Here is a 114,477-nt window from a genome sequence, read left to right as displayed (position 1 = left end):
CGGCGGGGATGTCATCGTCACCTACCGTTCCGGTGCCGACGAGGCGGACAAAGTTGTAAGGGAGATCCAAGCCCTGGGTCGCAAGGCTGTTGCCGTCCAGCTGGATGTCGCCGATGTTTCAAGTTTCCCGGGTTTCGTCGCCGAGCTCAGAGCAGCGCTAAGCAGGACCTGGGGCCGCGACACGTTCGACCATCTCATCAACAATGCCGGACATGGTGACATGGGCATGCTCGCTGAGACCACTGAAGCCCAGTTCGACGCCTTGGTCGACGTTCACTTCAAGGGCGTCTTCTTCCTCACCCAGGCACTGTTGCCCGTGCTTGCCGATGGTGGCCGCATCGTCAATATCTCGACGGGACTGACCCGCGTCTCCTATCCGGGCTTCTCGGCCTATTCCGCAGTCAAGGGCGCCATCGAGATCCTCACCATCTACATGGCCAAGGAACTGGCAGCCCGCGGGATCACCGCCAACGTTGTGGCACCGGGAGCTATCGAGACCGACTTCCTGGGGGGCGCGGTCCGTGACACGCCTGATCTCAACACAGCTTTCGCCGGGATGATTGCTCTAGGGCGGGTGGGCGTGCCCGATGACATCGGTCCGATGATCGCCAGCCTACTGAGTGAAGACAATCGCTGGATCACCGGTGAGCGCATCGAGGTTTCAGGCGGTCAGGTCATCTAAAGTGCGCAGGGGAGCTCACGCTCCCCTGCTACCTCATGGCAGATTCATGGTCGCAGCGCGCTATTCCGGCCGGTGCTGGAGATGTAACCATAGGCCAGTAGCTGGTTTACCGTGAGACGCCCGCGCGCCTCGATAGGCATATTAAGACGCGAGTTCGTCGGAGCAATTTGGCAGCCGTATACACTATGCGGCCTCTGACGCTCCTTTGCGGTTCTGCACGATCATGGCGACGTCAGACGAATGTCTGGTACCCCATTCGCACATCGGGGCGAGAACCATTGCCAGGCTCCGGCCAAACTCCGTCAGCTCGTATTCGACATGCGGCGGCACCGTCTGGAAGTCGATGCGACGAACGACCCCATCGTCGGTGAGTTCTTTGAGATGCTGGATCAGCATCTTTTCGGTCACACCCGTGACCAACCTTCGAAGCTGCCCCGTGCGTCTGGGGTTTTCAGTCAGATGGTAAACGATCAGCGGCTTCCACTTGCCGCCAAGGATTGCAAGAACCGCTTCCAAACCGCAATGAAATTCCCTGCTGGTCAAGTTGATCTCCCAATTCTGACACTTACAAAATAGTCGGTACTAGTTCGAATGTGCGCACTGTCCTACTTGGATCAAGCGGCGTTGTCGACGCGCAAATCGTCCCCAGGAGATCACCGTGACCAAAATACTTGTAACTGGAGCAACCGGTAATATCGGCCGGAAGACCCTGCAGCATTTGATGAAGCGGATGCCTGCAACCGACCTGGTCGGCTTGGCCCGCGATCCTGCCAAGGCTGCGGACCTTGCAGCCGCAGGAATTGATATCCGCCAAGGTGATTACTTCGATCCCGACGGCCTCGTGCGGGCGTTCGAGGGTATCGAGAAGCTGATGCTTGTATCCGCGACCGCATTCACTGACCGCAACACTCAGCACCAAAACGCCATTAGCGCGGCTCGGCAGGCGGGTATCAAATACATCGTCTATATGCCGATCATCCACGAAGCAGCATCTGCCTTCGCCTTGCCTGATATCACCGACCAGGACCTCTTCGTTGAGGAACAACTGAAGGCCTCCGGCCTCGCCTACACGCTTGTCGGTCATCCACCCTTTATCGAGAGCATCCCGTTCTTTATCGGCAGCAACCCCCTGGAGATAGGAGTTCGCGCCCCGGCTGGTAGTGGCAAAGCAGGGTTCGCCAGCCGTGACGATCTGGCGGAAGCGCATGCAGTCGTGCTGAGCGAATGGGGTCACGAGTACAAGACTTACACGCTCTATGGTGATCCAGCTGTGTCGTTCTCGGATATCGCCGACATCCTCTCCGATGTCAGCGGCAAAAAGGTGCCCTACGTCGCCGGCACCGATGAGGACTACATCGCCCACCTCATGGCGTCCGGTTTGCCCGAACCCGCCGCACGCTTCGCATTGGGGTGGATGCAGGGCGTAAATTCTGGAGCATGGGACGGCCAGGCGGGCGATCTAGAGAAACTCCTCGGCCGCACGCCGATGACGGCGGCTGAGTTCCTACGCACCACCTATGCCAAGCGCGCAAGATGAGACGCTGGCAAACCGCCTCCACGGCAGGCTGCCGTGGAGGAGAAGGGCATCGTTGGCCTTAAGGCACCGCCGCTACGCGCCCCATTCCAGCCGTTGAACAGCGTGAACGATATTCCGAAAGCTGCCGCTTGATGTAATCGCAGCAAAAGCGGGGGTGGATGCACCCCCGCTTGCAAATTACGTGCGCTTGAATGCACCGTTTTCCCAGCCCTCGAACTTGCCGGTGAAGAAGTCGACGTCCGAAAATCCCAGGATGCTGAGCACGGTATAGCTGTGCGAAAGCTGCTGGCCGCCGCGGGTGAAGAGCACCACGCGTTTGTCCGGCGTCACCCCCGCATCGGCATAGAGCTTCTGCAGGTCCTCGACGGGCAGGAGGACGCGATCGGCATCAAGCGTCTGGTCCCAGAACAGGCTGACCGAGCCCGGAATATGGCCCGCTGCGTAGTCGGAGGGCGAGCGCACGTCGAGCACCACGACGTTGGGGTCGCTCGCCAAGGCCTTCACCGCCGCTTCGTCAAGGAATTGCGGCCCGGTTGTGCGCGCGGTCGGGGTGCCATCGAAGGTGTAGTTGGCGAGGGCCAGCTGCTGGCCCGAACGCGGGTCGCGGCTCCACTCGTCCCAGCTCGCATCATAGAGCACGACGTTGTCGTAGCCCAGATTCCGCAGCGCCAGGTAGTTGTTGGCGGCGGCAACGCCGCTGCCGCAATAGGAAACCACCTCCCGGTCGGGGCTGACACCAGCCGTGTTGAGGAGCTCTAGGAGCAGTGGTTCGGATTGCAGCGTCGCCGCTGGCGTAAGGAGGCTCGATGCCGGCAGCGTCTGGGCGCCGGGAATGTGACCATCGGCATAGGCATCCCCGTTCCGGCCATCGATGATCACGGCACCGGGGTCGCCAACCTTGCCGGCGACATAGTCCTTGGAGACGCGGATATCGTTCTTGCGCTCGAGCGAAAAGGTGGTGGCGGCCACTTCGACCGGCTCGGTGCTGAGCTCGCCCTGCCAGGCGCCGACACCGCCATCGAGCACATGGACCTTGTCAAAACCGGCATAAACGAAGGCGACATAGGCGCGGCCCGGCAGAGCCGTGGTGTCATAGATCAGGATGGTGTCGTCGTAGCTCAGCCCCGCCTTGCCCAGCAGCTCCTCGAAGGTCGCGTCGCTGGCGAATTCATTGCGGATGCCATCGGCTTCCGAGACGTTGAGCGACTGCCAGGGCAGGTTGATGGCGCCCGCAACATGACCTTGCGCATAGGCGGCAGGGGAGCGCACGTCGATCAGCTTGGCGCCTTGCTTGATGAGGCGCTCGAACTCGGCCTGGCCGGTGATGATCCCGGTCGATTGCGTCTGAGCCTGTGCCGGCGCGGTTGCAACGCCAAGGGCCAGCGGGGCCGCGCCGAGGGCAAGCGCGTGGAGCGACAGGGCGGCAAAGAGCGGGGTGAGAACGGACGAATTCTTGCGCTGGAGCATGGGGGCAATCCTTTCCGATTGATCGACCCGCCGATTGTCTACTTAGCTGATAGAGATTGGCAACGAACCGGTTTGCGTTGTTGCCGCTTGAGGCGACAGGATTTTTTGCCGCCCGGCCGGCGCTTGAAAAGATCAGAAGCTGGGCCGCGGCTCCCAGCCGGTCAGCGCCAGCTCCCAGTCGGGGAACCAGGTGAGCAGCAGAATCTGAATCTGCCGGTCCCAGCCGAGGAAGATCGCCAGGCCGGTCAGCACCAGGAGCGCGCCAAGCACCTGCTGAATGCGACCGGCATTGGCCTGGAACCAGCCGAGCCGTCGTGTGATCTGCCGGCCGCCCAGCATGATCGCCGCCATAGGCAGCGCCGTTCCCAACGAAAAGGCGAGCGTGATGGCAAGCGCACCGGCATCCACCTGCTGGTTAAGCGCCAGGGTGATGACGGATGCCATGATCAGGCCGACGCAGGGGCTCCAGGCGAGGCCCAGGCCGGCACCGATGACGAGGCCGCCGCCGAAGCCCGAGCCGTTCTGCGGCACCGCTGTGCGACTGGCGATCACCCCGGCGAAGCGCTCGAAGCCCTGATGCAGAAACGGGATGGCAAGCACGAGGCCCAGAACAATCAGCACCGCTCCGGCAAGGATGCGGTTGAGGTCCGGCGGCACGCCGAGCGACCGCACCAGATAGCTCAAGGCCAGGGTCGCCGCAGTAAAGGCGCCGACGAAACCGACGATCAGCCCGATGGGCCGGGCCCGGCCTTCCTGCGCGCCTGAGCTCAGGATGATGGGCAGCAAAGGCAGCACGCAGGGCGAGAGGACGGTGATCACGCCGGCAAGAAAGGCAAAGCCGATGGTGAGCAGCATGGACGCCTAACTGGCGCTGTTGGCGTTAAGGCCATCGACGCCGCCCGCATTCCAGGACTTGACCGATTTGCCCTCGGCGTCGAGCAGCACGAAGGTGTCCTGATAGGTGACGCCGAATTTGCTCTTGAGCGCGGTTTCCTTGTCGTAGTCGGCAATGACCACGGTGAGGTCCGGGTTCACCTCGGCCCAGCGGGCGTTGAGTTCGGCAATGGTAGCGCGGCAATTGGGGCACCAGGCGGCATAGAAGAACACCACCGTCGTTCCTTGTGCCGCAAGCGCGTTGAGCGAAGGCTCGCCCTCGAAGCTCACGACGGTGGCGCGGGGCGACTCCCCTTGGGTTTGTGGTGCGGCATCCTGCGCCATGGCCTGCACGGGCGCGAGAACAAGGAGGCCGGCAAGAAGAAGACGTTGGGCAATCAGCATGGTTTTTCGCAAGGCTCGAACAAGGACCTCGACACTAGCGCGCCTTGCCTTTAGCTGCCCAGCGCGGGGAAGAAACAATCCTTCGAAGGAATGTCTACTCACTAGATAGATATTTCCCTGGGGAGGAGCGCTTTGGAACCCCTTGAGCCGCCTTTGCCGTCAAGCCATGCGATATTGAGGCAAGCTCATACTGCCTCAAGGATTTTCTCCGATGCACTTCAAACTTGCCGGTGCCGCGCTCGCCACTGCCCTTCTGATGACCGGGGCCGCCCATGCCGAGCGCCTGACCGATCAGCCGCTGGTCGATGCGGCCTGGCTGAACCAGCACCTGGGCAAGGAAAGCCTCGTTCTGCTCGACATCCGCGACGCCACCGAAGCGGGCGATCTTTATGCTGCCGGCCACGTGCCCGGCGCCGTTGCCGCTCCCTATGCCGCTTCGGGCTGGCGCGCCAAGGTCGGCGACGTTCCCGGCCTGCTGCCCACCGAGGAAGCCATCGAGGCCCTGGTCTCCGGCCTGGGCGTGAGCAATGACGACCACGTCGTGATTCTCACCGGCGGCCAGAATGCCTCCGATTTCGGCGGCGCCACCCGCGTCTACTGGACCTTCAAGGTCTATGGCCACGACAATGTGTCGATCCTCGATGGCGGCTATGCTGCCTGGGCCAAGAGCAATGGCGAACTGTCCACCGAGGCCGTGACCCCGGTCGCCGCCAGCTTTGATGCCGAGTTCCGGCCCGAGCTGCGCGCCGAAGTTGCCGAGGTCAACGAAGCCATCGAAAACGACGTCAACCTGATCGACGCGCGCTCGGTTGCCCAGTTCATCGGCCAGGAAAAGACCAATACGGTGCAGGCGCTCGGCCACATTCCGTCGGCCATCAACATCAATTTCGACAAGTTCTATGATGCGGAAAAGCCTGGCTTTGCCAGCGCCGACAAGGTGGCCCAGCTTGCCAGTGAAGCCGGCGTGACCGACAGCGAAGGGTTCATCTCCTTCTGCAATACCGGGCACCTGGCCTCGATTGCATGGTTCGGCCTCTCCGAAGTGCAGGGCCTGCCCAATGTGCGGCTCTATGATGGCTCGATGTCCGACTGGACGTCCGATCCGAGCCGTCCGGTTGTCACCAACTGACCGCCATGACATGATTTGAGTTGCTTGCCCGGATGGACCATCCGGGCAAGTTCTTTTTTTCGAGGCTTTCGATGACTGACACCACTGCCGGCCAATTGCGACCGGCGCCCGTTTCCACCGATCGCGGCCCGGTCTGGTTCACCAGCCTTGCGCTGGCCTTCGGCACCCTTGCCATCTGGCAGCTGGTCGACCTGCGCCAGGCCGCCTTGTTCCTCATCGGCAGCCTGATGGGCCTGACGCTTTACCATGCCTCCTTCGGATTTACCGGCGGCTGGCGCCGCATGGTGGTCGAGCGCCGCGGCCATGGCATGCGCGCCCAGATGCTGATGATCGGCGTTGCGGCAGTTGCCTTCATCCCTCTCCTGACGCTTGGCAATCCGTTCGGCCAGCCGCTTGCCGGCGCCACCGCACCCGTCGGTGTTTCGGTGCTGCTGGGCGCCGCGATGTTCGGCCTGGGCATGCAGTTGGGTGGCGGGTGTGGCTCAGGCACGCTCTTTACCGTCGGCGGCGGCAGCTCCCGCATGCTGGTGACACTGGCCTTTTTCATTTTCGGTGCATTGCTGGGCACGGCGCATCTGCCGTTCTGGCTGACACAGCCATCGCTGCCCGCCATCAGCCTCGGCACTACCCTGGGCGTGCCCTTGGCGCTGGTGCTGACGCTTGCCGGGCTTGCCGCCGTGGCGCTGGTGACCGCTTGGGTTGAGCGGCGTGCACATGGATCGCTCGAAACCATCAAGGCGCCGGCCAGCCGGGGCTGGTCTCGCCTTCTGCGCGGACCCTGGCCGCTGGTCGGCGCCGGCCTTGCCCTGGCGGGCCTCAATATCCTTACTCTCCTGGTCGCCGGGCATCCCTGGTCGATCACCTATGGCTTCGGCCTTTGGGGCGCCAAGATCGCCCAGGCGGTCGGCGTTCCCGTCGCGAGCTGGGAATTCTGGACCTGGCCGGCCCAGGCCCAGGCGCTGCAGTCCAGCGTTCTTGAGGATTCCACATCTGTGATGGATTTCGGCCTGATCCTGGGCGCAGCCCTGGCCGCGAGCCTTGCCGGCAAGTTCGCTCCCAAAGCCGCCCTGCCGTTCCTGTCGCTGCTTGCCGCAGCCATTGGGGGCGTGCTGATGGGCTATGGCGCGCGCCTCTCCTTTGGCTGCAATATCGGTGCGCTGTTCTCGGGTATCGCCTCGGGCAGCGTACATGGCTGGCTGTGGTTTGCCGCCGCTTTCGTCGGCAGCCTGGGCGGTATCGCTCTTCGCCCGGTCTTCGGTCTTGATGGGTTCAAGCGCAAATGAGTGCACGCAATACCTTGCTGTTCGGCGCCGCGGCCCTTGTGGCGACCGCAGCTGTCGCTGCCGATCACGTCGCGAGCGGGACACGGGCTCCCGCGCCGGTGGCCGCCGCAAGTGCAGCGGCCGACAATCCATGTGCGGCGGGCAATCCCTGCGCCGCAGGCAACCCTTGTGCAGCCGCCGCTCCGGCTGCCAATCCTTGCGCTGCAGGTAATCCCTGCGCCGCCGGGGCACCACCTGCGGCAGCGAACCCATGCGCCGTTTCTGCACCCGCACCCGTGGTAGCGCCCTGCGCCGCCGCGGCGCCGGTCGCCAATCCGTGCGCTGCCGGTGCGCCCTGTGCCGCGGCCGCACCTGCCGCAGCCAATCCTTGCGCCGCAGGGGCGCCTTGTGCTGCGCTCAACCCCTGCGCAGCAGGAGCGCAATAGGAGGAGGCGTATGAACGAGGATCGTGAACGCGCCGCCCTCGAAGTTGCCTATTGCGAAAGGCTCCTCGCCAAATCGGGCGAGAACGTCCTGCGCGAAACGCTGCGGGATGCGCCGGTCTCGGCCTGGTCGCATTATCCTGCGGGCGACGTGTTCGATCCCGACAGCGGTGGGCAATGGTACTACCACTGTCACCTGCCCGCAGCAGACGACATCGAACACGGCCACTACCACTGCTTCATTCGTCCGGATGGTGCGCAGGGCCCGGTGCACCACCTGGTCGCCATCGGCGTCGATGCGTATGGCAAGCTGCACCGGCTGTTCACCGTCAATCAATGGGTGGTTGGCGATAATTGGCTCGACGCCGAACCCACCATCGCCTTGCTGCCCCGCTTCGACATGGAACTGGCGAAGCCGTCGTATCTGGTCAACCGCTGGCTTACGGCGACCATCCGGCAGTATCAGCCGGAAATCGAGCAATTGATCCGCGAAAGAGACGCTGTTCTGTCGCGCTACGACGAACAAGATGCTGCACGTAATGACCGCACCTTGGAGGTCACGTCATCCTTAGTGATCGACCACTAATCCAAAGCCTCAGGATTGTTCTACTGGTGTGCGCGCAATTTAGACATTCATGCGCTTGATACAAGCTATAGACTAACGCCCGGGACGCGCCCCTTTCCGGACATCCGAAGGCATTGCGAGAAGTCCCTATAGCTGCCCGTCCGCTCACTCCGCATTGTTGATATCTGCTGGGGCGACACCGGACAGTCCTGCATTTTCCGCGCACTGTCGAAGGAAACATAGATGCTGGCGGTTGTCGACGTCGCGACGTTCGCGAAGGACGCCAATTGAATGCCGCTCGCTCAGCTCTCGCATGGTCATCTCATCGCAAGTTTTCTATCAATGCCGAGTGATCCTTGTCGCCTAGGCCATCTGCCACCGCCTTGTTCATCAGCTGCTGCAAGCCTGCAGAATTTGGAAGATAGAGCTCCAGTGACTTTGCTGCTTCCATTGCTAATCCGATATCCTTGCGATGAAGCCGAATTCGGAAGCCCGGATCAAAAGTCTCTGCGATCATCCGCTCGCCATGCACTTCGAGAATGCGCGACGAGGCAAAACCGCCCATCAGAGCCTCGCGAATCTTTGCCGGATCGGCCCCTGCCGCTTTGGCGAGGGTCAACCCCTCCGCCACAGCCTCGATCGTGAGGCCAACAATCACTTGGTTGACGACCTTGGCCGTCTGGCCGTCGCCGACGTTCCCGATCCTCGTTATGTTCTTGCCCATGAGCTGGAAGAGCGGCAGGGCTCGTCCGAAGTCTGCCTCTGCCGCGCCGACCATGATGGTCAGCGAGGCGGCCTTGGCACCCACTTCGCCGCCGGATACAGGAGCATCCACATACCCAGCGCCAAGCTCGGCGATGCGGTTGGCGAAGGTCTTGGTTGCGACCGGCGAAATGGAACTCATGTCGATGACGAGCTTGCCTGCGGAAATGCCTTCCGCAACGCCCTCTTCGCCAAAGAGCACCTTTTCCACATCTGGTGTGTCGGGGACCATCAGGATGACGATGTCAGCCGCCTCCGCCACGGCTCGGGCACTGTCGAGCGGCTTACCGCCGGCTTCGACCAGATGCTGCGAGACATCCTTGACCCGGTGTAGGAAAACTTCGTGCCCGGCAGCGATGAGGTGGCTCGCCATGGGGCGGCCCATGACGCCGAGGCCGATGAAACCGATCTTCATGCCTGCGTTCTCCATGGTTCGAACCAGCCAAGGCCGGCGCTGGTGCCCGCCTTTGGCTTGTACTCGGCGCCGACCCAGCCGGTGTAGCCGGCCTCGTCCAGTACCTTGAAAATATTCACATGGTTGACTTCGCCAGTGCCCGGCTCGTGGCGGCCAGGATTGTCGGCGATCTGCACATGGGCGATGCGCGACTGCAGGCGGAGGAAGGTCGGGATCAGGTCACCCTGCACCACCTGCATGTGGTAGAAATCGTATTGCAGGTAGAGATTGTCGTGCTTCATGGCCGAGGCGATGCGCTCGTAGTGCTCCGTGCTGTTGATCAGGAAACCCGGGATGTCGCGGGTATTGATCGGCTCGACGAGGAGTTTGATGCCGGCATCGGCAAGGCGCGGCGCGGCGTAGCGCAGGTTGTCGATCAGGACCAGTTCGAGAGCCGTCCTGTCGTAGCCTTCGGGCGCAACGCCGGCGAGGCAATTGATCTGCGTGCAGCCGGTCGCCTTCGCGTATTCGATGGCTTTTTCAACGCCTTGACGAAACTCGGCGATCCGGTCCGGGTGGCAGCCGATGCCCCGTTCGCCCGCGGCCCAATTGCCGGCGGGCATGTTGAACAGCGCCTGCGCCAGGCCATGCTGATCGAGCAGGGCCTTGAGCGCTGTGGGTTCCTGGTCATAAGCGCCGACATATTCGACGGCCTTAAAACCATCGGCGGCAGCCGCGGCGAGACGTTCGAGAAAGGGAAGCTCGGGGTAGAGCATTGAAATATTGGCAGAAAAACGCGGCACGGATCAGGCTCCCTTGAGCGGGCCGGGATAGGGAATTTGGTCGCCGCCACGGGCGGCCTTGAGATAGTTGAGCGCGTGGACCTGGCCGACCATTTCCAGCTCCTCGCGATAGACCGGGTCATGCCAGCCTTCGATATCGATCGAGCCAGACCAACCGGCGAGGCGCAACTCGGAAATCACGTCGGTCCAGTTGGTATCGCCAAAACCGGGCGTTCGCATCCAGACGGCCTTCTCCTTGCCGCCATAGCCCTGGGACTTGATGACATCCCAGCGGATGGTCGCGTCCTTGCCGTGCACATGGAAGAACTTGTGCGCCCATTTGCGGATTTGGGGAATGGGATCAATGAGATAGACCATCTGATGGCAGGGCTCCCATTCGAGCCCGAGATTGTTTTCCGGCACCTCGTTGAACATCATTTCCCACGCGTCGGGATTGTGGGCGATGTTCCAGTCGCCGGTTTCCCAATTGCCGCGCATGGAGCAATTCTCGAAGGCGATTTTCACGCCCTTGTCGGTGGCGCGCTTTGAAAGTTCGGACCAGACTTTCTTGAACTGCGGCAGGCTTTCGGGCAGCGCGCGATTGCGGATGCGGCCGGTAAAACCGGCGACGCAGGTGGCGCCAAAGTGGTGGGCATTGTCGATCAACGCTTCCCAGCCGCGCAGCGTCTCGATGTCTTTGGGCTGTTCTTCCAAGGGGTTACCAAACATGCCGAGGGTCGACATGGTGACGTCGCGATCGCCGATGACATCCTTGAGGCGCTTGGCGAGTTCGGGGAGATCCTTGTTCACGGTCTGCCAGAAATAGGGCTCGATGCTTTCAAAGCCGTGCGGCAGGATCTTTTCGAGATAGCCCACCGGATCCGGCTCGTGGCCGCGGATCATCGTGCCGATGCGGATGGCTTTTGGGTCAATGGCCATAAGTATTTCCCTTAAATGATGATTTCGACGCGACGGCCGGAGGTGGAGCTGTCGATGGCTCCGAGGACCATGGCGAGACTTTTGATGTTTTCGCGGCTGACTGTTTCGGGCGAGGGTCCGCCACGGGTGGCCATGAGAAAATCGGTGATGACGCCGAGGTGACCACCGATGCGGTCGGCGGGATCGAGCGCAGGGATTTCAAGGGCTTGTGTGCCCGGAAGCAGCTTTCCGGCGACATGGGGCTGAGCGCGTTCGGCGCGGATGTCGTCGGCGCCGTCCCAGAGGATTGAGCCTTCGGTGCCCGTGATGCGCCAGGTGCTTTCCCAGGACGTGCGCAGACCCGGTGCGGCCCAGGAGCCGCGATAAGTCATTACGGCGCCTTGCGAAAAGCGGAAGCTGGCAAAAGCCGAGGCGTCGCGTTCATACCAGGAGCCGGCCGGGTTCCACTCCTCGGCATAAACTGAAGTAGCCGCGTCATCGATGACGAAGCGGGCGGCGTCGAAGGTGTGGACGGCCATGTCCAAAAGCAGGACGTGGGGCATCTGTTCGCGAAAACCGCCGAAGTGCGGATCGAGGAAGAAGTCGCAATGAACGCCGGTGATATCCCCGATGGCGCCGGAGGCAACAAGACGGCGGATGCGGCGTAGCTGGGCGAGGTAGCGGCGGTTCTGAATGACGACGTGAAGGCGACCGGCCGCATCTGCGCGAGCGACCAAATCGCGAGCTTGATCAAGGGTTTCGGCCATGGGCTTTTCGGAGAGCACATGGGCGCCGGCGGCCAAGGCAGTTGAGACGATGCCATGGCGGACAGCGGGGATGGCGACGTCGAAGACGATCTCAGGAGATAATTTATCCAACATCGATTTGAGATCGGTGCCGATCTCGGGATTGATGTTTTGTTCGGCGGCCCGGGCTTCGGCATTGGCCGGATTGATGTCGACAATGCCGACAATTTCGACGCCGCCGACGGCCTTGATTGCTTCGAGCCACTTGCGGCTCATGGCGCCGGCGCCGGTGAGCACGGCACGCTGATTGGTTGTCATTTGGGTAACATCACGTTGACGTTGAGAGGGCGGAAAAGCGTGTTCGGTGCAACATCCGCTTGTTTCGGGGGTCGGGGTTGGGAACGGCCGAGATGAGGGCGCGGGTATAGTCCTCGTCGGGAGCCGTGCAGATCTTTTCGGCGGGACCGACTTCGACCAGTTTGCCGCGATGCATGACGGCGACGCGATCGCAGAAATAGCGAACGACGGAGATGTCGTGGGAAATAAAGATGAAGGAGAGATCGAGGCGGCTCTGAATTTCCAGCAGCAGGTCTAGGATCTGGCTGCGGATGGAGACATCGAGCGCGGAGGTCGCTTCATCGGCGATGATGACGCGTGGGTCGAGCGCGAGAGCGCGGGCGATGCCGATGCGCTGGCGCTGGCCGCCGGAAAAAGCGTGGGGGTAGCGCTCCATGACGTCGGGCGAGAGACCGACGAGACGGAGGAGTTCGGCGACCTTTTCCTCGATCTGCTTGGCCGAGAGTTTACCTTCGACGACCAGCGGATCGCCGATGATCTGGCGGATGGTCATGCGCGGATTGAGCGAGGCGAAGGGATCCTGGAAAATCAGGCGGACGTCGGCGTGGAATTTTCGGAGGTCGCCCTTGGAGAGTGCGGTGACGTCGATCTCCTTGCCGTCCTTCTGGCGGTAGAGAACCTGGCCGGAGGTTGGCTCGACGGTGCGGAGGATCAGGCGGCCGAGGGTGGTCTTGCCCGAGCCGGACTCGCCGACGACACCGAGATTTTCGCCGGCGTGGAGGACGAGGCTGACATCCTCTACGGCTTTCAAAGCGAACTTCTTGGTGCCCAAAAAGCCTTTAGCGCCGCCATAGACTTTTGTGAGGTTTTTCACTTCGAGGATGGGGCGCGGTGCGACCACCGCTTCGGAGCGGACGTCGGCGGGTTGCTCGAGTTTCAGCGTCGAGGCGAGGAGGCGCTGGGTATAGGCGTGCTGGGGAGCGTGGAAGATTTCGTCCACGGTGCCGGTTTCGACGATGCGGCCGAAGCGCATGACGGCGACATCGTCGGCAACTTCGGCGACGACGCCCATGTCGTGGGTGATGAGCAGCATGGCCATGCCGCGCTCGGTCTGGAGGCGCTTGATGAGGTCGAGGATTTCGGCCTGTGTGGTGACATCGAGCGCCGTGGTCGGTTCGTCGGCAATGAGAATGTCCGGATTGCAGGCGAGCGCCATGGCGATCATGGCGCGTTGGCGCATGCCGCCAGAGAATTCGAAGGTGTAGCGATCGACCATTTCGGCGGGGTTGGGAATTTCGACCTGACCCAGCAGTTCGACGGTGCGGGCGCGGGCGGCGCGCTTGTCGAGCTTGGCGTGGAGGCGCACGACTTCGTCGATCTGGCTACCGATGGTGTGGACCGGCGAGAGCGAGGACATCGGTTCCTGGAAGATCAGGCCGATGCGGGCGCCACGGACGGCGCGGACTTCGGCGCTGTTTGAGGCGAGTTGGGCGAGATCGGTCTCTTGGCCTTCCGTGCGGAGGATGATCCGCCCACCAACCATGACGCCGGGCTTGTCGACGATGCGCATGAGCGAGCGGGCGGTGACGGATTTGCCGGAGCCGCTTTCGCCGACGAGAGCCAAGGTGCGGCCGCGGTGCAGCTCGAAGCTCACATCGCGGACGGCGTGGAGAATGTGGGTGCGGAGGTGAAAATCGAGGGAGAGATTTTCAACGCTGAGGACGGGCTTTTCCATATATTGCTCCTCAGGTCTCGTAGGGGTCGGCGGCATCGCGGAGGCCATCGCCGAAGAAGTTGAAGGACAGGACGGCGATCACGACGGCCAAGCTGGGCCAGATGAGGAGCCAGGGCGCGGTCGAGATGGAGCGGATGTTCTGCGCGTCCTGCAGCAGCACACCCCAGGAGACGACCGGCGCCTTGAGGCCGACGCCGAGGAAGGAGAGCGAAGTTTCGGCGATGATCATCGAGGGGACGGCGAGCGTCGTGACCGCCAGGATGTGGCTCGTCAGCGACGGCAGGATATGGCGGAAGATGACGCGGCGCTCGGAGGAGCCGTCGAGCTTGGCGGCGGTGACAAAGTCCTCGTTGCGGAGCGAGAAGAAGCGGCCGCGCACTTCGCGAGCGAGACCGGTCCAGCCCAGCAGTGAGACGATTATGGTGATGACGAAATAGACGTGGAGCGGTGACCAGGTCAGCGGGATGGCGGCGGCGAGGCCGAGCCAGAGCGGAATGGTGGGCATGGCGCTGACGACTTCGATGACGCGCTGGATGGCCGTGTCGACCCAGCCGCCGAAATAGCCGGAGATGGAACCGAGGACGACGCCGAGCACCAGCGACATGCAAACGCCGATGAGGCCGATCGACATGGAAATGCGGGTGCCATAGATCAGCCGGCTGAGGAGATCGCGACCGAGGCGATCGGCGCCGAGAAGATACATGGTCTGGCTGGGATCGAGCGGACCAATGAGGTGGCGGTTGGTGTCGAAGACACCCCACATTTTGTAAGCCGGGCCTTCGACAAAGAGGCCGACGGGGACGATGACGGTGTCGTCGACGACGAATTTGCGGCGGAGCGCGGCCTTGTCGATCTCGACCTTATAGCCTTTTACGTGGAGCTGGAACTGGCCGTCGGGCGTGAAGAGGCCGATGCTTTGGGGTGGCGCGTAAGTATATTGCGCGCGGCTGGTGTCCGGCAGGCCCGGGGCGAGGAATTCGGCGAAAGCGCCGATCAGGTAGAGAACCAGAATGACGCCACCGCAGAAGAGGGCGACCTTCTGGGCAAGGAACTTGCGCCAGATGAGGGTCCACTGGCCGGCGGCGGCATCGGAGATCGGGTCCATTCCGGGCTTGAGGCCGGAGATGGCGGGACCGTCTTCGGCAAGCTTGGCATCGAGGATGGGCGTAAGGGTCATCGCATCACCTCAATTGTAGCGGATGCGCGGATCGAGCAGCGCGAGCAGGACGTCGGAAATGAGCATGCCTACGAGGGTCAGGACGCTCAGGAGCAGAATGAAACTGCCGGCGAGGTACATGTCCTGCGCGACCAGCGCGCGGAGAAGCAGCGGCCCCGCGGTCGGCAGGTTGAGTACGATGGCGGTGATGGTGACGCCGGAGACGAGCTCGGGCAGCACCCAGCCGATGGCCGAGACGAAGGGATTGAGCGCGATCCGCACCGGGTATTTGACGATGACCTTGTATTCGGGCAGGCCCTTGGCCCGGGCGGTCGTGACATAGGGCTTTGAGAGTTCGTCGGTGAGATTGGCGCGCAGGATCCGGATCATTGCTGCCGTGCCGGACATGCCGATGACGAGGATGGGGATCCAGAGGTGGAGGATCAGGTCCCACACCTTGGCGGGGCTCCAGGGCGCATCGACATATTCGGGCGAGAAGAGACCGCCGACGGACTGGCCGAAAACGCGGAACGAGACGTACATCAACGTCAGGGCCAGGATGAAGTTTGGCACCGCAAGGCCGATGAAGCCAAAGAAGGTGAAGACGTGGTCGCCGACCGAATTGCGGCGCACGGCGGAATAGATGCCGATGGGCAGGGAGACGGCCCAGACGAGGAGCAGCGCCGCGAAGGAAATGGCGAGGGTCGAGCCCATGCGCGACCAGATGACTTCCGAAACCGGCTGGTTCCACTCGAAGGAGAAGCCGAAGTCGCCGCGGGTCAGGATGCCCAGCATCCACTTGCCATACTGGACCCAGATGGGTTGATCCAAGCCATATTGGGACCGCAGGCGCTCGACCGTCGCCGGATCGATCGGGGCGCCGCCATCGGCGAGCGTCGAAAGCAGCGATGTCAGATAATCGCCCGGCGGCAGCTGGATGATGGCGAACGAGATGATCGACATGCCGAACAGGGTCGGGATCATGTAGACCAGCCGCTTCAAGATATAGTTCAGCATTGCCGCTCCTCTTTCGGCTTTGCGGGTGGCACGGCGGGTGAGCGTCGGGCCGGTGGTCTGGTGGGCTTCGGGGCTACGCTACCCTCAATCCCCCTTGTGGGGAGGGATCAGGGATGGGTCGACAAACCACGTTTGCCAAAAGGCGCCCTCACCCGGCCCTTCGGGCCGACCTCTCCCCCAGAGGGAGAGGTAAAACGTCATCACTCCCAGGCGAGATGGACCACCTCCATGGTCTCGATCTCGCTGATGTCGACCGTTACACGTTCGTCACAGATTCGGAACGGCACCGACCGATCGGCAACCAAAAGATTGACGGATCTGACTTTTTTGTCTTGGGGAATTTCCAGCGTGGCGGTCAGCGGGCCGACGGGCCAGGTGTCGCGCAGAGGCCCCTTCATCATCATGGGATTGGTGAGGTTGAGAAGGCACAGCGCCCTGCCCTTTTCGTCTTCGTGCAGGCCCACATCGAAGACGCCGCGGCCTTCAACCGTGACTTCGGGCACCTTGCCCAAGGCCCATTTCACCGCATTGGCGATGAGGCGCCCCTGGTCCTCGGCCATATAGGTCCAGAAGACCTCGCCGATATTCCAGGGGATGTAGACCACGCGGCCACCGGCTGCGGTCACGCGGGCCGAGACGCCGACGCCCTGGGGCGGCAGGCGGGGATAGACTTCTTCCATCGGCAGGTCTGGGAAATCCGGGATTTTGAGGAAGGGTTGGTCCAGCGTGGTCGTCGGTTCGACCCCGACATCTTCGGTGCCGCCGATGATGCGCTGGGCGCTGCCGAAACCGGTGTTTATGGGGTGGTTGCCGTTGATCGAGACGTAGGAATTGCGGACGCCGCTGCGCGGGGGGACGGTCATCTTGACGCCGAAGACGTCGGCGAGGCCGAAGTCGGACCGGGCAGCACCTTTTTCGTCATAGAGCGAAGTCTGGTGGGCGGCGACGACAGAGCCGCCTTCGGCGACGAAATCGCTGATAGCCTGACATTGGGCGTCGGAGAGATAGGTGGCGTTGGCGAGGATGACGAGCTTGTAGCGGCGCAGCTCCTCGAGCGTCATGATCTGGTCGGAGAGGAACTCGAAGGGCAAACGGGCTTCGACTAGGGCGTGGTAAAAACCCATGTCGTTGAGTTCGGCCAGATGCCGCTTGTCGGGGTCCCAATGGCGGAGGGTCGTCGCCGGGTCGATGATGGCGATCTCGGCCTTGGGCAGCATGGAGCCGATGACGGGCTCGACCTGCGCATGGAGATTGAACGCGTTGGCCGTGGGCTGGACCCAGCGGTCATCGGGAATGCAGGCGTTGAACTTGGTGAACCAAGGGAAGAGCCCTTGGGTGATGCCGGCGTGAATCCACTGTTCGATCTCGGGGCCGGTCTGCACCGAGTCCTTCCAGCGCGGGATTTCCTCGGGGCCGATGGAGGTAATGAGCCCCACCGGACGATCGCGAAAAGTGGCGCGGATACGTTTGCCGTTGCGGCCGGCGGACCAGGCGGGCTCGACATTGCGGCGGCCCTGATGGTCGACGAAGAGAATGGGGCAATGCTTCTTGATGACTGAAAGGTCGAATTCCATGAGCGAGGAACCGCTCATATTGGGAATGAAGCTGGCGTGCGGTTTGACCTTTTTGACCTCGGTGTCCCAGTGGGCCACCAGCTTGGTCAGTGTGGTGCGGCGCCATGCAGCCCAGGCCTGCCAGACGGGATCGGAAGCGGTCGTCGTTTTGGGAAGATCGAAGCCGCTGGCGGCCCTAAAATTGTCTTCGCAGGCTTTGCAATAGCAGACGCCGTGGCCTTGCCAGCGATTACCGAAGAGCGCGTCGATGTCGTATTTTTCGGCGATCTCGACGATGACTTTGGTCATGAAGTCGAAATTGTAGCTTGAATAAGCGCAGGTGACGAAAATGCCGGGCATGGCCCAGTGTTCGCGGGGATTGCGATCGACCGTCAGCGAGACCCATTCGGGGTGCGCCTTGGCGGCGTCGGGATGGATGGCGTGCGGATCGACGCGGGCCATGACGTGCATATCGAGTTTGCGGGCTTCGGTGACGAGGGTGCCGAAGGGGTCGGTGTCGCCGATGAATTTCGAGACATAGTGGAGCGGGATTTCGCTTGGATAGTAAGCGATGTAGCCGCCGGCCGAGAGGCAGATGGCGTTGGACTTGGTACGCTTGAACACATCGACCCAGAAGGCGGGGTCATAGCGCTGCGGGTCGTCCTCGACAAATGTGAGCTGGGTCCAGCGCGTGGCGGTCTTGTACCAATCGGGCGTGCGCAGAGTGGACGCAGCTGGGCTGTCTTCGATTTTGAGCATCGGACGATCCGGTCAGAAATGTGGGAATTGGATGCACCGGCGGCAGGACGGGCCGCCGGTGCCTTGAGCCGACCCTGGGAGCGATCAGCTGATGTAATATTGCTCAGGATTGGTCGGCGCGGGCGTCGGGTAACCCCAGGAATTGGGCATGACGGGCTGCACGTTCTTGAGGCGCGAGGCGACGATGCCATAGCCATCGAGCGGCAGGGTGATGCCGAAGACGTAGAACTCGTCGGCAGCGATCTGCAGGATCTCTTTCATGAGCTCGTTCTGGCGAGCCGGATCACTCGACTGGCGCAGTTCGTTATAGGCCTCGAACTGGCGCTTGGTCGCTTCCGGCGGCTCGACGGCGTCGGGAGAGTCGGGGTCGTTGTACCAGATCTGCCAGCCCTTGGCGTACATGGCCTCGGTCGTATTGGGAAAGAAGTAACGCGGATCGAGAATGGCGACGATGCCGCCATTGCCGCCGAACTTGTGGACGGTGGCATCGTATTCCCCGCCCTGGCGGACGCGGACTTCCCAGAGCGAACGATCCATGGTGCGCATCTGCGCGTCGATGCCGACGGCGCGGAGCATGGGCAGGACGAGCTGGAAGCTATCGACAAAAGTCTGGCGAACCTGATCGATCTCGAAAATGATCGAGACACGCTCACCGTTCTCGTAGAGGCGAATGCCCTCGCCATCCTTGTTGGGAATGATGGTATCGAGCAGTTCATTGGCCTTGGCGACATCGTAGGCCGTGTACTGGGTGGCGAGCTGTTCATTGTAGAGCGGGTCTTCCGGACGAATCGAGGGTTGGGCCGGAGCGCCCTGGCCGATGAACACCGTATCGATGACTGCCTGTCGGTCGATCGAGTGGCTGAGGGCGGCGCGGAAATCCTTGTTCTGGTAGAGGGCGCGTTTGATCGGATCGGGATGGGTCAGATTGAGCTGGAACACCATCTCGTTGGGCTCGGTCGAGGTGGTGGTGTAGAACCCGTACTGGCCGGTTTCCTGCCCATCATAGAGCACGGCGCGATTGGCCGGGGTGCAAATCCACTGATCGATGAGGTCGATCTCGCCCTGCAGCGCCTTGAGCAACAGCACTTCGTTGTCGGCCGCCACGGCATAGGTGATGCGGTCAATATAGGGCAGCTGGTTGCCGTCGGTATCGACCTTGAAATAGTAGGGATTGCGCTCGGAAATCGAGAACTCGGCGGATTCACCGATGGGCTGGGTGACGCGCCAGCCAAACAGGGTCGGCATATCCTTGTTCTTGAAGATTTCGCCGTCGACGGCGATGCCGCTTTTGATCTGGAAGAGCTGGACCCAGCCGGTCATGCCCTGGTCGGTCGCGAGCTTGTCGGCATCGGGATTGTACTTGATGTGGAACTGCTCGAGATAGTGACGCGGCGTGCGCGTGGTGCGGTCGTCATTGGCCCAGGCAAGGCGCAGCGGCAAGAGGCCATTGGGCTGGTTGAAGACGATGCGGAAGGTCAGGTCGTCGATCTTCTCGAACTTTGCCGTGCTGCCATCGGTCGAGCGCATCGGGGTCGGCGGGGACTGGGCCAGCTCTTCGTTGAGGAGGATGTCTTCGTAAAAGAACAGCACGTCATCGGTAGTGAAGGGTGTGCCGTCGGACCACTTGTGGCCCTCGCGCAGCTTGAACGTATAGGCCGTGGCGTCTTCATTGGCCTCAAAGCTCTCGGCAACATTGGGGATGACCCCACCGAAATCAGGGGTGTAGCGCACGAGCGGCTCATAGCCCTGATAGCGGTGCATCATGTTGAGCGAGCCGCCACCAACGAGCGCGGCACGGAGGTCGCCGCCATATTTGCCGACGGCCTCGAACGGCTGGACCACCATGGGATTGAGCGGCAGTCGTTCGGCCAGCGGCGGAATGATACCAGCGGCAACAGCTTCGGCGAGCGCCGGCGCTTCCTTGAGCGGGGCCTGTGCGAAGGCTGGGATGGCCGGCAGCACGAGAGCGGCGCTGGTCGCAGCCAGAAATGTTCTCCGAGAAATATTGGTCATCGATCCCTCCTCAGCTCGGGCGCCCTAAGCGGCGCTCTTCAAGCTAACAACAGCCAATCAAGACCTAATTGTTAGGTCAATAGGCATAGCGAAATCGTTGCAACGAATATTCTATGAAGCGCATATCATTGTTTTTTAAGCGCAATATCGCGCATTATAGACAAAACTTGCGCATAAAAATTGGCATGCTAGAACCTAACAAAACATGAAGGTTTGCGCTTGAAGAAAATCACGCTGCAAGAGATCGCCGACCAGTTAGGCGTTTCCAAATTCGCCGTGTCGCGCGCGCTGTCCGGCAAGGACGGCGTCAGCGGGGAAACGCGCGAGCGGATCACGGCCAAGGCACTTGAACTGGGCTATCTGCGCGCGGCCGATGTGGCGGCGATGCGGCCGGCCATCCACATCATCTTCAACGACCATGATCCGGTGAACAGCGAGCTTTGGATGCAGATGCAGAACGGCATCCAGCGCGAAGCGGACAGCTCTGGATACCAGGTGCAGATCCACTGGACGGCCGAGCCCGAGCGGGTCGAAAACATCGCCCGGGCGAGCGCCGGCATCGTGCTGGTAGGTCAGCATGACGTGAAGACGCTGGCGGTGCTGAAGGCTTTGGGGCGCCCGGTGGTGCGGCTCGGCTGGGTGCTGCCGCTCGAACAGGTCGACCAGGTGACGGGCGCCGACCATGAGGCGGGCAATGCCATCGGGCAGTATCTGATTGCGCGCGGACACAGGCGCATCGGCTTCGTACACGGCAGCCGCGTGCTACGGGGACGCATGGAGCGCCTGTTCGGCCTGCGCGAGGCACTGCTGACGTCGGATCAGGCGAGCGTCGTTGAAGTGCAGTTTGGCGAGGAGGGCTTTGCCAATGCCTTCCTCGCGCTCAAGACCGAGGGAGAACTGCCGACGGCGCTGTTCTGTGCGCATGACAGTCTTGGGGTGCATGTGGTTTCCGAACTTCACCGCATGGGCCTGCGCGTACCCGACGATATTTCGGTCGTAGGATATGGCGACTTTGCTGCCGCGACACAGATTTCGCCGCCGCTGACGACGGTACGCCTGCCCGGCGCCGACATGGGTATAGCCGCATTCCGGCTGCTGCTCGAACGGATGAACAGCAACCGCCCCGCACTGCCGCCACAGCGACTGATGCTGGTGCCGCAATTGGTCGAGCGCGCTTCGGTCAGAACGCTTTCCCAAGGCTTAGACTAGCGGCACTTGCGGAAAGGAGAACGGCGAGGTTTCAACATTTGGGCAGATAACTGCCATGCCGGTAACCGGACGGAAGCTAGCCGGCACCCGCCGATCAGCAATGCGCCCCATTCCGGTCGTCCCATTGGCAACAGTGGAAGCCCGAAAGCGGACGATCCAAGCTTACGTGCGTTAGCATAGTCTGCTCTGTTTAATACTGAGCGCCTCGAGCAGGAAGGCCGAGGTGGACCGGCTCGAATGGACCAGCTAATCCTGTGCGGCCGGGCCAAGCTGGACCCAAGCTCAACGCAGGCAGCGCCATGACAACACTCGAACTCAAGGCCCAACACGACGCATTGGCCAAGATTGCGACCGTGCGCGATCCAATCAAGGCAGTGGCCGAGTTCGTGTGGAATTCGCTAGATGCCGACGCGACAGCAGTTTCAGTAAAGCTTCGCCGGAATGACTTGGGGGGCCTCGAGGAGCTGACTATCGTCGACAATGGAGTGGGCATTTCGCGTCGAAATGCGATGGCTGATTTCGAAAACCTCGGCGCTTCATGGAAGCGGCAGCAGGCCCGCAGCGAGGGCAGGCGCATTTTGCACGGCAAAGAAGGCCAAGGGCGCCTGCGCTTCTTCTCGATTGCGGAACGGGCGCGTTGGACGTCAGTGCATGTCGGCGGAAGCGTACCAACGCGCGCCGTGATTACTATAAATGCCGGATCTTTGCACAAATCCGAGGTCGAAGTCACCGAGCTCGAAGATGCCAGAGCGGAGCCTGGAACCTCCGTCGAACTCTATCCACTCAAGGATAGCCAAGAATGGCTAGGGAGCAAAGACGCGCGGATGAACTTTGCTGCGATGTTCGCACCCTACGTGCTGCAGTATCCCTCCGTGATCATCGAATATGATGGTTTACCGATCGACCCGACAATGAGCATTGCCGATAGCCGGAACTTCGATCCGATTACCATTGTAGGCCCAAACCACAAAATTGAAGGTCTGACCCTTAAGGTCATCGAGTGGAAGCATGGCCTGGGCGGGCGCAAGATCTACTTGGGAGGCGAAGCGGGAGTTGTACTGGGATCGATACCTGCCAATGTGAACGCCCCTGATTTCGAGTTTTCCGTATATGCCTATGCGCCCTACTTCCAAGAGCTTGCGCAGGCCAATTTGCTAGATTTCGACGGCTTGACCGATCCGGACTATCTAAAGGCGATCGACCATATCCGGGATACAGTCGGCGATCACTTCCGGGCCAGAAAAGCGGAGCGGTCGGGCGAGCTCATTCAAGAACTCAAGGATGCTGGTCTCTACCCATATGATGGAGAACCCAAATCCGATGTCGAGATACGAGAACGTCAGGTTTTCGACATCGCCACTCATGCGGTCTCTTCATATTCCCGCGATTTCAAGCGGGCTGATGATCCTCTAAAGAAAATTACGCTTGGCCTTTTGCGAGAGGCAGTTAGGCACAATCCTGAAGCCATCCACAACATCCTTCATCACGTCTTCAACCTACCAAAGAACCGCCAGGATGAGTTTTCCAACCTGTTGCACAAGACGAACTTGGGCAACATTATCTCGGCTTCAACATTGATCGCCGACCGCGTTGTGGCGCTCGAAGTCCTTAAAGGGTTGGTCTTTGACCCTAGTCGACGCAATACGACGCGCGAGCGCGGAGAACTCGATGTTCTCGTCCAGGCCAATACTTGGATGTTCGGTGAGAACTTTCACATCACCTTACCCGAAGCAGGGCTCTCAAAGATAATGGAGCGCGTCGCGCAGGAATTGGGCAAAGGCCGTTCGCGGAAAAAGCTTGTCACGCCTCAGGGCAAAACCGGCCGGGCAGACGTCTTCGTCGGGCGCGGTGTCCCGATGCAGAACCAGCTGAAGAGGGAATTTCTGCTCGTCGAGCTGAAGAGGCCAAACCTTACGGTTGGAACGAAGGAAACTGATCAACTCGAGCGTTACGTCAACACCATCCGGACCCAACCTGATTTCGCTCATACAGACACGTACTGGAACTTTTATCTTGTGACCGGGGCGTACGACGAAATGGTGGAACAACGCATCACGCAAACTGGTCGTAATCCGGGGATTTTGATTGAAAGGCCCACCCATAGGGTATGGGTCAAAACGTGGGGGGAAATAGTGCGGGAATGCGAGGCCCGACTACACTTCATCTCCGAGAAGCTGCAAATCGAAGTCAAGGCATCAGAAATCGAGGCGCGGATCAAAGATCTCAAATCATCTATCCTGAGGACCAAAGATATCGAGCCCGACGAGCTGACCGACAAAGAATCTGTCTAGCCCAGACCTGGGTTGCAACCGGTCCCCAGATCACGCTCCCATTCCTGGCAATCGCTCGGCCACTAGAATTTCTCGAAAGCAGCCGTTCGGATCATCGGCCCGACGATGTTGAACGGTTCCAGTCGTGCATGTGATTGTCACCATGTGCCGAACCAAGTTTTATGGGTAAACAAAACGCAAACATAAGCGCTTTATGAACACCAACGATTTCGACTTCCTATGTCAGGAGGAATCACCGGATAAGGACTTGTGAAGAGAACGGTATCGGCGTCCATGTACATCTCGCGCATTCTTATCAAGAATTTCCGAAGTATCTCGGATTTGGACATTGCGGTTTCCGGAGACATAGTAATCGTTGGTGAAAACCGGGTAGGCAAGAGCAACCTGTTGTTTGCACTGCGGCTGATCCTCGACCCCTCACTCCCCGACAGCGCCCGCGAGCTCGGCATTTCCGACTTCTGGGATGGCCTTGCCCGGGACAAGGACAGCGTAATCGAGGTGTCGATCGAACTGCGCGACTTCGAAGCCGATCTCGATACCTTAGCGCTCCTCTCTGACTACCGGCTCGACGCCGATCCGACGACCGTTCGTCTCACTTATCGCCTGAGATCAGCCGACGAGGCGGAAGGCACTCCCGAAACCGACGCAGAGCTCGAATTCCATTGCTTCGGCGGCGAGGACGAAAAAAAGCGGTTCGGCCACGACCTGAGGCGCCGGCTTCCTCTCGACGTGCTGCCTGCCCTGCGCGACGCTGAGGGCGACCTTGCGGTCTGGAGAAAGTCTCCCCTGCGCCCGCTGCTGGACGAGGCCTTTTCCGCCATTGCCACTGCCGAGCTCGACAAGATCGGCGACGGTATCGGTAAGGTCACGCAAGCCATACTGGAGTTCGACGAGGTCGACGAGCTCGAGGGGAAAATTCGGGCCTTGTTCACCAGGATGAGCGGGTCGAGGTAAGACGTCCATCCCGTGCTGGGGCTCACCCCGACCGATACCACCAAGCTGTCTAGAACGTTGAAGCTGCTGGTCGACGATGGCGCGCGGAACGTGTCAGAGGCGAGCGTCGGGTCCTCGAACCTGATCTTTCTTACGCTCAAGCTGCTCGAGCTGGAGAGCCTCATCAAGAAGAACAGTCGGGACCATACGGTGCTGGCGATCGAGGAGCCCGAGGCGCACCTTCATCCTCATCTCCAGAGGACCGTCTACCGCCACCTGTTCCGACAGCAGAACCCCCATGCCGGCGGCCAGGACGGGAAAGACGTTCCCCGATCGCGCACGGTGATTGTTACCACGCATTCGCCGCAAATCGCGAGCGTCGCGCCGCTGAAATCGCTGGTATTGTTACGCGATCAACCGGGCAAGGGCAGCACCGGCCGCTCCTCGGCGTCCATCGGTTTTACCGATGACGAACACGATGACCTTGCCCGTTATCTCGACGTCACCCGGGCCGAGATGCTTTTCTCACGCGGCGTCATCCTGGTAGAGGGCGATGCCGAGAAGTTCCTCGTGCCGTTTTTCGCCGGACAGATGGGCATTGATCTCGACGAGTACGGCATCACCGTATGCTCGGTCGCCGGCACCAATTTCCAGCCATACGCGAAGTTCCTCGGCGGCATGGGCATCCCGTTCGTGGTCATCACCGATTGGGACGAAATCTCCGAGGAGTCAAAGCCCCTCGGGATCAACCGAAGCCTAAAGCTGGTCGGGACCATTGAGTTCCGCCGTACCGGATCCGTACCCGTTGCCCTCATCAAGGAACTGCGGGCGTTGGATGACTGGGACGAGTTCGGTGAGCGGGTCGAGGCGTTCGGCGTGTTCCTTAGCAACCAGACACTCGAGATTGACCTCCATCAAATCGAGACTTACCGCGTTCCGATCTACGACACGTTGCGGGAGGGCGGATTCGGACCGGAAAGGGCTGCGCGCATCGAAGGGTGGGCGTCGGGCAAGGAAAAGTTCAACGAAGACCAATACCTTGCGCTCATCGAGAGTATCGGCAAGGGAAGGTTCGCCCAACGTCTGGCCACCCGTCTGGGAGGCCTGGAACTGCCGGGCTATATCCGGCGAGCCATCGAATTCATTGTCGCCAATGTCTAGCGGTGGGTATCGCGCCCAGGCGCTGGCCTTGGTTGGTAATCCGGGGCAGCAAAGAGCTTATGACTCCACTGGCCATTGCGTGGTCGTCGCCGGCCCCGGGAGCGGCAAGACCAAGACGCTTACCCTCAAGCTAGCCAGGATGCTGGAAGAGGATGTCGAGGATCCGCGCGGCATCGCCTGCATCACCTACAACAACGAGTGTGCGAGGGAGCTCGAGACCAGGCTCTATGGCCTCGGGCTGGAGCCGAGCCGACGCCTCTTCGTCGGGACGGTCCATTCGTTCTCCCTGACCCAGGTCATCCTGCCGCACGCCCAGGCGTTGGATTTGGGAATCCCGGTCGATTTCAAGATCGCGACCAAGGCTCAACAAGCCGCGGCGCTGGAGGACGCCTATGCCGCGGCAATCGGCCCCGGCGTCCCGTCGGACTGGAAAGACCGGATGAACAGGTATCGCCGGTCGATCCTCGACAGGACTTCGAAGGCATGGCGGGAGACCGACGCGCGGATCATGGCGCTGGCCGAGAGATACGAGCAGGAACTGCGGGGACGTGGGGTAATCGACTTCGAGGACATGCCGCTCCTGGCCCTGCGGGCCTTGCAGCAGCACCCATGGTTGCAAAGGGCATTGCTGGCCAAGTATCCGATCCTGGCGGTGGACGAATATCAGGATCTTGGGAAAGCCCTGCACACGATGGTGATGGAGCTCTGTTTCGGCGGGGGGGTCCGCCTGTTCGCCGTAGGCGACCCGGACCAATCCATCTATGGCTTCACGGGTTCGGACCCAGAGCTTTTCAATCAGCTATCGAACCGGCCCGACGTCGAACGGGTGCCGTTGACGCTGAACTACCGGTCGGGGCACGACATCGTCAGCGCCTCTCAACTCGCGCTAGGTGCTCCCCGCGGATACGAGGCTGCGCAAGACGCGCCGAAAGGGACCATCTACTTCCACGCTTTCGGCGGGAATTACGATGCCCAGGCTGTGCGCGTTTTCACCGAGATATTGGCGTCCGTAGCAAAGCGCAGGCCGAAGCTGGACTTGAGTGACATAGCCATCCTTTATCCCGCAGGGTTCATTGGGGACGCCATCGCCGAGGTCGCCAAGCAGCTGGGAGTAGCAACCATCCGCTCGGATTCGGCCTCCCTGTTTCTTCGGGGCAGCCGCTTGATGACGTGGATCGAGAGATGTGCGATCTGGTGCTCTGGCGGCTGGAAGACGGGCGATCCCCGGCTCACCCGCCTCCAAAAGGACGCCCTCTCCATTTTCTGGGAGGGCCTGCCCAACGAAGAAGCGGAGCTCTCGTTGGTAAGGTCGCTCGTCGACTACCTCTGGAACAATCGCACCCCTAAGGCGACGATGTATGATTGGTTGGTAGGCTTCGCCGCCGCGGTGCTGTCCCCCTTGGCGGCTTCGACTCCGCGCCTCGATGACGAGCGCGAAACGTTCGACGAGGTCGTTGACCGAGTTAAAGAAGACGGTCTGACGCTCGAGGGCTTCGCCGGCGGAGGAACGGCGCGGGACCGCCTCAACCTCTCGTCGTTGCACAGCTCGAAAGGGAGGGAGTTCGAAGTGGTCGTCATGATCGGCATCGATGAGGGTCGCGTGCCCCGCGCCAATCCATCGCCCAGAGATTTGCAGGAATCCCGCCAGCTCTTCTATGTTGGGCTTACCCGCGCCAAGAGCGAACTCCACATCGTTTCAACGGCTAACAAGCGGTCCCGGTTCGTTTCGGATCTCATCAGACGATTGGCATGAAGGGCGGATGTCCACTTGCGTTGGCGTGGCGCCAAAAGCTGACAGACCGCTCTCGGCCCCAAACGCGCAATCGGCATAACCGTCGCAATCGCTGCCTCTGATATGTCCTCGCAAGAGCAAACGCGGATTGCTGACGCCCTTTCGCTCTCACCTCCGATGGGGCTGAATCCGTTTCCGCCTGAAACAGAAATTCACTTGGCAGCTGCCTTTAAATTCTAAAGTCCCAGCCGTTCAGTTTCGATGTTCGAGGCTGCGGTTTCTAAGCTCGGACCGTCATCGCGCAAAACCCTTGCGCGGGAGCGTCGAAAAATAGACTACTTACTTAGTAGACATTGTTGCCGCTGAGCGGGTTCAGGCGCAGGCTAGTGGCACGGTTGATCCGAGGATCCCGTGCTGAAAAGGAGCCGCCGTGTCTACAAAGTCCACCTCACTTCTGCAGCGATCCCTCCGAACGGGCTTGGTTGCCCTGCTGCTGGGAACTGTGTCCACCGGCGCTCTCCTGGCGCAAGAAACCCCTATCGAAGGCGGGACGCTGGTCTATCTGGAGCAGCAGGCGCACACGAATCTCTACCCACCTGCCGGTGGCTTCTATCCGAACAGTGGTATCCTCAATCAGATCACGGACAAGCTGACGTGGCAGAACCCCGAGACGCTTCAGAACGAGCCGTGGCTCGCTGAAAGCTGGGAGATCAACGAGGACGCAACGCAGTACACGTTCAAGCTGCGCCCAGATGTGACGTTCTCGGATGGCACTCCGCTCGATGCCGCGGCCGTAGCAAGGAATTTCGATGTCTTTGGCTTGGGCGATAAGCAGCTCGGTTATCCTGTGGCAGAAGCCATCAACAATTACCAAAACAGCGAAGTCATTGATCCGCTGACCGTCCGCTTCACCTTTAAGGCGCCGGCACCAGGCTTCCTGCAAGCGACATCGGTGATCGGCTCCGGAATTGTGGCCCCCTCGGTTCTTGAGCAGCCCTACGACGAACTTGGCGATGCTACCAAGATCATCGGCTCCGGCCCGTTTGTGGTGGAGAGCGAGGTGCTCGGCCAGAGCCTGAACCTCAAGGTGCGTGAGGATTACGAGTGGGGCCCGCCTAACATCGGTCACACCGGCCGCGCCTATCTCGACGCCATCCAGTATATCGTCACGCCCGAAGATAGTGTCCGGATCGGAGCTCTCTTGGCGGGTCAGGCGGACTTCATCCGTCAGATCCAAGCCTATGACGAAGCGCAAGTGGAGAGCCAAGGATATCTCATCCACTCAGCGCCGACTCGCGGCGTCAACAACAACGTCACCTTCCGTCCCGAGAACCCGCTGGTCGCCGACCTCAAGGTGCGCCAGGCGCTGACTGCCGCCACCAACAGCGAAGAAATCGTGGCGACCCTGTTCTCCTCGCACTATCCGCAGGCGACCTCGGTGATCGCCTCCACCGCCTCGGGGTATGTTGACCTGTCGGAAAAGCTAGCCTTCGACCCCGAGAAGGCGAAGGCTCTGCTCGAAGAGGTCGGCTGGACCGTTGGTACCGACGGTGTCCGCGAGAAGGATGGTCAAAAGCTTGAGCTGAGCGTCTATGAATCGCTGCCGCAGCCGCAGAACCGCGCTACCCTGCAGCTGCTTAGCCAGCAATGGGCGGGCAGTTGGGGTTAAGCTCAACGTCCTCGCTGGCGACTCCGGCAGCGCCACCCAGGACAATCTCGATCCGCTCAAGACCCCGATCCGGCCAGCTATGGTCGGCCGGGCCGATCCGGACGTGATCAAGTCCAACTTCTATCCCACAAATCGCGACAGCCTACTCCAGAAGGGCGGCACCAATCCAAACGCCACGTGGGAGGATCCGGCGCTCAACGAGTTGCTACTTGCCATTGCCTCCGAGCCCGACACCGAAAAGCGCCTCGATCTCACCGGCGAGGTCCAGACCTACCTCCTCGACCAGGCCTATGTGGTTCCGATCTTCGAGGAGCCGCAGGTCTTCGCCGGCGCCCCGTATGTCCACGGCATCGGCTTCGACGCCGTCGCTCGCCCGAGCTTCTACAACACCTGGCTCGCGCCGCGTTGATCGCCCTCGCTGTCCCGGCCCTTCCCTCCCCGGCCGGGGCGGCGCTCCCTTATCGCCATCGAGGATCGCCATGACCGTTACCATCGCCAATCGCATCGGCCAGGCCGCCTTGGTGCTCCTTCTGGCCTTCACCGCCTCGTTCCTTCTGCTGCAGGCGTTGCCGGGCGACGCTATCCTCATCAAGTACCAGAACCCCGAAATGGGCCTGTCGCCCGAGCAGATCGCCGAAATCCGCATCCGCTATGGCGCCGACGCCCCGATCTGGGCGCAATACTTCAACACCCTGTGGAACTTCCTTTCTGGCAGCTTCGGCTATTCAGTGCAGGCCGGCGTGCCGGTCAATACGCTGCTCGCCACCAATTTGCCGCCGACGCTGAAGCTGGCAAGCCTGGGCCTCTTTTTCGCCCTGCTGCTCGCCGGCCTGGTCGCCTTTGCGGCAACGCTTGCGCCCTTCACCTGGCTCAGGAACGCTCTGCAGTCGGTGCCTTCGCTGATGATCTCGGTGCCCGTTTTCTGGCTCGGTATCATGCTGATCCAACTGTTCTCGTTTCGCCTACGGCTCGTGCCGGTGATCAATCCCTCCGAGTTCCAGGCGTTGATCCTACCCGTCGCAACCCTTGCCGTTCCCATTGCTGCCCCGCTCGCACAAATCCTGATCCGGAGCCTCGATGAGATCGAGACTCAGCCCTTTGTCGGCGTCGCCCGGGCCAAGGGCGCTAGCCGCTCCTTCGTGCTCTGGCACCATGTGTTGCGCAATGCGCTGCTGCCGGTGCTCACCATAGCGGGCGTGCTGTTTGGCGAAATTCTAGCTGGCGCGGTGGTGACCGAAACTGTCTTCGGCATCAATGGTCTAGGCCGCATCACTGAGCAGGCGGTCAGCAACCAGGACAGCGCCGTTCTGCAGGCGATCGTCGTCCTCGCCGCCCTCGGCTTCGTGCTCATCAACCTCCTGGTCGACCTGGTCACCCCGCTGATTGACCCCAGGCTCAACCGCCCGATCGGAGCCGCCGCGTGACCACGTTCGATCTGTTCAACGCCCGCGACACCACCCCGCGCCTGCGCTTGGTCCAGCTGCAGCCCACCCTGATCCTTGCATGGGCCATCATGGCGCTGGCCATTGCCTGGGCGATTGCACCCAGCCTCTTCACCCCGCACAGCGGCACCGTCGGCATCGCCGGCAATCAGCTCAAAGCGCCCGACGCGCTCCACTGGCTTGGCACCGACGAAATCGGCCGCGATGTGCTGGCTCGGATCATCTACGGCTCGATCAACTCACTTTCTGGTGCCCTAGTGGCAGTTTCTGTCGGTCTTGCCGGCGGCACTGCCCTGGGCCTGATCGCGGGTTCGCTTGGGGGGCGGGTCGATGCCTTCGTCATGCGGATGGTGGATGTGCTGCTGTCGGTGCCCGGGCTGCTGCTGCAACTCTCGATCATCATCATCCTCGGCTTCGGCACCGTGAACGTCGCCGCTGCCGTGGGTGCGACCACCATCGCCGGCTTTGCCCGGTTGATGCGGGCTGAGGTCGTCCGCGTCCGCCGCACCGACTATGTGGAGGCGGCTTTCGGCAGCGGCGGCCGTTTCTGGGCGGTGCTCGGGCGCCACATCCTGCCCAATGCTCTTGGCACTGTCATAGCCTACGCGGCCCTCCAGTTCGGCAGTGCCATTCTCGCCATTTCGACCCTAGGCTTCCTCGGGTATGGCACGCCGCCGCCGACGCCGGAATGGGGCCTCCTGATCTCCGAAGGGCGCAAATACCTGACCACAGCTTGGTGGCTCACCACCTTCCCTGGCCTGGCGGTGATCCTGGTCGTGCTCGCCGCCAACCGCATCAGCCAGTCTCTGCAGAGGACGCCATGAGCACGATTGCCTTTCCCTTGCGACACGAACCCGACCCTGTTCTGAACTTGGAGGGCCTCAGCGTCGCCTATCGGATGCCTGACGGCTGGCGCCGCGTGGTGCACGATGTTTCGTTCACCGTCCGCAGCGGTGAAGTGGTGACGCTCGTGGGCGAGTCGGGGTCCGGCAAGACGACAACGGCGCAGGCGGTGATCGGCCTCCTGCCATCCAATGGCCGAGTCGATGCGGGCAGCATTCGCTTGAACGGTACCGACATCACCGGCTGGGCTGGCCGAAGGCTCGACGCAATTCGCGGCAAAGTCATGAGCCTTGTGCCTCAGGATCCGGGCAGCTCCCTCAATCCGGTGCGCACCATCGGAGCTCAAGTTGGTGAAATCCTCGAGCTGCATGGCTTGCGGGACCGTCGGGAACGGCAGGCGCGAGTTATCGACCTGCTTACCCGTGTAGGCCTCAGTGAGCCGGCTATGCGTGCCAACCAGTACCCGCATGAACTGTCAGGCGGCATGAAGCAGCGGGTGCTAATCGCCATTGCGGTTGCCCTCCGCCCGAAGCTGATTATCGCTGACGAACCTACCAGCGCCCTTGATGTGACCGTTCAGCGCCGCATCCTCGACCTGCTTGACGAGTTACGTGCCGAAACCGGCACTGCAGTGTTGTTAGTGACTCATGATCTGGGCGTCGCCGCGGACAGGGCCGATCGCATCCTCGTCCTCAAGGACGGAAGGGTGCAAGAGCAGGGCCCGACCCGTGTCCTGCTCGAGCGGCAAGAGAGCGCTTATGCCCGTCGGCTGCTGGCTGACGCTCCGTCTCTCCTGCCGCCGAAGCAGCGTTCTGTTCTCCCGACCGCTGAGGTGCTGGTGCGGGTCGAGGGATTGCACAAGTCCTTCCGTGTTGCCGGCAGGCCGTCCGTCGCCGTTGAAGACATGTCGTTCAGCATCACAGCGGGCACCACGCATGCTCTGGTTGGCGAGTCCGGATCGGGCAAGACCACCACTGCACGCTGCCTTGCTGGATTCGAGTACGGAGAAAGCGGCAGGATCACGGTTGATGGCGTTCGCGTGTTTGGATTGCGCGGCGAGGCCCTGCGCCTGTTCCGCCGAAACGTCCAACTCGTCTACCAGAATCCCTTCACCTCGCTGGACCCGCTACAGTCGATCGGACACATCGTCGGTGAACCCTTGCTCAACTTCGAGCGGATCGGGAAAGTCGAACGGCTGGAGCGCGTTCATGCGATGCTTGAGCGGGTGGGCCTGCCAGCCGACAGCATAGCTCGCACTGCCCGTTCGCTCTCGGGCGGGCAGCGCCAGCGGGTGGCTATAGCTCGGGCCCTTATCCTAAAGCCCCGTGTACTCGTGCTCGACGAAGCCGTTTCCGCCCTCGATGTTACCGTTCAGGCGCAGATCCTTCGCCTGTTGGACGAACTGCAGCAACAGCTTGGTCTCACCTATCTCTTTGTCACTCATGACCTATCCGTGGTTCGGCAAATCGCTCACACGGTCACGGTGATGCAGGCCGGGCGAGCAATTGAAAGCGGCCCGGTCGCGGAGGTCTTCACCCATCCGCAGGCCGACTACACGCGCGATCTGATCGCAGCGATTCCCGGCAGGGGCCTTGTGCCCCGCACTCATCCATCCCCCACCTATGCGCGAGCTGCAGAATGAGCGAAATCAAGCGTCTCGGGTTCTTCACCCGTCTTCTCGACGATGCCGTTCCGGCAGAACGCTACCGCCTTGCATTGGAGCAGATCCAGGTAGCGGAGCTGAATGGCTTCGATTCTGCCTGGGTGGCACAGCACCACTTCAGCCATGACGAGGGCGGTCTGCCATCACCCCTCGTATTTCTGGCCCATGTCGCCAGCCGCACCAGCCGAATACGCTTGGGCACCGGCATTATTACTTTGCCCCTCGAAGCGCCGATCCGGGTTGCCGAGGATGCAGCCGTACTCGATGCACTAAGTGGAGGTCGGCTGGAGCTGGGCGTTGGCAGCGGCGGCACGCCGAGTTCGTTCCCCCCTTTCGGACTCGACAGTGCCCAGCGGGGCCCGCTTCACGGCGCAAATTTGGCCGTGCTGCGGCGTGCCCTTTCCGGCGAAGACCTCTCGGCTGGGAACCGGCTCTACCCGCAAGGCACGGGCTTGGTGCAGCGGATCTGGCAGGCCACTTTCTCCGCAGAGGGTGGACAACGCGCCGGTGCCGCGGGTGATGGCCTGATGCTGTCGCGAACACAGCCGCGGCCCAAGGACCGCCTTGGAGCCAGCCTCGCCGATCTGCAACAGCCCATTATCGACGCGTACCTTGAGGCACTGCCTGCGGGTATCCAGCCACGCATCCTTGCCTCACGAACTCTGTTTGTTGCTGACGAGCACGCCACCGCCCTGGAATGGGCAGACCTCGGGCTGCGTAGAATTGCCGGTCATTTCCAGGCAGCCGGCCATGCACCCCCGGGAGAGACCCTCGAGGAGCTGATCCGCGCTTTCGACACGCATGTGGGGGACACCAGCGCGGTGATCGACAGCCTGTCCCAAGATCCTGTGCTCGACCGAGTTACCGACATTTCGTTTCAGGTGCACTCGGTCGATCCTCCGCATGCCCTGATCCTTCGTTCGCTCGAACTCACCGCACAGGTGGTGGCGCCTGCGCTTGGCTGGCGAAGCGAAACTGCCCTCTCGCCCCGCATCGCCGCAGCCAGTTGAACATCGCAAGGAGATTGCCATGACTGCTCATTCCACTGATCTGATTGACCAGGTTCTCTCGATCACTCCCGGTTCGCATCTCGACAAGCTACGCCGTCATCGCGAGGTGGCCCGCGAGAACATCCAGAAGGCCTACCTTGCTCTCTTCGCACCTGTCGATACGACTTCGGTATCTTTGGTAGAGCGCTTTGCAATTGCGAGTTTTGTTTCCGCCTTACAGGCGCAGCCAGTACTCGCCGACCACTACGCCTCTAGCTTGGCAAGGCTGGATGGTGGCCCCGGTATCTCAGCCGTCATCAATGCCGAAGCTGAGCGTGGCGCCACCGCAGGACCTTACGGAGTTTACCCGGCGGGGCCATTGTCAGCCGAGAACAAGATCGGCTTGCACTTCGCCGTCAGCTCAGATGCGCGCAAGTTCCTCGGCGAGCGGCTCGCCACAGCCCTCGATCATGCCCACCTTCTTGTGTTCCGCCCGCGTGACAGTAGCCGGGCGGCACTCGAAGGGCTGATAAAAGCTGGATGGAGCACGGAAGGCATCGTCACTCTGTCGCAACTTGTGGCCTACCTCGCCTTCCAGTTGCGGCTGGTCGAAGGCTTGATTGTCTTGGCCAGTGCCGGCATCCAGCCCGTTAACAACAACGCCGTCACAAGCATCAATCCGGTCCTTTCCGCCAGCAGCAACCTCTGAGGCTATAATGAGCGCGATTTCCGCATTCCCTACCGAAGCACCTATCGTCAACGCCTTCACTCAGGAAGAGCTGAGCTGGACTCCGTGGCTTGAACCACTGGCAGAGTCAGAACTGACGGACCGGCATCGCGCCGGACTAGTCGACGCCTCCCGCGCTAAGTCTCCTTACTTCATGCTTCTGGCCCACGACCCCGAGGTGCTCGAGGCGCGCACGCGGGCCGACAAGGACATTTTCTATAACCCTGTCGGCGGGCTGCCGCGGGCAGAGCGAGAACTTTCAGCCACAGCGACATCGCGTCACAACGGCTGCATTTTCTGTGCTTCTGTTCATTCGCGTTTCGCCTCGAGCCATTCTAAGCGCCACGAGGATGTGCAGCGCCTTCTCGATGAGGGCACGGGGGCAGATCTGGGCGAGCGTTGGAATGCGGTGACCGCTGCCGCCGTCGCACTATCAGATACGCCAGTCAGCTTCGACGAGGCGGAGATTGCACGACTTCGTGCGGCAGGTCTTTCGGATTTCGAAATTGTGGATGTTGTGTCCACCTCGGCATTCTTTAATTGGGCCAACCGGCTGATGCTGTCACTGGGTGAACCTGTGGCGCCAAAGGCTTCTTGATGCTTGCCCTTTGCGAGACAGAAACGCAGGCTGCGGCGGACAACTTTCGGCAGGCCATGCGCCATCTCGCTTCAGGGGTCAGTATCATCACGGCGGGGACAGGAGCTGACCGGAGTGGTTTCACTGCCACTTCGGTCGTTTCCCTTTCTGTTTACCCGCCACGCCTGCTTGTCTCCATTGATGAGCGGTCAGCAACCTGGCCGTTGATCGAACTGAATGGCGGGTTCACAGCGAACCTACTTTCTTCTGGACAAAAGCACCTTGCGGAAGTCTTTGCTGGCCGCACAGGTCTGCACGGGGCCGAGCGTTTTGTGGGCTCAGAATGGCGCGAGTACTTGTATGCAGGCTTTGCTCTTGAAGGCGCGCTAGCCACAGTTCATTGCCGCCTTGAAGAGGTGATCGAGCGACACGGCCATAGGCTCGTTATCGGCGAAGTACTCGGAAGCAGGACGTTAGTCGCCGGCGCGCTCGTGTATATAGGAGGGCGTTTTACTGCGCTGTAACGCGAACCTATCGACATCGCCTTTGCTTTCTACCATGACTGTATCTGATGCAGTTGGCATGAGCTGATGCTTGAACTTACTCTTCACTGCAAAGGCAGCTATCTAGATCAATGCTGCGAAAGCTGCCGGTCCGCTGCCGGCCCCCTATCGGCCAATAGCGACAGTCGCAAAGCCATGTCCGCTTTTGCAGCGCACCACCCTAAAGCCGCCAGTCTGTTCACGGCCCCGGGCAAGACATCGGCCAGGGTAACGGGCGATGGCGGCTTTCAATGATCCGGCGACCAAAAGCTGTCTGTCCATTTACGGCCCCAATGTAGACGCTGGCTAGAGCGGAGTCGTGGCCGTACGCGAAGGCGAAGCTTGCTCTAAGTTGGATTATTGCGGCGGCGGCCACTTATCTTGTCGCCGCACCAAGGGCAGCAGGGAATCACAATGCCTTCATTGAGAGCAAAGAACCCGTCGCCACTCACAGGGAGCACGTAGAACAGGTTGCTGACATGCGCGCCTTCGCCGATCAAGATGGTACTGACGAAGATCAGCTTTTCCTCGACCGCTTCTGCCAGGCGGCCACGGGTGCAAGTTGGGCGAGCAGCCCAGGTGAAGCTTCCCCACACATCCCGGTCTTGGTCATTGTAAATCATGCAGCCCCAACACTAAGAAGGCCAGTGCGTTCCGAGTTGAAACATTTCAACGTTTAACGAAACCCCGGACGCAGCGACAGATTAGCAGGGCTAAGCTCCGGTAGGCTGGCTATCCTTATGAACGCTTGTCACACTGCCCAGCTGCTAAAGGGTTTAAACCGCTTTCGTACAAACTCAGCGTCGCCTCAATATCTTCGAGGTGGTGAGCGAAACCACGCTCAAGGGCTTCGGTATGCCGGCGCAGCTCATCACGCTTGGAAATCAGATCCTTGTGCTCAGCCCTGAGGCCTTTGATTGCGAGATTGACGCGGTCTCGGTGGGATGAAAGCCTTTGAACAATGGGCGCTGGCTGCCTGGACGCTGCCGCGACTCCCGCGTCGGCTTGCCGAATGGCAGGTCGGTCTTCTGACAACCCAGATTTGTCACGCGCGGTCATATCTCCTCCAAATCGCTTTTCCAAACTCTGCGGATTGGACTTTGATGACATCTGCTGGGATATCGCCATGGACCACGCGGGGACCAAGCCAAACTTTGCGTTTATGTTAACGCTACGGCCTAGGCTCGAGCATGCGGCGTCGGTTCGTCAGGGCTAAGGTGTGGGTAAATTGAGAGACAGTTTGCGAGGGCCCTATCGGTTTGTTAACCCTGTTTCGGGGGCGTAGGATGATCCACAGATTGCTAAAGTCGCGGCGGGCAGAACCTGCCGAGTTCCGTTCAAAGTACATTATACCGCGTCCTGTTCCTTCGGTCTTCGAACTGGTAGCAGCCGCGATGAAGCAGACAGTGAATAGCAAGGCTCCTGCACGCTTTCCTTCTATGATTATGGCGGCAGATCCCTCACGCAGGCGCGCCGTGCCAAGCACGTTGCTGAAGCCGGCAAATGATATTTGATCTCTCGGTGATGCTGCGGGTTAGAGCCTTTCTTTAAGGGGGCTTGCGGGTTGCCGCCAGACCAACGCTTTCATCCTGCAGATGTGCGCACCTGTGCCACGGATTGCGCACTAACGTCACGGCCGCAGGCGTTTGACAATCGTACGCCTTATCCTGGCTTTGCTGAATATCCTTCTCGAGCGGGAACGCAGAACTCAGTTGAGGAGTGCGATGCGCCGTAACTCTTCGAAAGATCGAGGACATCTGTTCCATCATGCTCCAAGCCGTGAGCGTTCTGGCTACTGGTCCCTACCCTCTTTTGTCTTCCGACGCTGCGTGGGAAAAGCGGATGTTTACCGGACAGGTGCATTTGGTGCGATCTTCGGGACGCTTCGCTTCTGACCGCCTGATGGTGTGCTGGGTGAGTCCCGTTGATCTGCCCCGAGCAGCGACTACCGAAATCTCGCGGCGCCAGTTGCGGTTCTCTATCAAAGCCGGATGACGTCTTGCATTCGCTTTGTAAGGACCTGCTCCACCGTCGAATAGCCGATCCAAGCCTCCGGCCCCTGCGCCCGTTCAGCCGCGGCGAAGATATCGAAGCTGTTCGCTCGGTCTAAACCGTTCAGCTCCTCCCAAGCTAGGGGCACTGCAACTGTGCCGCCCGCCCGGGCACGCGTCGACCATGGGCAGATGGCAGTACTCCCCTGCCCGTTTCGCAGATAGTCGAGGAACATGCGGCCCTTGCGGCGAGCCTTGCTCATGTTGGCAACGAAACGGTGCGGCTCGGTCTTGGCCAGGAGCTCAGCGAAGTTCTGGGAGAATGACTTCACAACGTTCCAATTAGCCTCGGGCACCAGCGGCACCACGACATGGATCCCTTTGCCGCCAGAAACCAGTGGCCAGGACTGGAGACCAATGGTCGCCAGGATGTCCCGGATGTCAGTGGCCGCCTGCTTGACGTGGCTGAAGTTGAGGTCTTCGTCTGGATCGATGTCGAACACCATGCGCTCCGGCAGGTCCGGGGAGTGCCGGTCGCTGCCCCATACGTGGAACTCCAGGGTGTTCATCTGCACGCCGCCAACCAGCCCGGATAGATCTTCGATCCACAGGATGCGGCTTTCAGTTCCCTTCATCTTGGTCAGCTGACCAGCCTTGAGCGTCGTCGGCATACCCGGCAGCTGGTGCTTCTGAAAGAAGGTCTTCGCCAGGTCACTGTTCGTGTCCCGAACCAAGGAGAGCGGCCGGTCCCTGAGGTGCCGCAACATTTTGTCCGCGACAGCGGCATAGTACGCCACCAAGTGCGCCTTGGTGATCTCGGTGCCCGGGTACATGACCTTGTCAGCGTTTGAAAGCTTTACGCCCACTGCGGCGGCGATCTCCTTGCCCAATTCTGGGTCGAGGCCCGACGCGGCGTTCCTGACGTCGCTCGCCGCTTCCAGCACGACCTGAGACGCCCTCTTGTCGGCACGCATACCCTGGTAGCTGGCGTGCCGGACTGAGCCATCAGGAGTGATCTCAGCATAGGCGACCTCGGCCACCAGCTCTGGCCGCACCCAATGGGCCTTTCGAGCGATGTCGCGCGGCACTGACGCAAAGGCTGGCTTCTCGACGCGGCGAGCTTCCATCTGCTTGAGGATCTTGTGCCGCATGGCATCACTGAAGCCAGTCCCGACACGCCCTCGGTAGACGAACTGACCTTCCTCGTAGGTGCCGAGGATCAGGCTTGCCATGCCCTTTCCATTCTCGCTGGGGCGCCAGCCGCCGATGACGAATTCCTGGCGCTTCGTGCACTTGATCTTGCGCCAGCCGGTGGTGCGGTCACCGACGTACCGCGCATCGGCCTTCTTGGCGATCATGCCCTCATGTCCGCCGGCTGCCATGGCGTCAAAGACGGCTTGGCCATTGTCTACGACATGGTGGCTGTACTGCAGGCTGTCGCTGCCGTCGCGCTGACCAATCAATCCCTCCAGAACGGCCTTCCGCTCAACCAGAGGTAGTCGGGTAAGGTCCTCACCATCCTTCTCAAGTATGTCGAAGGCGTAGAACTTGAGCGGAATGCCGGCAGCGATGCCGGTCTTGAGCATCGAGAAGTTGGTGCGTCCAGCCTTGTCGATGGCCACGATCTCGCCGTCGAGCAGAACGGAGCCCTTGGTCAGCGCCTTAAGCGGCGGAAGGAGCACCTTGAACTGCTCGGTCCAGTCGTGACCGTTGCGGGTATAGATACGGACCTCTGACCCAGAGATCGCGACTTGGGCCCGGTAGCCGTCGAACTTCATCTCGAAGAGCCAATCGGCGCCCGTTGGGATGGCCTCACTCAACGTGCACAGCTGGAATGGGCGAAATGTCGGAAGGGGGTAGCTGGGGGTAGATTCTGAGTCCCTGCGGGAAGACCGCTTTTTGCGGGGTGAGGCCTCTACGGCCTCCATGACTCACTCGGGTGCATGGGAGTCGAGAATGCCACGACCTCGAATCAGTTCCGGCCATGCGTCGCGTTGAACCTTAGATTCGCCCCGGCGTTGGACTTTCCCGGACAAACCTGAGGAAGACATTATGCCAAACACAAAGCAGGACCGTGCACGAGTAGCCGCCGGTCAGGACCACGAGGTCAAGTATGAGGCGCACAAGGAAGGCGTCTCAAAGCAGGCCGTGAAGAATGCGGTTAAGGAAGTGGGAAACAGCCGCAAAAAGGTGGAGGGCAAGCTCGAAGAGGGCGACCTGTGACCCCAGATCTTGCTGGCCGCCGTATACTTGTTGTCGAGGATGAGGCCATACTCGCGATGGACATCGCCGCAGAGATCGAGGACCACAACGGTGTGGTGCTCGGTCCAGTCACAACTCTTGATGAGGGCATTGCGGCGCTGCAGCAGCAAAACCCGGACGCCTGCATCGTCAACATCAACCTAGGCCCCAACAAGGTCTATGACCTCGCCGATCTCCTCATTGACAGGGACGTTCCCTTTGTTTTCGCCAGCAGCGAGCCTCGGGCTGCCATACCGGAGCGGTTCAAAGAAGTGCCACTGCATACCAAGCCGATGAAGATGGTTGAAGCCGCGGCCGCGCTCATGCGTAATGGAGCCTAACCACCCGGAGAATGATGCATGTGCGGACGCTTCACCGCCGAGTATACGTGGGCCGAGCTCCATGCGCTCTATAGCTTGAGCGATGAGCTGTTCCCTGTAGCGCCCCACAACATGCAGCCTCGCTACAATATAGCGCCAACCCAGGAGGTGGATTTCGTCGCCTTGGACAAAGGTGGAAACAGGGAACTCCTCCGTGGCCGTTGGTGGTTGGTGCCGTTCTTCGCAAAGGAACTGCCAAAAGCTGCGATGTTCAACGCCAGGATTGAGACCGTCGACACCTCAGGCGCCTTTCGCGAGCCATTCAAGAAGAAGCGCTGCCTTATCCCAGCCGACGGCTATTTCGAGTGGACCACGAGCCTGGTCGATGGGAAAAAAGATCCCTGGCTCCTCCACTTGCCTGAGCACCGCGCCTTCAGCTTCGCTGGGCTCTGGGCACATAATGACAACCTAGGCGTGACAAGCTGCACGATCATCACCGCACCGGCCGTCGAGCATATTGCCCATATCCACGGCCGCATGCCGGTCATTCTCGAAGAGAGCGCCTATGAGGCTTGGTTGTCGGGCGATGCACAAGGTCATGATGCCAAGGCGCTGCTCCTGGATAACCATTTGGACAGCCAGCTCGAGTTTCATCGCGTCGGCCGCGAGGGCAACAGCAGCCGGTATGAAGGCACTGACACCAAGAAGCCGCTGATCAACGCGCTATGAACGTCATCCGCTTTGATCGTCGCAGGAAAACAAAGACCCAGAGAAAGCCCGACGTGATCACCCCCCTTTTGGCAGCTCTTGCCGTAGTGGCGGTTTGTGCGCTGGGTTGGGTGTCAGCCGACAAGTTTCTGCTCAAGACCGCAACCTTTGATCAGCGACCTTCAGCCGCTCCAGCACAGACAAGGGTCAGCTTCAGCATGTGTGGTCGAGAACGCTACACCTGCATCGTTGATGGCGACACCATCTGGCTGGGAGGTAAGAACCTGCGTCTTCAGAGCTATGATACGCCTGAGCCCTACAGGGACATTTGTGGCGGCGCCACAGAGGTTGCGCTGGCCAAGCGAGCAAGCGCCCGGCTGCTTGAACTCCTCAACTCCAACATGTTCACCGTCGACACGTTCGGGCTCGACAACACAGGAGAGCGCACACTCGCAACGATCAAAATCGCGGGGCGTGATGTAGGGGACATTCTGATCGAAGAGCGGCTGGCACGGCGTTGGCCTGACGGAGACGAGTGGTGGTGCCAGTAGTCGATGCAGCTTCCTAAACTGAAAAAGCGAGCTGTTCAGCAGCGGAAGCGGCTTCGGGCTGAAAGCCAGACGCAGTGACGCCGAGCAGCCGAATGGGCAGTCGCGGCGGGAACTGTTTGGCCAGCAGGTCACTCACGATCAGCTCGAACTGGCGTCGTTCGGTCAGATGCGAGGGATTGCTCTTTGACCTCGTGATCTGCTCGAAGTTCGCAAACTTGACCTTGAGAGTGACAGTTCTTGGCCACAACTCGCGGACCTCACAATGGAGCCAAACCTTCGCAATGAGTGGGGCAACCAGCGGATTGGCCTCATCAAAGCTGGAGACATCGATCGAGAACGTGTCTTCTGCTCCAATCGACTTTCGCTCTCTGTTGGGCTTGACCTCCCGATGATCGATGCCCCGCGACAGGTTGAACCAGTACTCAGCTGATCGACCGAAACGTGCCGTCGTCTCCTCAAGCGACAATGCCGCCAGGTCTGCTCCGGTTGTGATGCCTAGAGCATGCATGCGAGCTGCTGTTGCCGGACCGACACCGTGGAACTTCTCTATGGGCAGTGCGGAAACAAATTCAGCTCCTTTGCCCGGTGGAATGACAAAGAAGTTGTTGGGCTTGCGATAGCCGGACGCCATCTTGGCGAGGAACTTGTTGTAGCTGATGCCGGCCGACGAGTTGAGCCCGGTCACAGCTTTGATCTTGGCCCGTATGGCGTTGGCGACATCAGTGGCCAAGGGGATACCTTGCAGGTTCTCAGTGACGTCCAGATAGGCTTCATCAAGCGAAAGCGGCTCGATCAGAGTCGTGTGCTCGGCGAAGATCTCCCGGATCTGCGCCGACACTGCTTTATAGACTTCGAAGCGCGGCGGCACGAAGATCAGGCTCGGACACTTCCGCATCGCCGTGACAGAAGCCATCGCCGAATGGATGCCGAAAGCACGCGCTTCATAGCTCGCAGCAGCCACAACGCCCCGTGCAGCCCCATGCCCAACAGCAACCGGTTTCCCGCGCAGCTGTGGGTTGTCGCGTTGTTCGACGGATGCGTAGAATGCGTCCATGTCGACATGGATGATCCTGCGTATGGTCAAGCTTCAGGTCCTGTGCTTTCCAACATACCAAACCAAGTGGCATCGACAGCTTGCGTCAGCATACGCTCATCGTCCAAACTTGCGGCCGCCTTTGCGCTTGCCGACCCAGGGCATCTCCTCCCGCATGTTTGCTTCCCTGGCTCGTTGCAACTGGATCAGTTCCTCGGTGCTGAGCGGCACAGTCCCTGCCCCATGCGTGCCAGAGAACTCTGGTCGCTTACCCGCGTGGCCCAGGGCGAATGTAGGGTAGCGCCAGCCACATATCGAGCATGTCAGTCTTGAGGCGAGGAAGTCACGCCCGGCGTAGAAGTCGAAGGTCCAGCCCACGCGTAAGGCGAGACGCTCAAGCCGCAGTTGGGCATCGTGACTGCAAAAGTAATAGTGGCTGCAATAGGCGTGGATCGCCCTGCCCGTTTCGCGGAAGTCCTCTAGCGTGCGGATGTCGCGGGCTTCCATCAGTGGAAGTTCCGTCCTGCAGGCAGCGCATCTGCTAGCTGCCTCCGAACGCTCGCATCATACTGCTCCTGCTCTCGGTTGCGGCCCTTCGGCCCACCCGTCTTGCCCTCATCGGCTCGTGCAATGACGCGATCTCCAATCGGCGCTCCGTGGGCAATGGCTGCCATGTCTGGCGTGAGGTCCACGAACTCCTTGGCAATCACGTGAATGACGATGCCTTCACGCTGCAGGGTGCCGCGCACCCCCATGACGCGAGCACCTAAGACAGTTCCTCGGTTGGCTTCAAACACCTTCGGCCAGACAATGATGTTGGCGACACCCGTCTCATCCTCGAGAGTGGCGAAGATGACTCCACTGGCCGTGCCCGGACGCTGCCGGACGAGCACAAGGCCGGCAACTTGGACGGTGGTGTTGGGCTGGAGGGTTCGCAAAGCGTCCGCCGGGACGAAGCGGCGCCTGGTGAGATCCTCGCGCAAGAAACTCATCGGGTGCCCCTTGAGGGAGATCGAAAGCGACCGGTAGTCGTGGATGACCTCCTCACCAGGCGGCATCGGCGGCAACCCACTCTCCTCCTCAACCCAACGGGCCGGCGCTTCTCCCGCCTGGAACAGAGGCAGGGTCTCGGCACCATGCGTTCCGACAAGGCCGCTGATGGCCCAAAGTGCGTCCCGTCGTGACATGCCGATCGACTGGAAGGCATCGGCCTCGGCAAGGCGTTCGAGAACGCTGGGAGAAAGACCAGTCCTGAGCCAAAGGTCCCGAACACTGTCGTAACCACCGCGGCGTCGGGCCACGATCAGGTTGGCATCTGCCGTGCTTAACTTCGCGACAAGATTGAACCCCAGACGCACACCCATATTGCCCCAGATGTCTTCCGACATCTCGGCGTGGCGCGGCGCCAGACCGAGCCCACCCTGATTGGTGCGCTCCATGACGTTCTCGACGTCCGAGAGGTTGATGTCGACGGGCCGGACATCGACTCCGTGATCCATGGCATCACGGATGATCTGCGACGGTGCATAGAACCCCATTGGTTGCGAGTTCAGCAGCGCTGCGGCAAAGACATCCGGATAATGGCACTTGATCCAACATGAGACATAAACCAGCAGTGCAAAGGAGGCTGCATGGCTCTCCGGGAACCCGTAGGAGCCAAATCCTTCAATCTGCTGGAAGCAGCGCTCAGCAAAGTCCTTCTGGTAGCCTCGCTCCAGCATGCCGCTGATGAACTTGTCCCGGAAAATCCCCACACCGCCTGTGCGTTTGAAAGTTGCCATGGCACGTCGCAACCGGTCAGCCTCCCCTGGCGTAAAACCGGCAGCCACGATGGCGATGTTCATGGCCTGCTCCTGGAACAGCGGCACGCCGTAGGTTTTCTTGAGCACCTGCTCAAGCTCAGGCGATGGGTATGAGGTCGGCTCCAAACCCTGCCGGCGCTTGAGGTATGGATGGACCATGTCACCCTGGATCGGGCCTGGCCGGACAATGGCGACCTCGATGACCAGGTCGTAAAACTCTGATGGCTTCAGCCGCGGCAGCATCGACATCTGGGCCCGGCTTTCGATCTGGAACACCCCGATGGTGTCAGCTCGATGGGTCATCTTGTAGACTCGCTCGTCTTCCTGCGGAACGGTCGCAAGGGTCAGCTGGTGCCCATAGTGCTGACGGATGAGATTGAAGCTGCGCCGGATGCAGCTCAGCATGCCCAGAGCCAGCACGTCGACCTTGAGAATGCCGAGCTCGTCTAGGTCATCCTTGTTCCACTCGATGACGGTGCGATCGTCCATTGCCGCATTGGAGATCGGCACCAGATGGTCAAGCCGATCCTTAGTGATGACAAAGCCGCCAACATGCTGCCCCAGATGGCGTGGGAAGCCGTAGAGGGCCTGGGCAATCTCCATGACCATCTGGATCGTTCGGTCTTCCGGGTTGATACCGATGTCGCGGAGCCTGTCGATCGGGATGTCCATGGTGCCCCAGCCCCAGTTGAGGCCGCCGATCGCAGAGATCATGTCGTCGGTGAGTCCGAACACCTTGCCAACGTCTCGCAGCGCACCTTTGGTGCGGTAGGTGATGACGTTGGCGGTCAGACCCGCTCGGTGCCTGCCGTACTTTTCATAGATGTACTGCATCACCTCTTCGCGCCGCTCGTGTTCGAAGTCGACGTCGATATCCGGCGGCTCGTCGCGTTCTGTGGAGACGAACCGCTCAAACAGGAGATCGACCAACATTGGATCGACTTCAGTGATGCCAAGACAGAAGCAAACTGCAGAATTGGCCGCCGATCCCCTGCCCTGGCAAAGGATACCCCGCTCTTGCCGGGCGAAACGCACAATGTCCTGCACGGTAAGAAAGTACGGCGCGTACTTCATCTCCGCGATCAGGGCGAGCTCGTGTTTGAGCCCCTTTTGCACCTTCTCGGGCACACCGTTCGGATAGCGGTTCTTGGCGCCGGCATAGCTCAAGCGCTCAAGCGTCTGCTGGGCTGTCTCACCGTTGCCGATAGTCTCTTCGGGATAGATGTACCGGAGTTGGTCGAGCGAAAAGGAAATCCGCTCAATGAAGTTTGTCGTTTCTGCAAGCGCCTGAGGATGTTGCCGGAAGAGCTCCTCCATCTCCTGAGGAGGATGGATGTAGCGTTCCGCGTTGGGTGCAAGCAGGAAGCCAGCCTCCTCGATGGTGGTTAGCTCGCGGATACAGGTCAGCACGTCCTGAAGAATGGCGCGCCGCGGCTCATGATAGAGGGGTTCCGACGTAGCCAGCATCGGCAGCCCTAATCGCCGACCTACTGCTGCAAGCCTGTTTAGCCTTGCACGGTCGACGCCGTCGAAGCGGTTGAACGCTGCGAGCCACACTCGCCCTGGCGCAGCTAGGGCAATTGTGTGGGCGACCTCTGCATCCTGTTCGACCTGTCCATCGCGTGGGACCACTATCATCAGCTGCCCTTGAGAGGCGACGATAAGGTCCTGCAGCTCGAGATGACACTCCCCTTTTGGTGCCCTTCGGTTGCCCAACGTCAGCAAGCCGGAGAGTTGACCATAGGCGTCGCGATCAGTCGGATAGACAGCAATGTCCGGTGTGCCGTCAGAGAAGACGAGCCGAGTGCCTACAACGAGCCGGAAGTCGGGATAGTCGCTGCGCAGCTCCTTGGCTGCCGAGAACGCACGCACAACTCCTGACAGGGAGTTGCGATCGCATATGCCGATGCCGGACAGGCCAATGCCAGCGGCTTGAGCCACCATTTCGAAGGGATGGCTGGCGCCGCGCAGGAAGGAAAAGTTGGTGGCGGCGAGAAGCTCGGCGTAAGGCTGCATATGAGAACACGTGAATATCTGTTCCCTTTATGTTCTCACCACGCTCTGCAAGAGTCGAGTCTGTTCCAGCGAGCTTCAACAACCGGCGTGCCAGCTTGTAATTGGCTCCTGCGTGAAATTGCCAAACGGACTTATCCCCTCCCTCCCTGGGCAAGCTTACCTTCTTGGCTTATTGAAGGAGGATCACATGGAAGACGAAACAAGACGAACTGAAGCGCAGTACTTGAATGGATTGGCTGTGGCTGCAGTCAGCGGCTCGGTGGCCGCGGTTCTGGGAGGGTTCTCGGTTTGGATGCTGCTGGTGGGCGGCGCAGCTAGCCTGGCGCTACACAGCTTGGCGGTCTGGCGCGTGCGGCAGTAGCGGGGTTCGCCGGATATTCCTATCCAGCGTTAATGGGCACTCATGATTTAGTGCTCATGTGCTCCGACGCCTTTGGCATACCAGGCGGCATAAGGTGTATTCTTGATGAGATACCGATTGTAGTCTGGCTCGCCATCTGTCCACCACACTTCCCCTCGCTCGCCCAAGTCGTGCTTGGCCTTATCCACTGCAATACGAGCAATAGCTTTCTCATGAGCATCTTTTGTGCGCACACGCCTCCGAGCGTCCATAAGCTCGGAGACCAATCGGCTACGTTCGTGCTCGGGCAGATTGGGATTGCTCGCGCGCCAAAGCCGCTCGCGAACCACTATGTATTTCCCATCGGGAGTGCGCAGCGGTTCAGTCATCCAGCAGTCTCAACAGGCAACAGCTATTCGTTCAATCCCGCTGCCTGACGCGCAGAACGTTCCGCCACATCGCCCGCCTGACGGATTTCGGCCTCTGACTGGCCAAGCGCGCGAGCGCTTTCTTCCGCAAGGCGGCGTGCACCTGCGACTGCATCAAGGCGCATGTCTTCGCTCATCGTGTCGGCCCGATCCCGAAGGTCGTCGATAGCAGCTTGTGGGTTCGCGATAGCGTCAACAGCTGGAGCTAAGGAGTGAGGAACATTGAGCTGCACGGTACGAGATCCATCAGCATTTGACTGGACGCTCGTAGACGGTTCATCGCCGTTCGGGGTGTTATCGCACGCGGCCAGGGTGATCAGCGTCAGAAGAGCCACCGGTGCAATGTACTTTTTCATGCGAGACTATGTTCCTTAGATTGTTAGGTGAACAGGCAAGTCCCGGGGCAGCCCAGGGTTCCGTTAGAGCAAAGAAGCAGTTTGCGTTTGCTTCTGTTCCGTCGGTTTGGCGGAATCATGCTAGAGAGGCAGGCCGCGGATCGGCCACTTTGGGGTGGAAAGTTGACCGTCCGCTTTTGTGAGACCTCCGGCTAAAGCAGACGTTTGGTTGGCCAAAACTTAGTCAGGGCATTTAGAACCAAAAGCGACCGACGCTGCTTTTGACGATGTAGTCCAATGGTGGGCTTTGATCCCCAGAAGTACTTCAATGCTTACTGACTACGTGTCGGAGGAGAAGGCAGCAAAGACCGGCATAGTTCGCCTACGCGTTCAGCGAGACTTTTCGAGAACTTGCGACCAATCGTTTCTCACAATCGATAACATGGCTCCGCGGTGCATCAATGGGCAGGACAATGCAGATGGCCGCCAGGACCTCACCGTCGAGGTCAAAGACGGGTGCTGCGATACATTGAGTCAAGCTGTTGATGATCCCTTTAATAACAATCGAAGGCATTCCGGAGGCAGAATGGCATTGTGCTACGAACTCATCCAATGGTAGCACCCGGCCGTTTGGAAGGACGAGGTCTTCGGCGCTAGTTAGGGCCTTGATCTCTTCCGCACTTCGATGTGAGAGAAGCAGGCGGCCCGACGCCGTCCACGGAAGTGGTATCTGCGCACCTATTTCCGAACTTATGCGCTGCGGGCTTGCGCCAGGGTGCATATGGATGATGGCTTGGCGATTGTGGTGCAGTACGCATAGCTCACAAGTCTCGCCGATAGCCAGCGACAGCCTGTCCACCTCTGTCGAGCCGCGTCGGATCAGCTCGTTCTCCTTCAAATAGCTCTTACCATAGAGGTGCATCAGCTTTCCGAAGAACACCTGCTTGCCGTCGCCGCTGAATTCGAGGAGGCCGGCGTCGGTGAGCGCCCCGACCAATTCATAGATGGTGGAGCGCGGAGCCGCGAGACTATTGGCGAGTTCGCTTATGCGCATCGGACGACCGTGTGACTGAAGCTGGGCAAGGAGCGCCAGGAGGCGATCCACCCCACGCTCTCGCTTTGGTGCAGCTTTGGATATTTGCTGGTCAGCCATGTCCATGATCCGTTGAACGAATGGCACGAAACCTCTACCATCCAGTGTAGCAGATACGTGTCCGATATACCAGACAGGAAAATGCCGTGGACCTTTCCAGCAGTGATAACCAGAAGCTAGCGATTCGTGAGCGTCTGGGGCTCCGTCCGATCATCAATGTCGCGGGCACCATGACGGCGCTTGGAGCCTCGATCATTGTTCCCGAGGCCATCGAGGCAATGGCGGAGATTGCCCCGCAATGGGTCGAGATCGATGATCTGCAGCGCCGCGCCAGCGCTATTATTGCACGGCTTACCGGCGCCGAGGCGGGGTTCGTGACGGCCTCGGCTGCCGGCGGGATCATCATGGCCGTGGCGGGAGCAATTGCGGGACCCAGGCTCCTGGCGATCGAGCGCCTCCCGCTCGACACAACCGGCCTCAAGACGGAAGTGGTGGTCCAGTGGGGTCATGTGGTGGGCTACGGCAATACAATTGACCAAGCCGTCCGGCTTTGCGGCGGCAAGCCTGTAACGGCGGGGGCGGTCAGCGCCACCGCGCCGTATCAGGTGGACGAGGCTATCACCGACAGCACCGCAGCCGGCCTTTATGTGGTGGCTCATACCACTATGAGCTACGGCATGCTGACCCTGCCCGAATTCGCCGCGATCTGCCACGCCAAGAATGTCCCTGTCATCGTAGACGCCGCATCGGAATACGATTTCCGCCGCTTCCTCGCACAGGGCGCGGATGTGGTGATCTATAGCGGTCATAAATTCCTGGGCGGCCCTACGACAGGGATCGTCGCCGGCAGCAAGGAACTGGTCCGTGCAGGCTATTTGCAGAACCGCGGCGTCGGGCGTGGCATGAAGGTCGGCAAGGAGAGCATTGCCGGGGTCATGGCGGCGCTTGAAGCCTGGGAGGTGCGTGATCATGCCGGCATTCGCGCGCGTGAGCGCGCGGCGCTCGACCTCTGGGTCGGACGCTTCAACGCGCTCCCGGGCATCGAGGCTGTCATCGTGCCGGACCCAACCGGCAATCCGCTTGATCGACTGGAGGTGCGGGTGAGGCCCGAGAGCGGCTATTCCGCTCACGGTTTGGCAGCGGCCCTCGCGGCAGGCTCGCCGCCGATCATGGTCAGGGGGCACCTGGCCGAACTCGGTTTCTTCCTGCTCGATCCCTGCAATCTTCATCCGGGCGAGGCCGAAATCGTAGCAGAGACCGTTGTGGCACTGATCGAAAGTCCGGCCCGTCCGGAAGGCGCCATGAGCCAGCCGTTCCGCACCTCATCGGCGGGGATGCTGAAGTGGCCTGACTGAAGCTTAAAGCCAGCCCAGCCGGGCTTCCACACGCACGGCGCTTTCCTTGACCAACTCGATCAAGTCAGGGTCCTTCTGGTTTACCTTGTTTTCCGGCACCACGATGGACATGGTAGCCTGGCATACGCCGGAACGGTCGATAATGGGTGCGGCGATACAGGCAACGGAGAAGTTGCTTTCCCCTGCCTGAATGGAGAGCTTATGGCGGAAGGCATCGCCTGCACTATCAGCAAGCACCTGCGGATCGGTCTCAGCCCGGCCCGTCGGTGAAGGCCGGGCGCTAGCCTTGAACGTGGCAAGGCGCTCCTCCGGCGTGAGATGGCCAACCAGAAGCCGGCCCGAAGCGGTCCAGTTCAAGGGACTGCGGGTGCCGATCCGCGCTGCGACCTGGAACTGAACGGGCCCTTCTTCCATGGCCAGGACGACCATGTCGTTGCCGTCGCGGCCACAAACCTGCACGACCTCGCCAGATGCCTGATATAGATGGCGCATCTCGTCGACCGCCACCGACAACAGGTCGAGGTTGCGCGCGTAGCTTAGACCATAATGGTAGAGCCGGTGGCCAAGCCAGATGCTGCCATCGGGCGCGCGGCTGAGCATGTTCTTGCTGACAAGATCATCAACGATCACGTAGATGGTAGAGAGCGGCGCGCCGACGCCCCGGGCGATTTCATAGGCCGTCGCCGGGCGCGTGGCAGCCTGGAGGTAGTCGAGGATCTGCAGAGCCCGATCCATGCCGCTGGTGCGCCGACGGGTGCCGGGTCCGATCGCCGCAGCGTCCTGCACAACTTCATCAAGGCTCATGGATCGCCCTATCTACTCTTGCCAACAGCCAGGTATTGTCTCAGTCTGGCCAGTTCAAGATGGCAGCTTCCCGCTCCAGCCACATCACGTCAAGCGGTGTTGCCACTGCCGCATTGGAATGGGCGGCGCGATCGAGTTCCTCTGCAAGGCGCTCCGCCACGAGTTGCTCCTGGCCCGGGTGCAGGTTGCAGGGATCAAGGAAGAAGTGCCCGTGTTCCACTTCATGGTCCCGCACGATAACCGGCACTGGTCCGGTCGCGAGCCGCGCCGCGAGGTCCCAGGCCGTGATGCGCGCCAGCTCTGGGTCAATGCCTACCTTCAGCCGGTACAGCGGATTGCCGGTCGGGTCGGGGACGATGTCAGCATGGACGCCGGCACGGCCGGAGAGTCGCTCCTTCCAGAGCCTCAATGCCGCCTGCTCACGCGCCCGGACGGCTGCATGGTCGCGCGTTTTCCAGGCGGAGAGCGCCGCCATGACGCCGACGATGCTTTCCTTGCCGACCTTCATGCCACGGCCGATGCCCCGGTTCTGGAGATAGGCCGCCCGCACCAGCGATTTACGTCCGGCTACAATGCCGGAAGTAGGACCGCCCAGGAACTTGTGGCCGCTATAGAGGACGATATCGGCGCCCTGTTCCAGAAAGCCGCGCAGGTCGTATTCCGACGCCGCATCCACGATGACCGGCACGCCCTTGTCGTGACATACCTTGGCAAAGGTGCGCAGCGGCACCTGCGCATAGTCCACCACATGGTGCGAGACGACATAGACAGCCGCGGCCGTCTTGTCGGTTATCGATCCTGCAACCTGATAGGCGTGTGACGAGGTGGCCTGCCCCACCGGCACCACCTCGGCTCCGGCAAGCCTGATGGCTTGCTCCACGGGGGCACCGTAGGAAACCATGTGCCCTGCCAGAACCAGCACCTCGTTGCGCAATTTCCCTGTTTCGGGCAAGCGCTCGATAGCGAGCAGATCCGTGCCCGTCATGGCGGCGGCAACCGCGAGGGTGATCCCGGACGAGCAGGAGGCAGTGACAAAACCGGCCTCGGCGCCCGTCAATTCGGCAATGGTTGCGCTGGCGCGCTTCTGCAGCTCACCCATTTCGAAGAACTGGCCCAGGCTGCGGCTGACTGCGTCCACGGCCTGCGGCACCACGATCGACGCACCGAGCGAAGTCATCGTGCCCGAAACGTTGATCACCTGCCGCAGTCCCAGTTCGGTCCTGATATCCTGGCTCACGGTCGTGCTCCTCAGTTGATGGAAACGATGGCTTCGATTTCGACGGTGATCTGGTTTGGCAGGGAGCTGAAACCAACAGCCGAGCGGGCATGCACGCCCCGGTCGCCGAAGACCTGGTTGAACAGGTCCGAGCAGCCGTTGATGACCGCGGGATGGTCGGTAAAATCGGAGGTGGCATTGACCATGCCAAAGAGCTTGACGACACGACGAACCCGACAAAGGTCGCCCAGCGCCTCGTGCATCACCGCAATGAGGTTGAGCCCGACCAGCCGCGCATGCTCGTAGGCCTGCTCGGTGGATACGTCGGCACCGACCTTGCCCGAATAGAGGCGGCCATCCGGCTCGGTGGGGCCTTGCCCGGAGAGATAGAGGAGAGTGCCTTCCTGCACATGGGTGACAAAATTGGCAATCGGTGCCGGCGGCGGCGGCAGCGTGAAACCCAGCGCCTTGAGGCGGTCATAGGGATTGGCTGCCGACGCAGGCGCCAGTTCGGTGGCGGGCATATAAGGCAAACTCCGGTCTAGGCAGAAACGCCATCGTGCAGGATGCAGGCAACGTGCTGGCCTCTGCCGACATGCACGACGGGGGGCACGATCTCGGCACAGCGGCTGATCGCTTCGGGGCAGCGGGTGCGAAACACGCAGCCTGAAGGTGGGTTGATGGGGCTAGGAATGTCTCCGCGGAGCGGTGCATGCACACGCCTGCGCGTCGGATCGGGCACCGGCGAGGTCGCCAGCAGCGTCCGCGTATAGGGATGACGCGGCGCCGCGTAGATCTGCCGGCTAGGGCCTCGCTCCATGATGCGGCCCAGATACATGACGATTACTTCATCGCAGAGATATTCCACCACCGAGAGATCATGGGCGATGAACAGCATGGTGAGGCCGAGCCGCTGCTGCAATTCGCCAAGGAGGTTGAGGACCTGCGCCTGCACCGAGACGTCGAGCGCCGATACCGGCTCGTCGGCCACGATGAAATCGGGTTCGACTGCCAGAGCACGGGCAATGCCGATGCGCTGGCGCTGTCCACCCGAAAACTCGTGAGGAAAACGGCGGGCATAGTCGGGGGAGAGACCGACCAGGTCCAGGAGTTCGGCAACTCGGTCGCGGCGCTGCCGCCCGCGCGGATAGCCGCGTGCATCGAGCGCCTCGCCGATGATCGAATCCACCCTCAGTCGGGGGTTGAGACTGGAATAGGGATCCTGGAAAATGATCTGCAGGCGCTGGCGATAGCGGTTCATCTCCTTGTCGCTGAGGGCGAACAGATCCACGCCGTCGAAAATCGCCTTGCCGCCGCTCGGCTCCGCCAGCCGCAGGATCGATCGTCCCGCGGTGGTCTTGCCCGAACCGCTTTCGCCCACGAGGCCAACGGTGGTGCCCTTGCGAATGTCGAAGCTCACGTCCTCGACCGCCCGGACAACCTTTCCGGCGCGGCCGGAGAAGTGCTTGCGCAGACCCTGCACGCTGAGGAGCACGGGCACTTCGGCTTGAATGGCGCTCATATTTCGGCGCTCCTGATGCAGCGGGCAGTGCTGCCTTCCGGCGTCACCAGAAGAGGCGGAACCGCAGCAGTGCAGGGAGGAATGGCGTAGCCACACCGGGGCTCGAACGAGCAGCCCGGCGGCAGGTTGGTAATGGGCGGGACATTGCCCGGAATGGAATAAAGAGCACGCCGCTGGCCATCCGCCGCAAGGTCGCGCGCGGCGTTGGGGGTGCAAGCCAGCAGTCCCTTCGTGTAGGGGTGTCGCTGATGGGCGAAGAGCGTGTGGACCTCGGCATGCTCGACCACCCTGCCCGCGTACATCACGACGACGTCATGGGCGATCTCGGCCACGACGCCGAGATTGTGCGTAATGAACAGGATGCTCATGTTCATCTCGGCCTGCAGGCGGCGCAGCAGGTCGAGAATCTGCGCCTGGATGGTCACGTCCAGTGCGGTAGTCGGCTCGTCCGCGATCAGCAGCGAGGGATTGCAGGACAGCGCCATGGCGATCATCACGCGCTGGCGCATGCCGCCCGACATGTGGTGCGGATAGTCGTCCAGCCGGTTGGCGGCGTCGGGTATCTCCACATGCTGCAGCATCTGGAGGGCACGCTTTCGCGCGTCAGCCGGGCTGATCTCTTCGTGGAGGCGGATCATCTCGCCGATCTGGTCGCCCACCGTATAGAGCGGGTTGAGGCTGGTCATGGGTTCCTGGAAGATCATCGCGATCTCCCGCCCGCGCACCGAGCGGAAATCCCGTGGCCGGAACTTGGCCAGGTCGGAGACCTTGCCATCGCGATGACGGAACAGGACCTCGCCCCCCGCAATGGCGCCGGGCCGCGCCAGCAGTCCCATGATCGAAAGGCTGGTGACCGACTTTCCCGAACCGGACTCGCCGACCACCGCAAGCGTCTTGCCACGCTCGAGATCGAAGGTGACGCCGTCAACGGCCTTGGCCGTGCTCCGGCGGGTGGTGAACCACGTCCGCAGGTCACGCACCGAGAGGATCGTATTGGGCGCCAGCTCCGTCATGAGGTCCATCCGCAATGCGGGCACTTGTGGCCGGCCGCGCCGGCAACGATCGGCACGTGACGATGTGCTGAGATGGCTTCGGCTCCAAGGATTGCGTAGCGCGGCTCGAACATCTGGTGCAGTGTCGAGGGAACACCGTCGGAATCGGTGACGGTAATGGTCTCGTCCACGAGATCGAACACCGTGAACTCGGCCGGCTTGCCCTTGGCGAGGAGATTGTCGACCCGCTTGTTGATGGCCTTGCGCGGAGCTGTGGTCGAGGCGACCACCACATCCTCGAAGCTCATGCCCAAGGACAGGAGCTTGGACATGGTGGTGCCCAGGTCCCAGACCGCGTTGTCGAGCGAACGGTTGTGGAGGTCGGTCGAGATCGTGGTCGGCTTTAACCCCCGCGACAGTGCCACGCGACCGACCTCGAACGAAAAGGACGCGCCGCCATGGCCGATATCGAGGACGATGCCGCGCTTGGCCGCCTCCTGGGCGAGGAAGTAGAGGTCCTCGTCTTCGATGATCGAGCCGCCATGCTTGCCGTTGAAGCAATGGGTGACGATGTCGCCTTCGGTGAGCAGCGGCAGGATATCATCGTAGAGCGGCGGGGGCTCGCCGACGTGTACCATCAGCGGCAACTTGAGGATGCGGCCGAGCTTTTTGGCCAGCTTGACCGGCACTAGGTCCCAGCCGCCGGTGATCACGGCGCTGGCGCGGCACTTGAGGCCGACGATGACGTCGCGGTTGGCTTCCACCACGGCAATGGTGCGGTCGATATCGATCGAGCGCATGTCCATGAGTTCGCTGACGCGGTTGCAGGCCACGAGCCCGATCGAGCCGATATTGAGGAAGGCGTAGATGTTTTCCTTTGCCGGCTCGATGATGAACTCGCGCAGGCCGAGAAAATTGCCCTCACCGGCTGATCCGGCATCGACGATGGTGGTGACGCCGCGGGCCGCGCCGCCTTCCTCGGGCTTGATGGAAATATCGGTGCCGCCATACCAGACATGGGCATGAAGGTCTGTCCATCCCGGCGAGATCCAGGCGCCATTGGCTTCCACCACCTTGACGTCCTCGCCGACGGCAAGGCCCGCGCCGATATCGAGAATGCGGCCATCGGTGTCGACCAGCACGTCGAGCACAGGCGCCAGGCCCGGCATGGCGAAACCGATCGGCCTGGCACCACGGACCAGGAGGCGTTGGGACGCCGGAGCAAATGTGTTGTTGATCATCAGATATCCTTTGCCAGACGCGGATCGAGGAGATCGCGCAGGCCGTCGCCGACAAGTTGAAGAGAAAGCACGGTGATGACGATGGCCCCGCCGGGGAACCACATGATCCAGGGCGCCGCATCGAGATACTGGCGGCCCACGGAGATCATGGTGCCCCAGGTGGGAATATCGGGCGAGATGCCGACACCGAGGAATGACAGGCCCGCCTCGGCCAGGATCGAGGACGAAAAGATGAACGTCGCCTGTACCAGGAGCGGGGACGCGACATTGCGCAGCACGTGGCGCGTCAGGATCTTGTGGGTCGGCACCGCCAGCGCCCGTGCCGCCTCCACATAGGGCAGTTCGCGCACCACCAGCGTCGAGGCCCGGACGACGCGCGCCAGGCGTGGTGCATAGACCAGTCCCAGCGCGATCACCACATTGGTCGCCGAGGGGCCAAGCGCCGCCACCAGCGCGATGGCGAGGAGAATGTCGGGGAAGGCCATCATGGCGTCGATCAGTCGCGAGATCGGTGCGTCGGCCTTGCGGAAGAAGCCGGAGACGAGCCCGAGTACCACGCCCAGGATCGAGGCGAGTGTGACCACGGCGACTGCCACGGTCAGCGACGTACGCCCGGAGTAAAGCACGCGGGTGAAGACGTCGCGCCCCATGTCGTCCGTGCCGAAGAAGTGCTCGAGCGAGGGCCCGTTGAGCCGGTTGGCCACCGAAAGCTTGATCGGCGAATAGGGCGCGATCCACGGCGCTAGGATCGACAGCACGGCGATGGTGAGGATGATAAGGAGGCCAACAAAGGCCGTCGGACGGCGCGCCAGGCGCATCAGGAGATTGGGTTCGCGATGCGGGGCGGAAGCGGAAATGGCGGCCATCAGTAACGCACCCGCGGATCGACGGCGAGATAGAGCATGTCGATGATGAAGTTGATCAGCACATAGAGGCCAGCCACGATCAGCAGCGCCCCCTGAATGACGGGATAGTCGCGGCGCAGCACGGCAGAGACGATAAGGCTGCCGACGCCCGGAAGGCCGAACACGGTTTCGGTGACGATGGCGCCCGAGATCAGGAGGGCTGCGGTCAGGCCGATGACGGTCAGGATCGGGATCAGCGCATTCTTGAGCGCATGCCGCACCACGACTCGCCACTCGCTCATGCCCTTGGAGCGGGCGGTGCGGACATAGTCGTCATTGAGAACGTCGAGCATGCTGGCGCGGGTGAAGCGGGTGATCAGCGCGGAACTGACAAGGCCCAGCGACACCGCCGGCAGCACCAGGTGATGCATGCGCTCGGCAAAGCTGGCGCCCGGTCCGCCATAGCCGGAAGTATCGAACCAGCCCATGCGCACGGCAAAGAACTGCATCAGGATCAGCGCCAGCCAGAAGCTGGGCACGCTGGCGGCCACCATGGCCAGGGTGGTCATTGCTTGGTCGAACACGGTGCCGCGCAGATAGGCCGACATGATGCCGACCGGCAGCGCGATGGCCGTCGCGATCAGCAAGGAGAACACCGTCAGGAAAAACGTCGGTTCGGCGCGCTCGAGCAGCGCCTGCCCGACGGGAATGTTGAGAAAGATGGATTGCCCGAGGTCGCCGCGCAGCAGGCCGCCGACATAGGAGAGGAATTGCTCGGGAATGGAGGCGTTTAGGCCCAGGCGATCGCGCAGGGACTGAATATCTGCTGCCGTGGCGTCCGGTCCCAGCATCACGGCCGCCGGGTCGCCGGGCGTGACGCGGACGATGACAAAGACGATGGTGACGACCAGCGCCATCACGATCAGCATACCGCCGAAGCGGTTGAGCATTGAACGCAGCATGGGACCTGCAGGCGAAAGGAAAAGAGGATGGTGGCGGCGCGTCATTGCGCCGCCACCGCTGACCGCGGGAGACTACTCGGTCAGGTAAGCGTTCCAGAAGTAGGGCCAGGACGCTGGTGTCACGCCTTCAAGCTTGGGCGACTGGGCGGCCAGCGCGTTGAAATTGCCCACCTTGATCAGCGGTACTTCCTCGTAAATGATTTTCTGTACGTCGGCGAAGAGCTCGACGCGACGGTCCGGATCGACCTCGGCATTGAACGCGTCGAGCGCCGCGGCCTTGGCGTCGGACACCCACCAGCCGGGCGAGGTATCGTTGAGGACGCCCATCAGCGCCGGTTCAGACAGGAACGGGCTGTGGCTGATATAGATGTCCCAGGCTGCAGGATCGGTGCGGGTCTGGGTCAGCGTTGCCCATTCCACCACGTCGAGCTGCACCTTGAAGCCGGCCATTTCTAGATACGCCTGGGCGACCTGCGCCATCTTGTAGTGGAACTCATACTGGCGGCTGGTCAGGATGCGGATGGGCGTCGTCCCGTCATAGCCTGCTTCCTGGGCGAGGGTCTTGGCCTTTTCTACGTCACCCTCGGGCAGGTAGACTTCGGTGCCGGCATCGGTGTGCCAGGCGAAGTTGTCCGGGTAGAAGGCGCCGTCGATCGTGAAGAATTCCTCGCTGCCAAAGGCGGCCAGCATCATGTCCTGCGGCGCCAGGGCCGCCTGCACCGCCTTGCGGAAGGCAAGGTTGGAGCCGAGGCCTTCCTTGGTATTGAAGATAAAGGCGGGCCAGCCGAAAGGCTTGAGCACCAAGGGCTCGGTCTGGCCGCCCGAAAGCCGCTCATAAGCTTCGACCGGAAGGGAGTCGGCGTAGGCGAACTGCCCCGAAACCGCACCTTCCACGCGCGTATTGGGATCGGGAACGGGAACGAAGCGGATTTCATCGAGATACTGCATGCGGCCACCGCCATAGCCGTTCGGTTCGGCGTCGATGCTCTGGTAGTCCTCGAAGCGCACGAGCTGGATGAACTGGTCGGCCCGCTGCTCCTTGAGCATGTAGGGGCCGGTACCGATAAAGCTGGTCAATGGGTCCTGCTCGGCATTGGCAGCCGGGATGATGATCGCTGCCGAATTGTTGAGCGACAGCAGCGCAATCAGAGGTGCATAGGCCTTGTTGAGGGTGATCGTGACGGTTGCCTCGTCCGTCGCCTCGACGCTCTTGATGATCTCGGCAGTCTGCTTGCCGCGGGTGGCTATGCGCATCCAGCGCTCGAGCGAGGCGACTACGTCGGCCGACGTCATGGCCGCGCCGTCATGGAAGGTGACGCCGGTGCGCAGCGGAATGGTGTAAGTCAGCCCGTCTTCCGAAATCGTGGGCATCTCGGCGGCCAGAAGCGGGGTCGTGTTCCAGTCTTTGTCGAACGTATAAAGCGTCTCGTAGATGTGCTGGGTGACCATGCCGACGAGGTCGGCCGTGGACGCCATTGGATCGAGAGTGGGCGGTTCGCCGATGGTCGCGACGTCAATGACGCCGCCCTTAGCTTGCGCGAGCGCGACGCTGCAAAGCGAAAGTACGGCAACAGACGCGGCAATCAAGCTTGTAACAATCTTCATGGAACAATCTCCCTTATTACATAACTATGTAATTCATACCCCTACAATGGATTACTGTCACACCGGATTCATTATTCGTCAAGGGTCAAGCGCCTCGGGAGGCCAACGACGCAAAATGCCTGCGAAGTTGGGGCCATCGCGTACAGCGAAGGTTCGGCTTCAGGGAGGGTCGTCTTCGGCAGCCCTGAGACCGCAACTGCAGCAGACTCTTCGGACAAAGGAGGCTGCGCTTAGCGCTCCGGCAATGTCAGTTGCGATCGCGTAGGCACCCGATCGAACGCTTGGGCAGGAACAGTCTACGTGAGCCGCTGAACACGAGCGGGGTTGATTTCCCCTGGTACGCAGGCAAGCCGTAGCGCTGTTATTTGGGACCGACGTTCAAATCGCATTCGAAGCGATCAGTTGAGAGAGCAATTCGCGGTGTCTGCGTCTTACGCTCGGGAACTACTTGCCACCAACAACCCTGCCCTGCCCATCAGCCTACGTGTCTGATCTGGGGTGGAAAGTGGAAAGTCCGCTGCTGAGCCTCCCTGTGGCAGAGCGGACATGACCCGCCGCGTTGGTTTACATAAAAGCGAACGGTGAGACGCAAAGCCGAAGCAAACGGGAGAAGCGGAGTGCAAGTCATCGTTAACACATAAGACGGCCAGCAATTGACCCATCGTCTTACGGTCCCCATCCTTGATCCTATGAAAAATATCGGATCAATAATGCAGCAACCAAACTTGAAAGACATCATTCGAGCGGCAGGTGTTGCCGTTGGATTGGCTGGACTACTTTTTGCTGGAGGCCTGTCTCAGAAGATTCCAGTTGATCAGCTTTTGACTCCAATGGCGCTCGGCATAATGTTCTCTGTCGGCATCGCAGCGAGCATCTTCGACTTGATTTACGCTCTCAAGCGACCAGACCGCCTCGCAATTGCCCGGGGCGAACGAATGCCTACCGCAACTGAAGTCAGCGCTTTTCAAGGCCGTGCGGTACACGCGCTCAACGTAGCGATGGTCGGACAGTTGGTAGTGGCAGCCGTGATTTTGATTGGAATTATTGGGGTTGCTATGTTCTGGCGATAACAGGCTGTCAAATGCGTCCGATTTCAGGTGTTACCGAACTACCCGCTAATGGCAACATAGGGGTCGGTTGTGCCCTCTGCCCGTTTTCGCTCTTGGGGTGGTTTGCGGACTGGCAGCTTCTGGCAAAGGGGCGGCCAAACCGGACACTGCCTCGCCACCGAGTAAAACCAAATACTGATGCACGAACCAAGCTGTTGAAATTGCACGAGTGAGAAGTCGGTGCATCATTATTGAGTCATGCACCAAAGAGCTATAGACACACGGCACTGTTACTGTTCTCTGCTCCAAGCAATCGATCTGCATCATCAAAGCGTACAGTGACAAGGAGTTCGTACTTACAGGCGATATTGCCGCCCGCCCAAATTCGGTAAGCTTCTTCATTCTGCGGATCACGAGGGTATCTGGGCCAATGCTCAAAGCCTGCGGCCAGAAGTTTTTCGCGCACCTCGCTTCTGGGGCTTCCCTCAACAAAGACGTCAGGGACAAGATCAAGGACGGAGCCGCGAGCTACATCACGTTGCGAGTACAGGTGGCGGGTGATCGGATTGAACAGCAGCCAAGGGGCATAGGAGGCATAGAGAAAGTATCCAATTAGCCCCACCACCGGCAAGCAGAGGGCGAGAAGGCAGCCTCTTGCTCTTGTGCTTTGGTTGCCCCGCTTTTGCACGGCCATTCCCTTCTCCTGTGCGCTCAGAGGCGCGTTGTGCGCACCTGGACTGGTGCAAATGTCTCGATTTCCGCACGGCAGCTAACTCCTAGGATGCTATGGTAAGATGATGAGGATTGAACTCCCTTAGTGCTCAGGATGACCAAGAGCCTGACTGGCATTAAGCGTTGCCATGGCGTGTCTGCTTTCAGGATCGATGATCAAACCGATGAGCGGCAATAGTGGGGTCGCTTCTTGCCACTCAGCGATCGGCACTAAGTCAACGGTGGTAGACCATTTGTTGGATCATCAGCTGCTAGCCTAACCTTTCCACGCCCTTGAGGAGGCTAACGCTAGCGTCGCTCGCCCTAGTAACTATCAATCGGGATGTTCTTTGAAATATGAGCCCAATCATCTTGTTTTCCTGAGAGGCGAGCTTTAAGGCAGCGCTCGCGAGTTTCGGCTTGTTTGCATAAACGCTTCTCAAGGACCCCTCATGTTTCCGGTCAAGTCCGTCGGCGCCATAGTCTGCATGGCCCTTTCCGTCGGTTTTCTGTCGAGCCCGGCTTTTGCCGCCGCTACCCAGTATCCGCTGACGCTCGACAATTGCGGGGTCAAGGTGACCTTTACCAAGGCACCGGAGCGCGCCGTGGCGCTGGGTCAGAACAGTGCCGAAATCATGCTGCTGCTGGGTCTGGCGGACAAGATGGTGGGCACTGCGTTCTGGCCAACCAAGATCCTGCCCGAACTTGAAGAAGCCAATAGCACGGTCAAGCTTTTGAGCGTCGAGACGCCGAGCCTTGAGACCGTTCTCGCACAAAATCCGGATTTCGTCGCGGCCCAGCTCCCGATCCTGATGGGGCCAGACAGCAAGGTCGCCAAGCGCGAGGATTTTGAAAAGCTTGGGATCGGCAACTATCTGGCGCCGAGCATCTGCGCCGTGACGCTCGACACCAAGGATGCCTATGGCAGCCGCGACTATCTCTGGAACATGGATCTCGTATATCAGGAGATTGACGAGCTTTCGCAGATCTTTGACGTGCAGAATCGCGGGCAGGAACTGATCGAACAATTCAAGGCGCGCGAGGCAGCGCTGCGGGCCAAGGTGGGCACGGACAATGCCGACCTTTCCTATGTGTTCTGGTTTTCGAGCCCATCGCCCGCCGATGACGCCTATCTCGGCGGCAAGAACGGGGCTTCGGGCTTTATTGCTGACCTCCTGGGCGGACACAATGCCATCGACACGGAAGCCGAATGGCCGACGGTGAGCTGGGAAGGCATCATGGCGGCAAATCCCGATGTGATCGTTGTGGGTGCGGTCGATCGTAACCGCTGGGATCTCGACAAGGCCGAGAACAAGATCGCCTTCCTCAAGTCCGACCCGGCCGTGAGCCAGCTCGATGCGGTCAAGAACGGTCATATCGTCGTCATGCAGGGCGCGGCGATGAACCCGACGATCCGCACCATCTATGGCGCAGAGGAAGTGGCGGACCAACTGGGAAAGCTCGGTCTCGCTAAGTGAGCGGAGCCACGCGCAAATTTGGGGAACAGGCCGGGCTCGGTCTGTTTCTTTTTTTCGGCGGCCTCGTGCTGCTGTTCGCCATTGCGGCGGGGACCGGGATTGGCGAAATGTCGATCCCGATTGAGACGACGTTTACGGCGGTGACTAATAAGCTCGGCTGGACAGCGACAGAGCTCAATCCGCTGCAGGAAAGCGTGATCTGGGACTATCGGTTGAGCCGGGCACTGGTGGCGGCCTGCTGCGGCGCGGGGCTCGCGATCTGTGGCGCGGTGCTGCAGGCGCTGCTGCGCAATCCGCTCGCCGAGCCCTATGTGCTGGGGATTTCGGCTGGGGCTTCGACCGGAGCGGTCGGCATTATCATTCTGGGCATTGGCGCGGGGACGATTTCGCTGTCGGCGGGGGCGTTTACCGGGGCTTTTGCAGCATTCGCATTCGTGGCGTTGCTGTCGAACGGCGCCCGTGGCGGGCCGAGCAAGACAATTTTGGCGGGTGTGGCGGCCTCGCAGCTTTTCAATGCGCTAACTTCTTACGTCGTGACCACGTCGGGCAATGCACAGCAGGCGCGGGACGTGATGTTCTGGCTGCTTGGTAGCTTTGGTGGCGTGCGCTGGCCGGAATTTCAACTGGTTCTGGCGGTGGTCGTGGTGGGGCTTGCGGTGTGTCTTTATTTCGCGCGTGCGCTCGACGCGTTTGCGTTTGGCGACGATGCAGCCGCTTCGCTGGGGATCCCTGTTGAGATGGTGCGGATCGTGCTCTTCGGCATAACTGCGATGATGACGGCCACGATCGTTTCCATGGTCGGCTCGATCGGGTTCGTGGGGCTCGTCGTGCCGCATGCGGCGCGGTTTATTGTGGGGCATAACCATGCGAGACTCTTGCCTACCTGCGTGGTGGCAGGCGGGATTTTCATGGTCTTGGCCGATATCGTGTCCCGCGTGATCCTGCCGCAGCAAATCCTACCGATCGGGGTGGTAACGGCGCTGGTGGGCGTGCCAGCGTTCTCGGTAATCCTTTATCGCTCAAGAAGTGCGGCATGACGATACGGGCGGAAAATCTCAGTTGGTTCGTAGGCAAGACTCAGATCATCAGGAGTGTCACGTTGGAGGCGGCACCGGGCAAGATGCTGGGGCTGCTTGGCCCGAACGGCTCCGGCAAGTCGTCGCTGTTGCGGCTTCTAGCGGGACTGCGGAAGCCCAGTAGCGGGCAAGTGTCGCTCGATGGGCAGGATATTCGGCGCATTGGCCGGCGGGCGATGGCGCGGCGTGTGGCGCTGGTGGAGCAGCATGCTTCGACCGAGGCCAATGTGCGGGTGCGCGATGTGGTCAAGCTCGGGCGCATTCCACATAGCCCACCGCTGAGCGGCTGGACCAACGCGGATGACCTTGCCGTCGCCGGGGCACTCGAACATGTTGGGATGTTTGAGCGATCAGGCCAATTTTGGCAGAGCCTTTCTGGCGGCGAGCGGCAGCGGGTGCATATTGCCCGGGCGTTGGCGCAGGCTCCCAAGGAGATGCTGCTCGATGAGCCGACCAATCACCTCGACATACAGCACCAGATCGAACTTTTGCGGCTGATCTCGCGGCTGAAGCTAACGAGCATTATCGCGCTTCATGACCTCAACCACGCGGCAATGTTCTGCGACCAGTTGATCGTGATGGAAAAGGGCAGCGTCGTGGCGCAGGGCGCGCCGGAGGCGGTGCTGACCGAGACACTGCTGCGTGAGGTGTTTCGCGTGGAAGCACGGATTGAGAGCAGCGCACATCACGCCAGACCTCACATACACTATCTGCTGTAGGCGTTCTTTCGAGCACCGGCCTCCCGCCCCTGTTACCATCCGGCCACCGTTCAAGCGTAAATTTCCATGCTCGGAATTCCACCCGTTAGAACAAGTGATCCACGGCAGCTTCCGGGAAGCTGTCTAACTGTCGGGTACGTCCCAAGCGGGGTCGGAACCAGTTAGGTCTGTGCTGTCACCTCGATCTGACAACTTGCCTTATGCTATGAGGCTCGCTCGTTACGGTCTTGCAGAGCGGTAGGAAAATCTCGAAGAGCGCGCCTCCTGCCGGGGAGTCCCCCACCCTGACCTTTCCTTTGTGACGGCTAACGATGTCCTGAACCAGGCTGAGCCCGAGGCCGGCGCCTTGATCCAGAGGCACAATGCGGTTGAAAGGCTCGAAGATCGATTGCCGATGTTCCTCGGCAATTCCCGGACCCGAGTCTGCAACGCGGAGGACCCCTTGCCGGCCTACGCCAACGGTAATGGTCGCATTTTTCCCGCCGTGGACGACCGCGTTTTGGATCAAATTGACCAAGGCTCGGGACAGCGAGGCCGCGTCCCCTTGAACCGTAACGTCGTCAGCATCGCTCTCGAAGGTGATCTCATCGCCAGCGGCAATGGCCAGCGGCGCAATATCCGCTGTGACCTGGGCGGCAAGATCGACAAGGTTTACGGGTGCAAACACGCTGAGATCTGCATCGAGGCGCTCAAGATCGAGCAGCTGATTAGCAAGGTTGGCCAGCCGCGCCACGTCCAGCATCAGCCGGCTGCGCTCCAGGCCCTCGGGCAGGAGCTCAATACGGGTCTGCAGAATGGCAATCGGCGTTCGCAACTCGTGCGCCGCATCGGCGAGGAACCGCTGGCGCCGGTCCATGCCGTCGTCGAGGCGCTGCAAGGCGGCGTTGACGGCGCCAACCAGGGAATGGAGTTCCTCCGGCACATGCGCCGGGGACAAACGGATGCCCCGTTCAGCAACATCGATCCGGTCGGCTTCGGCAGCCACATCGTCGACGCCGCGTAGTTGACGCGTGACGATCCAAGGGATGACGAGGAAGGATACAAACGTCAACATAAACAGCAGCCCGAGGAACACTGGGTCGCCGAGGATTTCAAAGATCAGCTTAAAACGAAGCTCTGGGCCGCCACCCGTGATAATCCAGAGCTGTCCCGCATCACTCTCATGGCGACGCATAATGGCGCCAGGAGCTTCAGCTGGGCCTATATCGGCGATATCAGCGGAATTCAGCCGGGGAAGATCATCCAGAAGATTGTCAATGCTGTCCGGGATGGGACCCAGCTGCGTAGCGTTGCCTTCTGTGTCAACTGCGTAGAACCAGAAATGCGGAAATTGTGCAAGTTCGCTCCTCGTTTCGTCATCCATCACCGGCCGCAGCCCGCCTGACGGATCGCGCTGTATCGCTTCGGCGATGTGCTCAATGATGTCATCATCTAACGATTGCTCGGAGCGACCTATCTCATAAAGGGGAATGGCCGCCAGGATGCTGAAAGCCATCAGCACGAGAGCCTGCATAGCGACCATCCGCCAAGTCAACCGCACCCGCAGCGATGGATAGTTCCATGGCTTCATGCCGCCGCTCGCAGCAAATAGCCTAGGCCGCGAATGGCGTGGATCTCGACCCCGGCGCGGCTCAACTTGCGGCGCAGCCTTGATATGTGAGCGTCAAGCGAGTTTGAGGCGATCTCGTCGTCATAGCCGTAGACTGCTTCTTCCAAGGCGCTACGCGGCACGGTTCTGCCGGCTCGGCGAACCAATATTTCTAGGGCCAGTAATTCGCGGCGCGGCAAGTCCAGCGGCTCACCTTCAACTTCCGCTTGCCGCTCGTTGAGGTCAAACCGCAAGCGCGCAACATTGACGGCGTTTTCGCCAATCTGCGGCGGGCGGCGCATCACGGCGCGCAGCCGCGCCAGCAGTTCGTCGGTGGAAAAGGGCTTGGCCAGGTAGTCGTCGGCGCCATTGTCGAGGCCGGCAACGCGGTGCTCGGGCGAACCGAGTGCTGAGAGCACGATCACCGGCAGGCCCGCACGTTCTCGGCGTAGAATGGGGATCAGCGACAAGCCATCGCCGTCGGGAAGCTTGCGATCAAGCAGAACCGCGTCATACAGCGCGCTACGCGTGGCCTCTTGGGCAATCTCAAGCGTGGGCGCATGATCGACCACGATGTCGTGTCGGATTAGCGCGGTCGTAAGCGCCGCAGCCATGTCGAACTCGTCTTCCACCAGCAAGATACGCATCTGCCACTCCTAACCTTGCGGCTCCATCTAACGACCGGACATTGCGGCTGCATTGCGTGGCACTCGCAACGTTCGCGCAATCCGGCTGCATCATTGGATGACACAGCGGCCGCCGACCGGCCAATCTCGACCCATGCGAGGTTATCATGAACCCCTCCGAAAACACTTCCGGCATTGTTCCCCCTGCTTATGCCAAGGGTCGCGGCAGGTGGTTCTGGCCGCTTGGTATTCTGACGCTGGCAATCGGGGGCGGCTCGATACTGCTGGTCAGCCAGATGCCGGCAGCCCCCATGGCTGCAACGGTCGAGGTCGCCGAACTCCGTGCACTGCGCCTGCATCCAGTGGAACTGGTGACGGTACAGCCGCAACGCATCGAAGACCTGGTCAAGGTAACCGGAACCATTAATCCGGCCCAGGAAGCGGCGATCGCTGCACAGGTCGGCGGACTGGCCGAAACAGTTACGGTTCGACCGGGGGACCACGTCAGTGCCGGGCAACTGCTCGTTGAGGTGGGTACAAGGGACCTGCAACTGCAGCTCGATCAGCAAAGGAGCACTAGCGCGTCAAGTGTTGTGCAGCTGCACGCTGCCGAAGCAACCCTGCAGCGCACGAAGCTTCTGGCAGACAAGGGCTTGGCGGCTCAGACAGCGCTCGACACGGCGCAAGCCGAAGTCGACCAGTTGGTCGCTGCCATTGCCACACAAGAGAGCCAGGTCAGTCTTGCCGAAGCAAACCTGGAACGGGCGCGGGTAACCGCGCCTTTCTCCGGCACGGTCGCCACGCGGGAGGTTGAACCGGGACAAATCGTCAGCCCCGGCACCACCATGCTGTCTATCGTCGATCTCTCCACCGTTCGGGTGGAGGTTGTCGCCTCACTCAAGCATTCAGCGCGCATTCGGGTCGGGCAGCCGGTGCGTCTTTCCGTGCAGGGCATGGAGGGACACGTCTTCACCGGTACGGTCGACCGGGTTAGCCCGGTCGCCGAGGTAGGCACGCGTTCGATCACAGTTTATCTCAGCCTCGATAACCCGGAGGGAACGCTACGCGGCGGCATGTTCGTGACCGGCGAGATCGTCGTGCAGGAAGAAAACGACGTCATCGCTGTTCCAGGTACCTCCATCCATTCCCGTGATGAAGCCAGCTATGTGATGGTTATCGTGGACGGCGCGCTTCAAGAGCGTCCCGTCGAAACGGGCGCCACATGGGCAACGACGGGGCTGGTCGAGGCGCGCTCAGGCATTGCAGCGGGCGACATCATCGTCGGCGCACAGCTTTCCGGCCTCGCAGATGGCGCCGCCGTCGTGATCGAGGAGAACTGAGCGTGTTTTTCACCTCCATCAGCGTTCGCCATCCGGTCTTTGCCACCATGATCATGGTGGCCATCCTGGTCTTCGGCGTTTCTGCCTATCGCACCCTGCCCATTGAACAATATCCCGATGTGGACTTTCCCATCGTCGCGGTGCTGACACCCTATGCGGGCGCCTCGCCAGAAGCGGTCGAAAGCGAGGTCACCAAGCCGGTCGAAGAAGCCGTCAACACCATCAGCGGCATCGACTCGGTCACATCGACCTCGAGCGCCGGTCATTCCACCGTCGTCCTGCAGTTTACACTCGACACCGATGGCGCCATAGCAGCCCAGGATGTTCGAGACCGGCTCGCGGCCGTTGCGGACCAGCTCCCAAGGGAGGCCGAGACGCCGCAGGTCATCCGCTATAATCCGATCTCGACGCCTATGCTGTCACTGGCACTCAGAGGTCCGACTCAGTCAGTCACCGAATTGACCCGGCTTGCGGACAAGGTGGTGACCCCTGCCCTCACAGCAATCGCGGGGATTGGTAGCGCCACGGTAGTCGGCGGCCTAGCCGATCAGGTCAATGTCGCCGTCGACCCGGACCTCCTCAACGCCTTTGCCATCGGCATCAGCGACGTCATCTCGGCCTTGCGGCAGGACAATGAAACCCTCGCCGCCGGTTCGATCATCGAAGGGCGGATGGTGCAGACGGTTCAGATCAATGCCGCGGTGGATTCAGTCGAGGGCTTTCGCGACATTGTTGTCGCCAGCGATGGCGGCGAGACGATCACCATCGGCGACGTTGCCACCGTCAGCCGCGGCCCGTCCGATATAGAGGGCCTGGCCTTCCGCGATGGCGAGCAGGCGCTCGCGATCGATGTCGTAAAGATCGAAGGGGGCAATACCGTTGCGATCGCCCATGCCGTCCAAGCGGCGGTCGAGGCGCTGAACCACGACGGGGCCCTGCCCGAAGACGTCGCCATCGACATCCTGCAGAATTCGGCAGAGCCCATCGAAAGAGATTTTCACACGGTGCAGGCGACGCTGATCGAGGGCGCGGCCTTGGCCGTCGCGATCGTGTTCCTTTTTCTCAATTCCTGGCGCTCCACCATCATCACAGGCCTGACGCTGCCCATCTCGATCATCGGCACGCTGGTCGTGGTCAGCATGCTCGGCTTCACCCTCAACATGATGACCATGCTGGCGCTGACGCTTTCGGTCGGCATCCTGATCGACGACGCCATCGTCGTGCGCGAAAACATCACGCGCCACCTCCATATGGGCAAATCCCACATTCAGGCGGCGCTTGACGGCACCAACGAGATCGGACTGGCGGTGCTGGCCACGACCCTGTCCATCGTCGCGGTGTTCCTCCCGCTCGCCTTCATGGAAGGGATCGTCGGACGCTTCTTCATGCAGTTTGGCGTCACGGTTTCGGTTGCCGTGCTGATCTCCTTGTTTGTCAGCTTCACGCTCGATCCCATGCTCTCCAGCGTCTGGTACGATCCGGACTCCCAGCCCGGCGTCAGGCGCGGCCCCATAGGCCGGTTGATCGGCCTTTTCGACAAAGGGTTCGAGAAGCTGGCTCATTTCTATCGCGGGGTGCTGCGCTGGTCGCTCAGGCACCGCATCATCGTCATGCTGTTTGCGCTCGTGTCCTTTGGCAGCAGTTTCCTCCTGTTCCCCATGGTGGGCGTGGAGTTCATGCCCGCGGCAGACAATGGACAAATCCAGGTCGATCTCGAGACGCCGGCTGGCTCCTCGACCCAATATACCGCACTTAAGGCGCACCAGGTCGAGGATCTGCTGGCCGCGATGCCCGAGGTCGAAAGCACCTATACCAGTGTGAACGGTGGAGCGGCCTCCGGCGAAAACCGCGCCAGCATTGCCGTGACCCTAGTCGACGCCGCCGAACGCAGTACATCGTCGCTGGAACTGACCTCGCCTATTCGCGAGGCACTGCGTTCCATTCCCGGCGCCAGCTTCGTGGTAATGGCCGGCGGCGGCATTGGTGGCGCTGATAGCCCCATAGAGGTCAAGCTTCAGGGCACGTCGCTTGAGGGTCTGACTTCGGCTACAGAGCAGTTGAATGCTGCGATGCTCGCCATCGAGGGCGTGGTCGACGTGAAGCTGAGCCTGCAGCAGGCCCAGCCCATGCTCGACATCATCGTAGATCGGCAGGCCGCCAGCGATGCGGGTGTCGGCTTGACCGATGCCGGTTCGACCCTTCGTGCCATGCTGGGTGGCGAAGTTGCGTCCGACTGGACCGATGCCGCAGATACGCAACTCGACGTTGTTGTCCGCCTACCCAAAGCCTTGCGGGACAGCGTTGCGGTGATCGGCGACCTGCCCGTCGCGCAAAGCCAGAGCAACAGTTCCGTCGCCATCCGGCTCGACCAGATCGCCGACATCCGCTCGACGGTTGGCCCCAGCGAAATTCATCGCGAGAACCTTACGCGGCAGGTTACCATCACCGCGAATATCGAGGATGGCGTGCTGGGCGACGTCGTCGCTCAGATCGATGCCGCGGTAGCAGCGCTCGATCTCCCCGCCGGCGTCACCATAGTGCAGGGCGGCGACGGCGAGATGCTGGATGAGACGTTGGGCAGCATGATTTCTGCCCTGCTGCTGGCGGTTGTCTTCATCTATATGGTGCTGGCGAGTCAGTTCGGCAGTTTCCTCCAGCCGCTCGCCATCATGATGGCCCTGCCCCTATCTGTCGTCGGGGTCATGCTGGGCCTCTTGGTCGGCGGTTCGACGCTGAACATGTATTCCATGATCGGCTTCGTCATGCTGATGGGCCTCGTGGTTAAGAATGCCATTCTCCTCGTGGACAATGCCAACCAGCACCGAAACGAGGGCATGAGCCTTGTCGAGGCTCTGATCGAGGCCGGAGGAACGCGCTTCCGCCCCATCGTCATGACCACCCTGGCCATGGTATTCGGCATGATGCCGCTGGCTCTCGCGATCCACGAGGGCAGCGACCAAAGTGCGCCCATGGCACACGCAGTGATTGGCGGCCTCATCAGCTCCACCCTGCTGACGCTGGTCGTCGTACCGGTCATGCTGACCTATATCGACGCTGTCTCATGCTGGGTCGGCCGCTTACTGCCCCATGCACCTGATCATGATACGCAGTCTCGGCACGCGCTGTCCGACGTTTGACGCCGCACCTCCACGGTTCAAGCAGCACTACACCTCGCCCTCGTGGTGGGGTGTAGTCGCTCTTGGAGATCAACGCAGTCGTTGTGCTTGGGCCGTTTCGCCGACAGTGGATAAACCTCTGCTCCCGCGTAAATAGTTGTAGTAGCTCATGTATTGCAATGTTGACGCAATCGACAGGGCCCAAATTAGGGGTGTTCAAACAGAAAGGAACATCCAAATGAAAACCTTCTCGATCACCGCTCTCGCATCACTCGTTGTCCTAGCCGGCATGGGCGCCGCTCCTGTCTTCGCCAATGAAAGCGAGGCTTCAGATACCATCAATGGCCGCTCAAAGTTCGCCATCGAAACTGCCCTTCGCGACCAAGGCGTGGAAACCACAAGCGTCGAAGAATGGAGCGGCCTCATCCGCGCCTGGGTCCCGAACGGGCATGGCGGCACGAGCATGCTGTTCTTTGATGCCGACACCTTGCAGCCTGTGACGCCAGCGCGGAGCTGAGGCGGCCCAATGCAGGCGGCCCACGCCGCCTGCAGCCTTCGCAAGAATGGAGATATGTTGTTGAACGGCAGCTAACAGGCAGCCCTATAGTCAGTGCAAATGACCGCAAAGGGGTCGGCATCTGCCGCTTGATCCTTGCCAAAATCGTTTCCTCCCCGGCCGCTTTGGCCGAAGGAGAAATGTAATGGGTATCTCACAATACGACCCTGCTGCTGCAGGAAGACCTGCTTGGAATGCCGGCAGGCAAGTTGGCGCCAAGCGCGCATTGAAGATTAGACAAATCTGGTCAATCCGCTTCTTCCTTGACCGAGAAGGAAGGATGAGAGACCGAGCACTTTTCGATCTTGCGATCGACAGCAAACTTCGAGGCTGTGATCTTGTGAAGATCAAGATCGGCACGCTCGTGGCTGGACCTGCCATCCGCTCGCGATCGATGGTGATCCAGCAGAAGACAGGCAGACCCGTCCAATTCGAGATCACTGCTGACACAAGAGTCAGCTTGCTAGCCTGGCTCGAGCGACGCGGCGGCACAATCGATGACTTCGCCTTTCCGAGCCGGGTTATAAGCGGTGGCCACTTGAGCACCCGCCAATACGCCAGGCTGGTGGACGAGTGGGTCTCGGCCATCGGACTGACGCCTGAGGAATATGGCACCCATTCTCTGCGCCGGACCAAGGCGTCGCTCATCTACAAGGCCACAGGGAACCTGCGAGCCATCCAGATACTGCTTGGCCATAGTAAAATCGAGAACACAGTGCGGTATCTTGGCGTGGACGTCGACGACGCTCTTTCGCTGTCAGAGGCTACCGAGATCTAGGCAAGCGACTTCGCCGGCGGCCGTTTTGCACCGTCGGCGAAGCGCCCCATTGCGGTCATTCAGTGGACCTTGGCGACTCCTTAAAAGCGGACATCAGAACAAGGACACCTCACAAATTAGATTGCCAGCTGATAGGCAATCTTGCCGACACAACTACCCAGTGTGGGGATGGCGATCTGATAAGTTGCTCTCGCGGGCCACTTATTTGCCTGTTACGCGTGAGGAGAACACCGCAGAATGATTAAGGTCCTCGTCGATACCTGTGTCTGGCTCGATCTGCTGGGGGACTATCGGCTTCGACCCCGGCTGAAGGCCTTCATCCACTTGGTGCGAAGGGGCGACGTTGACCTTGTGCTGCCGCGACTTGTGGTCGACGAGTTCCACCGGAACAAGGAAAGGACGATCAAGGCGATCTCGGGAGGCCTTGCAAACCAAGTGAACGAGGCGGGCAGGTTGGCGCGGAAGTTCGCGCCTTCAGGCCGGTCGATCGAACTGTCCAATCATCTGGAGGACCTCGCCGAGCAACTGAACCGCGAAAGCGAGGCGGCGGAGCGAGAGGTGCGTGAGGTGGAGCGTCTTTTCGCTGACTTTCCCAATATCCTTACGACCGATGAGGCTCGGCTTCGCGTAAGCAAGCGCGCAGAGGCCAAGCTCGCTCCATTCCACAGGGGCAACAACAGTACGGCCGACGCGCTCATTCTTGAGGCCTTTCAAGAGGCGATTGCTTCCGATCCAGACCCTGGAAACGCCTTCGTTTTTGTCTCGTCGAACCATACCGATTTTAGCCAAATCAATGGTGACCGCCGAATACCGCATCCGGACCTTTCGGAGTATTTCCCCCAGGGACGGGCCAGCTTTGCTCTCGACCTGACTTCGGTACTGGAACTGTTCGGAACAGACCTGATCTACAGGTTCACTCCTGCGGAATTCGATGAGCCTCGGAAGAAGACAGAGGTCATGTCCATGATTGATAAACTTGAGGACATCAATCGGTACCACAACATCAAAGACCGCGAAAAACTCATCGAGGCAGGTCGGATCGTCGTCGTGGATGATGATCCAGATAGTCGTCGGAAGGTGACAGCCCCGGGGCAAATTCGCCGTTCGATGCTGGAGCGACAGCGTCGTCAACTTGAGGTTCTCGACACCAAGTTGGACGAGGATGACAAGCGCGACCTCGATGACTTCGAGCGCGGAGAGTTGTCTGGGCGCATGGCGGCGCTCGAGTGGCTCCTTGGCGGAGAGTGGGACGGCGCAAGTTACTCCCAGCCGGCGCCAGAGCCCTCCAAAGATGACGAACCAGACGACGACTAGGTGTTGCCGTCGGATCCTGGTCGGTCGCGAGTGAGCCTGGTTAGGAGGGTGGCGTTACTTAGAACGCCGCAGTCGATGGGGCGACCGCTCTGGAACATCATCGAAGGTCCGCGATTTCCTTGGTGCCGCGTGTGTAACCACTTGAGAGAACGCCTTATTTATTTGGCGGTTTCATCAATGGAACCAGCGAGAAGGATGGATATCAAAAAAGGAGGCCTGGCCCCTGAGCGATGCGCCCCATTCCAGCCGCTTCGTGTGCGTTGATAGAAGCCCAACGGACATACCTTTGGGTGTTCCACCCTCACGCAGCCAGCCGCCTTAGAAAGCTACGGCCTTCCTTGCTATCTTCAGCTATGCCAACCAAGTCGTTCAGAAGGTCCTGGTCTTGTGTCAATCGTACAAAGCTCTTTGGGTCCATGTCGGATCGTACGTAGGCATTGACCACCGCTAGCCGGAGCCGATACCCGCTATCCCACTCCTGCCACCAGTGCACCTGGGGGAATTGCCCCATCAAAAAGTCGAAAGCATCTCCCGGCAACTGCCCCATGAGGATATCGCCATGGACTCTTTCGAAGGCGATCTCGAAGCCGCGTTCGATGCCATGCCGGGGTGCCGAAAGCGCCAGTGCAAGGATATGGCCAAGTATCCAGGTCTGTTGCTTGTCAGGCACATCGACCGCACTGCTTGCCAGCGCCTGAACCCAGCGATGCGCGCCCGACTGCGGACCTAGGAAGTTTCGGGGGCCGCCTTTTGCCAGTAGCGCCCCGAGTTCACTGTAGCTCTCAACCTTGCTAACGTTCCGCTGGACAAAGTTAGGTTCAGAGATGCTATCGACTGCGGACTGCCAAGCGTTTGGCACTGTAGGGCCACGGCCTGCAAAAAAGGCTGCCATACGCGACAGGACGGCTTGGTCCACAGCGTGGGGAAACCGCGCCATAAACAAGGCGGCGGCCGAAGCATCGTCTGTCCGGATCAAACGCCCGATCAGTCGTGCAGCCAGTGCCTCCTCCGACACCATGGCCAGCATCGCATCGCGTTGCGACGATGTGATTTTCAACAAGTGCGGGTCGTCGAGAAGGTCGAGATCTTTGGCAACGAGCCGGCTGCGAAGTTGGGGATAGGAGTCAAGGCGGGCTAAAAGACCGCTTCGGTCCAGGCCATTTCGCACTTGGTCAATAAGGAGGTCAGCTTCGGGGTAGGCCTCGTTGATCGTACTCTCAACCATTCGAAGAGTCCGCTCCGGATGGCTCTTAGCCAGTTCTGCCACAGCATCAATTCGATTGCTCCCTGGCAACGGCAACGCGTCGCGCCCCTTACCCGACGCAAAGAACTCGAGAACTTCAAGATCACTAATGGCCGGTGTGGCAGCCCCGTTTACGACATCAGATTTGAGCAAGGCGCCGTCTTCAGGTGCCGGCATCGTCTCGCTGAGCATTGATAGCAATTCTGCCGCAGCGGATATGCTCGCCTCCCTCGAGCATGGAATAGACTTCGGCGAGAACACGCTCGTCTCAAGCTGCGGCGTGGCGAATGGGGCGAAAACGAAGCCGAACGGGCTATAACCCGCGAACTGCACCGCACCGGTCGCGACCAGCCAACAGACGGCATCCGCATCGATACCTCCCGCCCGCTGGCCGACGTGATCGACACGATCATCAGCCACTGCACCTGACGCGGGAGCGCGTCCCCCTCAGCGCAATCCTGTTCGCTGCCACGGCATCTGGAGCCATCCGGCCGCAGCGCGGCCGCTTGTTCGCCAGCCCATGCGCGGTTGCATCTTCCCCGCGCGCTCGACGTTCCTCCTTCAAACAGCAGGAGCTCCCGCATGAAAATTGCAGTTTTCGGCACCGGCGAAGTCGGCACGGCCATGGCCACGCGCCTCCAGTCCCTCGGCCACGATGTCGTCTTCGGCTCCCGCGAGGCTGGCCCGGACAAGGAGGGCGTTCCGGTCCTCAGCCATGCCGATGCTGCCCGACATGGCGAGTGGATCGTCAATGCCATGCATGGCGAGCACGCGATGAAAACCTTTCCCGGCCTCCCGCTCGAGGGCAAGCTCCTCATTGACCAGGGCAACTGGCAGTCGGCCATCGATGGGCCGATCACCGAAACCCTGGGCGAGAGCCTGCAGCGCCTCCTGCCCCAGACGCGCGTGGTCAAGGCCATGAACTTCGTCAGCGCCGCGCTGATGGGTCATCCCGAAAAGCTCGAGGGGAAGCATACCGTCTTTGTCGCCGGCAATGACGCGGCGGCGCGCGCCGAGGTCACGCAGCTGCTCGAAAGTATCGGCTGGCAGGACGTGCTTGACCTTGGCGATCTTTCCGCCTGCCGCGCCATGGAATCCATGGGCCCGCTCTGGATCCGCCTCAACAGCGTGCTCGATACGGTGCTCTTCGACATCCAGGTGGTCCGCAAGCCAAGCTGAGCGAATGGCGGGAGAAAAACTTATCCCCGCCTCCCAAAACGGCAGTTATCCTTCACCCATTCCCGCCACGACACGCAGTGCCGGCGAAACTTCGAGCCGGCCCGCCGGGCAGAAATGCGCCAGTGGCGCATTTCTAGGCGAGAAGGCCATGAGCGCTATGCGCGAATGGCAGGGCGGGAGACAAACTTATCCCCGCCTCGCAAAGTACAGGTTATCCTTCCCCCATTCCCGCCGCGACACGCAGTGCCGACGAAGCACTGGGCGGGAGGGCTGGCAGCCGGGGTCGCCCGGCACCTGCGTGGATGCTGACCACCGGCAGGCCGGGGACGTGAGAAGGAGAAGGGGGGATCCCCGCCCGATCGCCCAACCGGACGTTCCCTTGTGGAGCCGCTCGATGCATGCGCATGGAAAACCGGTTCGTGGGAAGCGGCTTTCGCCTCTTCAACTACTCGAAAAAGGCGGCGCAAGCCGTCGGGGCGAAAGCCGCTTCCTACCCGTGTCCCCGCAGGCGCCCGCGCCGTGCGGCCGCTGCGCCTGCGCCCGGCTCTAGCCTATTCGGCGAAGCGGAGGCTCCAGCCGCTATCTGCCTTGTCGCCCGCGCCATAGGCCACGTCCGGCACCCATTGGTAACGGCCGGCGAACCATTTGCGCGCCGCCCAGAAGTTGGACGGCTCCTGCTCGGCTGGCACGCCATGGAACAGGAAGGGCAGCGGCTGCTCCCCTGCCGCACCGCCCTGCTCCACGTCACCGTCGGGAAGGATAAAGCTATGATGTCCCACGCCCTTGGCCGTCTCTGCCCGCGTCCCATCCGGCGCCAGCGTTTCGGGATTGGCACCGAACAGGCATCCCGGCGACTTGCTCCAGCCTGCCGGGTCCATCGGGTCGGCGCCAGCCTTGAGGCGGAGGTCGGCGAGGCAATAATTGGGTCCCCAGGAGCCATTGGCGGAATAGACCACGTGCAGCTGCCCGTCCGGGTCGACGATGGGCTGTGGCCCCTCGTTGATCGTGGGCGTTTCGCCCGCCACGTTCTCCCATGGCTGGTCGGGCGAGGCGATCAGCACCCGCTGGCCCTGCGGCTGCCCCTCGGCGTCGAGCCGCACCAGGTAAAGGTCCTGCCGGACATCGGTATCCCCCGCCCAGCCGGACCAGACAAAATAGTCGACGCCGCGATAGCGGAACGGCATGCCGTCGATGGCCCATTTGTCCTCGGGCAGCGCCAGGGGGATGGCCTCGCCATAATCGGCGTCGGCCGTGCCCGAGCTGATCTTGTACATCCGGTGCGCACTGCCGCGCCCGGCGGCGAAATGGATCTCGTAGCGCCCGTCGCGGAAAACGATCTCCGGCGCCCAGACCTCGCCCAGCTTGTCCCGGTCCGACCAGACGCGCACCTTCTTGGCCTTGGCGAGGCCCGCAAGGTCCGGTGCGAGGCGCACGACCAGCGAATGGCCGCCCAGCGACTCCACCGCCACGAGCCCATCCGCCGTCCGGATGACGCTCGGATCGGCCGCAATGATGCCGGTATCGCCCCGCAGCTCGCCGTCATCCTGCGCCAAGGCTATCGGCACGACCATGCCCAGCAGCAGCGAGGCGGCGAGAAGGGTTGGGATCATGGAACTCATGGGGTCTCTCCTATGGGAAATCCGTGCGGCTGGCGTCAGGCAGCCTGGCTGCGTCTGGTCATCAGCCGTGCCTGGATGATCACCACAACGAGGAGGAAAGCCCCGCGGATCACCGACTGCCAATAGGCCGAGAGCGAAATCCAGCCCATGCCGTTTTCGAAGTTGAGGACGTTGAAGAGGATGCCAAGGAGCAGCACGCCGGCCAGCGTCGTTCCCACCGACCCGACGCCCCCGGTCAGCAGCGTCCCGCCCACCACGACCGAGGCAATGGCAAAAAGCTCCCACCCCACCCCCTCGATCGGCTGCCCGGCCCCGAACTGCGCCGCCAGGATCACCCCCGCCAGCCCCGCCAGCCCGCCGCTCGCCGTATAGGTCAGGAACTTGATCCGATCCGTCCGCAATCCCATGAGGCGGGACGCTTCCTCGTTGCCGCCAATGGCCAGAACGGTGCGGCCGGTGCTGGTGAAGTTGAGGATCAGCGAGCCGAAGAGGTAAGCCACAGCCGCGATCACCGCAGGCACGGGGAAGATCCAGAGATTGCCCTGCCCCAGATTGGTGAAGCCGCTTTCATAGGAGACGGAAACGGACTGGTTGTTGGCCATCAGCAGCGCCGAACCGCTGGCGGCCAGCATGGTGGCAAGGGTGGCAATGAACGGCATGATGTTGAGCCGCGTCACCAGCGTGCCGTTGAGGATGCCCACCAGGAGCCCGATGCCGACACCGGCAGCCGCGCCTTGCAATATCCCATAGGGGCTAGCCAAGGCCGCGGCCACGCTCCCCAGCGCCGCAGTCGACCCGACGGACAGATCGATGCCGCCGGTCATGATGACGAAGCACATGCCGAGCGCCACCAGCGCGAACATGGAATTGTAGCGCAGCACGCTCATGACGTTAAACAGGCCGAGGAAGTTCTCGTAGCGCCACCAGCCGAAGGCGATCAGCGCCACGAGGGCAAGCACCACGCCATAGGTGCCGATGAGGATGCGCGGGTCGGCCTTACGTTTCATCGCACCCTCCCCTGTTGCTGCAGCCAGACCGCCACGATGATGATGGCAGCCTTCACCACCAGGGCGGCGGCATCGGGCACCCCATTGGCCAGCAGCGTATAGCGCACCAACTGGATGGTCAGCGCTCCGATCAGCGTACCGACGATGGTGGCCTTGCCCCCCGTCAGCAGCGTCCCCCCCACCGCCACCGCCGCAATGGCATCGAGCTCCATGCCCATGCCCACGAGATTGGCGTCGCTGGCCGAATTGATGGCGATAACAATGAGGCCAGCAATGCCGGCGCAGAAGCCGCTGATGGCATAAACCGCGAGCTTGACGCCGTTTACCGGAACGCCGGCCAGTTCCGCCGCCCGTTCATTGCCGCCGGTCGCCAGGATGCTGCGGCCGAACACGGTGCGGCGCAGCATCCAGGCGGCAAGGAGAACGATGACGGCCATGATGATGACCTGCGCCGGAATACCGAATGGCCGGCCGAGCCCGATCCACTGAAACTCGGGCAGCCGGAAAACCTGCAGGTTGCCATTGGTCAGCACCTGCGCAATGCCGCGACCGGCGATAAACAACACCAGCGTCGCCACGATTGGCTGGATGCGGAAATAGGCCACGAGCCAGCCGTTGAAGAGGCCCAGCAGTGTCGCGACCAGAACGGCCGCAACCATAGCCGCCGTGACCGAGACGGCGATGTTGCTGACCGGCATGATGGTGCCAAGGAAGATCATCGGCGCCAGCGCACCAGATATAGCCATGATGGAGCCGACTGAAAGGTCGATGCCGCCGGTGCCGATCACGAGGGTCATGCCGACCGCGACGATGACGATGGTGCAGACCTGGGTCAGGTTGACGTTGAGCGTCTGCAGCGTGGTGAAGTTGCGGGTGAAGAGGAGGTTGAACAGGATCAGCAGCAGGAGCGCAATCAGCGTGCCGTAGCGCGACAGAAAGGCGAAGGGATCGAAATGGCTGCGGCTGCGCGCCGGCGTCTGGGACAGGGATTGCGTCACATTCCCACCTCTTCGGTTTGGGTAGAGTGGCCATGCGCCATCGCCTGGAGCACGCGATCTTCGGTGATCGCTTCGCCCTCGAGTTCGGCCACGGTGCGGCCCTCGCGCAGGACAAAAACCCGATCGGCGCCTTCTACGACCTCCTCGAGCTCGGAAGAAATCATGAGAACGGCCAGGCCCTGATCGGCCAGTTCGCGGATCAGCCGCTGAATCTCACCCTTGGCGCCGACATCGATACCGCGGGTGGGTTCGTCGAGAATCAGGAGCTTGGGATTGGTGGCAAGCCAACGCGCCAGCAGCACCTTCTGCTGGTTACCGCCCGAAAGCTCGCGAATGCGCTGGTTGGGACCGGAGCACTTGATGCCCAGCTGCCTGATGAAGCGCTCCACCAGTTCGCGTTGCCGTGCTTCCGAGACGACTCCGTTTCGGCTGATGCGCGGCAGGAGGGCCAGCGTCATGTTCTCGGCCACGCTGAGTTCAGGAACGATGCCCTCGAGCTTGCGGTCTTCCGTGACAAAACCGAGCCCGGCGCGAATGGCCTCCTTTGGCTTTTGCGGCGCAAAGGTTTCGCCATCGATCTTCATCGTGCCACTGCGGGCGCGGTCGACGCCGAAGATCAGGCGGGCGGTTTCAGTGCGGCCGGCGCCGAGCAGGCCGGCGAAGCCGACGATTTCGCCACGGGCGACATCGAAGCTCACATCCTGCACCGCCTGTCGCGCCGCCAGACTGCTGGCCGAAAGAACGGTCGCTCCAGCTTCGCGCCGGCCTTCAGTGAAGGCCGTGGCATGACCTTGGGCCTTGCTGATGTCGCGCCCAAGCATGGCCGAGACGAGATCGAGCTTGTCGATCTCGCTTATGGCCGCGCTGCGCACGGTCTTGCCGTCGCGCATGATGGTGACGCGGTCGCAGACTTCATAGAGCTCGTCGAGCTTGTGACTGACAAAGATCACGGAAACGCCGCCCGCCTTGAGCTTGCGGATCACCTTGAACAGCATGGCCACCTCGCCTTCATCGAGCGATGAGGTCGGCTCATCCATGATGACCAGCCGGGCAGCGAAGCCGATGGCACGGGCAATGGCCACCATCTGCTGGGTAGCGGTGTTGAAGTCCATGAGCGGCCGCCGGACGTCGAGATCGATGCCGAAGGTCTGAAGGAGGCGCTCGGCTTCTGCATGCATGGAATCCCAGTCGAGCAGACCGAAGCGGCGTGCTTCGCGACCCAGGCAGATGTTCTCGGTGACCGAACGGAAGGGAACGAGGTTTATTTCCTGGTAGATGGTACTGATGCCGCTTGCCTGCGCCTGATGCGGCGAACCAACCTCGAAGGGTTGACCGGCAAACAGTACCTCGCCGCCATCGCGGCGGTGATAACCCGTCAACACCTTGATCATGGTGGACTTGCCGGCGCCGTTCTGCCCGATCAGGGCATGCACTTCGCCCGGCGCGATCTCCAGCGAGGCGCTGGAGAGTGCCGGAATACCGGCAAAGCGCTTTTCGATGCCGCGCATCGAGAGCAGCAAACCCTCTGCCATGCTCTGGTCTCCAGAAAGAAGCGGCACCCACTCGAAAGCGGGTGCCGGGACTATGTCAGTAGGCCGTGTCGAGCAGCTCGGCGGCGTTCTCGGGCGTGTACATCTCATCGGGATTGATGATCACGGCCGGGATTTCTTCGCCATTGGCATAGGCAACAGCGGTGTCGAAGGCCTTCGGCCCGAAGCGTGGATTGCACTCCACCACCGCCTCGATCTTGCCGTCCACCACGAGCTGCACGGCCTCCTTGCCGCCGTCGATCGAGAACACCAGGCAATCGTCGCGGCCGGCGGTTCGTCCCGCTGCCTCGAGCGCGGCGATGGCGCCGATCGCCATTTCGTCGTTGTGAGCATAGATGACATTGGCGTCCGGATGCGCCTGCAGCAGCGTTTCGGCCACCTGGCGGCCCTTGTCGCGGGCAAAGTCGCCCGACTGCGAGGCGACGATCTGGTAATCGGAATGTTGAGCTATGACGTCGTCGAAGCCCTTCTTGCGGTCATTGGCCGGTGACGAACCGGTCGTACCTTCAAGCTCGATGATGATCTTCTTGTCGAGCCCGAGCCCCACCAGGTATTCGGCGACGCGCTGGCCTTCCTCAACGAAGTTCGAGCCGATAAAGGTCACGTAGTCCTCGCCGGGCTTGGCCAGGCTCTGGTCGACATTGCGGTCGAGCAGGATCACCGGGATGCCGGCGCCTTTGGCAGCCATGATGGCCGGGATCAGCGGCTTTTCTTCGCGCGGGGCGAGGAAGATCAGGTCGACGCCCTGGGCGATCATTGAGTTGACGTCGGCCACCTGCTTGGCGGCGGAACCGGCGGCATCGGTATAGACCAGCTGCCAGCCGCGGGCCGCGGCCTCGTCCTGCATCGACTTGGTCTGCGCCAGGCGCCAGGGATTGTTGCTCTCGGTCTGGGCAAAGCCGACCTTGTAGGTATCTTTCTTTTCGAGTGGTGGTGCAGCAGCAAAGGCGCGCTGAGCCAGCAAGGCGGCAGCGGCGCTGGCGGCCGAGCTGATCAGCAGACTACGGCGGGTAATCGGCATAGTAGTTCCTCCCTCTAAATCTCGCAGTTCCTGCGAGCGTGTGGCTTGTGCCACTGACAGCGATAGTTGGTGAAAATCCATGTTTGGGTCAAAAGACCAAACTGCTGGGCAACAACGATAACGTCACAATGTACGCACTGCATTTGCGGGCCTGTCAGCACCTCCCTATCGTTCCAAGCTGATCGAAGTCCTGGGCTCTTCCTCCTTTGCTAGTTCACGGCAAAACCTGCATCGACCGGCAAGGCGATGCCATTGATCATGGCGGCGCCGTCGCTCAGCAGAAACAAGATGGCGGAAGCCACTTCCTCGGGCTGCACGAAGCGACCCAGCGGCATGCGCCGCAGCATGGGATCGGCCTTGGCCGGATCGCTCCACGCCTTGACCGCCATCGGCGTCAGCGTGATCGCTGGATTGACGCAGTTGACGCGGATGCCGTGACGGCCAAGTTCATTGGCCATGACCCTGCTCATGGCATCCAGTGCACCCTTGCTGGCGCAATAGCTGCTGTGATCAGCCCAGCCCATCCAGGCCGCATTGCTGGATACGTTCACAATCGCACCGCCGAGCCCTCGCCCGATGCGATCGCGGGCATATTCCTGCGCCAGGATCATCGGCGCGCGCGTATTGACCGCAAGCAGTGCGTCGAGACTCTCCACGGAGGCGTCGAGAAAGGGCTCAAGGATGGTGGTGCCGGCATTGTTGACGAGATAGTCGCACGGCATGCCGGCTTTGGCTGCGGCCAGGCTAGCGTCCACGTCGGCAAGGTCGACGACGACGGGCCGGCAGTGGATCTCTTCGCTCAGGCTATCGAGGTCGCTCCTGGTTCGGCTGAACGCGATGACCTCGGCGCCCTGCTCTGCAGCCATGATCGCTGTCGCGCGGCCAATGCCCTTGCCCGCGCCGGTGATGAGGATGGTCTTGCCCTCAAGCGACATGGTGAACCCGCTCCGCCATCTGCTCACCGATGATGAATTGCGCGCAGCGGTCCCCAAGCATCATGGCCGGGGCCGCAGTATTACCGGCATTGATGGTGGGGCAAACCGACATGTCGGCGACCCGGAGGTTTCCGATCCCGCGCACCTGCATCTGCGCATCGAGCACGGCAAGCGGGTCGCCGTCGGGACCCATTCGGCAGGTGCCGGCGGGATGGTAGTTGGTCTTGACCATGCGCTTGCAATGGGTGGCCAACGCCTCGTCGCTGAGATCGGCTGGATCGGGCCGCAGGATCTTGTCGACGCGCTTGCCCAGGGGGCCTTCCTGAAAGGCACGCAGAAAGAAGCGTTGCCCGGCGATCATCGTCGCCATGTCATCCGGGTGCTTGAGCAGGTGCGGCGAGACGATGGGCATGTCGGCCGGATTGGCCGAGCGCAGCTTCACAAAGCCGCGCGACTTCGGCTTGGTCACCACGGTCGTGACGGTGACGCCATGGGTTGGATCGATCAGCTTGAGCAGATCGCGGTCCAGATAGACAAAGGGCACGCAGAAGGCCTGGATGCTCGGCTCGGCCTCAGGGTCAAGCGGGTTGACGAAGGCGCCCGCTTCGACGCCGGCAGAGGTCACCATGCCGGTGCCAAAGACCTTGAACTGCAGCCCGTGCATGATCATGCGCCAGCCATCGGTATGGCCGAAATAGCCATAGGGACCGCTGAAATGGGCAAGGATCGGCACTTCCGGGTGATCGATCAGATTCTGCCCGACGGCGGGTGAGTCTAGGACGACATCGATGCCATGCCGTCGCAGCTCATCGGCTGGACCTATGCCGGACAGCATCAGCACCTTGGGGGTGACCAAAGCTCCCGAACAAACAATAACCTCCCCATCGGAATGCGCGGTATGCTGGCCCGTGCCGTCGCTATAGACGACACCTGTCGCCTGCTCCCGCTCAATCAGGATGCGTTCGACTGTGGCGTTGAGCTTCACCGTCAGCCGCGGGTTCTTGCGCAGCGGCTCGATGAAGGCATAGGCGGCGCTGGAGCGCTTACCGCGCCGGTTCATGAATTGGTAGAAGCCCACGCCGGTCTGACGCGGGCCATTGAAATCGGGATTGAAGTGCACGCCCAGGCTCTGCATGCTCTGGACGAACCAGCGTGACACGTCGTCGATATGACCGGGGTCGGAGACAAGGAGCGGGCCGCTGTCATTATGCCGCTCGTCAAAGAAGCGGTTATTGCCTTCCATGCCGCGGAAGTGGGGTAGCACATGATCCCAATCCCAGCGGATACCGGCATTGTTGCCGCGCAGGAGCTCGTCCCAGGAGTCGTAGTCTGAGGGCCGGCCGCGCATATAGACCTGCGCATTGACCGAAGTGCCGCCGCCCAGGACATTGCCCTGGCTAATCTCATGCACACGGCCGTCCAGATGTTCCTGAGGCGTGGTGGCATGATAGCGCATGAACTTGCTGCCGTTGATCATCTTGAAGATGCCGGGCGGCATGTCGAGCAGCGGGTGGTGATGCGAATGCCCCGCTTCGAGCAGCAGCACGCGCCGACCGGCCTCGACCAGTCGCGCAGCAACGACGCAGCCGGAAGCGCCGCCGCCAACAACGATATGATCGTAGTTCTCTGCCAAAAGCTTCGTCCTCCCTGCCGGTCCTCCCTCTTGTGGGGCTTAGACCGGCTCGAATGTTCCCCGCACATATTCCCAGGCCGCCGCCAGGTGGCCGTTGAGTGCGCGCTCCGCTCCATCCGGATCGCGCTCGGCAATGGCCTGGTAGATGGCCCGGTGACTGAGATAGTTGACCCGGTTGCGCTCCGGCGACCGGGGCATCCGCTGCCAGTGCGGCTGCAGCCAGCCGGTAAAGGCACGCTGGATCGCCGGCATCACCGGGTTGCGCGGCAACTCGTAGAACATGGCGTGAAATGCAATATCGGTGACGTAGAACGCGGCAGAATTCCCGATGGCGGCTTCGTTGGCCTCAAGCGCCTGGCGCAGCAGGGCCAGGTCGTCCTTGCGGGCGTGCAGGGCCGCGTGCCGCACCAACGCCGCTTCGAGGAACACGCGCGTGTCGTAGATGTTCTTGACCGTCCCGGCCTGCCCCATGAGCTGGTTGACGATGCCGCCCAGCGCCGAAAGGGCTGCGTCATACCCTGGCCGGCGCACCACGGGGCGGAAGCGTGGCCGCGCTTCCACAAGGCCGCGCCCGGCCAATCGTGCCACAGCCTCGCGGGCGACGGTGCGGCTGATGTTGAACTGCGCCATGAGCTCACGCTCGGCAGGCAGGAAAGCCCCATCAGGCAACTGGCCCGAACCGATCTGCGCCTCCAGCTCGGCAACGATGGCGTCAGCGGCCCTGTTGGGCGCGGCAGCAGCTTTGCGATCCATCAGCTTGGTGTCATCGAACACGGCAGGGTCCTCTCCCTGCTACCCTCAACCAGGATCGCACCAGAAGGCAAGTACAAATCTTTATGGTCGGACCAAAATGCAGTTTTGCCGCGATTGGCTTGACTTCGACGCCTATGCTTGGAAGTTTGGTCCGATCATCTAACTGGTGGCGAGGCGTGAACCATGCTCGAAAACATGCTGTCTGAGCTGACAGGCGCAGGACGGTTTCGCGGCCAGATGTTTATCGGCGGCCGCTGGACCACTGGTTCGGCGACCGGCACGTTCGAGGTGGAGAACCCGGCTACCGAAGCCATTATTGGTACAATCCCTGAGGGCACGGCAGACGATGCTGCCGAGTCGCTCGAAGCGGCGCGACAGGCGCAACCCGCCTGGGCCGCCTTGCCGCCTTTCGAGCGGGCCAGGCTGATCTTCGCCCTCGCCGATGCCGTCAAAGCCAATGACGGCACGCTTGCCCGCATCGTCGTTGCCGAGCAGGGTAAGCCGCTGAACCAGGCCATGGGCGAGATCGGCGCCACCGAGACCTTCCTTCGCTTTGCTGCCGAAAGCGCGCGGCGCATCGAAGGCGACATCTTTCCTTCCGACGCTCCAGACGAGGAAGTGTGGATCCGCCGCGTGCCGCATGGTGTGGTCGTTGGCCTGACGGCGTGGAACTTCCCGGCGGCATTGGCCACGCGCAAACTCGGACCGGCGCTGGTGGCGGGCAACACATTCGTGCTTAAGGCTCATGAGTTTACGCCGTTTTCGGGCATCGCCCTGGCCATGCTGGCGGAGCGTGTGGGCTTTCCGCCCGGCGTCTTCAACGTCGTCACCGGCGCCGGACGCACGGTGGGCGAAGCTCTGGTCACCAGCCCGCATTCGGACCTGATTACCATGACCGGCAGCACGCGGGCCGGTAAGGAAATCTACCGGGCGGGCGCGGACCGCATCAAGGTGCTGCGGCTCGAACTGGGCGGCAAGGCGCCCTTCATCGTCATGGAAGACGCAGATATAGACGCCGCTGTGGAAAGCGCGGTGGCGGCGCGCTTCAGCAATTGCGGGCAGATCTGCACCTGCAATGAGCGCATGTATCTCCACGAAAAGATTGCCGACGAGTTCCTCGACAAGCTGGTGGCGCGAACCCAGCGGCTGCGCATCGGCAATCCGCTCGATGATCCAGATCTCGGACCCAAGATCAGTCGCCAGGAGCGCGACAAGGTCGAGGCGATCGTCGCCGAAACTGTCGCAGCGGGTGCCGAAGCGCTGCTGCGCGGCGGCCCGCTCCAGCACGGCGACCTTGCTAGGGGGCACTGGTATTCGCCGACCATCCTCCGCGTCCGCGACAACACCGCGCCGGCCATGCGGCAGGAAATTTTTGGGCCTGTCATTCCCGCCATGACGGTGAGCGACTTCCAGGAAGCGCTGACCCTGGCCAATGACAGCGACTATGGCCTCTCAGCCTATGTCTATTCGCAAAACCTCCGGCGGTTGATGCGCAGCGCGGCCGCCCTCAACTTTGGAGAGATCTACTGCAATCGGACGAGCGGCGAATTGGTGCAGGGCTTCCATACCGGCTGGGGCCAGTCGGGCCTTGGCGGCGAAGACGGCAAGTATGGTCTCGACGGCTATTTCCGCAAGAAGACCATGTATGTGAACTGGTCGTGAGGCAAAGGTGATCGACACAAGGATCGAAACCATCGAGGCGCAGCTGTTCCGCGTGCCGCTGCCCAAGGTCATGGTGGATGCCAAGCATGGCGCCCATACCCATTTCGAGTTGGTGACCGTCACCATCCGCACCGCCGACGGGCTTGAAGGCACCGGTTACACCTACACCGGCGGCAAGGGCGGGCACGCGATCCTTGCAACGGTGCAGCACGATCTGGTGCCGTTTCTCCAGGGCCGCGACGCCCGGGACATCGACGAAATCTATGACGGCATGTGGTGGCACATCCACTATGTCGGCCGCGGCGGCATCACCAGCTTTGCCATGTCCGCCATCGACATCGCCCTCTGGGACCTCAAGGGCAAGCACGAGGGGCAGCCGCTCTGGCGCATGGCGGGCGGTGCCGGCGACACAGCCAAGGTCTATCGCGGCGGCATCGACCTCAACTACACGCTGGACGAACTGCTCGCCAGCATCGAGGGCTACCTTGCCGCTGGCTTCACCGCGATCAAGATAAAGGTCGGGCGGGACAACCTCGCCGAAGACGTCGAGCGCGTCCAGGCCGTGCGCCAGCTCATCGGCCCCGACACGCCATTCATGGTCGATGCCAACTATGCCCTCGACGTGCCCCGCGCCATCGCCATGGCCGAGGCCTTCAAGCCCTTCAATCTCTTATGGTTCGAAGAGCCGACCATTCCCGATGACTATGCCGGCTATGCCCGCATCGCCGATGCCACCGGCATGCCGCTGGCCATGGGCGAAAATCTCCACACTATACACGAGTTCGAATACGCCTTCGCGCAGTCCAGGCTCTCGTTCATCCAGCCCGATGCCAGCAATTGCGGCGGCATCACCGGCTTCCTGCGCGTCGCTGAACTGTCGCGCCAGGCCGGCATTCCGGTTTGCAGCCATGGCATGCAGGAACTCCATGTGAGCCTCGTCGCCGCCCAGCGCAATGCCGGATGGGTGGAGGCTCACAGTTTCGATATCGACACCTATACGACCGCGCCGCTTCGCCTCAGCAACGGGCTGGCCGTGGCACCCGACACGCCCGGCACCGGCGTCGAATTAGACTGGAACAAACTCGAGCGCGCCAAGCTGGGCCCGGAGCCACGCTAACTAATTAGACTGCGCCCTCGCGCACCACCTCGACATCGAGAGTACCGCCCGGCAGCGGACGAAGCAGGTCCTCTTCAGGCCGGTTCAAGAACAGCCAATCTGCCCAGGCAGCCGGTTCCAGCACGCAGACCTGGCGGTCATGGATGGGAGCAACGTCCGGGCCCGGTGCCGTGGTGAGCATGGCAAAGCTCAGTACCTTGTTCTGTTCCTCGCTCCAGAGCGCTGCAATACCCATTATGGGTGAGCCTTTGAGCGCGAAACGATGCTTCGTTTTGGGATATTTGCTCCCGGTGAACTCGAAGAAGGCTGAAAGCACCACGACGCAGCGGCGGGACTCCGCATAGTGCCGACCGTCCGATCGCATGTTGAACACGGGTCCCGCCTTGGCTCTGGGAGGCGGGAAGCCGAAGCGCATCGGCGACAGCGCCACCCCATTCCCCACGGCGCGCAGAACCGGCCCGGTGTCGCCGATGCGAATGTCCTGCGCCTGCCGCAGTGCCGCCTCGTCTCCTTCGCTGCCATTGAGCTCGAGCGCAGCGATGGCCCGCATGTATTCGGCGTAGCTCACAACCTGTTCGTAGTCATTGCACATGCAGCGCTAACGCCCCCGGCGACGGGCGGTTCACTCAGGGCTAGTCCTGTGCCCTGCCCTTACCCGTGCGACCATGCTCGAAGCGGGTCATGCCGGAGAATTCCGGCAACCACCTTTCACGCCGCACCACCCAACCTTCATAGCTGGGAACGAACTGGCTGGGCTCGTCGAACGTGCCAAGATGCACTTCCACCTCGTCCTCCCATCGGGCAAAGACGGAGGAGCCGCATCTTGGGCAGAAATGGCGGTGCTTGTAGTGGTTGGTCGCTCCGGTGACGGTCACGGCCTCTTGTGGAAAGATCGCCGCCGCATAGAACACCGCGCCGTGGTGCTTGCGGCAGTCAAGGCAGTGGCAGATCCCCACCCGATAGGGCTGCCCCTGAACTTCGATCCTCACCTTGCCGCAGAGACAGCCTCCTGACACCATTTCCATCGCTTTCCTCCTCTTGTGGTCGTTGAGCGATCACATCAGGAAATGGCGATGACCTCTAGCTCCGCCTCCCCCAGGCTGACGACATCGCCCACTTCGCGCCCCAGGAGTACCCGTGCAATTGGTGACGCAAAGGAGATCGACCCTGACGCGGGATCTGCCTCGTCCTCACCCACAATGCGATAGGTCTGGACCCGCCCGTCCTGGCGCTCGAACCTGACCGTGCAGCCGAATGACACCCTTTCAGCGGAAGCAGGAGCCGGCACCACTTGCGCCGTGCGCAGGCGCTCGGTGAAATAGCGGAGATCCCGAAACGGGTTCGCCGCCTGCCGCCGCCGCTCGTTGACGTCCTCGATGGTCATGGCGGCATCGTAGGCCGCGCGCGCCGCGGACAGATGCCGTTCCAGCGCGCGGAGCCCTGGCTCTGTCACCAGATTCGGCCCATCAGGAATGGGCCGATCGGGCAGCATGGTCTCGGCGGCCGTTTCGGCACTGTCTTCCTTGGTGAAGGCGACGCTCACTTCCGGGCACCCTTCGCTGCAGCCCGGTAGGCCGCATCCATCTGCGCCAGTGCTGAACGTTCCGGCGGCGGCGCCCCCAGATGCAGGTGACGCAGCTCTTCCATGAAATCCGTCAACAGAGCCGGGCCACCTTCTTCCATCACCCTGGCACGCGCAGCCAGATCGGGGCTGACGGGCAGGAACCGGGTGCCCCAGGCACTCAGGGCAGCCATGACTGGCACCAGCTGAATGGCCTTCTCGGTGAGACTGTAATTGGTGCGCTGCTTGTGTGCCGGATCAGCGGCCGCCGTTAGCAATCCTTCTGCCACAAGGCGCTTGAGCCGGCTGGCGAGGATATTGGTGGCGATGCCCTCGAGGGATTTGCCCAGCAGTTCGCCATAGGAGCGGTGATTGCCAAACATGATGTCGCGCAGCACCACCAGGCTCCACTTGTCGCCCAGAACTTCCACCGACAGGTTGATTGGGCAGCCAGACCGCAGTTCCACAAGACACTCCTTTTCCTCTCCTTTACAAGCCACGCCATGACGGGTAAACCGATTGCATATCACAAGCGGTTTATTTTGTCCGGGCGTGTCGAAATCGCCCGCGCTGATACGTCGATCGAGCAGTAAAGTGGGAGGCAGCTGCAATGGAACGGAATTACGGTTGGGTGATCGTGGCGGCGGGCGCGCTGATTACCTGTGTCGCAATGGGTTCGATGTTCGCCCTGCCCGTCTATCTGCAACCGGTTGCAGACCAGACGGGCTGGACTCGCGCCGGCATCTCGGGGGCCATGACCATCGGCTTCATCGTCATGGGCGTTGCCGGCTTTCTGTGGGGCACGCTAACCGATCGGATCGGCGCCAAGCCCGTGGTGTTGATCGCCGCATTCACCCTTGGCCTCGGGCTGTTCATCGCCAGCCGCGCCAATGACATCCTGATGTTCCAGATCGCCTATGGCGGCCTGGTCGGAGCGTCAGGCGGCGCGTTCTTTGCGCCCTTGATGGCGACGGTGCTTGGCTGGTTCGACAAGCATAGGAGCCTTGCCGTGTCGCTGGTGTCCCTGGGCGGCGGTGTGGCGCCCATGGTGATGACACCTCTGGCCACCGTGCTGATCGAGCAATTCGGCTGGCGCGACGCCATGATGATGACCGCCCTTGTCGCCACTGCGATCATCGTCCCCGCGGCATTCCTGATCCGCCGTCCGCCCGCTGTGACCGAACCTCAGTCCCAGGCCGGCACTGCGGCCGGAGCCGAGCATAGTACCTCCCTCCTGGCGATCATGCGCCGCCCGCAGTTCATCGTCCTCGCTTCAGTGTTCTTCCTCTGCTGCGCCGCCCATTCCGGCCCGATTTTCCACACGGTGAGCTATGCTATGCTGTGCGGCGCCTCGGCGATTGCCGCCGCCAGCATCTACAGCGTTGAAGGCGTCGCCGGCCTCTTCGGCCGCCTGATCTTCGGTCTCCTGGCCGATCGCGTGGGGGTGAAGCGCGTCATCATCGGTGGCCTCGTCCTCCAGGCGGTGGGCATCTACACCTACATCTATGTCGGCGAGCTCACGCAGTTCTACATGCTCGCAGTCGTGCTGGGCCTCGCCTATGGCGGCGTGATGCCGCTCTACTCGGTGCTGGCGCGCGACTATTTCAGCCCGCGCGTCATGGGCACCGTGCTGGGAGGGATCACCATGACGTCAAGCATCGGCATGGCTTTCGGGCCGGTCGGCGGCGGCTGGCTGTTCGACACCTTCGGCGACTACCACTGGCTCTATGTCAGTTCGGCCGCCATCGGCCTTGCCGCGGCTCTCGTTGCCCTCACCTTCCCGCGGCCTTCGGCGCCGCAGGAGCTGAACGGGACACTGCAGCCGGCCTAGACCGGGTTGGGCACGGCGCCGCCGCCATCGGCGTCGTCGTCCCCAGGCGAACTAGCATAGGCGCGCGAGAGCTGACGATACTGCGGTGAATTCATCGCGACGATCGTCACCAGCACGCCTACGACGCCTGCAACGGTGAAGACCAGGGCGATGCCCCGGTCCGCTCCCGTGCCGAACCAGCTGCCAATCGCGCCCGCCCCGGCCCCATCGGTCATGAACGGGATCACCACGAACTGCGTCAGGGGTCCGATCAGGAAGGCTGTCAGCGGCGAGGCCGCCTGCTCTATGGATTGGGCAAAGCCGAAGACGCGACCCTGGCGCTCGAGCGGCACAACCTTCTGCAAGGTCGTGTGCTCGGCCGCCTCGGCAAAGGGCCCCAGGAACATCCAGACCAGGCAGCCACCGGCCAGGAGCCAGATGGAAGGCTGGATGGTGAAGAAGCAGCAGGCGGTCCAGGTGATGAGATTGACCAGCAGCAGTGTCCGCAGCGGGTTCGTTCCAAGGCCAACGCGGCTAATCAGGATGCCGCTGACGATAAACGCGCACGATAGTGCCCCGAACATCAGGCCCCAGACCTGCACGGAGACCAGAGACAGGCCGTAGGCGTCGAGCAGCGCCATGAAGATGCCACCGAGGAAATTGTTGAAGGTTGCGAAGAAGATCAGCGCGAACAGGCCCGGCACCGCCGCGATCACAGCGATGGTCCCCTTGATGTCGACCCGCTTGGGCTCCACCGGCTCCCCCTCCACTGGCTCCACCCGTCCTTCGTCGAGGTGCAGGAAGTGGAGATGGACCAAAACGACAAAGGTGGCGACCAGCGCCAGAACCAGGGTTGCCAGCATGCCGCCCCAGGCGACGAGGAAGCCACTGATGACCGACGTGGTCAGAAATCCGATGCCACTCACCATGCCGACGAGGCCGTTGGCCTTGTCTCGCCTGTCCTCGGGGATGAGGATGGTGACCAGGGTTGGCAGGGCGATGGAGCGGATATTGCCGGCAATAACGCCGAGCATGATCAGCAGTACGAAGGTCCAGAGGTACCAACCATAGGGGTCGGCAAAGGCCTCCCCCGGCTCCAGGAGCACCATGGCGAGCGAGGCCACATAAAACACCGCCGACACGAGGCTCGACCCCATCATCGCCAGCTTCTTGCTGTTGTGGTCCACGAGGCTGCCGAACCAGATGCCGAAGGCAGCCGTGAAGATCAGGTAGATGCCAGCCACCATGCCGGTGGCAAACACCGACTGCGTCTCGATGAAAATCCAGAAGGTCAGCGCAAACCAGACAGTGAAGTTGGTGACGTTGGCGACCAGGGTATTGGCAAGAACTTGGTGAAAGGGCGTCATGATACTGCCTGCCGTTCGTTCCGGCAGCACTATAGCCGGATGTGCTGCCTTGCCAAAGCAGCCAAATGTCGATGACAGGTCATGTCAGTAGAAGGCCCGGGCGCAGGACGTTCATACTCTAGAAACCATGTTGCTTCAGGCTGCCTGCATCAGTCAGCATGAGGTTACCAATGGAAGACCAGATCAAGCGCCGCGCCTATGATCTCTGGGAAGCGGACGGAAAACCCGCAGGGCAGGACCAGCAATACTGGTTCAAGGCCGTTGCCGAACTTGCTGCATCCGCAGCATCGACCATCAAGCCGGCGCGCAAGCGCGCCTCCCGCACCAGGAAGGCTGCCTGAAGCGAACGCCTTATCCCTTCAGAAGCAGGGATAAGGCCCCCTCGTCAGGGGCCAAGCAAGCGCGGCCAATAGACGTCGCTGTCGAAGTCTTCAGGAATGGGAGACAGGCGCGAGATTGCCGCGGCCGCATATTCCACCTGCAGGGCAAAGTGCCGGACATCGTCGGGCATCGGCATCCCCGTCAAAAATTCACGCGTGCGCCACTCGTTGAGTTTGCAGGATCGCAGCCGCCGCCGCCCTTCGGCCTCCACATCTTCAACCGTGATCTGATTGCGCGCCGGAGTGCCGCGCCAGATCTGCTCGGACGAGTTTCTGCCACCCTCGATGACCGCGAAACGCACTTGGTTCCCCTGAAGCTACTGACAGTCATCAATTTGTCACATGCTTCTTACCGAACCGGTAACGAGGCCGTTGCGCTAGCGCTTCTTTATCTGCTCTCCGGCTAGCTTCTTGTCCCGCCGGCCCCGACTCCAGGTGGAGTATTTTCGGCTGCCACGGACGATGCTCATGTTGACCGGCCCTTGCAGGAAAGCGAGGTCGACCGCCAGCAGCAAGAGTCCGAGCGGCAACATCCAGATTCCGAGCACCGGCAGGAAGCTGAAAACGCCTCCAAGGATCAGCAGAATGCCGAGCGGTATGCGCACCCACCGGGCTCTGGGCTGACGCAGCCGTTCAAGCCAGCGCGCGGCAAAGCGGGGAATGCGCCGCTGCAGGCGCTCGAACTGCCGGTTGAGACGGGCGCGGCTTTTGGATGCCAAGGTTAAGTCCTCCAGGGCAAACATTGCCCTCAACGACATCTGGTCATGCAAAGGCGTCTATCCAAGGGCAGAGAGCACAATTGCCGCTACTTCGCCGCTCCGTGACCTGCTGTCGCCACTCGGAACTTCCGTCCTTACCTTGAGTTGAGCGAGTACTCGACCAACATGGAGCGTCAACATGGCCGCGATCGGAACACGAACCCTTAAAGCTGCGCGCAGGGACAGCGAGGATGCTGTCGATGCGCTGATGGATCAGCTGGCAGCGCTGCGCAAGGAGATTGCCGAGATCAGCGAGGCCGTGAACGACTATAGCGGCCATACTCTTGGCGATGTGCAGCACACCGCCCGCGCCCTGGCCAAAGAAGTGCGCCAGCAAGGCGCAGTTGCCCTCCGCCAGGCAAACCGTCAGGCGCATCTCGCCGGCAAGGCCATTCAGGAGAATCCGGTGCCGGTCATCGCCATCCTAGGCGGCATTGCCCTGCTCTCCGCGCTGCTGCTCGCACGCGATTGACGTTAAACTCTCGCTAACCTTCTGGGTGAAGCCTGTCTTAAGCCTATTGGGGCAATTTCGGTCAAACTTGCACAATTGCAACACACCGGACTTGCCCCATGCTGCTTTCCAAAGTCATCACCCGCGCCGCGGCACTGGCGGTCGTCGCCACCAGCCTGTGCGGCTGCAGCTTCCTCGGCCTGAACTTCGGCATGGCGCAACTCAGCGAAAAAGAGTGCCTGATGCGCGCGATGTATTTCGAATCCAACCGCTCGAGCTCGGAAGGCATGCTTGCCGTCGGCACCGTGGTGATGAACCGCGTCTATGACGCGCGCTACCCCAAGTCGGTCTGCGGCGTCGTCGGGCAGAAAAACCAGTTCGCCCAGGGCGTGCTGACGCGCAAGATGACCGATAGCGGCGCGATACTGGCCGCGCAGATGGCCGACCAGGTGCTCGCCGGCGCCCGCCATCCGGGCGTGCGCAACGCGCAGCACTTCCACACGGCTGGCTTGCGCTTCCCCTACAACAACATGCACTACGTGCTCGAGGCCGGCGGCAACGAGTTCTACGAGAAGTACTGACCGGCCAGCGGCAACCTAGAAGTCGCCGCCGAAGTCGAAGTCGCCGCCCATATCCCCCATGTCACCGCCGCCGAAGTCCTCGCCACCGGCATCGAAATCCTGCTGATCACCAGTCGCCTCGCCACCCTGATCGAAGGCGCCTTCGGCCGCTTCGGCGCCACCGGTCAGCATCCCCGCTATGGCGCTGCCCAGCAGCACGCCACCGGCCACGCCCATCGCTGTCTGCGCCGCCCCTGCAAGGAAACCGCCGCCTCCGCCAAACTGCCGCCGCCGGTAGTCGTAGTCCTGCTCGGGCTGCCGGTCCCACGGGCCGCGCCTTTGCGGGCGCGCCGGGGCAGGCTCATCGCCCCCGAACAGCCCACCCAGAAAGCCTCCGGCCGGGCGCTGGCTCGCTTCCAGCTGCTCGATGCGCTGCTGGGCCTGGCGCAGCGCCTGTTCCTGAATCAGGATCGTTTGCGCCATGTAGTAGGGCGCGGGTGGATAATCGCGGAGCCGCTGCTGGATCAGCTGTTCGGCATCCCGATCGCGCGGCGCGCTGTTGCGCGCAACATCCTCGATCCGGTCGAAAAGACCATCGATGGCCCGTTGATCGTCCTGATTGGGCATTGGCGTCGCTCCCTTGGCATCCTCTGGCTTACAAGTGGGCAGCCTTGCCATTCGTTGCAATGGGCGGGCCTATCGCTCCGCCGCCACACGCAGCACGTAGCCGATGACCACGGCGACCGCCTCATAGAGTTCGAGCGGGATCGTGTCGTCCAGCTCCACGCCTGCCAGCGCCTCAGCCAGCACCGGATTGGCCTCGATGACCACCCCACTCTCTTCTGCCAGGCTGACGATGCGCTCGGCCAGCAGGCCCCTGCCCTTGGCCACCATTTTGGGCGCTTCACGGCTGCCCTTCTCGTATTGCAGCGCGATCGCCAGCGCACGGGACTTGGCTTCGTCGCTCATGATCGCGAATCCACCAGCTGCCCCCTGGTCTGAGGCGCCGCGGTCACCGGCGCACCGGCGCGCACCACCAAAGCCCCCAGACGCAGACCCGCAGCCGCCATCGCTTCACGGAGCGTGTCCGCATGCTCCTCCAGGGCCCTCGCCGCCGCAGGGTCGCTGGCCCACAGCATCACGCCTGTTGATCCAGATCGGAAGGAGACCTGAGCCCCCACCTCTCCCAAGGCCGGGAGGTTGAGCGCAAAGCGCATCTGCCAGCCGCGCTCAGCCGGCGTGCTACCCTGCCCCTGTTCATCGGCATGGATCTGGAACTGCAGCATCGTCTGGTGCTGGCCTATCAGCACCGGCAAGTCCAGGCTCCAGTCCGCTGCCTTGACCGCTGGTTCAGGCAGGGACGCGCTCTGGTGCAGGCGCGTCCGGGCCAGCGCCGCTTCCGTGCGCTCCAGCAGCTGCTTGCCCACTTCCGGCGCCGGAGCATCGAGGTCGAGCGGCGGCACGCTTGGATCGCGCATCCGCGGCGGCACTCCCTTGACCGGGGGCGGCGCCTGTCCCGCCGCCGGCATCGGAGCCTGCGGCCCCAGCCACTTGGTGAGCGCCTGCTGCAGGGCCAGGAGGGCAAGCTTCATATCGGTTTGCGGGGATGGCGTTTGCCCGCGCGCCAACCCCGCCTCCAGGAACAGCCCGGAGCCACGGACAGCAGCCTGCAGCGCGGCACCGTCGAAGTCCTGGCTGTCCAGGGCGACCTGCCCGCCGAGCACCTGCTGGGCCGCGCGCACCACTGGCTCCGGCAGCGCCACCTTGCCGAGCACAGCCGTCAAAGCAGCGGTCAGCGCAACCACCGGCACCTGCCTTGGCACTGCAGCATGCACCATCTGCGACACGGCCGCCTTCAGGGCTGCGGGGGTTGTCGGTTGCAGAGGTTCGGGATTTCCCGCGTCGGCGGCGGATATGGCCGACGGTGTCGAACTCGCTGCAGGGGTCTGCGTAACGATTTTCGTCGGATTTACCGCACCAGCACTCGGCCTAGTTGCGCCCTCATTCGGCAGCGCTGCAGGACCTCCACGGGGCGCAGAAGGCACGGCTGTGGATGGGAGAGGCGTCTGGTTCGGGACTGCCACCTGCCCAGAGGAATTGCCCGCTACGGGTACAGGCGCGCGCGGCGTGACACCACTGACTCCGCCACCATTCGGCACCGTCCCTGCCGTCTGACCCTCCAAGGGCGGAGAGCCCGCAGAGACCACCGAGCCGTTCCCGCCCTGGATCTTCGTCTCGGGCTGCTGCAGCACCAGCTTGATCTGCGGTCCCGTCGACTGCACCTGCAATTGGATCTTTTCCCCCGCGGGAGCTGGCTGCGGCAGGGCAAGGCTGAGCACATGCCCGCCAATATCGACCTTTGTGGCGCCAGCGCCCACTGTGCCGATCACCGTTGCTTCCAGCACCTGCCCCAACTGCAGTGCCAGCGACTGCAGCAGGCTCGGACGAACCAAAGCGGCAAGAGGCGGACGTTGCGGCACAATCGTCGTCACTACCGCTCCTCCGGCCAAGCACTCACGACAGCATCACGCCGCCGGCAATCTCAACCGTTCCAGCCGAACGGCAAGCTGAAGCCGAAGACATTGCTGAGCACGAACAAGGCTGCCCAGAGCAGCGCGATCAACACGCCCCAGACAATCACCACGGCGACGACGGAAAGAATGGCGCCGACGGCGACCCAAAGTCCATCCCGTTCCAGAACGCCCAACGCCAGGACGCAGATGGTGAAGGCCGGCAGCATGTTGCCGAGGGGGATGGGCAGGAACAGGATGATCGAAAGGATCAGGCAAAGGGCGCCGACGACATATTCGGCTGGCGCCTTCGCCAGCAAGCTCAGGCGCGGCCGCATCAGCCGCTCGGCCTTGGCAAGCCAGGGCGCGGTGAGGTCCACAACCTTCTCGAATTCGGTACGGGATAGGGAGCGATCCGCGATCAGCCGCGGCAGCCATGGCCGCTGCCCGAGCATCAGCTGAAAGGACAGGAAGATGAGCGGAGCCCCCAGCACCGCCGATACGCCTGGCGGCACAGGAATGGCATTGGGAACGGCGAAGATGAACATCAGTGCGCCGATGGCGCGATGCTCCAGCGCCTGCAGCAGATAACCCACCGAAATCCGGTCCACGGCCTGATCCTTGGCCATGGCCTGCAATATGCCCGACAGACGCTCGGGGGAATCCTGCGCCGCGCCGAGGCTGGGATTGATCTGCTCTTGAGTCATGTCTCTTCCCGGATGGGCCACGCTAGGCAGGCTAGCCCCGGCATGGTTACCAAAACCATCATGACACCTTCATGGCTTGTCGGGGCGGATGTCGGTATAGCTCTTGGTTGCCGGCTTTCCGCGGAAGGTTACCCAGAAGAAATTGAGCGTATAGGTGCCGGCGGTGCGGAACACGCCCTCTTTTTCCAGGCGGCGGCCGGACGTCTTCATCTTGAGCGCAAACGTCCATTTGACGCCGCCGACCTTGGAGAGGCGCACCGCCACGTCGGTGTCCTCACCGAAAAAGTCGATGCTGCGGTCATAACCGCCGACCTGCTGCCAGGCGGCGCGCTTGAACACGAAATTGCCGCCCTGCACTACCGACCCCACACGCAACACAAAGCGGTTGATGACGTAGATCAGCCAGGTCAGGCCATAGAACATGCCAACGAGGAACCGGCTCCAGGGGCTCATGTCGTAATAGATATAGGGGCCGCTGAGGCAGACGAGCTTGGGATCCCGGTTGAACTCGTCGAAGACAGTGGTCAGCCAGCCGGGCGGCACCATGGTGTCGCTGTCGATATTGGCGATCAGGTCATAGCCTTCGCTGGCAGCAAAGCCTGCGTCACGGGCATTGACCAGACCCTTCTTGGGCTCGTCCACCACGGTCACGCCGGGAAAGCTGCGGGCGATCTCGCCGGTACGATCTGTCGACGCGTTGTTGACGACAATAACGCCCGCATCGACGCCGCAGCGCTTGATCTCCTGCACGACGGATACGAGGCATTTGCCGATCAGGGCCTCTTCGTTATAGGCCGGTATCACGAATGCCAGTTTCATCGACGCCTCTTGCTGGGCCGGGACGATCTACCCGTCCGCCCCGAATAGCCGTTGAGCGGCGCCACGGCAACAAGCCGTGGCGCTTTTTGCGGTGGCCGCGCGCTCTTCAGCCCAGGTAATCCCGCTTGCCGATGGCAACGCCTGCATGGCGGAGGATCGCGTAGGCGGTGATCACGTGAAAGTAGAAGTTGGGCAGAGCCCGTTCAGTGACATAGGCAAGGCCGTTCATCTCCACGTCCTTGCCGCCCAGCTTCAGCACCACTTGCCTTGCTTCGCCTCCGTCAAGGTCAGCCGGATCAATGGCTGCCAGGAGATCGAGTGCCCTCTGAATCCGGGCGCGCAATTCTGGGAAGGTTGTTTCGGTGTCGGGCCAGGATGGTACCTCCCGTCCGGCAAGGCGCGAAACGCAGCCTTTGACGTGGTCGGTGGCGATCATCACCTGCCCGCGAAAGGGAATCATGTCCGGCGCCAGCCGCATGTCGGCGAGCACAACGGCGTCGAACTTGCGTTCGGCAGCACTGGCCTCTGCCTTGTCCATGATGGCAAGCAGGTTGTTCAGCATGCGGGTGAAGACGGGAACGGTCACGTCGTAGATGGAGATGCTCATCGGTTGGCCTTGGATTGACTGGCGCTTGCGGGGAACGTCTTCTTGCGCTCGCAGTTTGAGGCTGGCAAGACAGTTGGTGATGAGCGTGAACAAACAGATGGAAGCCGAGCCACGCAGCGGCTTTTCCCGCCTGCGGCGCAGGTTGCGCCTGCTCTACCACAGTTCGGCCCCCGGGCCGCAGCGCTTCCAGTTCGCTGTCCTGATCGTCGACCTCGCAATCATCGTCTTCTTCGTCGCGACGCCCCTGTTGCGGGAAAACGATGCCTTTCTCTGGATCGACTACTCGATTGCCGCCTTGCTCGGGCTTGATCTCATAGCCCGAGCTCTCGCCTCCTCAGATGTGCTGCGCTGGCTGAGGCAGATGCCGGTGATCGTCGACATCTTCATCCTGGCAACGCTGCTTGCTCCAACGTGGCTGATCAATCTGGGCTTCCTGCGCATCCTGCGGCTATGGACCCTCACCCGCTCACCCAGCTTCTGGCGACCGCTCGGGAAGCGCGGGCTGGGGCTTTACCAGGAACCGGTGCAGGCAGTGATCAACCTGCTGGTCTTCCTGTTTGTCGTCACCGGCTTTGTCTACACCGCCTTCGTCAACCGCGGCGAGGACGCCAAGATCACCACCTATGTCGAGGCGCTGTATTTCACCGTCACCACAGTGACCACCACGGGCTATGGCGACATCGTGCTTCCGGGTACTTGGGGAAAGCTCACCTCGATTGTCATCATGATCATCGGCATTTCCCTGTTCGTGCGGCTGGCGCAGTCCATCTTCCGCCCCGCCAAGGTGCAATTCCCCTGTCCCCAGTGCGGGCTGCAAAAGCACGAGCCCGATGCCGTCCACTGCAAGGCCTGCGGCCATGTGCTCAACATTCCCGACAGCGGCAATCACTGAACCGCGTTCAGCGGCAATGTCACCCTAAAGCAAGCACCCGAAAGCGGCCCGGGCACGAGTTCCAACGTACCGCCCATACGCGCAACGATCTGACGTGAAATAGCCAGACCAAGCCCGGCTCCGGTCTGATCGGCTCCGCCGCGCCGGCCGCGGGCGAACTTCTCGAAAATAATGGCCCGATCTTCCAGGGCAATGCCCGGACCGTTGTCCGCGATGTCGATGCGAAAGCGCCCGCCGCCGCTCAACGACGAGACCAGCAGGACGGGCACGCTGGCGGTATTGTATTTCACCGCGTTTACGATGAGGTTGATGAACACTTGGCACAACCGATCCTCGTCGCCCAGAACAGCAGCGGACGTGGCCCGAGGGCCCCACTGCACCGCCACCTTCCTCTGGCGCAGCAACGCTTCGGAGACCGTGATCGCCCGTTGCAGCGCAGCGTCCGGATCGACGATGCCGTCCTCCCAGTTGCGCTCCCCCCTTTCAAGCGCGGAGAGATCAAGGATCTCGTCGAGCAGCCGTGTCAACCTCAGGCTTTCCTGATGAATGGTCGCAACGAAACGCTGCCGCTTGTTGGCTTCCAGCTCCTGGTCATCGAGGAGGATTTCCGAGAATGAACGGATCGAGGTCATCGGCGTGCGCACTTCGTGGCTGACCTGGCTCAGAAACTCGTCCTTCTGGCTGTCGAGTTCGCGCAATTGCGCATTGGCCGCTTCCAGTTGCCGCGCCGTCGACCTGAGCTCTGTCGAAGTGCGCTCCAGTTCTTGGGAATACTCGATGACCTGCCGGGTTTCGCCGGCCATCTGCATCACCTCCTCCAGCGAGACCTCGCTGCCGGAAACCACCTTGGAAAGCATGACATGCGCTGACGCAGCGCCGATGGAGCCGGCCAGCTCGCGCTCGAGGCGGCCAATAAAGGCGGAGGTCGGCTCCTGCGCACCCTCTCCCCTTCCAATGTCGAGCTCTTCGGCTTCAAACAGAGCTGCCGCCCGCTGTTGGCCCAGGACGCGCTCTGCCACAAAGAACAGGTCGTTCGCCGTCGCCGATCCCAACGCGATGCTTTCTACTCGCGTCGAACCGCGGCGGAATACGTCCAGAAAGACATTGGCCTGCAGACGCTCCAGAGCCGATTGTGTTGTCAGCAGTGATCCCAGCACCAGAACCAGTATGTTGCTCGATAGACTCCAGAAGACCGCATGCGTCAACGGATCGAAGCCCTCGAGCCCGAACATTGCCTCCGGTCGCAGCCAGGGAACGCCGAAGGGGCCATGGAGAAGCAACCAGGCTATGTCGAGCGACACCGACGTGAAGCTGGGCAAGAAGCTGCACCAGACCCAGAACACAAAGCCTATGGCGATGGCAGCGGTTGCCGCCTTGCGCGAGGCATCGCGCCAGAACAAGGCCGCGATCACAGCGGGAAAGAACTGGGCAATGGCCGTGAAGGAGATAAGGCCGATTGGCGCCAGCGCATCGGAATCCCGGGTGAAAAAGAAGTAGAAGAAACCCAAGGTTAGTATCAGCAGGATGGAGAATCGCCGCGCCATCAGTAACAGCCGGGTTACGCCTTCTTTCCGGTCAGTTCTGTCCGCACCAAAACGAAGCACCAGCGGCATCACGATGTGATTGGAAACCATGATCGACAGGGCGATGGACTCAAGGATGATCATGGACGTGGCGGACGAAAACCCGCCGATAAAGGCAAGCAGCGCCAGGCCATTCTGGTTGAAGGCCAGCGGCACTGTCAGCGCGAACATGTCGGGGTTGGACCCAGCTGGCATCCGGCTCAAGCCGAAGACGGCAATCGGCAGGATGAAGAGGCTCATCGCCAGCATATAGGCCGGAAAAGCCCAGCTGGCGACGCGCAGGTGGTTCTCGTCGGAATTTTCGACCACTGTTACCTGAAACTGGCGCGGCAGGCAGACGATGGCTGCCACCGACAGCGCGAGCGTCGTCATCCACCGGGCATCAAAGGTATCATGCGCGTCGATCGCCACGCCCTTGGCGGCTGCCTCGACAAAGATGGCCTCGAGACCGCCCCCTACGAACACCACGAAGACACCGACAGCAACGAGCGCGGTCAGTTTCACTACGGCTTCGAAGGCGATGGCGGCGACGACGCCGTGATGCTGCTCCTTGGCATCCACATGGCGCGTGCCGAAGAGAATCGTGAACAGCGCCATCCCCGCGGCCACGCCGAAGGCCAGGCCAACATCGTCGATGCCGCGCAAGGCGCCCTGCCCGAACTCTGACGACCCTGCCACCGCCTGGATCGAGGACGTCACCGCCTTGAGCTGGAGGGCAATGTAAGGCGCGATCCCCACTACGGCGATGCAGGTGACCAGAACCGCCAGGCGGTTGGATTTTCCAAAGCGCGACGACAGGAGGTCCGCCACTGAAGTGATCCGCTGCATGTGGCTGATGCGCACCAGGCGCCTGAGGAGGAACCACCAGCCGACAAACACCAGGGTCGGCCCCAGATAGATGGTGAGGAATTCAAGCCCGCTGCGGGCCGCATTGCCGACGGCGCCGTAAAAGGTCCAGCTGGTGCAATAGACCGATATCGACAGCGTATAGACGGCCGGCGAATGGAGGAACGAGCGCTTGTTGCGCCGGGCCTGCCGATCTCCGAAATAGGCCAGCACAAACAGCAGGCCGACATATCCAACGGCCGTGGCGATGACGAAATCGGCCGACAGCATCAGCGGTCCGCTTCGCCCGAAGCCGCGATGTCGTCCGGACCCGCCTTGTGCGCCAGCACGGCTGTTCCCACGATCAGCACCAGCCACAGCGCGAAGAGGTAGAAGACCACCTGCGGAACACCGAAATGCACCAGGTCCTGATCGAACACATAGGCAAGGGGCGGCATCATCAGCAGCGCACCCAGAACCGTCAGCAGCAGCATTCCGCCGCGCAGCTTGCTGCCGCTAGGCATCTTCGCCCAGGATGCTGCGCACGGCCTCGACCACTTCGGCATTGGCATAGGGCTTGGTCACGAACCCGTCCGCACCCAGTTCCTCGGCTATGCGTCGGTCCTGCTGCTGCCCCTTGGCCGTCAGGATCAGCACCGGAAGGCCGCTGGTCTCGGCATTTGCCCTGATCTGCTTGAGCACGTCGAAGCCGCTGCGCTTGGGCAGCATGACATCCAGAACCACGATGCGCGGCTGGAGCCGTCGCACGGCGTCCAGCGCCGCCTCGCCGTCGACCACGGAGCTAATGCTCCAGCCGGCGCGCCTCAGGATGAACTCGAGCGATTCCATGATGCTCGGCTCATCCTCGGCAATGAGAATATCGATTGCCAAGATCCCCCCATGTCTCTGCGGTCTCCCCTCCGCAGGCTGGCAACTAAAGCGCAATCGCAGCGCTGCGCCAAGCCTTAAAGCATGGGCAGGAGCGGACCCCGGGTGCGCGAATGGCCCTCTTCCGGCGAGAGCGGCTCTTCCTGCCGGCTGGGGCAATCGCGCCGCGTGCAGAGGCGACAGCTTGGCCCCACCGGGATATCGGCTTCGGAATCAGCAAGGTCCATCCCCGCGCCATAGACCGTCCGGTCCGCATGCAGGGCGTCGCAGGCCAGCATCACCGATGAAGCCACCACGCGATCGCGAAACGCACCGGTACGCCGCCGCACCGTGCGGGCCAGGAACAGGTAGCGCGATCCGTCGGTGAACTGCACCAGCTGCCGCACCGGCTCCTCCGGCGTGCGAAACGCCGCATAGATCGCCCAGAGGGGACAGGCATGCCCGCTATTGGGCAGCAGCAAACCCGGCAGCGGAAAATGCTTGGTGAGCCGGCCGGCTGGATCGGACCGCAGGAATCCAAAGGCCACGCCCTCCTCGCCGGGACGGCGCAGCGTCACCAGCCGGTGCGCCACCTGCTCGAAGCTCGCATGGTAGAGCTGGCGCAAGTGGTCAATGTCATAACCAGCGTCTTCGGCATCCTGGAGAAACTGCCAATAGGGAAACACCATGGCCCCCGCCAGGTATGAACCCATCGCCCGCGAGGCAAGCCGACGCGCCGTCTGGGTCGACAGGGTTGCCGTCGCAAGCACCGCCTTGATCGCATCCGGCGCTGCCAGCTCGCCATAAAGACGCGCCAGCTGGAACTGCCGGGTGGCCAGCGTCGTCGCCCCGTGGAACCAGAGCTGCCGCAGGTCGGGGTCGAAACGGTATTGCCCGGGATAATCCGGCTCCGGTGGCGGGCCGCCGATGCGAACGGTGACGGCAAAGCGCTCCGCCAGAAGCTTCGCGAGTGTTGCTCCTCCGAAGGCACCTTGCACTTCGATCTCGCGCCGCAACTGCTCCGCAACCTCCTCCAGCACCGGAAAATGGTTCTGCCGCTCGATCAGCAGATCGTCGATCTCTCGTGCCGGCGAGATGCTGCGGCTGATCTGGCTGGAGCGGTCGAACTGGCCAATGAGATTGCGCGCCACCTCTGCCAGCGTGCGGCTGTCACGCCCGATCGCGGCGAGAAACTGCTGCCTCTCGGCGGCGTCGAGGTCCGTGACCTCCTCAAGGATTTCCGCACTCGACCGGATCGCCGTGATGCCCGAGAGGATCTGGTGCAGCAACTGGCTGAGCAGCGGGTCCGAGCGAAGGCGGTCCGCATAGGCGTCGGCATTGCCAACCGCCGATGAATAGGCGCGATGGAGCCGCGATAGGGCTGCGGCGCTGGCTGGATACTGCGCCACCAGCTCTCGCCGCTCGTCCGGACGGAAAGGCAGCGATTCGAGCAGCGGTTCAGCGAAAGCTTCTTCCAGGTCCTGGAGGAGTTTCTGCTCGGTCCGGCCGGCGAGTTCGTCCACCGGAATGTCCAGCTGGGCGGCGACACGGTTGAGCAGGGCGCCGCCGATGTCGCGCTTGTTGTTCTCGATGAGGTTCAGGTAGCTGGGCGAAATGCCGACGCGCCGAGCCAGCGTCGCCTGCGAAATCTTGAGGCTCTTGCGCCGGTTGCTGATGCGAAAACCGATGGGCGCGCGCATGTCTCACCCTCTCCGTGTCAACGAATTGACAGCGTCTGCAGTAGATCAGAGCAACAATTTACAAGATATCGCTGCAACAACAAAGCCTTGTTGCGGGCCTTTTCTCCGGATGGTCATAATCGGCCGCGGCGAGCGACTGGCCATGTACCAGATGCCCCGCATCAAGGAGGAACCAATGACATTCACTAAGCGAGGTCTTTCCCGCCGCCGGGTGCTGCAGACCGGCATGGCCGGCATCATCGGCACGGGTCTGGCGCCAATGATGTTCACCCGCGGCGCCTGGGCACAGGAATTCTGCAATAACCCAACCGGCGACACCGTCACCTTCGGGCTCAACCTGCCGCTGACCGGCGCCTATGCGGAGGAAGGCGCCGACGAGCAGAAGGCCTATGAACTGGCCATCCAGCACCTCAACGGCGAAGGCGATGGCGGGCTGATCGCGGTCCTCAACCCGACCTCGCTCAAGGGCAATGGCATCCTGGGCAAGAAGGTCGCCTATGTGACCTCGGATTCCCAGACCAAGTCGGACGTGGCACGCGCCGGCGCCACCCGCATGATCGAGCGCGACGGCGCCATCATGATCACCGGCGGCTCGTCGTCGGGCGAAGCCATCGCGGTCCAGGGCCTCTGCCAGGAACTGGGCGTGATCTTCATGGCCGGCCTGACCCATTCCAACGACACGACCGGCAAGGACAAGCGCCGCTACGGCTTCCGCCACTTCTTTAATGCCTATCAATCCGGCGTGGGCCTGGCCCCGGTGCTGGCCGAAGCCTACGGCGCCGACCGGCGCGCTTACCACCTGACGGCCGACTATACCTGGGGCTGGACGCAGGAAGAATCGATCAAGAACGCCACCGAGGCCCTCGGCTGGCAGACCGTGGAAGCGGTGCGTACTCCGCTCGGGGCAGCCGACTTTTCCCAGTATCTGACGCCGATCCTCAATTCGGGCGCCGACGTCCTGATCCTCAACCACTACGGCACCGACATGGTCAATTCCCTGACCCAGGCCGTCCAGTTCGGCATGCGCGACCGGCAGGTCAATGGCAAGGATTTCCAGATCGTTACGCCGCTCATCTCCGAGCTGATGGCCAAGGGCGCCGGCGAAAACGTCAAGGGCGTCTACGGCACCTCCAATTGGCACTGGAACCTGCAGGATCCAGGCACCGTGGCCTTCACCAAGTCCTTTGGCGCCGCCTATGGCTCTCCGCCGTCTCAGGCTGCCCATACGGCCTATGTGCAGGCCCTGCTCTATGCCGATGCCGTGGAGCGCGCCGGCACCTTCTACCCGCCCGAAGTCATCAAGGCGCTGGAGGGCCACGAATTCGACGGCATGGGCAACGGCCCGACCATCTACCGGGCCGAGGATCACCAGTGCATCAAGAACGTGCTGGTCGTGCAGGGCAATGAGAGCCCGACCAGCGAGTACGACGTGCTCAACATCGTCAAGGAAATCCCGCGCGAGGACGTGGCCTACGATCCTGCCATGTTCGGCGGCGACCTCGGCCCTGCCGAGCCCGTCCCGATGTGCGCCTGAAACCCTCGCCTGCCCTGGTCATCAGGGCAGGCTCTCACTGACTAGGTCAACTGCGAGCTGGTCAAGGTTGCGACTGGCAGCGCCTCGCAGCCCGGCAGGCTTCCCATCCGGCGACCGCTCGATCGGGCGCCAGGAGCACTTCCGATGTTTGAAGTTATTCTTCTCCAGTTCCTCAACGGCCTCGACAAGGGCGCTGCCTACGCGCTGATCGCGCTGGGGCTGACCCTGGTGTTTGGCACGCTGGGCGTCGTCAACTTCGCCCATGGTGCCCTCTTCATGCTGGGGGCCTTTTGTGCCGTGCTGTTCCGGCAGCTGCTGACGCTGGAAACCGTCACCGTCGATCCGGAGAAACTCTCTCCCTGGGGCACGCCGCTCGAAGTGCGCGAGCCGCTGGTCCAGGCCTGGTTCGGCGACTTTGGCGCCGTTCTGGTCAACTACTCCGTACCCTTTGCCATTATTGCCACCATTCCCGTCATGCTGGTGGTGGGCATCGCGCTGGAGCGCGGCATCATCAAGCACTTCTACAAGCGCCCCCATGCCGAGCAGATCCTGGTCACCTTCGGCCTTGCCATCGTCGCGCAGGAACTCATCAAGTCCTTCTTCGGGCCCAACCCCATTCCCCAGCCCATGCCCACCGACCTGCGTGGCGCGGCCGACATCGGCGCCTTCTTTGGCATGCAAGCCAACGTGATCACCTACCCGATGTGGCGGCTGATCTATTTCCTGTTCGCCGCGCTGATCATCGGCGGCGTCTTCGCCTTCCTGCAGTTCACCACCTTCGGCATGGTGGTGCGCGCCGGCATGGCCGACCGCGAGACGGTGGGCCTCCTCGGCATCAACATCGATCGCCGCTTCACCATCATGTTCGGCCTTGCCGCAGTCGTGGCCGGCGTTGCGGGCGTCATGTACACGCCCCTCCTGCCCCCCAATTACCACCTGGGTATGGATTTCCTGGTCCTGAGCTTCGTCGTCGTGGTGGTGGGCGGCATGGGCTCCCTGCCCGGCGCCGTTGCCGCGGGCTTCCTCCTCGGCATCCTCCAGTCCTTTGCCTCGATGACGCAGGTCAAGGCGCTGATCCCCGGCATTGACCAGATCATCATCTACCTGGTCGCCGTCATCATCCTGCTCGTATTGCCGCGGGGCCTGTTCGGTCGGCGTGGCGTGATGGAGGCCTAGCATGCGCGCGACCTCACGCAACGACCTGCTGCTGTTCCTGGGCTTCACCGTGGCCGTCCTTGCCATGCCCATATGGCTGCAGCCCTTCGGCGCCGCCTATCCGGACCTCCTGCAGCGCTTCATGATCTTTGGCATCTTCGCCGTCGGTTTCAACATCCTCTTCGGACTGACCGGCTATCTGAGCTTCGGCCATGCCGCCTTTTTCGGCGTCGGTTCCTATGCCGCGGTCTGGTCGTTCAAGCTCCTTAGCCTCGATGCCATTCCCGCCATGCTCTTTGCTGTGCTGGTCTCGGGCCTCTTCGCCCTCGTTATCGGCTATGTCAGCCTGCGGCGCTCGGGCATCTACTTCTCGATCCTGACCCTGGCCTTCGCCCAGATGAGCTACAACCTGGCCTATTCCGTCCTGACGCCGATCACCAATGGCGAGACCGGGCTGCAGCTGACCCTCAACGATCCCCGCTACCTCGATGCAGCGACCGGGCAAGGTTTTGTCGGGCAGCCGGTACCTACCCTGCTTGGCCAATCGCTGGGAGGCTTCGCCGGCTTCTACTTCTGCGCCGGCTTCCTGATCCTGGCCTTCTTCATCGCCCAGCGCATCACCAACTCGCCCTTCGGCATGATGCTCAAGGGTATCAAGTCCAACCAGACCCGCATGAACTATACCGGCTTCAACACCAAGCCCTATACGCTGGCGGCCTTCGTCATCTCCGGCATGTATGCCGGCCTCGCCGGTGCGCTGCTGGCGGTTACCGATCCTCTCGCCGGCGCCGAGCGCATGCAGTGGACGGCGTCGGGCGAAGTGGTGCTGATGACCATTCTTGGCGGTGCCGGCACGCTGGTGGGTCCGGTAATCGGCGCCTGGCTGATCAAGTACTTCGAGAACATCTTCTCCGCCATCAACGACTCCATGCTGCGCCGCTTCTTCGACTTTCTTCCTGATGGTGTCGACAACGCCCTGGTCGCCATTGCCGGCAAGTTCGTCGGCGAAGGCTGGTTCCTCACGCTCGGCCTGGTCTTCGTCCTGATCGTGGTCTTCCTGCCCGGCGGCATCATGGAGGGGGTGCGGCGCCTCGCCAGCCTCGGCGGGCGATCCCGCCACGACAAGTCGGGCAAGCCCGCGCCTCACGTTCAACCCGCAGAATAGGACGCGCACATGAGCAATCCCAATGTCGTCCTCCATGTCGCTGACGTTCACAAGCGGTTCGGCGGCCTCCATGCCCTGGCCGATATCGACCTGCAGGTCGAGGAGGGACAGACCCATGCCATCATCGGCCCCAATGGTGCCGGCAAGTCCACCCTGCTCAACGTCATCATCGGCAAGCTGGCGCCGTCGAGCGGTCAGGTCACCTTCGATGGTGCCCTCCTCACCGGCCGCAAGCCCTACCAGATCAACCAGCTCGGCATCGCCCGCGTCTTCCAGACGCCCGAGATCTTTGCCGACCTATCGGTCTTGCACAATGTGATGATCCCCGCCCTCGCCAAGCGTGACGGCGCCTTCAAGCTCAACATGCTGCGCGGCCTCGATAGCGAGACCGCCATCCGGCAGGAGGCCGAGGACATGTTAGAGGACGTCGGCATGCATCCCCGCCGGGACATGGTGGCCGGTAGCCTCAGCCGTGGCGACAAGCGCCGGATGGAGCTGGCCATGTGCCTGGTCCAGCATCCGCGCCTCCTGCTGCTCGACGAACCGACCGCCGGCATGTCTCGCCACGACACCAACACCACCATCGACCTCCTCAAGAAGATCAAGAGCCGCGGCATGACCAAGGTGATCATCGAGCACGACATGCATGTGGTCTTCTCGCTGGCCGACAAGATCTCCGTCCTAGCCCAGGGGCGCATCATCGCCGATGGCACGCCCGACCAGGTGCGCGGCAATCCTAAGGTTCAGGAAGCCTATCTCGGTGGAGGCCACGAATGAGTGCTGTGACCATGGACGCGCATGCGGCAAGCGGCACCGCCGCCGCCACCATCGAGACGACGCGGCCGTTTTTTTCGGTGCGGGATGTGCACGCCTTTTACGGCGAGAGCTATATCGTGCAGGGCGTGTCGCTCGATGTCCGCAAGGGCGAAATCCTTGCCCTTCTCGGCCGCAATGGCGCCGGCAAGACCTCGACCCTGCGCACCATCGCCCGCACCGATACGCCGCAGATGCGCGGCGGCGAAATCTGGCTGGATGGTCAGCCCATCCACCAGATGAAAAGCTTCGAGGCGGCGCGTGCCGGCATCCAGCTGGTGCCGGAAGACCGCCGCATCATCGCGGGGCTGACGGTGGAGGAAAACCTCACCCTGGCCAAGGTCGCGCCGAGCAATGGCTGGGGCCTCGACCAGATCTACCAGAGCTTTCCCCGCCTGGCCGAGCGCCGCAAGCAGGAGGGCGTCACCCTTTCCGGCGGCGAGCAGCAAATGCTGGCCATCGCCCGCGCCCTCGCCCGCGACCTGAAGCTCCTTCTGCTGGACGAGCCCTATGAGGGCCTGGCTCCGGTCATCGTGCAGGAGATCGAGCGCATTCTCCATTCGATCAAGCCGCTGGGCATCACCACCATCATTGTCGAACAGAATGCCGTGGCGGCCCTCAAGCTCGCCGACCGTGCGGTGATCCTGGACACTGGCGAAGTCGCCTTCGCCGGCACGGCTCAGGAAGTGCTCGACAATGCCGACCTTCGCCAGGAATACTTGGCGATCTAGCCATTCTGAACCTCCCGGCCCAAGGCATAGTGCCGATCAACCTCTCCTGCCGGGAGGTTCAGGATATGCAAACCGTGCGAACTAGCCCGCCGCCGCGTCGGGCGCCACGGCACCGATGGTAATTCCCTCGTCCTCCAGCGCATGGCGGATATCCCGCGCCAGGTCGACCGCTCCGGGCGTATCGCCGTGGATGCAGATCGAGCGCGCGCTCGATTTCAGAACCGTTCCGTCCACCGCAACGATCTCGCCGGCCTTGGCCAGCCGCAGGCAGCGCGCGATCACCGCGTCGCTGTCATGGATCACGGCGCCCTCTGCCGAACGCGGCACCAGCAGCCCATCGGCCGTATAGGCCCGGTCGGCATAGGCCTCGCGGATCAGCGGCATGCCCACCGCCTTGGCCGCACGCACCTGCTGGCTGTTGTCGAGCGCCAGCACCGCCATCTTTGGGTTCATGGCCTGGATGGCGGCAAAAATCCCGACAGCAAAAGCGAGTTCCTCCGCTGTCTGGTTGGCTAGCGCCCCATGCAGTTTCACATAGGCGAGCGGGACTCCGACCTCATCCGCAATGAACCGCACCAGGAACAGCTGGCTGCGTATCTGCGCCAGGAGCTGATCGAGCGGCATGACCACGCGAAAGCGCCCGAAGCGTTTCGGATCGGCATAGCCGGGATGGGCGCCGGCCCGCACGCCCCGCGCCTTGCAGTATTTGAGGATGTGCCGGATCGTGGCTGCGTCCCCCGCATGGCCACCACAGGCGATCGAGGCGCTGGAAACAATCTCCAGTAGGTCCTCGTCGTGACCCATGCCTTCGCCCAGGTCGGCATTCAGGTCGATGGTCGTCATGGTCCGCCCCCACGCAAAGCCGCCTGGGCATGCTCCAACGACACGGGCTGGAAAGCAACCGGGTTACCTGGCCGAAGCTGTGCGAAGCGGTCGAGATCGGCACCGATCACCGTGGCGATACGGGGATAGCCGCCGGTGGGCTGGTGATCGCGCATAAGGACGATCGGCGTCCCGTCTCCCAGGATCTGAATGTCCCCGGGCACGATGGCATCGGACACCAGCGACAATGCCGTCGCCCCGCCAAAGACCTGCTCGGGATCATCCAGCCGCACCCCCATGCGATCCATGCGCGTCGTGACCGTGAAGCTGGCTTCAGCAAAGCGCGAACGCAGCTCTCGGGAGAACATATCCGCTTGCAGACCCCAGGTGAAACGGACCGGCCCCTCCGCCAAAGGAGGGATCGGCAAGGGCGCGCGAGTATGACCCGGGACGCCGAGCTCCAGCACATCCCCGGCGCGCAGAGGCCTGCCCTTCAGCCCGCCCAAGGCAACCCGGCTGTTCGTCGCGATACTCCCCATCACCGGCTCGACCGCAATGTTCCTGTCGAAGCGAAGATAGCCGTAATTGCCCCAGGCGCCCGGGGTGATCGCCAGCGTGTCGCCGGCGTCGAGCGTGACCGCGCCGTTCCACTCCACCACGCGACCATTGTGCCGCGCCACGAAACCGCCACCGGCAAAGCCCGCGACACAGCTGCCGCTGCCGACAACAAGCTCGATTCCGGCGGCCGTGAACTCGATGCCTCCTGCCCCGCCGCCCGCCAGCGCGCCGGCAGCCGCAAAGGCGCCCCTGTCCATCGGGCCGGAGGCACTAATGCCATGCCGGAGCAGCCCGAAGCGTCCCTCGTCCTGGATCGTGGTCAGCGGCCCCGCCCGAGAAATGCGCAACACAGTCATGGAGCGACCACAAAACGCACGCTATCACCGCCATGCAATCGCGTCGGCGGGTCGGCTGCAGGATCGAAATTGCGGAAATCGGTACGTCCGATGACGTGCCAACCGGTGGGCATATCTGTCGCGGCGATTGCCGTCTGCCCTGCCGCAAAGAGAACACTGCCTGCCGGAACCAGTGACCGCACTTCGGTGCGCCTCGGCACGGTGAGGCCTTCGTGAAGGCCGCAATACACGAAGCCTGGCGCAAACCCCGTCGCCAGCACCCGCAGCGTCGACCGGTTGTGAGCCGCGACGAACTCTGCCCTGCCCAGCTCAAGCATATCGGCCACTTCATCGAGATCAGGACCTTCAAAAACGGTCGGTATCGACCACTGGCGCGCCGTCCCTGTCTCCGCCTTCAGCCCCGACAGGCGCAGCCGAACTTCGCCCGCGACCGTGCCAAGGGAAACCAGCAGCGGATCGTACCGCAACAGCACCGAGACCAAGTTGGGCATGATCTCGACCACGCCGGGCACCGGCTCCTCCTCCAGGCGCCGGGCCAGCGCGATGGCGGCGCGATTGGCGACCTCGTCCAATGCCGCGGCAAAGCGGATCAGCAGGGCACTGTCGCCAAGCGGAACAAGGGTCGGAGCGGGATAGGCAAGAGGGCCGGACACATCTGCCACGGTGCAGCCTCCAAGGCTGGAAACTGGCACAGTCCTGATGGACCCGCACGGATCAGTCAACCCGGTCCATAAGCGGGAGGCTCTGCTCCGCTCGGAAAACCGTTCGTTTCGCGCCGATGTCGCCCTGGGCACACCGGCCAGATTGACCTGCCGGGCAGTCTTGCGGTCAGTTGGGGTCCCGGCCGTCCTGTTCGACAACCGCGTCGAACAGTTCCCGCGCCTGCCCGGCACCGATCGCCTCGATGGCGACCGCTGCGATGGCAGCAAAGAGTTCTGCGATTTCCTGGGGATCGGTGATTTCGGCGTCGTCGTCTTCTGCGTCGGCGTTGATTAGAGTGAACACGTTACGCGCCTCCAAGTTAGCCAATGGAAGCAGTGTGCTGCGATTCATGTTACAGAATAAATAATGGAAATTGCGCAAAGGGCGCGCCGAGGCCGGTTGTCATCAAGGGCACCCGCGCTTACTCTTCCCCCGCCTCGAGCTTGTCGAGATAGACCTCGACTTCATCGAGCGTCGCCGAGAATGGCTGCGGCACATTTCCG

110 protein-coding genes and 1 pseudogene (2 of these 111 running past the window's edge) are annotated in these 114,477 nt (G+C 61.8%); 46 read left to right on the top strand and 65 right to left on the bottom strand.

The window, feature by feature from the left end; translation table 11 throughout:
• Window positions 1–682, top strand: partial view of an SDR family NAD(P)-dependent oxidoreductase gene (locus VIL88_RS11675; RefSeq protein WP_331988973.1) — the 3' portion only. The gene continues 74 nt to the left of window position 1, outside the view; only the last 682 of its 756 coding nucleotides appear in the window; the start codon falls outside the window, past its left edge; its stop codon occupies window positions 680–682.
• Between the two features lie 183 nt (window positions 683–865).
• Here the strand turns inward: VIL88_RS11675 and VIL88_RS11670 are convergent, their stop codons facing one another.
• On the bottom strand, window positions 866–1,225 hold the full coding sequence (locus VIL88_RS11670; RefSeq protein WP_331988971.1) for a helix-turn-helix domain-containing protein: 360 nt from the start codon (window positions 1,223–1,225) through the stop codon (window positions 866–868).
• Between the two features lie 115 nt (window positions 1,226–1,340).
• On the opposite strand from VIL88_RS11670, the gene VIL88_RS11665 reads away from it, so the two are divergent.
• Window positions 1,341–2,219, top strand: a complete 879-nt coding sequence (locus tag VIL88_RS11665; RefSeq protein ID WP_331988969.1) for an SDR family oxidoreductase — start codon at window positions 1,341–1,343, stop codon at window positions 2,217–2,219.
• Between the two features lie 177 nt (window positions 2,220–2,396).
• Here the strand turns inward: VIL88_RS11665 and VIL88_RS11660 are convergent, their stop codons facing one another.
• From VIL88_RS11660 to VIL88_RS11650, 3 genes are all read right to left on the bottom strand, one after another.
• Entirely contained in the window at window positions 2,397–3,686 is a 1,290-nt protein-coding gene (locus VIL88_RS11660; RefSeq protein ID WP_331988967.1) for a rhodanese-like domain-containing protein, read from the bottom strand.
• Window positions 3,687–3,818: 132 nt separating this feature from the next.
• Window positions 3,819–4,541: a cytochrome c biogenesis CcdA family protein gene (locus VIL88_RS11655; RefSeq protein ID WP_331988965.1), complete on the bottom strand. Its 723-nt coding sequence runs from the start codon at window positions 4,539–4,541 to the stop codon at window positions 3,819–3,821.
• Between the two features lie 6 nt (window positions 4,542–4,547).
• On the bottom strand, window positions 4,548–4,964 hold the full coding sequence (locus VIL88_RS11650; RefSeq protein WP_331988963.1) for a thioredoxin family protein: 417 nt from the start codon (window positions 4,962–4,964) through the stop codon (window positions 4,548–4,550).
• 211 nt (window positions 4,965–5,175) lie between these two features.
• Between VIL88_RS11650 and VIL88_RS11645 the strand changes: the two genes are divergently transcribed.
• From VIL88_RS11645 to VIL88_RS11635, 3 genes are all read left to right on the top strand, one after another.
• Entirely contained in the window at window positions 5,176–6,093 is a 918-nt protein-coding gene (locus tag VIL88_RS11645) for a sulfurtransferase (RefSeq protein ID WP_331988961.1), read from the top strand.
• Window positions 6,094–6,164: 71 nt separating this feature from the next.
• Entirely contained in the window at window positions 6,165–7,376 is a 1,212-nt protein-coding gene (locus VIL88_RS11640; RefSeq protein WP_331988959.1) for a YeeE/YedE family protein, read from the top strand.
• Between the two features lie 435 nt (window positions 7,377–7,811).
• Complete coding sequence (locus VIL88_RS11635) at window positions 7,812–8,384, top strand: DUF6969 family protein (protein ID WP_331988957.1); 573 nt, start codon at window positions 7,812–7,814, stop codon at window positions 8,382–8,384.
• Window positions 8,385–8,685: 301 nt separating this feature from the next.
• Here VIL88_RS11635 and VIL88_RS11630 read toward each other — a convergent pair whose 3' ends face one another.
• The 9 genes from VIL88_RS11630 to VIL88_RS11590 form a co-directional block, all read right to left on the bottom strand.
• Window positions 8,686–9,555 (bottom strand): 2-hydroxy-3-oxopropionate reductase, encoded by an 870-nt coding sequence (locus VIL88_RS11630; protein ID WP_414650134.1) that lies wholly within the window; start codon window positions 9,553–9,555, stop codon window positions 8,686–8,688.
• The gene (gene otnI / locus VIL88_RS11625; protein ID WP_331988953.1) at window positions 9,537–10,322 is read right to left on the bottom strand and encodes a 2-oxo-tetronate isomerase; all 786 of its coding nucleotides are present in this window, start codon (window positions 10,320–10,322) and stop codon (window positions 9,537–9,539) included. Before otnI ends, VIL88_RS11630 begins: the two co-directional genes overlap by 19 nt.
• A gap of 3 nt (window positions 10,323–10,325) precedes the next feature.
• Window positions 10,326–11,240, bottom strand: coding sequence for a sugar phosphate isomerase/epimerase (locus VIL88_RS11620; protein ID WP_331988951.1), 915 nt, complete (start codon window positions 11,238–11,240; stop codon window positions 10,326–10,328).
• A gap of 11 nt (window positions 11,241–11,251) precedes the next feature.
• The gene (locus VIL88_RS11615; protein ID WP_331988949.1) at window positions 11,252–12,283 is read right to left on the bottom strand and encodes a Gfo/Idh/MocA family oxidoreductase; all 1,032 of its coding nucleotides are present in this window, start codon (window positions 12,281–12,283) and stop codon (window positions 11,252–11,254) included.
• A 10-nt stretch (window positions 12,284–12,293) separates the two neighbouring features.
• Window positions 12,294–13,997 carry an ABC transporter ATP-binding protein gene (locus VIL88_RS11610; protein ID WP_331988947.1) on the bottom strand — a complete coding sequence of 568 codons (1,704 nt, stop codon included), beginning with the start codon at window positions 13,995–13,997 and terminating at the stop codon, window positions 12,294–12,296.
• A 10-nt stretch (window positions 13,998–14,007) separates the two neighbouring features.
• Window positions 14,008–15,174, bottom strand: coding sequence for an ABC transporter permease (locus VIL88_RS11605; RefSeq protein WP_331988945.1), 1,167 nt, complete (start codon window positions 15,172–15,174; stop codon window positions 14,008–14,010).
• A gap of 9 nt (window positions 15,175–15,183) precedes the next feature.
• Complete coding sequence (locus VIL88_RS11600) at window positions 15,184–16,170, bottom strand: ABC transporter permease (RefSeq protein ID WP_331988943.1); 987 nt, start codon at window positions 16,168–16,170, stop codon at window positions 15,184–15,186.
• A 200-nt stretch (window positions 16,171–16,370) separates the two neighbouring features.
• The gene (locus VIL88_RS11595; protein WP_331988941.1) at window positions 16,371–18,482 is read right to left on the bottom strand and encodes a family 10 glycosylhydrolase; all 2,112 of its coding nucleotides are present in this window, start codon (window positions 18,480–18,482) and stop codon (window positions 16,371–16,373) included.
• 84 nt (window positions 18,483–18,566) lie between these two features.
• Window positions 18,567–20,495, bottom strand: a complete 1,929-nt coding sequence (locus tag VIL88_RS11590) for an ABC transporter substrate-binding protein (protein ID WP_331988939.1) — start codon at window positions 20,493–20,495, stop codon at window positions 18,567–18,569.
• A gap of 219 nt (window positions 20,496–20,714) precedes the next feature.
• Here VIL88_RS11590 and VIL88_RS11585 point away from each other — a divergent pair, with 219 nt between their 5' ends.
• The 13 genes and pseudogenes from VIL88_RS11585 to VIL88_RS11525 all read left to right on the top strand — a co-directional run bounded on the left by VIL88_RS11585 (window position 20,715) and on the right by VIL88_RS11525 (window position 36,255).
• Complete coding sequence (locus tag VIL88_RS11585) at window positions 20,715–21,704, top strand: LacI family DNA-binding transcriptional regulator (protein ID WP_331988937.1); 990 nt, start codon at window positions 20,715–20,717, stop codon at window positions 21,702–21,704.
• Between the two features lie 299 nt (window positions 21,705–22,003).
• Window positions 22,004–23,995 carry an ATP-binding protein gene (locus VIL88_RS11580; protein ID WP_331988935.1) on the top strand — a complete coding sequence of 664 codons (1,992 nt, stop codon included), beginning with the start codon at window positions 22,004–22,006 and terminating at the stop codon, window positions 23,993–23,995.
• A gap of 273 nt (window positions 23,996–24,268) precedes the next feature.
• Window positions 24,269–24,949, top strand: coding sequence for an AAA family ATPase (locus VIL88_RS11575; RefSeq protein ID WP_331989328.1), 681 nt, complete (start codon window positions 24,269–24,271; stop codon window positions 24,947–24,949).
• Window positions 24,950–24,961: 12 nt separating this feature from the next.
• Window positions 24,962–26,089, top strand: coding sequence for an ATP-dependent nuclease (locus tag VIL88_RS11570; protein WP_331988933.1), 1,128 nt, complete (start codon window positions 24,962–24,964; stop codon window positions 26,087–26,089).
• Between the two features lie 28 nt (window positions 26,090–26,117).
• Window positions 26,118–27,842, top strand: a complete 1,725-nt coding sequence (locus VIL88_RS11565) for an ATP-dependent helicase (protein ID WP_331988931.1) — start codon at window positions 26,118–26,120, stop codon at window positions 27,840–27,842.
• 457 nt (window positions 27,843–28,299) lie between these two features.
• Window positions 28,300–29,899 (top strand): annotated as a pseudogene (locus VIL88_RS11560) (TIGR04028 family ABC transporter substrate-binding protein).
• A 70-nt stretch (window positions 29,900–29,969) separates the two neighbouring features.
• Window positions 29,970–30,914 carry an ABC transporter permease gene (locus VIL88_RS11555; protein ID WP_331988929.1) on the top strand — a complete coding sequence of 315 codons (945 nt, stop codon included), beginning with the start codon at window positions 29,970–29,972 and terminating at the stop codon, window positions 30,912–30,914.
• Entirely contained in the window at window positions 30,911–31,756 is an 846-nt protein-coding gene (locus VIL88_RS11550; protein ID WP_331988927.1) for an ABC transporter permease, read from the top strand. The genes VIL88_RS11555 and VIL88_RS11550 overlap by 4 nt, the downstream gene beginning before the upstream one ends.
• On the top strand, window positions 31,753–33,417 hold the full coding sequence (locus VIL88_RS11545) for an ABC transporter ATP-binding protein (RefSeq protein WP_331988925.1): 1,665 nt from the start codon (window positions 31,753–31,755) through the stop codon (window positions 33,415–33,417). Before VIL88_RS11550 ends, VIL88_RS11545 begins: the two co-directional genes overlap by 4 nt.
• Window positions 33,414–34,448 carry a putative FMN-dependent luciferase-like monooxygenase gene (locus tag VIL88_RS11540; protein ID WP_331988923.1) on the top strand — a complete coding sequence of 345 codons (1,035 nt, stop codon included), beginning with the start codon at window positions 33,414–33,416 and terminating at the stop codon, window positions 34,446–34,448. Before VIL88_RS11545 ends, VIL88_RS11540 begins: the two co-directional genes overlap by 4 nt.
• Before the next feature lie 19 nt (window positions 34,449–34,467).
• Window positions 34,468–35,136, top strand: a complete 669-nt coding sequence (locus VIL88_RS11535) for a CMD domain protein (RefSeq protein WP_331988921.1) — start codon at window positions 34,468–34,470, stop codon at window positions 35,134–35,136.
• A gap of 7 nt (window positions 35,137–35,143) precedes the next feature.
• Window positions 35,144–35,752, top strand: coding sequence for an alkylhydroperoxidase domain protein (locus tag VIL88_RS11530; protein ID WP_331988919.1), 609 nt, complete (start codon window positions 35,144–35,146; stop codon window positions 35,750–35,752).
• Entirely contained in the window at window positions 35,752–36,255 is a 504-nt protein-coding gene (locus tag VIL88_RS11525) for a flavin reductase family protein (protein ID WP_331989326.1), read from the top strand. The genes VIL88_RS11530 and VIL88_RS11525 overlap by 1 nt, the downstream gene beginning before the upstream one ends.
• A gap of 365 nt (window positions 36,256–36,620) precedes the next feature.
• On the opposite strand, the gene VIL88_RS11520 is transcribed toward VIL88_RS11525, so the two are convergent.
• The 3 genes from VIL88_RS11520 to ligD form a co-directional block, all read right to left on the bottom strand.
• Window positions 36,621–36,896, bottom strand: a complete 276-nt coding sequence (locus VIL88_RS11520) for a hypothetical protein (protein ID WP_331988917.1) — start codon at window positions 36,894–36,896, stop codon at window positions 36,621–36,623.
• 115 nt (window positions 36,897–37,011) lie between these two features.
• Window positions 37,012–37,332 (bottom strand): hypothetical protein, encoded by a 321-nt coding sequence (locus VIL88_RS11515; protein WP_331988915.1) that lies wholly within the window; start codon window positions 37,330–37,332, stop codon window positions 37,012–37,014.
• A 922-nt stretch (window positions 37,333–38,254) separates the two neighbouring features.
• Window positions 38,255–40,084, bottom strand: coding sequence for a DNA ligase D (ligD, locus tag VIL88_RS11510; RefSeq protein WP_331988913.1), 1,830 nt, complete (start codon window positions 40,082–40,084; stop codon window positions 38,255–38,257).
• A 232-nt stretch (window positions 40,085–40,316) separates the two neighbouring features.
• Here ligD and VIL88_RS11505 point away from each other — a divergent pair, with 232 nt between their 5' ends.
• From VIL88_RS11505 to VIL88_RS11490, 4 genes are read left to right on the top strand one after another with little or no spacing between them, the layout of a single operon-like run.
• Entirely contained in the window at window positions 40,317–40,487 is a 171-nt protein-coding gene (locus tag VIL88_RS11505) for a DUF3606 domain-containing protein (protein WP_331988911.1), read from the top strand.
• Window positions 40,484–40,846 carry a response regulator gene (locus VIL88_RS11500; protein WP_331988909.1) on the top strand — a complete coding sequence of 121 codons (363 nt, stop codon included), beginning with the start codon at window positions 40,484–40,486 and terminating at the stop codon, window positions 40,844–40,846. The genes VIL88_RS11505 and VIL88_RS11500 overlap by 4 nt, the downstream gene beginning before the upstream one ends.
• Before the next feature lie 18 nt (window positions 40,847–40,864).
• Entirely contained in the window at window positions 40,865–41,554 is a 690-nt protein-coding gene (locus VIL88_RS11495) for an SOS response-associated peptidase (protein WP_331988907.1), read from the top strand.
• Window positions 41,551–42,084, top strand: coding sequence for a thermonuclease family protein (locus VIL88_RS11490; protein ID WP_331988905.1), 534 nt, complete (start codon window positions 41,551–41,553; stop codon window positions 42,082–42,084). The genes VIL88_RS11495 and VIL88_RS11490 overlap by 4 nt, the downstream gene beginning before the upstream one ends.
• A gap of 13 nt (window positions 42,085–42,097) precedes the next feature.
• On the opposite strand, the gene dinB is transcribed toward VIL88_RS11490, so the two are convergent.
• From dinB to VIL88_RS11475, 3 genes are all read right to left on the bottom strand, one after another.
• A complete protein-coding gene (gene dinB / locus VIL88_RS11485) occupies window positions 42,098–43,168 on the bottom strand; it encodes a DNA polymerase IV (RefSeq protein ID WP_331988903.1) in 1,071 nt (356 codons plus the stop codon).
• Between the two features lie 66 nt (window positions 43,169–43,234).
• Entirely contained in the window at window positions 43,235–43,624 is a 390-nt protein-coding gene (locus tag VIL88_RS11480; RefSeq protein WP_331988901.1) for a hypothetical protein, read from the bottom strand.
• Window positions 43,624–46,935, bottom strand: a complete 3,312-nt coding sequence (locus VIL88_RS11475; protein ID WP_331988899.1) for an error-prone DNA polymerase — start codon at window positions 46,933–46,935, stop codon at window positions 43,624–43,626. The genes VIL88_RS11480 and VIL88_RS11475 overlap by 1 nt, the downstream gene beginning before the upstream one ends.
• A 187-nt stretch (window positions 46,936–47,122) precedes the next feature.
• On the opposite strand from VIL88_RS11475, the gene VIL88_RS11470 reads away from it, so the two are divergent.
• Complete coding sequence (locus VIL88_RS11470) at window positions 47,123–47,296, top strand: hypothetical protein (protein ID WP_331988897.1); 174 nt, start codon at window positions 47,123–47,125, stop codon at window positions 47,294–47,296.
• Between the two features lie 47 nt (window positions 47,297–47,343).
• On the opposite strand, the gene VIL88_RS11465 is transcribed toward VIL88_RS11470, so the two are convergent.
• The 3 genes from VIL88_RS11465 to VIL88_RS11455 form a co-directional block, all read right to left on the bottom strand.
• A complete protein-coding gene (locus tag VIL88_RS11465) occupies window positions 47,344–47,664 on the bottom strand; it encodes a hypothetical protein (RefSeq protein WP_331988895.1) in 321 nt (106 codons plus the stop codon).
• A gap of 23 nt (window positions 47,665–47,687) precedes the next feature.
• Entirely contained in the window at window positions 47,688–48,059 is a 372-nt protein-coding gene (locus VIL88_RS11460) for a hypothetical protein (protein ID WP_331988893.1), read from the bottom strand.
• Window positions 48,060–48,420: 361 nt separating this feature from the next.
• Window positions 48,421–49,191, bottom strand: a complete 771-nt coding sequence (locus VIL88_RS11455; RefSeq protein ID WP_331988891.1) for an IclR family transcriptional regulator — start codon at window positions 49,189–49,191, stop codon at window positions 48,421–48,423.
• 86 nt (window positions 49,192–49,277) lie between these two features.
• Between VIL88_RS11455 and VIL88_RS11450 the strand changes: the two genes are divergently transcribed.
• On the top strand, window positions 49,278–50,486 hold the full coding sequence (locus tag VIL88_RS11450; protein WP_331988889.1) for an aminotransferase class V-fold PLP-dependent enzyme: 1,209 nt from the start codon (window positions 49,278–49,280) through the stop codon (window positions 50,484–50,486).
• Window positions 50,487–50,489: 3 nt separating this feature from the next.
• Here VIL88_RS11450 and VIL88_RS11445 read toward each other — a convergent pair whose 3' ends face one another.
• The 9 genes from VIL88_RS11445 to VIL88_RS11405 form a co-directional block, all read right to left on the bottom strand.
• The gene (locus tag VIL88_RS11445; RefSeq protein ID WP_331988887.1) at window positions 50,490–51,290 is read right to left on the bottom strand and encodes an IclR family transcriptional regulator; all 801 of its coding nucleotides are present in this window, start codon (window positions 51,288–51,290) and stop codon (window positions 50,490–50,492) included.
• Window positions 51,291–51,330: 40 nt separating this feature from the next.
• Window positions 51,331–52,527: an aminotransferase class V-fold PLP-dependent enzyme gene (locus VIL88_RS11440; RefSeq protein ID WP_331988885.1), complete on the bottom strand. Its 1,197-nt coding sequence runs from the start codon at window positions 52,525–52,527 to the stop codon at window positions 51,331–51,333.
• Between the two features lie 11 nt (window positions 52,528–52,538).
• Entirely contained in the window at window positions 52,539–53,030 is a 492-nt protein-coding gene (locus tag VIL88_RS11435; protein ID WP_331988883.1) for a RidA family protein, read from the bottom strand.
• 17 nt (window positions 53,031–53,047) lie between these two features.
• Window positions 53,048–54,028, bottom strand: coding sequence for an ABC transporter ATP-binding protein (locus VIL88_RS11430; protein WP_331988881.1), 981 nt, complete (start codon window positions 54,026–54,028; stop codon window positions 53,048–53,050).
• Window positions 54,025–55,041: an ABC transporter ATP-binding protein gene (locus VIL88_RS11425; protein ID WP_331988879.1), complete on the bottom strand. Its 1,017-nt coding sequence runs from the start codon at window positions 55,039–55,041 to the stop codon at window positions 54,025–54,027. Before VIL88_RS11425 ends, VIL88_RS11430 begins: the two co-directional genes overlap by 4 nt.
• Window positions 55,038–56,261: an amidohydrolase/deacetylase family metallohydrolase gene (locus VIL88_RS11420; protein ID WP_331988877.1), complete on the bottom strand. Its 1,224-nt coding sequence runs from the start codon at window positions 56,259–56,261 to the stop codon at window positions 55,038–55,040. The genes VIL88_RS11425 and VIL88_RS11420 overlap by 4 nt, the downstream gene beginning before the upstream one ends.
• Entirely contained in the window at window positions 56,261–57,127 is an 867-nt protein-coding gene (locus tag VIL88_RS11415; RefSeq protein ID WP_331988875.1) for an ABC transporter permease, read from the bottom strand. The genes VIL88_RS11420 and VIL88_RS11415 overlap by 1 nt, the downstream gene beginning before the upstream one ends.
• Window positions 57,127–58,068, bottom strand: a complete 942-nt coding sequence (locus VIL88_RS11410) for an ABC transporter permease (RefSeq protein WP_331988873.1) — start codon at window positions 58,066–58,068, stop codon at window positions 57,127–57,129. Before VIL88_RS11410 ends, VIL88_RS11415 begins: the two co-directional genes overlap by 1 nt.
• Window positions 58,069–58,140: 72 nt before the next feature.
• Entirely contained in the window at window positions 58,141–59,673 is a 1,533-nt protein-coding gene (locus tag VIL88_RS11405) for an ABC transporter substrate-binding protein (protein ID WP_331988871.1), read from the bottom strand.
• Window positions 59,674–60,398: 725 nt separating this feature from the next.
• Here VIL88_RS11405 and VIL88_RS11400 point away from each other — a divergent pair.
• Window positions 60,399–60,743: a hypothetical protein gene (locus VIL88_RS11400; protein ID WP_331988869.1), complete on the top strand. Its 345-nt coding sequence runs from the start codon at window positions 60,399–60,401 to the stop codon at window positions 60,741–60,743.
• A gap of 250 nt (window positions 60,744–60,993) precedes the next feature.
• Here VIL88_RS11400 and VIL88_RS11395 read toward each other — a convergent pair whose 3' ends face one another.
• On the bottom strand, window positions 60,994–61,416 hold the full coding sequence (locus VIL88_RS11395; RefSeq protein ID WP_331988867.1) for a hypothetical protein: 423 nt from the start codon (window positions 61,414–61,416) through the stop codon (window positions 60,994–60,996).
• A 505-nt stretch (window positions 61,417–61,921) separates the two neighbouring features.
• Between VIL88_RS11395 and VIL88_RS11390 the strand changes: the two genes are divergently transcribed.
• From VIL88_RS11390 to VIL88_RS11380, 3 genes are read left to right on the top strand one after another with little or no spacing between them, the layout of a single operon-like run.
• Complete coding sequence (locus VIL88_RS11390; RefSeq protein ID WP_414650137.1) at window positions 61,922–62,911, top strand: ABC transporter substrate-binding protein; 990 nt, start codon at window positions 61,922–61,924, stop codon at window positions 62,909–62,911.
• 41 nt (window positions 62,912–62,952) lie between these two features.
• Window positions 62,953–63,948 (top strand): iron ABC transporter permease, encoded by a 996-nt coding sequence (locus tag VIL88_RS11385; protein ID WP_331989324.1) that lies wholly within the window; start codon window positions 62,953–62,955, stop codon window positions 63,946–63,948.
• A complete protein-coding gene (locus VIL88_RS11380) occupies window positions 63,945–64,706 on the top strand; it encodes an ABC transporter ATP-binding protein (protein ID WP_331988863.1) in 762 nt (253 codons plus the stop codon). Before VIL88_RS11385 ends, VIL88_RS11380 begins: the two co-directional genes overlap by 4 nt.
• Window positions 64,707–64,881: 175 nt before the next feature.
• Here VIL88_RS11380 and VIL88_RS11375 read toward each other — a convergent pair whose 3' ends face one another.
• Both VIL88_RS11375 and VIL88_RS11370 read right to left on the bottom strand, forming a co-directional pair.
• Entirely contained in the window at window positions 64,882–66,276 is a 1,395-nt protein-coding gene (locus VIL88_RS11375) for a HAMP domain-containing sensor histidine kinase (protein ID WP_331988861.1), read from the bottom strand.
• A complete protein-coding gene (locus tag VIL88_RS11370; protein ID WP_331988859.1) occupies window positions 66,273–66,941 on the bottom strand; it encodes a response regulator transcription factor in 669 nt (222 codons plus the stop codon). Before VIL88_RS11370 ends, VIL88_RS11375 begins: the two co-directional genes overlap by 4 nt.
• A gap of 146 nt (window positions 66,942–67,087) precedes the next feature.
• Between VIL88_RS11370 and VIL88_RS11365 the strand changes: the two genes are divergently transcribed.
• The 5 genes from VIL88_RS11365 to VIL88_RS11345 all read left to right on the top strand — a co-directional run bounded on the left by VIL88_RS11365 (window position 67,088) and on the right by VIL88_RS11345 (window position 74,024).
• A complete protein-coding gene (locus VIL88_RS11365; RefSeq protein ID WP_331988857.1) occupies window positions 67,088–68,260 on the top strand; it encodes an efflux RND transporter periplasmic adaptor subunit in 1,173 nt (390 codons plus the stop codon).
• 2 nt (window positions 68,261–68,262) lie between these two features.
• Window positions 68,263–71,397: an efflux RND transporter permease subunit gene (locus VIL88_RS11360; RefSeq protein WP_331988855.1), complete on the top strand. Its 3,135-nt coding sequence runs from the start codon at window positions 68,263–68,265 to the stop codon at window positions 71,395–71,397.
• Window positions 71,398–71,614: 217 nt separating this feature from the next.
• Window positions 71,615–71,893, top strand: coding sequence for a hypothetical protein (locus tag VIL88_RS11355; RefSeq protein WP_331988853.1), 279 nt, complete (start codon window positions 71,615–71,617; stop codon window positions 71,891–71,893).
• Window positions 71,894–72,077: 184 nt separating this feature from the next.
• Entirely contained in the window at window positions 72,078–72,710 is a 633-nt protein-coding gene (locus tag VIL88_RS11350) for a tyrosine-type recombinase/integrase (protein ID WP_331988851.1), read from the top strand.
• Window positions 72,711–72,947: 237 nt separating this feature from the next.
• The gene (locus VIL88_RS11345; protein ID WP_331988849.1) at window positions 72,948–74,024 is read left to right on the top strand and encodes a PIN domain-containing protein; all 1,077 of its coding nucleotides are present in this window, start codon (window positions 72,948–72,950) and stop codon (window positions 74,022–74,024) included.
• Between the two features lie 301 nt (window positions 74,025–74,325).
• Here the strand turns inward: VIL88_RS11345 and VIL88_RS11340 are convergent, their stop codons facing one another.
• A complete protein-coding gene (locus VIL88_RS11340) occupies window positions 74,326–75,687 on the bottom strand; it encodes a hypothetical protein (protein ID WP_331988847.1) in 1,362 nt (453 codons plus the stop codon).
• A gap of 162 nt (window positions 75,688–75,849) precedes the next feature.
• On the opposite strand from VIL88_RS11340, the gene VIL88_RS11335 reads away from it, so the two are divergent.
• Window positions 75,850–76,446: an NADPH-dependent F420 reductase gene (locus tag VIL88_RS11335; RefSeq protein WP_331988845.1), complete on the top strand. Its 597-nt coding sequence runs from the start codon at window positions 75,850–75,852 to the stop codon at window positions 76,444–76,446.
• Window positions 76,447–76,997: 551 nt separating this feature from the next.
• Here VIL88_RS11335 and VIL88_RS11330 read toward each other — a convergent pair.
• From VIL88_RS11330 to VIL88_RS11295, 8 genes are all read right to left on the bottom strand, one after another.
• Complete coding sequence (locus VIL88_RS11330) at window positions 76,998–78,065, bottom strand: glycoside hydrolase family 43 protein (RefSeq protein ID WP_331988843.1); 1,068 nt, start codon at window positions 78,063–78,065, stop codon at window positions 76,998–77,000.
• Window positions 78,066–78,100: 35 nt separating this feature from the next.
• Complete coding sequence (locus tag VIL88_RS11325) at window positions 78,101–79,072, bottom strand: ABC transporter permease (RefSeq protein WP_331988841.1); 972 nt, start codon at window positions 79,070–79,072, stop codon at window positions 78,101–78,103.
• Complete coding sequence (locus VIL88_RS11320) at window positions 79,069–80,070, bottom strand: ABC transporter permease (protein ID WP_414650133.1); 1,002 nt, start codon at window positions 80,068–80,070, stop codon at window positions 79,069–79,071. The genes VIL88_RS11325 and VIL88_RS11320 overlap by 4 nt, the downstream gene beginning before the upstream one ends.
• Window positions 80,067–81,602 (bottom strand): sugar ABC transporter ATP-binding protein, encoded by a 1,536-nt coding sequence (locus tag VIL88_RS11315; RefSeq protein WP_331988839.1) that lies wholly within the window; start codon window positions 81,600–81,602, stop codon window positions 80,067–80,069. The genes VIL88_RS11320 and VIL88_RS11315 overlap by 4 nt, the downstream gene beginning before the upstream one ends.
• 55 nt (window positions 81,603–81,657) lie before the next feature.
• Window positions 81,658–82,641, bottom strand: coding sequence for an ABC transporter substrate-binding protein (locus VIL88_RS11310; RefSeq protein ID WP_331988837.1), 984 nt, complete (start codon window positions 82,639–82,641; stop codon window positions 81,658–81,660).
• Between the two features lie 209 nt (window positions 82,642–82,850).
• Window positions 82,851–83,576 carry an SDR family oxidoreductase gene (locus VIL88_RS11305; protein WP_331988835.1) on the bottom strand — a complete coding sequence of 242 codons (726 nt, stop codon included), beginning with the start codon at window positions 83,574–83,576 and terminating at the stop codon, window positions 82,851–82,853.
• A complete protein-coding gene (locus tag VIL88_RS11300; RefSeq protein ID WP_331988833.1) occupies window positions 83,566–85,209 on the bottom strand; it encodes a GMC family oxidoreductase in 1,644 nt (547 codons plus the stop codon). The genes VIL88_RS11305 and VIL88_RS11300 overlap by 11 nt, the downstream gene beginning before the upstream one ends.
• Window positions 85,210–85,248: 39 nt before the next feature.
• On the bottom strand, window positions 85,249–85,983 hold the full coding sequence (locus VIL88_RS11295) for an FCD domain-containing protein (RefSeq protein WP_331988831.1): 735 nt from the start codon (window positions 85,981–85,983) through the stop codon (window positions 85,249–85,251).
• A gap of 162 nt (window positions 85,984–86,145) precedes the next feature.
• Between VIL88_RS11295 and VIL88_RS11290 the strand changes: the two genes are divergently transcribed.
• The gene (locus VIL88_RS11290; protein WP_331988829.1) at window positions 86,146–87,624 is read left to right on the top strand and encodes an aldehyde dehydrogenase family protein; all 1,479 of its coding nucleotides are present in this window, start codon (window positions 86,146–86,148) and stop codon (window positions 87,622–87,624) included.
• 7 nt (window positions 87,625–87,631) lie between these two features.
• Complete coding sequence (locus tag VIL88_RS11285; protein WP_331988827.1) at window positions 87,632–88,741, top strand: mandelate racemase/muconate lactonizing enzyme family protein; 1,110 nt, start codon at window positions 87,632–87,634, stop codon at window positions 88,739–88,741.
• A gap of 4 nt (window positions 88,742–88,745) precedes the next feature.
• Here the strand turns inward: VIL88_RS11285 and VIL88_RS11280 are convergent, their stop codons facing one another.
• From VIL88_RS11280 to VIL88_RS11265, 4 genes are read right to left on the bottom strand one after another with little or no spacing between them, the layout of a single operon-like run.
• Window positions 88,746–89,333 carry an SOS response-associated peptidase gene (locus VIL88_RS11280; protein WP_331988825.1) on the bottom strand — a complete coding sequence of 196 codons (588 nt, stop codon included), beginning with the start codon at window positions 89,331–89,333 and terminating at the stop codon, window positions 88,746–88,748.
• Between the two features lie 40 nt (window positions 89,334–89,373).
• Window positions 89,374–89,766 carry a GFA family protein gene (locus tag VIL88_RS11275; RefSeq protein WP_331988823.1) on the bottom strand — a complete coding sequence of 131 codons (393 nt, stop codon included), beginning with the start codon at window positions 89,764–89,766 and terminating at the stop codon, window positions 89,374–89,376.
• A gap of 35 nt (window positions 89,767–89,801) precedes the next feature.
• Window positions 89,802–90,284, bottom strand: a complete 483-nt coding sequence (greA, locus tag VIL88_RS11270) for a transcription elongation factor GreA (RefSeq protein ID WP_331988821.1) — start codon at window positions 90,282–90,284, stop codon at window positions 89,802–89,804.
• On the bottom strand, window positions 90,281–90,769 hold the full coding sequence (locus tag VIL88_RS11265) for a helix-turn-helix domain-containing protein (protein ID WP_331988819.1): 489 nt from the start codon (window positions 90,767–90,769) through the stop codon (window positions 90,281–90,283). Before VIL88_RS11265 ends, greA begins: the two co-directional genes overlap by 4 nt.
• A 143-nt stretch (window positions 90,770–90,912) precedes the next feature.
• On the opposite strand from VIL88_RS11265, the gene VIL88_RS11260 reads away from it, so the two are divergent.
• Complete coding sequence (locus VIL88_RS11260; protein WP_331988817.1) at window positions 90,913–92,133, top strand: MFS transporter; 1,221 nt, start codon at window positions 90,913–90,915, stop codon at window positions 92,131–92,133.
• Here the strand turns inward: VIL88_RS11260 and VIL88_RS11255 are convergent.
• Window positions 92,130–93,479, bottom strand: coding sequence for an MFS transporter (locus tag VIL88_RS11255; protein WP_331988815.1), 1,350 nt, complete (start codon window positions 93,477–93,479; stop codon window positions 92,130–92,132). The genes VIL88_RS11260 and VIL88_RS11255 overlap by 4 nt on opposite strands.
• Window positions 93,480–93,649: 170 nt before the next feature.
• On the opposite strand from VIL88_RS11255, the gene VIL88_RS11250 reads away from it, so the two are divergent.
• Window positions 93,650–93,820, top strand: a complete 171-nt coding sequence (locus VIL88_RS11250; protein WP_331988813.1) for a DUF2934 domain-containing protein — start codon at window positions 93,650–93,652, stop codon at window positions 93,818–93,820.
• A 44-nt stretch (window positions 93,821–93,864) separates the two neighbouring features.
• Here the strand turns inward: VIL88_RS11250 and VIL88_RS11245 are convergent, their stop codons facing one another.
• Both VIL88_RS11245 and VIL88_RS11240 read right to left on the bottom strand, forming a co-directional pair.
• Complete coding sequence (locus VIL88_RS11245) at window positions 93,865–94,161, bottom strand: hypothetical protein (protein ID WP_331988811.1); 297 nt, start codon at window positions 94,159–94,161, stop codon at window positions 93,865–93,867.
• Between the two features lie 75 nt (window positions 94,162–94,236).
• The gene (locus VIL88_RS11240; RefSeq protein ID WP_331988809.1) at window positions 94,237–94,629 is read right to left on the bottom strand and encodes a hypothetical protein; all 393 of its coding nucleotides are present in this window, start codon (window positions 94,627–94,629) and stop codon (window positions 94,237–94,239) included.
• Between the two features lie 127 nt (window positions 94,630–94,756).
• Here VIL88_RS11240 and VIL88_RS11235 point away from each other — a divergent pair, with 127 nt between their 5' ends.
• Both VIL88_RS11235 and VIL88_RS11230 read left to right on the top strand, forming a co-directional pair.
• A complete protein-coding gene (locus VIL88_RS11235) occupies window positions 94,757–95,089 on the top strand; it encodes a hypothetical protein (protein ID WP_331988807.1) in 333 nt (110 codons plus the stop codon).
• A 98-nt stretch (window positions 95,090–95,187) separates the two neighbouring features.
• Window positions 95,188–95,649: a cell wall hydrolase gene (locus VIL88_RS11230; RefSeq protein ID WP_414650132.1), complete on the top strand. Its 462-nt coding sequence runs from the start codon at window positions 95,188–95,190 to the stop codon at window positions 95,647–95,649.
• 15 nt (window positions 95,650–95,664) lie between these two features.
• Here VIL88_RS11230 and VIL88_RS11225 read toward each other — a convergent pair whose 3' ends face one another.
• From VIL88_RS11225 to VIL88_RS11200, 6 genes are all read right to left on the bottom strand, one after another.
• Window positions 95,665–96,255, bottom strand: coding sequence for a DUF2076 domain-containing protein (locus tag VIL88_RS11225; protein ID WP_331988805.1), 591 nt, complete (start codon window positions 96,253–96,255; stop codon window positions 95,665–95,667).
• A 69-nt stretch (window positions 96,256–96,324) separates the two neighbouring features.
• A complete protein-coding gene (locus VIL88_RS11220; RefSeq protein WP_331988803.1) occupies window positions 96,325–96,597 on the bottom strand; it encodes an EscU/YscU/HrcU family type III secretion system export apparatus switch protein in 273 nt (90 codons plus the stop codon).
• Window positions 96,594–98,120 carry a flagellar hook-length control protein FliK gene (locus VIL88_RS11215; RefSeq protein ID WP_331988801.1) on the bottom strand — a complete coding sequence of 509 codons (1,527 nt, stop codon included), beginning with the start codon at window positions 98,118–98,120 and terminating at the stop codon, window positions 96,594–96,596. The genes VIL88_RS11220 and VIL88_RS11215 overlap by 4 nt, the downstream gene beginning before the upstream one ends.
• 50 nt (window positions 98,121–98,170) lie before the next feature.
• Window positions 98,171–98,845 carry an exopolysaccharide biosynthesis protein gene (locus VIL88_RS11210; protein ID WP_331988799.1) on the bottom strand — a complete coding sequence of 225 codons (675 nt, stop codon included), beginning with the start codon at window positions 98,843–98,845 and terminating at the stop codon, window positions 98,171–98,173.
• A gap of 69 nt (window positions 98,846–98,914) precedes the next feature.
• Complete coding sequence (locus VIL88_RS11205) at window positions 98,915–99,664, bottom strand: glycosyltransferase family 2 protein (protein ID WP_331988798.1); 750 nt, start codon at window positions 99,662–99,664, stop codon at window positions 98,915–98,917.
• Between the two features lie 106 nt (window positions 99,665–99,770).
• A complete protein-coding gene (locus VIL88_RS11200; protein ID WP_331988797.1) occupies window positions 99,771–100,271 on the bottom strand; it encodes a DUF1993 domain-containing protein in 501 nt (166 codons plus the stop codon).
• Window positions 100,272–100,350: 79 nt separating this feature from the next.
• Here VIL88_RS11200 and VIL88_RS11195 point away from each other — a divergent pair, with 79 nt between their 5' ends.
• Window positions 100,351–101,163, top strand: a complete 813-nt coding sequence (locus tag VIL88_RS11195) for an ion channel (protein ID WP_331988795.1) — start codon at window positions 100,351–100,353, stop codon at window positions 101,161–101,163.
• On the opposite strand, the gene VIL88_RS11190 is transcribed toward VIL88_RS11195, so the two are convergent.
• From VIL88_RS11190 to VIL88_RS11175, 4 genes are all read right to left on the bottom strand, one after another.
• The gene (locus VIL88_RS11190; RefSeq protein WP_331988793.1) at window positions 101,157–103,862 is read right to left on the bottom strand and encodes an ATP-binding protein; all 2,706 of its coding nucleotides are present in this window, start codon (window positions 103,860–103,862) and stop codon (window positions 101,157–101,159) included. The genes VIL88_RS11195 and VIL88_RS11190 overlap by 7 nt on opposite strands.
• Window positions 103,862–104,095, bottom strand: coding sequence for a hypothetical protein (locus VIL88_RS11185; protein ID WP_331988791.1), 234 nt, complete (start codon window positions 104,093–104,095; stop codon window positions 103,862–103,864). Before VIL88_RS11185 ends, VIL88_RS11190 begins: the two co-directional genes overlap by 1 nt.
• Window positions 104,088–104,462, bottom strand: a complete 375-nt coding sequence (locus VIL88_RS11180; protein ID WP_331988789.1) for a response regulator transcription factor — start codon at window positions 104,460–104,462, stop codon at window positions 104,088–104,090. The genes VIL88_RS11185 and VIL88_RS11180 overlap by 8 nt, the downstream gene beginning before the upstream one ends.
• A 74-nt stretch (window positions 104,463–104,536) precedes the next feature.
• Window positions 104,537–106,138 (bottom strand): helix-turn-helix domain-containing protein, encoded by a 1,602-nt coding sequence (locus tag VIL88_RS11175; protein WP_331988787.1) that lies wholly within the window; start codon window positions 106,136–106,138, stop codon window positions 104,537–104,539.
• A 175-nt stretch (window positions 106,139–106,313) separates the two neighbouring features.
• Here VIL88_RS11175 and VIL88_RS11170 point away from each other — a divergent pair, with 175 nt between their 5' ends.
• From VIL88_RS11170 to VIL88_RS11150, 5 genes are all read left to right on the top strand, one after another.
• Window positions 106,314–107,672: a substrate-binding protein gene (locus VIL88_RS11170; RefSeq protein WP_331988785.1), complete on the top strand. Its 1,359-nt coding sequence runs from the start codon at window positions 106,314–106,316 to the stop codon at window positions 107,670–107,672.
• 144 nt (window positions 107,673–107,816) lie between these two features.
• Window positions 107,817–108,848, top strand: coding sequence for a branched-chain amino acid ABC transporter permease (locus VIL88_RS11165; protein WP_331988783.1), 1,032 nt, complete (start codon window positions 107,817–107,819; stop codon window positions 108,846–108,848).
• A gap of 1 nt (window position 108,849) precedes the next feature.
• A complete protein-coding gene (locus tag VIL88_RS11160) occupies window positions 108,850–109,992 on the top strand; it encodes a branched-chain amino acid ABC transporter permease (protein ID WP_331988781.1) in 1,143 nt (380 codons plus the stop codon).
• A 9-nt stretch (window positions 109,993–110,001) separates the two neighbouring features.
• Complete coding sequence (locus VIL88_RS11155) at window positions 110,002–110,769, top strand: ABC transporter ATP-binding protein (RefSeq protein WP_331988779.1); 768 nt, start codon at window positions 110,002–110,004, stop codon at window positions 110,767–110,769.
• Window positions 110,766–111,536, top strand: a complete 771-nt coding sequence (locus VIL88_RS11150; protein ID WP_414650131.1) for an ABC transporter ATP-binding protein — start codon at window positions 110,766–110,768, stop codon at window positions 111,534–111,536. The genes VIL88_RS11155 and VIL88_RS11150 overlap by 4 nt, the downstream gene beginning before the upstream one ends.
• A gap of 81 nt (window positions 111,537–111,617) precedes the next feature.
• Here VIL88_RS11150 and VIL88_RS11145 read toward each other — a convergent pair whose 3' ends face one another.
• From VIL88_RS11145 to VIL88_RS11125, 5 genes are all read right to left on the bottom strand, one after another.
• A complete protein-coding gene (locus VIL88_RS11145) occupies window positions 111,618–112,379 on the bottom strand; it encodes a 5-oxoprolinase subunit PxpA (protein ID WP_331988777.1) in 762 nt (253 codons plus the stop codon).
• Window positions 112,376–113,272, bottom strand: a complete 897-nt coding sequence (locus VIL88_RS11140; RefSeq protein ID WP_331988775.1) for a biotin-dependent carboxyltransferase family protein — start codon at window positions 113,270–113,272, stop codon at window positions 112,376–112,378. The genes VIL88_RS11145 and VIL88_RS11140 overlap by 4 nt, the downstream gene beginning before the upstream one ends.
• Window positions 113,269–113,934 carry an allophanate hydrolase subunit 1 gene (locus VIL88_RS11135; RefSeq protein WP_331988773.1) on the bottom strand — a complete coding sequence of 222 codons (666 nt, stop codon included), beginning with the start codon at window positions 113,932–113,934 and terminating at the stop codon, window positions 113,269–113,271. Before VIL88_RS11135 ends, VIL88_RS11140 begins: the two co-directional genes overlap by 4 nt.
• Window positions 113,935–114,100: 166 nt before the next feature.
• Complete coding sequence (locus tag VIL88_RS11130) at window positions 114,101–114,277, bottom strand: hypothetical protein (RefSeq protein ID WP_331988771.1); 177 nt, start codon at window positions 114,275–114,277, stop codon at window positions 114,101–114,103.
• A 118-nt stretch (window positions 114,278–114,395) separates the two neighbouring features.
• Window positions 114,396–114,477 carry the final stretch of a hypothetical protein gene (locus tag VIL88_RS11125; protein ID WP_331988769.1) on the bottom strand. Its footprint extends 152 nt past the window's final position, so only the last 82 of its 234 coding nucleotides appear in the window; the start codon falls outside the window, past its right edge; it ends in the stop codon at window positions 114,396–114,398.

This window comes from Devosia sp. (assembly GCF_036563435.1).
GTDB lineage: Bacteria > Pseudomonadota > Alphaproteobacteria > Rhizobiales > Devosiaceae > Devosia.
This window is presented reverse-complemented; position numbering and strand designations above follow the sequence as displayed.

Bases quoted from the DNA above. Each gene is read 5' to 3' on its own strand.
- VIL88_RS11330 (WP_331988843.1), bottom strand. From the start codon at position 78,065: ATGAGTTCCATGATCCCAACCCTTCTCGCCGCCTCGCTGCTGCTGGGC.
- VIL88_RS11370 (WP_331988859.1), bottom strand. From the start codon at position 66,941: ATGCGTATCTTGCTGGTGGAAGACGAGTTCGACATGGCTGCGGCGCTT.
- VIL88_RS11350 (WP_331988851.1), top strand. From the start codon at position 72,078: ATGGGTATCTCACAATACGACCCTGCTGCTGCAGGAAGACCTGCTTGG.
- VIL88_RS11195 (WP_331988795.1), top strand. From the start codon at position 100,351: ATGAGCGTGAACAAACAGATGGAAGCCGAGCCACGCAGCGGCTTTTCC.
- VIL88_RS11650 (WP_331988963.1), bottom strand. From the start codon at position 4,964: ATGCTGATTGCCCAACGTCTTCTTCTTGCCGGCCTCCTTGTTCTCGCG.
- VIL88_RS11455 (WP_331988891.1), bottom strand. From the start codon at position 49,191: ATGGCTGACCAGCAAATATCCAAAGCTGCACCAAAGCGAGAGCGTGGG.
- VIL88_RS11230 (WP_414650132.1), top strand. From the start codon at position 95,188: ATGCTGCTTTCCAAAGTCATCACCCGCGCCGCGGCACTGGCGGTCGTC.
- VIL88_RS11290 (WP_331988829.1), top strand. From the start codon at position 86,146: ATGCTCGAAAACATGCTGTCTGAGCTGACAGGCGCAGGACGGTTTCGC.
- VIL88_RS11250 (WP_331988813.1), top strand. From the start codon at position 93,650: ATGGAAGACCAGATCAAGCGCCGCGCCTATGATCTCTGGGAAGCGGAC.
- VIL88_RS11520 (WP_331988917.1), bottom strand. From the start codon at position 36,896: ATGATTTACAATGACCAAGACCGGGATGTGTGGGGAAGCTTCACCTGG.
- VIL88_RS11200 (WP_331988797.1), bottom strand. From the start codon at position 100,271: ATGAGCATCTCCATCTACGACGTGACCGTTCCCGTCTTCACCCGCATG.
- VIL88_RS11490 (WP_331988905.1), top strand. From the start codon at position 41,551: ATGAACGTCATCCGCTTTGATCGTCGCAGGAAAACAAAGACCCAGAGA.
- VIL88_RS11205 (WP_331988798.1), bottom strand. From the start codon at position 99,664: ATGAAACTGGCATTCGTGATACCGGCCTATAACGAAGAGGCCCTGATC.
- VIL88_RS11210 (WP_331988799.1), bottom strand. From the start codon at position 98,845: ATGACTCAAGAGCAGATCAATCCCAGCCTCGGCGCGGCGCAGGATTCC.
- VIL88_RS11150 (WP_414650131.1), top strand. From the start codon at position 110,766: ATGAGTGCTGTGACCATGGACGCGCATGCGGCAAGCGGCACCGCCGCC.
- VIL88_RS11190 (WP_331988793.1), bottom strand. From the start codon at position 103,862: ATGCTGTCGGCCGATTTCGTCATCGCCACGGCCGTTGGATATGTCGGC.
- VIL88_RS11310 (WP_331988837.1), bottom strand. From the start codon at position 82,641: ATGCCGATTACCCGCCGTAGTCTGCTGATCAGCTCGGCCGCCAGCGCC.
- VIL88_RS11595 (WP_331988941.1), bottom strand. From the start codon at position 18,482: ATGCTCAAAATCGAAGACAGCCCAGCTGCGTCCACTCTGCGCACGCCC.
- VIL88_RS11615 (WP_331988949.1), bottom strand. From the start codon at position 12,283: ATGACAACCAATCAGCGTGCCGTGCTCACCGGCGCCGGCGCCATGAGC.
- VIL88_RS11630 (WP_414650134.1), bottom strand. From the start codon at position 9,555: ATGGAGAACGCAGGCATGAAGATCGGTTTCATCGGCCTCGGCGTCATG.
- VIL88_RS11430 (WP_331988881.1), bottom strand. From the start codon at position 54,028: ATGAGCGCCATTCAAGCCGAAGTGCCCGTGCTCCTCAGCGTGCAGGGT.
- VIL88_RS11335 (WP_331988845.1), top strand. From the start codon at position 75,850: ATGAAAATTGCAGTTTTCGGCACCGGCGAAGTCGGCACGGCCATGGCC.
- VIL88_RS11355 (WP_331988853.1), top strand. From the start codon at position 71,615: ATGAAAACCTTCTCGATCACCGCTCTCGCATCACTCGTTGTCCTAGCC.
- VIL88_RS11475 (WP_331988899.1), bottom strand. From the start codon at position 46,935: ATGCAGCCTTACGCCGAGCTTCTCGCCGCCACCAACTTTTCCTTCCTG.
- VIL88_RS11420 (WP_331988877.1), bottom strand. From the start codon at position 56,261: ATGATCAACAACACATTTGCTCCGGCGTCCCAACGCCTCCTGGTCCGT.
- VIL88_RS11315 (WP_331988839.1), bottom strand. From the start codon at position 81,602: ATGGCAGAGGGTTTGCTGCTCTCGATGCGCGGCATCGAAAAGCGCTTT.
- VIL88_RS11160 (WP_331988781.1), top strand. From the start codon at position 108,850: ATGCGCGCGACCTCACGCAACGACCTGCTGCTGTTCCTGGGCTTCACC.
- VIL88_RS11345 (WP_331988849.1), top strand. From the start codon at position 72,948: ATGATTAAGGTCCTCGTCGATACCTGTGTCTGGCTCGATCTGCTGGGG.
- VIL88_RS11545 (WP_331988925.1), top strand. From the start codon at position 31,753: ATGAGCACGATTGCCTTTCCCTTGCGACACGAACCCGACCCTGTTCTG.
- VIL88_RS11605 (WP_331988945.1), bottom strand. From the start codon at position 15,174: ATGACCCTTACGCCCATCCTCGATGCCAAGCTTGCCGAAGACGGTCCC.
- VIL88_RS11305 (WP_331988835.1), bottom strand. From the start codon at position 83,576: ATGTCGCTTGAGGGCAAGACCATCCTCATCACCGGCGCGGGCAAGGGC.
- VIL88_RS11415 (WP_331988875.1), bottom strand. From the start codon at position 57,127: ATGGCCGCCATTTCCGCTTCCGCCCCGCATCGCGAACCCAATCTCCTG.
- VIL88_RS11610 (WP_331988947.1), bottom strand. From the start codon at position 13,997: ATGGAAAAGCCCGTCCTCAGCGTTGAAAATCTCTCCCTCGATTTTCAC.
- VIL88_RS11165 (WP_331988783.1), top strand. From the start codon at position 107,817: ATGTTTGAAGTTATTCTTCTCCAGTTCCTCAACGGCCTCGACAAGGGC.
- VIL88_RS11660 (WP_331988967.1), bottom strand. From the start codon at position 3,686: ATGCTCCAGCGCAAGAATTCGTCCGTTCTCACCCCGCTCTTTGCCGCC.
- VIL88_RS11435 (WP_331988883.1), bottom strand. From the start codon at position 53,030: ATGCCCGCCACCGAACTGGCGCCTGCGTCGGCAGCCAATCCCTATGAC.
- VIL88_RS11580 (WP_331988935.1), top strand. From the start codon at position 22,004: ATGACAACACTCGAACTCAAGGCCCAACACGACGCATTGGCCAAGATT.
- VIL88_RS11260 (WP_331988817.1), top strand. From the start codon at position 90,913: ATGGAACGGAATTACGGTTGGGTGATCGTGGCGGCGGGCGCGCTGATT.
- VIL88_RS11525 (WP_331989326.1), top strand. From the start codon at position 35,752: ATGCTTGCCCTTTGCGAGACAGAAACGCAGGCTGCGGCGGACAACTTT.
- VIL88_RS11425 (WP_331988879.1), bottom strand. From the start codon at position 55,041: ATGACGGAGCTGGCGCCCAATACGATCCTCTCGGTGCGTGACCTGCGG.
- VIL88_RS11175 (WP_331988787.1), bottom strand. From the start codon at position 106,138: ATGCGCGCGCCCATCGGTTTTCGCATCAGCAACCGGCGCAAGAGCCTC.
- VIL88_RS11145 (WP_331988777.1), bottom strand. From the start codon at position 112,379: ATGACGACCATCGACCTGAATGCCGACCTGGGCGAAGGCATGGGTCAC.
- VIL88_RS11390 (WP_414650137.1), top strand. From the start codon at position 61,922: ATGGCCCTTTCCGTCGGTTTTCTGTCGAGCCCGGCTTTTGCCGCCGCT.
- VIL88_RS11155 (WP_331988779.1), top strand. From the start codon at position 110,002: ATGAGCAATCCCAATGTCGTCCTCCATGTCGCTGACGTTCACAAGCGG.
- VIL88_RS11460 (WP_331988893.1), bottom strand. From the start codon at position 48,059: ATGAAAAAGTACATTGCACCGGTGGCTCTTCTGACGCTGATCACCCTG.
- VIL88_RS11405 (WP_331988871.1), bottom strand. From the start codon at position 59,673: ATGAAGATTGTTACAAGCTTGATTGCCGCGTCTGTTGCCGTACTTTCG.
- VIL88_RS11220 (WP_331988803.1), bottom strand. From the start codon at position 96,597: ATGAGCGACGAAGCCAAGTCCCGTGCGCTGGCGATCGCGCTGCAATAC.
- VIL88_RS11555 (WP_331988929.1), top strand. From the start codon at position 29,970: ATGACCGTTACCATCGCCAATCGCATCGGCCAGGCCGCCTTGGTGCTC.
- VIL88_RS11410 (WP_331988873.1), bottom strand. From the start codon at position 58,068: ATGCTGCGTTCAATGCTCAACCGCTTCGGCGGTATGCTGATCGTGATG.
- VIL88_RS11635 (WP_331988957.1), top strand. From the start codon at position 7,812: ATGAACGAGGATCGTGAACGCGCCGCCCTCGAAGTTGCCTATTGCGAA.
- VIL88_RS11325 (WP_331988841.1), bottom strand. From the start codon at position 79,072: ATGAAACGTAAGGCCGACCCGCGCATCCTCATCGGCACCTATGGCGTG.
- VIL88_RS11600 (WP_331988943.1), bottom strand. From the start codon at position 16,170: ATGCTGAACTATATCTTGAAGCGGCTGGTCTACATGATCCCGACCCTG.
- VIL88_RS11575 (WP_331989328.1), top strand. From the start codon at position 24,269: ATGTACATCTCGCGCATTCTTATCAAGAATTTCCGAAGTATCTCGGAT.
- VIL88_RS11655 (WP_331988965.1), bottom strand. From the start codon at position 4,541: ATGCTGCTCACCATCGGCTTTGCCTTTCTTGCCGGCGTGATCACCGTC.
- VIL88_RS11380 (WP_331988863.1), top strand. From the start codon at position 63,945: ATGACGATACGGGCGGAAAATCTCAGTTGGTTCGTAGGCAAGACTCAG.
- VIL88_RS11645 (WP_331988961.1), top strand. From the start codon at position 5,176: ATGCACTTCAAACTTGCCGGTGCCGCGCTCGCCACTGCCCTTCTGATG.
- VIL88_RS11640 (WP_331988959.1), top strand. From the start codon at position 6,165: ATGACTGACACCACTGCCGGCCAATTGCGACCGGCGCCCGTTTCCACC.
- VIL88_RS11375 (WP_331988861.1), bottom strand. From the start codon at position 66,276: ATGAAGCCATGGAACTATCCATCGCTGCGGGTGCGGTTGACTTGGCGG.
- VIL88_RS11225 (WP_331988805.1), bottom strand. From the start codon at position 96,255: ATGCCCAATCAGGACGATCAACGGGCCATCGATGGTCTTTTCGACCGG.
- VIL88_RS11620 (WP_331988951.1), bottom strand. From the start codon at position 11,240: ATGGCCATTGACCCAAAAGCCATCCGCATCGGCACGATGATCCGCGGC.
- VIL88_RS11365 (WP_331988857.1), top strand. From the start codon at position 67,088: ATGAACCCCTCCGAAAACACTTCCGGCATTGTTCCCCCTGCTTATGCC.
- VIL88_RS11505 (WP_331988911.1), top strand. From the start codon at position 40,317: ATGCCAAACACAAAGCAGGACCGTGCACGAGTAGCCGCCGGTCAGGAC.
- VIL88_RS11535 (WP_331988921.1), top strand. From the start codon at position 34,468: ATGACTGCTCATTCCACTGATCTGATTGACCAGGTTCTCTCGATCACT.
- VIL88_RS11540 (WP_331988923.1), top strand. From the start codon at position 33,414: ATGAGCGAAATCAAGCGTCTCGGGTTCTTCACCCGTCTTCTCGACGAT.
- VIL88_RS11465 (WP_331988895.1), bottom strand. From the start codon at position 47,664: ATGACTGAACCGCTGCGCACTCCCGATGGGAAATACATAGTGGTTCGC.
- VIL88_RS11280 (WP_331988825.1), bottom strand. From the start codon at position 89,333: ATGTGCAATGACTACGAACAGGTTGTGAGCTACGCCGAATACATGCGG.
- VIL88_RS11530 (WP_331988919.1), top strand. From the start codon at position 35,144: ATGAGCGCGATTTCCGCATTCCCTACCGAAGCACCTATCGTCAACGCC.
- VIL88_RS11235 (WP_331988807.1), top strand. From the start codon at position 94,757: ATGGCCGCGATCGGAACACGAACCCTTAAAGCTGCGCGCAGGGACAGC.
- VIL88_RS11445 (WP_331988887.1), bottom strand. From the start codon at position 51,290: ATGAGCCTTGATGAAGTTGTGCAGGACGCTGCGGCGATCGGACCCGGC.
- VIL88_RS11170 (WP_331988785.1), top strand. From the start codon at position 106,314: ATGACATTCACTAAGCGAGGTCTTTCCCGCCGCCGGGTGCTGCAGACC.
- VIL88_RS11185 (WP_331988791.1), bottom strand. From the start codon at position 104,095: ATGCCTAGCGGCAGCAAGCTGCGCGGCGGAATGCTGCTGCTGACGGTT.
- VIL88_RS11255 (WP_331988815.1), bottom strand. From the start codon at position 93,479: ATGACGCCCTTTCACCAAGTTCTTGCCAATACCCTGGTCGCCAACGTC.
- VIL88_RS11480 (WP_331988901.1), bottom strand. From the start codon at position 43,624: ATGGAAGCCCGCGACATCCGCACGCTAGAGGACTTCCGCGAAACGGGC.
- VIL88_RS11395 (WP_331988867.1), bottom strand. From the start codon at position 61,416: ATGGCCGTGCAAAAGCGGGGCAACCAAAGCACAAGAGCAAGAGGCTGC.
- VIL88_RS11275 (WP_331988823.1), bottom strand. From the start codon at position 89,766: ATGGAAATGGTGTCAGGAGGCTGTCTCTGCGGCAAGGTGAGGATCGAA.
- VIL88_RS11515 (WP_331988915.1), bottom strand. From the start codon at position 37,332: ATGACCGCGCGTGACAAATCTGGGTTGTCAGAAGACCGACCTGCCATT.
- VIL88_RS11590 (WP_331988939.1), bottom strand. From the start codon at position 20,495: ATGACCAATATTTCTCGGAGAACATTTCTGGCTGCGACCAGCGCCGCT.
- VIL88_RS11470 (WP_331988897.1), top strand. From the start codon at position 47,123: ATGGAAGACGAAACAAGACGAACTGAAGCGCAGTACTTGAATGGATTG.
- VIL88_RS11495 (WP_331988907.1), top strand. From the start codon at position 40,865: ATGTGCGGACGCTTCACCGCCGAGTATACGTGGGCCGAGCTCCATGCG.
- VIL88_RS11140 (WP_331988775.1), bottom strand. From the start codon at position 113,272: ATGACTGTGTTGCGCATTTCTCGGGCGGGGCCGCTGACCACGATCCAG.